A 115,343-nucleotide genomic window follows, 5' to 3' on the forward strand; every position below is an offset into this window, starting at 1 on the left:
GACGTCCAAGTAGAGTGCCGTAGAGAGCGATGAGCACAGTAAAGAGCGTTGTCTGATGCCGATTGGCCAGAACTAGCAGCTGAGCAGTGGTCTGTGCACTGATCTCAATGGGCAGGTAGCGCGCAGCGCGGCTGCGACCCGCCTCTCTGGGGTGATCGGTCGGCAAGCTCAAGCGCTCGGGAATGCCTGCGAGCTGCGCTTGCCAGGACTGGCTTTGACGCGCGAGCTCGCCGCTGTCCTCTAACCATGCCCGTTGCCAGGCGGCATGGTCTGCGTAGGATACAGCGAGCGGAGTCCAGCCAGGTGCTTGGTCTTGTGCTCGAGCCCCATAGGCCTGTGTTAACTCTTTGCAGAACACCCCCATCGAGACGCCATCGCCCGCGATGTGATGCATGACTAGGGTGAGTACGTGTTGGTCACCACTGAGTTTGATCAAGCGAGCTCGGATCATCAGATCGCGGCTTAAATCAAAGGACTTAGTTGCATCGCGAGCAACGGTTTGCTCAAGCACCTCGGTACGCTCAGCTTCATTGAGTACGCTCAGATCCTCTTGCTCAAGAATCTGAGCGTGGCGATCAAGCGATCGCACATAACCCCGGGGCTCTCCGTCCTCGTTTGCGATCACCGTGCGCAGCGGCTCATGGCGCTCGATCACATCGCGCAAGGCAAGCCCTAGCGCCTGAGCCTGCAATGCACCCGAGAGCCTGAGCGCTGCAGGCATGTTGTAGTTACCACTCGCACCTTCAATCTGCTCAAGCGTCCAGAGTCGTATCTGACCGTAGGAGAGTACGCGTTGGGTTCCATCCGCCTCAGGATTAGCGACACCTTGACCCGGGATAATGGGCGGGCGCCAGACTGCCACCGCACCGCTTGCGGCAAGCGCCTGTGCTTCGGCTTGCACTTGGTCAAGTGCCTGAGCAACCCCGGCAACGGTGGGCTGCTCAAAGAGAATACGTAGCGCAAGCTCAAGCCCGGTGCGAGTCCTCAGCTGTGAGAGCAGGCGCATGGCGAGAAGCGAGTGGCCGCCTAGCGCAAAGAAGCTATCGTCTAAGCCAACACGTGTGGCGCCTGTGAGCTCAGCAAAGAGGTTGGCCACGAGTTGCTCGTGTTCAGTGACAGGAGCTCGGTACTCGCCTTCGCCCGTGATCTCGGGCGCGGGCAGGGCACGCACATCGAGCTTGCCGTTGGGCGTGAGTGGTAGTGAGTCGAGCACCACGAAGGCGGCCGGCACCATGTAGTCGGGCAGGGTACTGGACAGAACGCTACGAATAACCGCTGTCTCAGGGATGGAGACATCTGCACCTGTGCCTACAACCGCATCTGAACTCGCAACGAGATACGCCACCAGCTGCTTAGCCACATCCTCGCCTCGGGCCTGCACGGTGCACTGAGCGATGCCGGGGATGGCAACGAGTGCTGCTTCGATCTCGCCCAACTCAATCCTAAAGCCTCGGATCTTGACCTGCGCGTCCGCCCGCCCGAGGTATTCCAGTACCCCGTCCTCGGTCCAGCGCGCTAAGTCGCCGCTGCGGTACATGCGGGCACCTGGCGTGAAGGGGTTAGCCACGAAGCGCTCAGCGGTGAGCCCCGCACGACCGAGATAGCCACGCGCGAGGCCCGCGCCTGCGATGTAGAGCTCGCCGGCAACGCCCACTGGTAAAGGACTCAGACTTGCATCGAGGATATAGATCTGCGTGTTCCAGATGGGGTAGCCGATGGGAGGTGTATCTAATCCGTCACTTTTTCTGCACTGCCAGTACGTGACATCAATCGCGGCCTCGGTAGGACCGTAAAAATTCCAGAGTAGTGTGTTTGGTAGCTTATTGAGGCACTCGTGTTGTAACGATCCACTTAAGGCCTCGCCGCTTGTGACAAGATGTTTGATGGGTAGTGCGTCATGATTATTCTTTGACGCCAAGAAGGCATCGAGCATCGAGGGGACGAAGTGCAGGGTGGTAACCCCTTGTTCACGAATTAACTGCTCAAGGTATCGTGGATCCTTATGACCTTCTGGTTTAGCAACGATGAGTGTTGCGCCGTTAAAAACAGGTAATAGAAACTCCCATACCGAAACATCAAAGGACCAGGGAGTCTTCTGTAGTACACGATCAACTGATGTTAGTTGCAATTCGGATCGCATCCAATCCAAGCGATTGATAAGAGCTAATTGCGTATTACCAGCACCCTTAGGTGTTCCAGTCGACCCTGAGGTGTAGATCAGATAAGCGAGGTTCTGCGGGGTGAGCGGTGTAATTCGCTCGGCTTGCGTGATAGGTGCTTGATCAAGCGTGGCAAGAGTGACTTGAGTGGCGGCGTCATTTAGCTGCAGCACTGCAAGCGTAACGTTCGAGGTCTGTGAGGCATTGAGACGATGTGTGTCAAGCGCTTCTTGAATGACACCGACCTGGCTGATGAGTAAGCTCGCACCGCTATCGGTGAGCATAAAGGCTAAGCGTGCGGTGGGGTAGTCTGGGTCAACCGGCAGGTAGGCTGCACCGGACTTAAGCACTGCGATAAGGGCAACGACCATTTCGATGGAGCGTGGGAGCGCGATTGCCACGATCTGCTCGGGGCCGATGCCTAGGCTAATTAAGTGACGCGCAAGCTGGTTGGCGCGCGCATCGAGTTGCGCGTACGTGAGACTGTCCCCATCGAACACGAGTGCTGTGGCCTCAGGCGTGCGGGCGACTTGCTGCTCAAAGAGCTCGGGGAGCGTCGAATGGGATTGATCTATAGCAGAGTGTTTCCCTCGAAATAGCTCAAGAACGGAGCCAAACTCTATATCTCTGATTATTTTGACTGAGGCGACTGCCGTATCGTCATCGGGTAGATTGAGAAATAATTCGGTCAATCGATCTAGATGCTTGACGACCGATGATTCGCTGAGATAGTCCGGCTCGTATTCAAACCTAAGCTCAACGGGCCCGTCATCGAGATTGTCATAAATTCGTAAGGCGCTTTCACCTACGGGGCCAGTCTTCAACGTTTTTAACTGAGCCGCCAGAGATCCAAAATTGAGCTTCAAATTGAAGCTCAGGAGATTTATCTCTAAATTAAAAGGAACCAGCTCTCGATTTGCAATATGCAACTTATTGATGTCAGTTATTGGATAGCGACTGTGACGCAGCACGCCACGCATGGCAGCAGATGTTTGCTGCACGACGTCAGCAAAGCTGTCCTGAGGCGCTATTGCAATTCTGAGTACTACGGGGTTAGACATCATCCCGCCAGCTAAGCGAGCTTGTGTGTCGCGTCCTAAGGCGGGGATAGCAAGACAAATATCTAACTTGCCCGTCAGGCGCGACAGATAGATTGCATAGATTGCGGTTAACACAGCAAAGGGGGTGACACCTAAGCGGTGCCCCGTTGCAACGATTCGATCGTACTGTTCCCGAGAAAGCTGAGTGCTATACGATGCGGGTATATCGGGTGCATGAACAGCGACGGGGCGATTTGCGAGTGAACAGTTTGCCTCGATACCCTCTAGCCTTGATTGCCAATACTGTCGATCTTTTAGATAAGTCTCGCTGCCTCGGTATTCGAGTGCGCGTCTAACCGTCTGAGCCCAAGATACGCCTATGGGCTTGGTTGAGGCTGCCGAATCCAAATAAACCTCGGCCATGTACTGCATGGCCACTTGGCAGCCCCAGCCATCGTTGACCAAATGGTGCATGACCCAGAACCATTCCCACTGGTCATCGGCAATTTGTATCAAACCGAAGCGACAAAGGCGATCCAGTTTTAAATCGAAGGCTTGTTCAAACTCTCCGGTAATAATTTCTTGTGCGGCCAGCGCGGGGTCTCTTTGATCTCGTACATCCCATGTCAGGAATGGCGCTGTCACATCTTCGTCGATGATCTGAAACGGTTCGTCGTTTATCACCACGAAACGGCAGCGCAGGTTGTCGAAACGGTCGATAACTGCTTTGAGTGCAAAGGCAAGGCGCTTTAAGTCTAGGTGGCCCCTAAAACTTATCGACTGACCAATGTTGTAGCCAGTCGCTCTCGGGTCAATCAGTTGATGAAACCAGATGTTTAACTGTGCATCAGTTAACGGCAGTAGCTCGCCGTTAATCATGCTGCTTCGATCGGCGTGTACATCAAATCGCCTCGACAGTATTTGTGGGTATGACTAGGCTTCGGTCCGAGCCTAATTGAATAATCTCGTCGCTTGCATCGATTACGCCCTGCGCAAGCGTAGGCATGTTTTCTAAGCGAAGTGCGCGCTCAAAGAAATCTTGTTGTGCCAAATCTTCTAGTTCAGTGATGTCCTCAAGGACGAAATAAGTGCGTTGAAGATCCAACATGTTGTAGTCAGTTCTCATCACCCGATCGAGATCAAAGCGGATTAAGTTTGGCGTTTTGTCTTCTGTTGCGAACATAATTTCTTTAGGCGATGAAGCGACCGCGGCGCCATACACTTTTATATTCCCTCGCTCTTTAACTAAACCGACCTCGAGCGTGAACCAATACGCGGCAGCAATTTTTTTGACTAGATCTTGACGCCCCATTTTGATGGCTTTCAATATGCCGCGCGCACTAGACTGCATAAGCTTAGATACTTCGGGATACATGAGCATTGCCGTGTGCCCGTATATATCGTGAAACAGATCCGGATATTCCTGAAATTGCGATCCATCGAGCGATCGAATTTCACACGCCATCGGAAACCTTTTGTTCGCCAACTCAGTAAAAAATATTTCGTTTGGAATGAAGCCATGTGCACCCGTCACTTCCCAACCCGTTGAGCGCGAGAGCTGAGCGGTAAGATCGCTAAACTTAGGGATGTGCTTGGTATCTAGGCGAATGGCCTCTTGGCCTTGAAGAAGCTTGGAGCACGAAGTCTTAGCAGACAGTTCCTGCATTGAATTGATCAGGCTTGCCCATGTTGCATGTGATGTCTCGGAGTAGCGGGTCGCCCAGTCCTGTGCAATCAGCATGCCGTCATGGTCTAGATGGTGTTCTTCTTGCTTTGCGATCGTCATAGCCGTCATGGCGTCAGGGTTATACGTTTGTGTGCACCCGAGGCCCGACCCACGGAGGGGGTGCAAAGTCGTTAGGCGAGTGACAACTTTTTAGCTGAGGCTAAGTGTTGCGTATACCCATCGAACGAAGGGAATGCTACAAAAGAAAGTTTTGCTTAGTTATTTGGGCGATGTTTCAAGTCTAGAGTTCTACCGCGCGGGCGTAAGAATAGAACTAAGACTTGAGTGCTTGGGCTAACAGACGGGCTGTGTGTATGGCCTCTGTTTGTGCGCCATCATGAATTTGGTGACGGCAACTTGTGCCATCAGCGACCACCACAGAGTTAGGCTTGCGCTTGCGCACTGCTGGTAGCAGAGCAAGCTCAGCCATGGCAAGTGATGCGTCGTGATGTTCTGCCTCGTAACCAAAACTTCCAGCCATACCACAGCACGATGATTCGATTGTTGAGACTGTCACCCCTGGAATCCAGCTCAGCACGGTTTGCACAGGTGTCAAGGCATCGAATGCTTTTTGGTGACAGTGACCGTGCAACATCACGGTATCGGTATCAATGGCTGAGAGCGAAAGGCTGAGCCGATTCGCTTTATGTTCGCGGACCAGGAATTCCTCAAATAGAAGGGCGCTTTCACTCAAAGCCTTGGCTTCTTCACCCCAACCATATTGCAAGAACTCATCGCGCATGGTTAATAGGCAAGAGGGCTCTAAACCCACGATGGGCACGCCGCGTTTTACGAAAGGGGTGAGTGCATCCAGGGCGCGACGCGCTTCTTGTTTAGCCTGTTTGACCAATCCTGCAGACAAGAAAGTACGGCCGCAGCAGAGGGGTCGTTCGTTCGGGACGGTGTTGAAGTGCACGGTATAACCCGCAGCTTCAAGCACTTGCTGTGCAGCCTGTGCGTTTTCAACATCGATGTGATTGTTGAAGGTATCCACAAACAATAGAACTTCTTTGACCGCTGAAGACGCGCCTGTTGATGTATTGCTTTGTGCTGATTTCTGTATCGCCTTTAAAAAGCTAGGACGGAAAACAGGTAAAGAGCGTTCAGCAGCAAACCCCAGCATTTTCTTTACCGCGGCGCCAAGCACAGGTGTCTGCTCAAGCGCGTGCAGTACGCCTCCAACGTGCCCGGCTGCACCAGCATAGCGAGGCATATAGGCGACTAACTTCTCACGCAGGCTGGTGCCATGTTTTGCACCCCAAGCTGCTCGGGCCTCGATCTTCATCTTGGCCATGTCGACGCCTGTGGGGCAGTCGCGCTTGCAGCCCTTGCAGGATACACATAGGTCCAGCGTTTCTTTCACTTCTAAGCTTGCTAAGCCATCCGACCCAAGTTGTCCGGATAAGGCCAGACGCAAGGTGTTGGCGCGTCCTCTGGTGACGTGTTGCTCGTCTTTGGTGATTCGGTAGCTTGGGCACATGGTGCCGGCATCGAATTTGCGGCAATGACCGTTGTTATTACACATCTCAATAGCAGAGGCCAGCCCATTGCTTGGATCGACTCCGGTGCCAGGTGCAGTCTCGACGCCAGTCAGCGGGTCGCGCAACACATTCCAGCTAGACCAGTCGAGTGCGGTTGAAATATTGGCCACCCCATAGCCCGGCGCAAAACGGAAATTAGAACGATCATCCATTCTGGGTGGATGAATCATCTTGTTAGGGCTAAAGCGGTTATCTGGATCAAAAAGATTTTTGATCTCGGCGAAGGCTTGGTGGATTCGCGGACCATATTGCCACGCCACCCATTCGCCGCGGCACAAACCGTCGCCATGCTCACCCGAAAGGGCGCCTTTGTATTCCCGCACAAGCGCTGCAGTCTCTTCAGCGATTGCGCGCATTTTCTGTGCGCCGTCGCGGCGCATATCTAGAATGGGTCTAACGTGCAGTGTGCCCACGCTCGCATGCGCGTACCAAGTGCCCTCGGTTCCATAGCGATGAAACACTTCGGTCAATCTATTGGTGTATTCGGCCAGATTTTCAAGCGGGACCGCACAGTCTTCCACGAAGGAAACGGGTTTGCCGTCACCTCTCATGCTCATCATGATGTTCAAGCCCGCTTTGCGCACATCCCATAAGGCTTTTTGTGCGTTGGCCTCAGGCATCTTGACGACACAATTAGGTAAGCCGTGATCTGACAGCAGGGTGTCGAGTTCATCGAGCTTCTTAATCAATCCGGACTGTTCTTCGCCGGCAAACTCAACGAGCAGGATCGCAGCAGGCTTTCCAATCAGTGCTTTCTCGATCACGGGCCGGAAGGCGGGATTCTCAAGAGCGAGCTCAATCATCGTGCGGTCAACAAGCTCGACTGCTGTCGGATTCAGTTTAACGATGTGCTGTGCCGAGTCCATTGCTTGATAAAAGCTTTGGAAGTTCACCACGCCCAAGGTTTTATGCACTGGCAGAGGGCTTAGCTTGAGCGTAATCTGACGGCTGTATGCGAGCGTGCCTTCCGAACCAACCAAGAGATGCGACAGGTTGGCTACGCCATCGTCGGTGTAGGCGCGTGGGTTCTGACAATCAAATAAATCGAGGTTGTAACCCGCTACGCGTCGCAACACTTTGGGAATGCGCTCAGCGAGTTCGCCACGCTCCCTTGTTGCGATCTGTTTGAGTTGATCCAGGATGCCTTGCATCCGAGAGCCCGATACAGGCGCATTCAAGGAACCAAAGTACGCTTGCGTCCCATCTGGCAGAATGGCATCAATACCCAACACGTTGTGAACCATGTTGCCATATTCGATGGATCGCGAGCCACAGGAATTATTGCCCGCCATGCCGCCGATCGTGCATTGTGCGCTTGTCGATACGTCGACCGGAAACCACAAGCCATGCGGCTTTAACCACGCATTGAGATGGTCAAGAACAATACCGGGCTCGACGGTTACCGTGCACGCCTGGGGATCGAAGTCAATTACATTACAAAGCCATCGGCTGTTGTCGATGATCAGTGCTTCGCCAACTGTCTGCCCGCATTGACTTGTGCCAGCGCCGCGTGACAACACAGCTGCACCGAGATCACGCGCGACATCTAGCGCGCACAACACATCGGCTTGATCGCGCGGCACGACTACCCCAGTCGGTGTGATCTGATAGATCGAGGCATCGGTCGAGTAACGTCCGCGGCTTGCCGCATCAAACAACACGTCGCCACGAATTTCCGTGGCAAGACGTGTGGCAAGCGCTGAGGCGCTAGCCGTTTGCTTTCGATGAAAGACGATCGGCTTTGGGGGCTGCGGTGCGAGAACTGCGCTCATACGTTCTTTGCAAAATAGTCCATACCAGCGTTCACGCCACTTCCAGCAAGTTTGACTCCTGCCAACTTTAAGCCCATCTCAACACCAGCGAGAGTGGCTAACAAGGTGAGATCGTTGCTGTCACCCAAGTGGCCAATACGGAACATGCGGCCTTTCAGCTTGCCCAGTCCGGTGCCTAAAGACAGATCAAAGCGTTGTTGAATAAGTTTACGAATCGCATCTGCATCGACGCCAACGGGTGTGATGACGCCAGTCAAAATAGGCGAATACACGGTAGGGTCAGCACACTGAATCGGCAAGGCCCAGGCCGTCACAGCTGCGCGAACGCCAGCCGCCCAACGCTGATGGCGAGCGAAGACTTTGTCCATGCCTTCTTCGGCGAGCATGTCCTGCGCCTCAGACAAACCATAGAGCAGGTTGGTGCTCGACGTGTAGGGCCAGTAGCCATCCTTATTCATTTCAATGATTTCGTCCCAAGCCCAAAAGGCGCGGGGAAGCTTGGCCGTTTTCGAGGCCTCAATCGCACGCGGGGACACAGCGTTAAAGCTAATGCCTGGAGGCAGCATCAAGCCTTTCTGCGAACCACTGATGGAGACATCGATGCCCCACGCATCATGCTGGAAGTCTGCACTTGCAAGGCCTGAGATCGTATCGACCATCAACAACGCTGGGTGTTTGGCATCGTCCATCGCTTTACGAACAGCCGCAATGTTGGAGGTGACACCCGTGGAGGTCTCGTTGTGTACGACACAGACGGCTTTAATTTCATGATTCTTGTCCTGCAGCAGGCGTGCATGAATCAAGTCCGCTTGAACACCGCGACGCCAGCCTGGTGCGTTGGGCAGATGCTCATCCGTCCCTTGCCAAGACAAAATCTCGGTCTTGAGGCCAAGTCGTGTGGCGAGCTTATTCCACAACGAGGCGAACTGACCTGTCTCAAACATCAAAATGTGGTCGCCGGGGCTCAGCGTATTGGTCAGAGCTGCTTCCCATGCGCCCGTACCGGAGGCTGGGTAGATTACGACCGGATGTTTGGTCTTGAAGATGTCTTTCATGCCTTGCAAAACTTTCAGACCTAGGGCGCCAAACTCGGGCCCGCGATGGTCAATGGTCGGCAAGCTGATGGCGCGCAAGATGCGATCCGGCACAGGACTGGGGCCTGGGATCTGTAGAAAGTGGCGGCCAGTCGGATGAAAGTTAAGCTTAAGCATGTTTGCTCCGTCGAGAATAGGGGAAAATTACCACAATGTGACGCTGCGAGGGGCTAAAACACTAAGGTAATTGGAGGTTTAGTCCGGTTTGCTGACGGAGGTTTTCAATATCCGACAGGGTATCCATATCAGCCAGAAAATGGCCGTTTTGGCTGGGATATTGATGAACGAGCTCCCCGTGGCTCTCGATATACGCTCGGCAGGTGTCACCGGAGGCCAGCACTGCTTGCACCGCCTCAGGACCCAAGGCAACAGGGTTACCGCGCTTGCCGTCCACTCGTGGGTACGCGATGCAGGTGCGAGGAGGTCGACCGTTATATGCCTCGATACACTCCTGATAGTCTTGTGCAGTCATGAGCGGTTGGTCAACCAACACGACTAAGGTGAGCTCGTAAGGCGCAGCCAACGCTGTGAGACCGTGCAGGACAGAGGATTGTTGGCCGTTTTCAGGTGCTGGATTTCGAACAACTCTTACGGTCTGCGCCCACGCCGCGGTAGCGGCTGAGGTCCTCAGCAAGGTTTCGACCTCTGCGTGGAAGAAGCCCGTGACGACGACAATCTGTTGGATGCCGGCTGCATGGAGCGCCTCCAGCTGGCGCAGAACCAGAGGCTTGCCATTTACCTGCACGAGGCTCTTTGCGCAGCCGCCAAGTCGCGAGCCTTGCCCGCCCGTCAATAAAACGGCTGCGACGTGTGAGGGGTGCAGAGTGGCCATCTTGGTTCAGGTAATCGGTGCAGGGTTAAACAAGACCAGTGCATTGTGGATCTTCCATTGCTCGGCCCAGGTTTTGCGGCCGCTTGCGACCTCAAGCATGAGTTTGAAAATCTCCATGCCCAGCGCTTCGATTGATAGTTCACCATCGGCCACGCGACCTGCATTCACATCCATCAAATCGTGCCACCGCCGTGCGAGATCGCTTCGGGTCGCAACCTTAATCACAGGGCACTCAGCCAGCCCATAGGGCGTACCACGTCCCGTTGTAAAGATGTGGAGGTTCATGCCTGCCGCGAGTTGTAGCGTGCCACAAATGAAATCACTCGCTGGAGTGGCGGCATAGACGAGGCCGCGTTGCCCAGCGCCAAGTTTTTCACCGGGCGCCAAGACGCTTGATATCTGCGCGGAACCACTTTTGATGATGGATCCCATCGCTTTTTCGACAATATTCGATAGGCCGCCAGCCTTATTCCCGGGGGTCGTGTTCGCACTACGGTCGACTTTTCCGCGTGCCAAATAGTTGTCATACCACTCGAGCTGGTCGATGATTGCTTGCGCAACGTCAGGATTTGCCGCGCGAGCAGTCAGTTGATCGACGCCGTCGCGCACCTCGGTGTTTTCACTAAACATGACCGTCGCACCAGCGCGCACGAGTAAATCTGCCGCAATGCCGAGCGCAGGGTTTGCCGTCACGCCACTCAATGCGTCGCTTCCGCCGCATTGCATGCCCACGACAAGTGCACTGGCGGGAACGGTCTCTCGCGTGCGTTGATTCAGTCGCTTTAGATGAATCTCTGCCTCGCGCATGATGGCTTCGATCATCGACATAAACCCAACGTGCTCAGCGTCTTGTAAACAAATCGTATTGACGCTCGTGCTTCGATCGTCTTTGATGGGGAAGCTTCCGGGTGGCAACAGACGGTCTGGCTGCAATTTCTCGCACCCAAGGCTCACCACCATGACCTCACCACCAAAGTTTGGATTCAAACTAATGTTGCGTACGGTGCGAATCGGGATGATGGCCTCAGCGGCGTCGATCGCCACGCCACACCCGTAGCTATGCTCAAGTCCCACCACATCGTCCACATTTTTGTATCGTGGTAACAACTCGTTGCGGATGCGCTGCACGGCAAACTCGACCACGCCGGCGACGCACTGCACGGTGGTCGTGATGCCCAATAGGTTGCGAGTGCCAACTGAGCCGTCGTCGTTGCGATAGCCCTCGAAGGTAAAGCCCGTCAGGGGTTCAGTTTGATGGGGTTTGATCGTGGCAATCGGCAGGTTCTCAAAATTTCTGGCCGACGGCATCTGTAATAGTTTTTCATGCACCCAGCTTCCTGCTGCGATATCCTTAAGTGCATAGCCGATCGTCACCCCGTAACGGATCACGGGCTGACCGGCGGTCAGGTCTGTTAAGGCGACTTTATGCGCTTGCGGCACCTTGTCTTTGAGAGTGGGGCCATCAGGTATCGTAGTGCCTGCCGCGAGGCCACCGTCATTGCCAACGATGGCTACGTTGTCGCGAGGATGCATGCGAATAAGGTGAGGCTTACTTGGCGGCTTTGGGGCTGTCATGTTCAAAGATGTCAAAACGGCTTGTTTTGCGGGCCGTTGTTTGGTTGAATAGGATGCTTGGTTAGCTATGAGCTTAACCTTTTGGGGAAAAATATGGGTCAAACCATGACCGAAAAGCTTTACGCAGCGCACACGGAGTCGGGTGCTGCCAAGGCAGGGGACATCGTAATGGTGTCTCCGGATGTTGTATTAATTAATGATGTGAGTGGCACCATTACGATTGAGCAACTTGAGCGCATGCAAGAGGCTGGCCCGCGGTATCCCGACAGGGTCGTGCTTGTTGCCGATCATTTTTCGCCTGCAAAGGACATCATTAGCGCCCAGTCCATCCGCTTGCTCAGGCAGTTTGGACGCCAATTTGGAATTGAGCACTACTACGACGCGGGTAACGGCGGGATTGAACACACCTTGTTGCCAGAGATCGGCATGATTGGCCCGGGGGGGATAGTCTTTGGCGCTGATTCCCACACCTGTACCGCGGGCGCGTTCAATGCGTCAGGGATGGGCTTTGGTTCAACCGACTTGGCCGCGGCCATGGCGCTTGGTGAGTTATGGGTCAAGGTACCAGAGTCAATGCGCATCGATATCGTGGGTTCGCCTCGTCCGTACGTGACGGGCAAGGACATCATTCTGTCGTTGATTGCTGCGATTGGCTCGGATGGTGCATCCAATTTGTCGATTGAGTTTGGGGGGCCAGGGCTGTGTCATTTAAATGTCGATGAGCGGATGGCTGTCGCGAATATGGCTGTTGAAGCCGGTGCCGAGACCTGTGTCTTCGAGGCCGACGAGCAAGTGCATGCCTTTGCCGCAGCGCATGGCTGGCGAGCACGCTCAGCGGTGGCGCCTGACCCTGATGCGCACTATCAGTCGAGCCGTGTGATCGACTTGGATGCGCTGGAGCCGCTGGTGGCCGTGCCGCCATCCCCCGCAAATGGAACAGTGCTGTCTAAATTAATCGGCACGAAAGTCGATCAGGTTTACATCGGGAATTGTTCTAACGGAACTTTGACCGATCTTCGGCAGGCGGCTTCAGTGTTGCGCGGGCGAAAAGTTAGTCGCGACGTCAGGGTCATCATCGTGCCAGCCACTAATGCGATTTACCGCGAAGCGGCAGCAGAGGGGCTGCTCGAGGTGTTTGCCTCGGCAGGTGCTGCAGTGTCGTTGCCTACATGCGGAGCCTGCTTTGGCGGCCACATGGGGGTACTTGCGGAAGGTGAAACGGCTATCGCCACGACAAACCGTAATTTCAAAGGCAGAATGGGACATCCTAATTCGCGTGTCTATCTTTCCAACGCATGGGTTGCTGCAGCGGCAGCCGTCAACGGCGAGATCGTTGATCCAAGTATGCTTGCGGTTATCTAAATAGGTCACAGTCCATGATTTCATCCGTTTGTGTGCATCGTTATGGTGACAATGTCGATACCGATACGATTATTCCTGGCCGATATCTCACGTTAAGACGTCCTGAAGAGCTTGCTGGGCATTGCATGGAGGGGCTAGATCCGGACTTTGTGCGACGCGTCAAGGCGGGTGACATCATTGTGGCGGGTCGAAACTTTGGTTCCGGATCGTCCCGAGAACACGCGCCCATTGCGATTCGGGCAGCCGGAATCTCTTGCGTCGTAGCGACAAGTTTCGCACGCATTTTTTATCGCAATGCGATCAACATTGGACTGCCGGTGTTTGAGTGTCCGGAGCTCGTCGCCGCGGTGAGTACAGGAGATCGTATTGATGTGGACCTTGCTATGGGTGCATTTTTCTTTGATGCCAAGCGCTTTGAAACGCCGCCATTGCCGCCTGTCATTCAGGCGATTGTCGATGCACAAGGACTCGTCCCTTACATTGTGAACAAGAGCAAGCATGGTTGATGTCATGAGAGATCCTCTGACGCACACAATGACGGGTAGCAAGGCGCATCGGCGTGCGGTCGCGGATGCGTTGAATGTTTTTGCGCCGCGCAGAGTGTTGGATATATGTTGTGGTGACGGATGGTTGCTCAATGCGCTGCGACATCCCGTCGTTATTGATGGAATTGATTTTTACTCACCGGCTCCCCAGGGGTATGGCTTATTCGTTCGCGCAGATTTCAACGCTGGCGTCCCTAAAGAACTTGGACGTTACGATGCGATTGTTTGCTGCGAGGCAATGGGGTATTTGCAAAATCCGGGCAGTTTTGTCCAGAGCGTACGGCAACATTTAAGCCCTCGTGGACGTTTCGTGTTGTCCGTACCTAATCCGAATTATGTTGGTGCGCGGGTCAATCACATGATCCAAGGTTATCCCAGGTCTTACTCTTGGTTCGCGCAAAACGATACGCCAGAACCCCATATGCCTTGGTTGAGTCTCGGACTTTTTCAGCTTTGGTTGTTGTTGGGCCTGAATGGTTTTGAAGAAATTTCTGTACATGATGTGGATGAACCCAAACCGCGTCGAGCCTGGGAACATGGTTTAGGTTGGATCGTGAAAAACTATGCGCGACGTCAGTTTCGCAAGGCGGATTCCGAGAGCTTACGTATGTTGTGGTCGCAGGCCTTGTCGGATCAGGTGGTCTATGGCCGACAGCTCGTGATCTCTGCTGTCGCGAATTCATAGCGCCTTGGCTGTAGTTTGAATGCACGCTGTTGTCTAAAAGTTTGAATAACGAAGAAAAGAAGAATGCTGATGAGTCCCGTAGCTAAGGCAGTTCCAAATGTCTCGCGCCAACTAGCAAAATTCACCGCTGAGTTTGAATGGAATGACGTTCCCGAACAAGTGCGACATGAAGCGAAGCGTTCTTTATTGAACTACTTTGCAACCGCGCTTTCAGCTTGTTATGACCCCACGATTGAGAAAGCGCTGCGCGTATATGGTGCGTTTTCTAATTCGCAACAAGCAACGATTATTGGTCGTGCCGAGCGGATGGATGTGCTCACCGCTGCAGCGCTTAATACGATAGGTGCAAACGTTTTTGATTTTGACGATACACATATCCCCACGATTATTCACCCTACCGCCCCGGTGGCGTCCCCAGTGTTTGCTTGGGCGCAAGCGCGCGCGGTGACGGGTGCTGAGGCACTCTTGAGCTTCATCGTTGGGGCAGAAGTGGAGTGTCGTATTGGGAACGGGGTGTCGCCCGGGCACTACGCGCGTGGCTGGCACATTACCTCGACCTGCGGAGTATTTGGTGCGGCATGTGCGTCAGCCCGCTTGCTAGGCCTGACAGAGCAACAGTCTCTTTGGGCGCTTGGGTCTGCCTCTGTACAAGCGGGGGGCTTGGTTGAGTCGCTTGGCACGATGGCCAAGAGCGTGAGTATGGGTAACGCAGCGCGAAACGGAATGATTGCAGCACTACTTGCCCAGCAGAATTTTGATGGGCCTAAGGCCCCGATTGAAGGAGTGCGTGGTTTTATGCCGGTGACCTGCGATGCACCGGATTTCGATGCGGTGGTATCAGACTTAGGACGTCGATGGGAGCTCTTGCAGAATACGTACAAACCATACCCTTGTGGCGTTGTGCTTAACCCTGTGATTGATGCCTGTTTGGACATCGCCAGCGATGCACAGTTTGTGCAGCGTTCGGTGCAGAACATTTCCCGTATTGAATTAGTAGGTCGCCCCTTACTGAAGCAGCGTACCGATCGCCCTGGTATCCGAACGGGCCGAGAGTCGCAGGTGAGTGCGCAGCATGCGGTACCTGTTTCGCTCGTGCGAGGGCGGGCAGGACTGGCTGAGTTTAGTGATGAGGCTGTTGCCGATCCCGCTCTCCAGGCGCTGGGTCAAAAGGTTTGCTTTATCGAAGATAGCGCGTATGGTGTCGAAGCCGCGACAGTCAGAGTCCACTGGGCAGACGGTTTTGTCTTGAGCCGTACCGTGGAGGTTCCGCAAGGCTCGACGGGCAAGCCGCTGACCGACGCACAGATTGAAGAGAAATTACGCGCGCTCTGTTCGTATGGGAAATCAGGTGTTCAGGTTGAGCCCTTGATCGATGCGGTGTGGTCGCTGGATCGTGCACGTGACGCCGGCGCGTTGATGGCGTTAGTTTCTGGAAAAGCTTAAGGAGTTGTGATGTCAAATGTTCGCTCGGTCAAACAAAGGGGAGTCGCTTAATGAAGAATAAATTCTTGGTGACGGCATGTTCATTGCTCGCGATGACATCCGGCATGGTGCACGCACAGACGGCCCCGGCGAAAGCTTGGCCCACTCAGCCGATCCGCATGATTGTTCCGTTCCCGGGTGGCGCGAGCACCCTCGACGCGGTGGTGCGACTGTTGTCTGTTGAAGTTGGGCGCGATCTCGCTAATCCAGTGATCGTAGAGAACAAGCCTGGAGCGGGGACAGTCATCGGCGTCGATGCGGTTGCCAAGGCTACTGATCAGCACACCTTTGGTGGGGTGGCTAATAGCTTCACCGTCAACCAGACGCTCGTCAAGGCTTTACCTTACAAGACAGTGGATGATTTAGCGCCAGTGATTTTGCTGGCTAAGACAGCCAACGTGCTCGCAATCAAGCCCAGCTTGGGCATAAATACTCTGCAAGAGTTGATTGCGTACGCCAAGAAGAATCCAGGCAAACTTTCCTACGGATCTTTCGGTAATGGCACGACTCCGCACTTTGCGGGTGAGATGCTCAAAACGATGGCTGGAATCGATATGGTGCATGTGCCTTACAAGGCACAGGGCCCTGCGCTGACTGACTTGTTGGCGGGTAACATCGATCTGATGTTCGGAAATCTGCCGGATTTTATCGCCCACATTCGCAGCGGCAAACTAAAGGCGCTTGGGACTACCTATTTGACCCGAGCACCTCTCGCGCCAGAAATCCCAACCATTGCGGAGCAAGGTCTCCCGAAGTTTGAGACGGACTCTTGGTATGGAATCATCGCCCCGGTTGCGACCTCACCGCTTGCGATTTCCACAATGAATGCGGCACTCAACAAAGTGTTGCAGGATCCTGCCATCAAGAAAAATCTAGCTGAGCGTGGCATTGAGATTATCGGAGGCACTCCGGCTGCGTTTGGTGAGCACATCCGTGCAGAGGTGGCAAAATATGCACAGATCGTGAAGTCTTCAAATATGAAGATTGATTAAATTTGTTGGATAAAAATTTCTTGTTTCATTTTTTCTTTAGGTTGTAAAACTATGTCTCAAACACAAGCCTCGAAGCCATTGCGTGTTGCCATTGCAGGTCTTGGCGCCATCGGTAAGTCGATCGCGCAAAGTCTAGCTGCCGGCAAAATACCGGGGGTGGTCTTGACGGCCGTCTCGGCCAAGGATCATGTCAAGGCGGCGAGTTTTGTTTCTTCGTTTGCGCATCCAGTCAAGGTATTGACCATTGCCCAGCTAGAGCCCGAGGCCGATTTGGTGATCGAGTGTGCACCCGCGGCCTTATTGTCTGAGATCATCACGCCATTTCTAAATGCAAAGAAGCAAGTGGTGGTGTTGTCTGTGGGTGCGCTTCTGTTTCATCCAGAGCTCATCGAGGCCGCCAAGACGCAGGGTGGTGTGATTCATGTTCCTACAGGCGCATTGATAGGCTTAGACGCCATGATCGCGGCGGCCGAGGGCACGATTCACACCGTACGCATGGTCACGCGCAAACCACCGAACGGCCTGGCTGGCGCACCTCACCTAATTGAGAATAACATCAGCATCGAGGGCTTAACTGAAGCCAAGAAGGTGTTTGAGGGGAATGCACGCGACGCAGCCAAGGGCTTTCCTGCAAACCTGAATGTAGTTGTGGCGTTGGCGTTAGCCGGAGTGGGCCCAGAAAAGACCTTGCTAGAAATCTGGGCTGACCCAGGTGTCGTGCGCAATACGCACACGATCGTGGTGGATTCCGATTCAGCGAAATTCACCATGACGATGGAGAACATCCCCTCTGAAAACCCTAAGACCGGTCGAATTGTTGCGCAGAGCGTGATCGCTCTGCTGCGCAAGATGCAGTCTGGCTTTAAGGTGGGGACATAGCAAGAGGCAGATCAAGCGTGGTGACTCGTGTGAGTTCACGCTTGTAAGCCTTGTCATCGAAGGGTCGAGCGCGATGCATAGTGGTCCGGTTGTCCCAGATAACCAGGTCACCGAGCGCCCACTCATGGCTATATAAAAATTCTCTGCGCGTCGCGTGTTCGATCAGATCCTTGAGCAGCAAGCGTCCCTCTGGGATGGGCCATTCCGTGATGTGTGCTGCGTGTGACGCGAGGTACAGGGACTTTCTGTTTGAGTCAGCAAACTTTCTGACAAGCGGATGGGTTGCCCCGGGGAGCTTTGCGCTTTCTTCGGGCGAAAAATCAAAGCCCATGGTGTGGCGGGAGTAAACGATCGAATGATAAGCGTGAAGATCTTCGATAGTCGCCTTCGTACCCGCATCTAGCGCGTCGTAGGCTGCACGCATATCGGCAAACTCTGTGTCGGCACGCACGGGGGGAATGTTTCGGGCATAGAGCATCGAGTAGCGACCTGCCGGTTCTTCAAACGAGGCGTCGGTGTGCCAGATGCGGTTGCTAATGCCATTCATCCTTCGACGGTCGGCTGCTTCGAGAATGTTGCCGTCCTGGCCGACGTTTGAAATGTCGGTCAAGGCTTCGTTGCCAAAGCGGTTCTTGCTTAGAACTGAGGAGGATGTTTTGCTGTGCAGCACGCCGTCGAGGCGTTGCGCGAAATCAATTTGGTCATCGTAGCTAAAGTGCTGGTCATGGAAAACTAAGACGCCAAACTCTGTCATGGCTGCTCTGATCGATGCAAGCGTCCCTTGGTCGGTCAAGGTTCTTAAATCCACAGGGCTGACTTCAGCCATGAAGCTTGGATGCAGGTGTTTGAAGTGCAATGTCATACGCATGGCTCCAACTAGTCCGTTTTGGACGATCATACAAGCTATTTACGTACTAGTGACCATGATTTCGTGCACTTTACTGGCAATAAATTTGTAAGAAACCAGCTGCCAGTTAACCAAATTACTATCTCGTGCACTCTGCTTTGAATCCTTGGTAGGGCTGAAGTAAACAATCTCGGTCCGCCAAAGACTGGGAGAGTGATTTTTTGTCAAATGGGTTAAGGGCAGCTGTGTGCGATCAGTCATGCAACTTCAGTCGGTGTAACTATCGCGCGAACCAAACAATCGCTCTGCTTTTATTCCCATTGACAAACAGTGCTCAACTAACTGTTGCGCATTGACTGCGGGGACACTCTCCTCGGAGGGATCAATGCTCGTGACAAACTGCATCCATGGCTCTGCGCCCATGGCATATACATAAACCTTGTCACAACAAAGACTTTCTATGACTTTCATGCCCCTCTCAAAGTCTGACCCATTTAAGCGACGAGATTGATCTTTTTTTCTATCAACCGCCATGGGGAGATAGGGGCCGTAAGACCAGCTAAAAGGTGCCCCCAAGCATTCCATTCCAATAAAAATCGTTGCTATTTTTCCGTAGGTCTCTCTGATTAGGTCGTAGAGCTTGGGCTCAAGATTGTTACTGTCCGCTGCAAAGAGCAAAGTTTCAGCCCCTGATTTAACTAGCCACGCGGCTTTGGTGCGAATGTCTAAATCACCGTGCTCGCCCAAAAATGGAAGCGCTGTCAGCGTCAAGTCTTCTTTTGAGAGGTCCTGGAAAGACTCAAGAGAGATCACGTCTTCAAACCCAATCGATTCGAGCATCAGTTTTAACGAGGGATCGGCTAACGAGCTGCCACTAGAAGGGACAACGACGGTGCTGACTTTGTGCCTGATCGCTAATAATGTTTCGATCGATACATGGTCAGCATGATTGTGCGTTAAGACTACAAAATCCAAGTGATCTGGAAGGTCGTTTAACGTGAACCTATTGTTATCCCCTTCTCGATGGTAGGCAACGAAGGGATCAAGCAGAATGGTTACCCCAGACGGGGTGTCGACTAATACACAGGCATGACCAAAGTAGCGCCATCGTGTCTTATTGAGAGCTTGTCGGATGGGTCGTTGAGTCGGATGTTCAGTCAGGAGGCTGAGTAACAACTCAATTTTTTCTTCTGGAACTGAAAGTGCCTGTGTAATTTCGTCTAAGGACTTTGGTGCGGCGCGCAGTTCTGCTAAAAAGTCGTAGACTTCTGAGCTAAAGGGTTGATTGATTTCAAGCGCGCTGGGCGACGGCAAGCGCGGCGTGCTCATGGCAAACGGTCTGGAGTCGTCTTTAACCTGGTACATCAATGCGCTTTGAGTGTCTGGCCGATGCACCCCTTTCGCGTATAACAGAGCCTCGAAAACTTTGATATCCGGCGAGCCCGCGAGCGAGTAAGTTAATTCGACATATCCTTTGATGCTTTCTGGTGCTTCCTGATAGAACTTTTCAATGCTATGGCCATCTGCATTTTTCATTAACAGACGCAAAGCACCACGCAAGTCCGATCCAAACTGAATCATCTCCGTTAGTTCATGTTTTGATGTGGAGATAAGTTCTGTGATCTCTTGGGCGCGTGATACTGGGAGGTCAACAAAAGGACCTCCGCGCAGTTTGGGATCGTTGCAAGCTGCTACGTGAGCGCTTGGCGCCGAGATGAACGACTCCATCAAAGGCAAATAGCGGTACGCGATGTTTAGGCAGGCCGTCGCTGGCGACACCATATGAGACCAAGCGTACCAACGAGAAATCAGTGGTTCGACAACGACGTCGGGCCTAAGAAAATAGTGACAAGCAGCCATAATCGCAAATTTATTAAAGGTTAAAGGGAAAAGTTGTGCGATTGAGTTAGTTTTTTTGCAGTGAAAAGCGTAGTGGAGGAGATGCTTGGTTGATACCCTTCGAGCGGAGGGTATTGCCATAAGCCAAGCCGAGTTAGTTACGCAAACAATAAGCCCCACTCGTGTGGAAGCCACTCGGGCAGCTGCCGGACTTAATCACTGCCGGTTTGCTCGAGGCGCTGCTGGCCAAGCAATAGTTGCCGCTGGTGTGGTAGCCGGAGGGGCAAGCTCCAACTTTAGCGATTGCAGGCTTAGCGGAGCCCGAAGAGGGTGTACAGTAGTTGCCGCTTGTGTGGTAGCCGCTCGGGCAAGCCCCGTTTTTGATTAAGGGCTGTTGCGCGTGCGCAACTGTGCAGGCTAGGGTTAGTGCGGAGGCGATCAAGTAGAGGGCAGCGAAACTAGGTGCAGAAGTGTGGGTCATTGCGTCACGCCAGAAAGATTTTCTTAGTTAATAAAAAATGAAACTTATTCGGCTATGTTCTTTTATATTGCAAATAAAGCATCATTAAAAGTTGTTAACTATTGACTTTATGTTACGTCGCAGAAATACGCATATTTCGGCGGGGAATCGGTTTGTTCGGGTTGTCTACGATGCTAACATTACCGGCTATCGAGTTTTAACCCTGTCGTAATACTGAAACATTGACATGAATCTCTCATTGAACGCTCCTGAGTACGTCCGTCATCAAGGTCTGAAAGATTGGGTGGCCGCAGTCGCTGCCAAAGTCAAACCCGCCAAAGTTGTCTGGTGTGACGGATCCCAAGAGGAATATGACCGCTTGTGTGCGGAGATGGTGCAAACTGGGATGCTGCTCAAGCTCAACCCGGCAAAGCGTCCCAATTCTTTCTTGGCGCGTTCGTCTCCCGATGATGTGGCGCGTGTTGAAGACCGGACGTTCATTTGCAGTCAAGATAAAAATGCCGCGGGGCCAACCAATAACTGGATAGCGCCAGCAGAGATGCGCGTCAAGCTGGACGAACTTTTTGAAGGCGCGATGCAGGGCCGCACGTTATACGTGATTCCTTTCTCGATGGGGCCTTTGGGCTCTCCGATTGCTCAGATTGGTATCGAGTTGTCCGATTCCCCCTACGTTGTCGTCAATATGCGCATGATGACGCGCATGGGCAAGAAGGTTTATGACATTCTTGGCACGGACGGGGAGTACGTCCCTTGTGTGCACACTGTTGGTGCACCTCTGGCCGCTGGTCAGAAGGATGTGGTTTGGCCATGCAACGAGACCAAGTACATTGTGCACTTCCCTGAGACCCGCGAAATCTGGTCTTACGGTTCAGGCTATGGCGGAAATGCCTTGCTTGGCAAGAAATGTTTCGCTCTGCGTATTGCGTCGACCATGGGGCGGCGCGAAGCCAATGACAAGTCCGTTGGTTGGTTGGCCGAGCACATGTTGATTCTCGGTGTCCAGGCGCCCTGGGGCAAAAAGTATCACGTTGCTGCAGCGTTTCCTTCTGCTTGTGGGAAGACCAACTTTGCAATGTTGATTCCTCCTGCAGGACTCGCTCAGCAAGGCTGGAAGATTACGACGATTGGTGATGACATTGCTTGGATCAAGCCTGACGCACAAGGCAACCTGCGCGCGATCAATCCTGAGGCTGGTTATTTTGGTGTGGCGCCAGGTACGAATGAGCAGTCAAACTTCAATTGCATGGCTACGCTTAAGCAAGACACAATCTTTACAAACGTTGCATTGACCGATGATGGCGATGTGTGGTGGGAAGGCATGACGAAGGTGCCCCCCGCGCACTGCATTGATTGGCAAGGGCGTGATTGGACACCGGAGTCCGCGAAAGAGAAGGGTATCAAAGCGGCGCATCCCAATGCACGTTTTACCGTTTCAGCAACGCAGAACCCAGTGTTGGATTCGGAGTGGGATAACCCCTCTGGTGTTGTAATTGATGCGTTCATTTTTGGCGGTCGTCGCTCGACGACTGTGCCGCTTGTCACTGAAGCGCGTGACTGGGCCGAAGGCGTTTACATGGCCGCCACCATGGGTTCAGAAACCACAGCAGCGGCGGTTGGGCAGCAGGGTGTTGTGCGTCGAGATCCGTTTGCGATGCTACCGTTCTGTGGTTACAACATGGCTGAGTACTTTGAGCATTGGTTATCGCTGGGTAACCGTTTACAAAGCACGGGCACAAAATTACCAAAGATTTTCTGTGTCAATTGGTTCCGCACCGATGAGAACGGTAAGTTTGTGTGGCCTGGGTTTAGCGACAACACGCGCGTTCTTAAGTGGATGCTCGGGCGTATCGAGGGTGATGCTAAAGGCGACGAGCATGTATTTGGTATTACGCCACGCTATGAAGACATCGACTGGTCCGGCATGGATTTCTCCGCGGACAAGTTTAAGAAGATTACATCGATCGATGTGAGCGCATGGAAGCAAGAGTTCAAGCTACACGATGAGCTCTTTGAAAAATTAGCGCATGGACTCCCGGCGCATCTCTTGAAAATCAGAGCTGCGTTCGAGTCACGACTTGGCTAATTTTTAGTGGCGGGCGCGGTCTAGCATCGCATGCAACAACACGTTGCAGCCCGCCTCGAGGTGCTCTGGGCGGGCATCTTCGATTTCGTTGTGGCTAATACCGTCCTTGCATGGGACAAATATCATTGCTGTGGGCGCGACCCGGGCCATGTACACCGCATCGTGCCCAGCACCGCTCACCACATCCATTTCGCTTAAGCCAATCGTTTTGGCGCCGCTGCGCACAGCGCCTACGAGCTCAGTTGCGAACGCTTGTGGAGGAAAGTACACCACTTGTTTAATGTCGACGCTGACCTTTCCTTGCGTGGCGATAGTGTTTGCTTGTGAATGTAGTTCTTCGACCATCTTTGTCAGTGTTGCATCAGTATCTGCACGGAAGTCGACTGAAAACTTTACTGTCCCGGGAATCACATTACGCGAATTCGGATAGTTGTCTAACATCCCGACGGTCCCGCGGGCATTAGGTGCATGATCTAGTGCAATGCTGTTGACGGCTTGAATCATGCGTGAAGCTGCAAGCAGTGCATCTTGACGTAAGGCCATTGGGGTCGGACCGGCGTGTGCCTCCGAGCCTGTGACAACGACATCAAACCAACGTTGTCCCAGCGCTCCGGTGACGACGCCGATCGTGATGTCATTCGCTTCCAGTACGGGGCCTTGCTCAATATGTGCTTCGAAATAGGCGCCAAAAGTCTTTGGATCGATCACATCCTTTCCGGCGTAGCCAATTGCGTTTAATGCCTCGCCAACGGTGATCCCATTTTTATCTTTTTGCCCTAGAATCTCGGCCGTTTTAAATTCACCAATAAAGGCACCGGAGCCCATCATCACTGGAACAAATCGCGAACCCTCTTCGTTAGTCCAGACGATGACCTCTAAGGGGGACTCGGTCTCAATGCCCGCGTCGTTCAGGGTGTGTAGGACTTCTATGCCAGCCAGTACCCCATAGTTGCCGTCGAACTTTCCCCCAGTGGGTTGTGTGTCGATATGGCTGCCCGTGGAAACTGCGGGAAGCGCGTTATTGCGACCCGCGCGGCGCGCGAAAATATTGCCTATGGCATCGATACGAACCGTACAGCCTGCTGCTTTGGCTTGAGCCACGAAAAAGTCTCGCCCTTGTCGATCTAGATCGGTGAGTGCTAGCCGACATACGCCTCCCTTTGGAGTTGCTCCAATTTGAGCGAGTTTCATTAAGGAGTCCCAGAGACGCTTGCCGTTAACACGCAAGGTGGTTGATGAATTCTGGGCAACAGCAGACATAGTAAGACTCCAATAGTGTTTATCTTTGGGGACAGGTAATATGGTGGCAACAGTATGCCTGAAATCACCGACTAAACCGAATTAATCCAGCAAATCGAACCGATACGTTAAAGGCCCCGATACATGAAACTCGATGCGATTTCGCACCGCGACCGTAACACCAAAATTGTAGCCACTCTTGGTCCCGCAAGTAGTGACCCAGCAATGATTCGAAAGCTGTTTGACGCAGGTGTGGATGTCTTTCGCTTGAATTTTAGTCATGGCACCCATGCTGATCATCAGGCGCGGTACAACGCGATTCGCCAAATCGAGGGCGACGTCGGCCGTCCTGTAGGCATTTTGATGGACTTGCAGGGTCCAAAACTGCGCTTAGGTAAGATTGTCGATGGCAAGCTCTCTTTGGCTATCGGACAAAAACTGCGACTGGATTTAGACCCGACGCCTGGCACCTTAACCCGAGTGCCGTTGTTGCACCCAGAAATTTTTGCCGCTATCAAGGCCGGCGACGACTTGTTGATTGACGATGGCAAGGTGCGGTTGCGCGTACTTTCCTGTAGTCCTACGTTTGCAGATGTGGAGGCACTAAACGCCGGGGTGATTTCAGACCGCAAAGGCGTTAACGTTCCTGGCGCGATTTTGCCCCTATCGGCACTGACGACGAAGGACCGAGAGGATTTAGATTTTGGCTTAAGTATTGGTATCGATTGGATTGCATTGTCTTTCGTGCAGCGTCCTGAAGATATTGCAGAGCTAAAAGCGATCGTGGGCAATCGCGCATGGGTCATGGCTAAGCTAGAGAAGCCCTCCGCGATTGAGTCGTTAGAAGCGATTGTTGCAGCAGCCGATGGTGTGATGGTTGCGCGGGGTGACCTAGGTGTTGAATTGCCGCCCGAAGATGTTCCCGTTATTCAGAAGCGAATTGTGCGCGCATGTCGACAGGCTGGTAAGCCAGTGATCGTGGCGACCCAAATGCTTGAGTCCATGATTTCTTCACCTGTTCCGACTCGGGCGGAGGTCAGTGATGTCGCAACCGCTGTTTACGACGGCGTGGATGCAGTGATGCTTTCGGCAGAATCTGCCTCGGGCTCCTATCCGATCGAAGCGGTCAACATGATGGATCGCATCCTGAAGAGTACGGAATTGGACCCTCTTCAGCGGATCATGATGGATGCCGTGCACTCGCACAGAAAGAATGACGCACGTGATGCGATTTCTGCAGCGATTCGCACTGTTGCAGAGACCCTGCCCGTTGCGGCCACTGTAGCCTACACCTCATCAGGTGCTACGACCTTGCGTGTGGCGCATGAACGACCCCGCGCGCCTATCCTGAGCATGACGCCGGTCGCGGCCGCTGCGCGGAGGCTCTCTTTGGTTTGGGGGGTCCACTCAATACAGGCCGCCGATGTCGACAGTGCGGAAGAAATTGTGATGCGCGCGACGCAGGCGGCAGATAAGCATGGTTTTGGCAAGCCAGGACAAGCGCTTTTGATCATAGCTGGAACGCCTTTCGGGGTGCCAGGATCGACGAACTTGTTACGAATCGCCTGGATAGGCGATGAGCCGGATGCATCCTAGAAACCCTACTCACTGCGCGTGTAACCCTGTGCTATAAAACTAGAAAATAAACCAGAGGCGAAGGGGCATCGATGGCGCACGTGGGTTTAAGGTTCGGAATCTTTTTGGCTCCGTTCCATCGTTTGGGTGACAATCCAACGCTTGCGCTCGTGCGGGACCTAGAGCTTATCGAGTGGCTTGATCACCTTGGCTATGACGAGGCCTGGATCGGAGAGCATCACTCAGCTGGGTGGGAGACCATTGCTTCACCGGAAATCTTTATCGGTGTTGCGGCAGATCGCACGCGGCGGATCATGTTGGGTTCGGGTGTGACAAGCCTGCCTTATCACCATCCGTTTTTGGTGGCCCAGAGATTTGTTCAGCTTGATCACATGACACGTGGGAGAGTCATGTTAGGTTGCGGACCGGGAGCACTTGTGTCGGATGCCTACATGATGGGTATTCAGGCCGAGCGCCAGCGCCCCATGATGGATGAAGCCCTCGGTGCCATCATGCGCTTGCTAGCCTGTGATGAACCGGTCACGCTGAAAACGGATTGGTTTGAACTTAACGATGCAAGGTTGCACCTTGCTCCCTACACAAAAGGCGGCTTTCCTGTTGCTGTAGCAAGTTCGACCACACCTTCTGGGGTGTTGACGGCTGCGAAACACGGGGTTGGCTTGATTTCCTTGGGTGCTGGTTTGCCAGGGGGACCTCAGAAGTTGGCAGAGCAGTGGGCCTTAGGCGAGACGGAAGCTGCTAAGTTCGGTAAAACAATGCAACGTGAGGATTGGCGCTTGGTGGTCAATATACATGTGGCCGAAGATGATGAGCAGGCCGTCTCTGAGGTGCGTAAAGGCGAGCGACTCGAAACCCTCAGTTATTTTAGTGAGACCCTCGGTCGCCCGCCCATGCGTAGCGAAAACCCCCTAGCCGAAGGTTTAAAAGCCGGAACAACGATTGTGGGTTCTCCTGAAACGGTAGCTGCAGGAATAGAGAGACTGTTGTCTTTTACTAATGGAGGGGCCGGGGCCGTGCTGTTCAGATCGCATGAATGGGCCACGCGCGAGCAAACATTAAGAAGTTATGAGCTTTTTGCGCGTTGGGTAATGCCCCGTTTTCAAGGTAGTTTGACGACCCTGCAAACCTCCAGACAGTGGGCGAGCGATAACCGTAGCGGTATTTTTGGTCCTCAGATGGGAGCGTTGCGCAAGGCATTTACCGATGCGGGGCAGGAGGTTCCTGACCATATGCGCCTTCGCCTACATACAGGTAAGTCTCCCATTGATGAGTAACGCCTCTGGCTATCTTTATTCTGGATTGCGCTGTTGTTTTGCGCGGCCGAGTGCTAAATTTCGCCATCTTAAGTTTTTATCGATTGTCCTAATTTGACAGCCATGCCGGCATAGTCATATTACAAAGCGAGGTAAGTCATGAAAATTCGTTTGGTGTTATCCACTACAGCTCTGCTTCTTGGTTTGTCTGCAGCCCAATCCTACGCTCAAGTAGCCTACGGGACGACTTTAGGAGACGACAAGTACCAGCCGTCGGTTGGACAAAGCGGCAAGGACGTGATTTGGGTGCCGACCAACGATGCGGTTGCAGATGCGATGTTGAAAGCCGCAAATGTCGGTCCAAATGATCTGGTGTTTGACTTGGGTGCAGGCGATGGAAAAATTGCGATTGCAGCGGCCAAAAACTATGGTGCGCGCTCAGTTGGCATTGAATACAACAAGGACATGGCGGCTCTCGCGACACGCAATGCCGAGCGTGCTGGCGTTTCCGATAAGGTAAAAATTATTCACGGTGATATTTTTGTCGAAGACTTTTCAAAAGCAACTGTCTTGACAATGTATTTGTTGCCTGACTTGAATTTAAAGCTTCGCCCGACGATTCTCAAGATGACACCGGGAACTCGAGTTGCGACCAACTCGTTCAATATGGGTGACTGGGAACCAGATCAAGTTATCGGTACTGGTTACGCCCAAGGTTATTTTTGGGTTGTTCCCGGTAACGCTGCAGGCAAGTGGACCATCAAAGGTATTAATGGCGGTCAGAGTGATGTCCTCGAGTTGACGCAGCAGTATCAAAAAGTTGGAGGGACTTTGACGATAAAGGGCAAATCCCAGCCGATTTTAGGCGGCAAGCTGACCGGCAATCGTTTGAAATTTAGTTTTGTCGATGAGGGCGGTCAGTCGCGTCATTTTGATGTGGAGCTGAAAGGCAACACGATGCAGGGCAATGTGCTGGAGATGTCGCCTCTCTACGAGGTTTCCGGGACTCGCAGCTAATAAAACAACGTTTGAATCATTATGAACTCACCCGCACAAATCAACGAACCCACAAAACGATTAAGGCCGTTTAGCGCTATCGCGATTATTGTCGGCATTGTGATTGGTGCGGGTATTTTCAAAACTCCTTCCATGGTGGCAGGGGTGACGGGGGATGCTGGATGGTTGTTGGTCGCTTGGGTCGCGGGCGGGCTGATTTCCCTAGCGGGTGCGTTGTGTTAAGCCGAACTTGCCACGACGTATCCCCACGCCGGTGGTGATTATCACTTTCTTGCTCGCGCCTTCGGCAAACCAATTTCTTTTCTCTACGCCTGGGCCAAGGCAATGGTCATCAACACGGGATCAATTGCTTTATTAGCCTTTGTGTTTGGCGACTATATGAGTAAGGCATTTAGTCTCGGACCATACTCGACTGCGATTTGGGCGATAGGTGTCGTGCTTGTTTTAACGGTAGTGAACTTGATCGGCATATCGGCAGCGTCGTGGGTGCAGACATTGCTGACCTCGATTGAAGTGTTGGGTTTGATCTTGGTGGCGATTGCTGGCTTCTATGTTTCTGGCGATGCGCCGGCATCACCCGCTTATTTCTCGTCTACACCTAGTCTCGGTATGTTCGGTTTGGCGATGGTCTTCGTTCTACTCACGTATGGGGGTTGGAACGAAGCCGCCTACATCTCTGCTGAGGTGCATGGCGGGCGGCGAGCAATTGTGCCGGTTATTGTCATCAGCATTTTCATCTTGACGATCATTTATGTATTTGTGAATTTCGCGCTTCTGTCTGGCTTGGGATTAAAAGGTTTGGCTAGTAGTAATGCGGTGGCTGCTGATTTGATGGGACGTGCTTTCGGCCCATCAGGCGAACGTGTACTGGGCTTGTTTGTTGCGACGGCAGCCTTGACGAGCATCAATGCAACCATGATTGTTGGTGCGCGAACCAACTATGCCTTGGGTAAGGACTGGCCTGCCTTGTCCTTTATGGGGCACTGGGAGGGTGGCAGAGGCTCTCCTACGCGCGCGCTTTGGGTACAGTCTGGAATTAGTCTGGTGCTCGTTGTTTTTGGGTTGTGGCAGACAGACGGCTTCGGCGCGATGGTTGAGTTCACTGCGCCCGTGTTTTGGTTTTTCTTGTTTCTGGTAGGGATATCGTTGTTTGTGATGCGGGTGAAAGATCCGTCGGCTGAGCGGCCGTTTAAGGTGCCGCTCTATCCCTTCACGCCGATTTTGTTTTGTTTGACATGTGCGTATCTCACCTACTCGAGCATTACCTATGCTGCGAGTAAGAACGCCGTCGATGTGTCGTTGTGGGTGATGGCGTTGGGTATCGTGGCGCTTCTCTTAATGCAGTTACGCAAAAAGATTTAATCGGTCTTTCGTGAGGGTCAGTGCTTGATACCCAGCGCTGCTAGTGCCTCGCCATAGATCAACGCGTCTTCGCATAAGTAAGCGACGACGTCGCCGCTTTCCATATTCTCAAGAATCTGAACGATTTCCTCTGTGATGTCTGCGCCCCTGCTGAGTCCAGCCACATGGACCTGCGCATCGCTTTCAAAAATCCCTTGCGGAATAATTTTTTCCACAACACTTAGGTCAATTTTTGATATGACGATGTAGGCCTGTATGCTGAGGTCCTCCACTTTGATTGCGAGGACAACGCCGCCTTCGATTGTGTCTAAAACAGTGCTTTGGATCATTAGGTCCATATCAGCTCGCCTTTGCTAGGGGTTTTTCTTCTAGCGCATTAAGCAGTGCGCCGAGTAGTTGATTGAGTTCAGCGCACATCAAGGTCATGTCACTGTCGAACCTTTCGCTCTCATTTTCTGGAGCAGACTGCTCTTTCTCGTCAAGAACGTCTTGAGGTGCGAGTCGTTTGATGTCTAGGCTCTCTGTCAGAATGAAGGACACTCGGTCGTTCCAGGTAAGAGCAAGACGTGTGCATTGCTTTCCGTTTTTAATGTGTCTGTCGATATCTTCCGAATCGAGTGCATGCTTAACATATCGAACGGCAGCCGCCTTGTCTCCGCCAGCACGTAGTTCGGCGTCTTGGTCGATTGTGAAGTGACTGGGCGGTTGACCTGATGAAATCCATCCCGTCATCGCGACTGCTGGACTCGTAACGACTTGAATCGGTTCGACGGGAAATGGGTAAATCGCTTTGCCCAGTGCTGAGATGATCTCTTCTGCTTTTGTAGTCGAAGGCGTGTCGATGGCGAGCCAATGATTGATCGGATCAATCCAAATACGCGTATCTCTAATTAAACTGAAGGCGCGCGGAAGCAGGGCGCTTGTCACCTCTTCTTTTAGATCACGACGCTGCTTACGGCCAGGCTTGAATCCTTGCTGCTCTTCAAGCTCCTGAGCGCGGACTTTAACGAATTGATTGATAACGGAGGCCGGTAATAACTTTTTTTCAGAGCGAAACGCGCAGATGATCTGCTTGCCAATCGGGTAGGCTAGGCGTTGGTCATCTTCTCGAACAGATACCCAACCAAATGCTGAAGTCGCACTTGCATCTGCTTGAGCAAAACGTTCTTTTGATAGAAAGTCTTCAATCTGATCGACGGCCCAAGTCCAGTCGTTGGAGAGGCGGTAAAGCTTTAAGTTTTTAAACCACATGGTAAATCCGGCAAAAGAGATCGATTCTAGCTGAGGTCGAGTCTCGTCGCAGATAACGTGGTCAGGCTTGTCCGACCATACCTTGAAACGTAGTTTCAACGATTAGCTCGGTGATCTCGTGATCCGTGAATGCGCCGCCTTGCTTTAAAAAATCGGCAACAGGGTCACAGGAGCGAGCAAAGAGGGTGTAGAGCACGACCTCGCTCGGAAGTGTCACCGATAGCTCGCCCTTTGATTGGGCCTCGTGAATCCACTTCGCAAACTGCTCGATCAGTTTGCCTAGCGCTTGCATGTAGGGCGCATGATTTTGTAGGGCGGACTGAATGGTCGATCGCGTTGAGGGCAGCAGGGGCATTGTGCCTTGAAGATGGGTGGATACCGCCCAACGAACCACGGCCCTGAGGTTCTCAACTGCTGAATTCGTGTCGGGAAGATCATGCACGGTGTCGAGCGCTCGTTCCAGCAACCGCGTCATGCATGCGGCCGCTAGCGCTTCTTTTGAGGCAAAGTGTTTGTACAAGCTTGCTTTTGCGATACCGACATTCGCAGCCACTTCGTCCATGGTCATGAGATCAAAGCCCTTCTGCGAGAGCAGTTGATTGACGGTATCCAAAATAGCAGTTTCGCGAAATTGAAGCTGTTGCTGCTTGAATGAGTGTTTTTTGCTTGGGATTTCGGTGGGCAGCATGGTGATAGGGTCAATGTGCGATAAGCAAGCGTTTAAGTGTCAATAATAATACTATTTGGTCATAAAATATACTAATATGTTCATATTGTTTATTGAGTAGTATTAAATTCAAACTTATGACAGCACTAGCCAGGACCGCCGCGCGCGCATCCAAACCTACTCCTGCTCCAGCACTGCCCACCTGCGTCTTGAATGCACATGGTCAGCTGTGGCAATTATGCGGGCGTGGCATTTATGTTTGGACGGTTTTTCGTTGTTACTGGGCAAGTCTGTACACAAGAACGGGTCATTTCGACAGTCAGGAGCCTGCAATCCTGGACTTGGAGTATCTGCGTACGTTGTCAAGCGAGCAGACCGTCACAATTTCGGTAGATGAAATCCGTCGTTTGCGTCCAGAGTCTGCAGAGTCAACTGATCAGTGGCGTGCCTCGCTCAAGCAGATTATTCCGGACGTGACAGCAGGCGAACGATTGATCGGGTATTTTGATCCAGCGACGGGCGTGAGCTTTTATTCGGCGGAGCATGCGTTAGGGGATATTGTTGATAAGGACTTTGCCTCCGCCTTCCTCGCAATTTGGCTCGATCCGGCAACCCGGGCCCCCGACCTGCGTGCTGCATTGCTGGGCCATTCAGCCGTTCCCGCTCTGGCTCGAGAGGTCCGATGATGATGCGTAAAGCACCTCCACACGGAGCAAGAGTCGCCGTCGTTGGTTCTGGTATTTCTGGTCTGACCTGTGCTTGGTTATTGAAGGATAACTATCGCGTTACTTTATTTGAAGCGGGCTCTTATTTTGGGGGGCACTCAAATACGGTTGATGTCACGCTTGAGGGATTGACGTCTCCCGTCGATACGGGTTTCCTGGTTCATAACGAGCTCACCTATCCGAATCTCATCCAGCTCTTTAAACATTTAGATGTGGATGTGTATGCCAGCGATATGTCGTTTGGCGTTTCGATTGCTGAACCCGATATTGAATGGGCAGGTACGAATTTGGGAACTGTCTTCGCCCAGCGTAAAAATATATTGCGCCCCGCCTTTCTGAAGATGCTGCGGGACATCCTACGCTTTAACGCAAACGCCCAACGCTATCTAACCGAGACACGGTCCCAGCCGCTCTCTCTTGAGCAGCTTTTAGACCGAGAGCGTTTTGGTAAGGCGATGCGTGATTGGTATCTTCTACCGATGGCTGCGGCCATTTGGTCGGCACCGGTCCAGGACATTTTAGGTTTTCCCGCGGCGCATTTTTTAACGTTTTGCCTAAATCACCGTTTGCTTCAAGTACAAGAGCGGCCGCAGTGGCGAACGGTCTCGGGTGGATCGCGTCGTTACGTGCAAGCGATGGTCAAAGACATACTCGACGCGAGATTGAATTGCCCAGTTAAGCGTATTGAGCGTCATGCAGAGTCGGTCGCGCTGCACACGCACGATACAGTGCATTCTTTTGATGCGGTCATCTTAGCGAGTCATGCACCCTCAAGCTTAGCGATACTCGATGCCCAAGCCCAGGAGCGCGAGGTGCTAGGGGCGTTTAGGTATCAGCAGAATCGAGCGATTCTCCACACGGACACGCGTCTTTTGCCGCGCCGCAAAAAGGTTTGGTCTGCATGGAATTATTTGTCGACAGGGGTTGGCGGTCAAAACCAGCCCGTTGCGGTCAGTTACTTGCTGAACCAGCTACAAGACCTCCCGTTCTCGTCGCCCGTTATCGTGACGCTCAATCCTCACATCGAGCCACGTCTTGAGTCGGTATTAAAAGAGTTCATCTACGAGCATCCAGTTCTTGATCGTGCCGCCGCAAGTGCTCAAGGTCACTTACCATCGATTCAGGGACTCGATCGAGTTTGGTTTTGCGGCGCTTGGGCAGGTTTTGGCTTTCACGAGGATGGTTTGAAGTCAGCCTTGCGTGTTGTGCGGGATTTTGGAGTGGCTATACCTTGGGAGCCGGTCTATGACTGAGGCGGTGATCGAGCTGTGTAGCGGACGTGTCATGCATGCGCGACTACGACCGTTCGTGCATCGGTTTGTGTACCGCGTATTTTGTATTCGTGTGCGTATTGATCGCATGTCTGAACTGCTTAGCCACACAAGTTGGCTCTTTGGCGTTGAGAGGTCTAGGCCTGTCAGCTTTAACTCGAAAGATCATGGCGCTCGAGATGGTAGTGACCTGCAGGGTTGGATGGCCGGGATACTTCACCAGAGCGGCATCCGTCTAGAAACTGGAGCCATCTGGTTGCAGTGCTTTCCCCGAGTCTTTGGTTATGTTTTCAATCCCGTTAGCTTTTGGTTCGTTCACGACCAAGCGGGAGTCCTTCGAGTCTTAGTCGCTGAGGTCAATAATACTTTTGGTCAACGTCACCAGTATGTTCTGGCCGCAACGGAGCTAACCGAAATTACGGCTTCGTCAGAGCTCTCTTGTCTGAAGGTTTTTCATGTATCGCCTTTTTGTGAGGTGCATGGTGCTTATCGGTTTCGTATCGCTGGGACATCGGCTTTATATCGCATGGCGATTGATTATCACGATCCAGCTCAGGAGCAGGAGGCTCTGCTACGTACCGCGATTGTGACCAAGCAGCACACATTTACGGTACGCCGCTTGTTGGGCTATTTGGCTTCGATGCCAATGATGACATTTGGAGTGATGCTACGCATCCATTTGCAGGCATTCAAGTTATGGCGAAAAGGAGCAACGTATCACACGGTTCCGCCGTTGCCTGATCGTGAAGTAACAGGAAGTGATGTTGGAAAACAGAAATGAAGCTCAATGAGAATCCAGTAGGTGTTAGTCGTGATGCCGTGCCTTTGGCTGGCCGGCTGTTGACCCGAGTACTTGAGAAAATTTCGATCGGAAGGTTACGCCTCCTTCAGCCCGATGGAATTGTGCGAAACTTTGGACAGAGTCCAGCCCTTGTAGAACCGAACATCGTCGAAGCACAGCTGGATATCAACGACTGGCGCGCAGCGAGTTTGATTCTTCGCAAAGGAGACGTTGGCTTTGCTGAAAGCCTAAGGCATGGCTGGATAAGTTGTACTGACTTTGTGGCACTGTTTACGATTGCAATCCAAAATCAGCAGCTTTCCCGCACTGTTGATGGGCAATGGTGGGCGTTGCTGCTCAAGCGATTGTCGCATTGGGTATTCAAAGATAACAGTCGCTCAGGTAGTCGACGCAATATCTTGAGTCACTACGACGTAGGCAACCAGTTTTATAAGTGCTGGCTAGATTCCAGTATGACCTATTCCTCGGCCTATTTTGCGGGTGACCTGGGGATGGACCTCGAGCGCGCGCAATATCAGAAGTACGACCGAATTCTTGATCAGCTCAGCGCAAAGTCTGGAGATACCATCTTGGAGGTCGGTTGCGGCTGGGCGGGGTTTGCCGAGCGTGCTGCCTGCCGAGGCCTAAACGTCGTGGGTATCACGTTATCGGATGCACAGCTTGAATATGGACGTGAGCGCATTGCCCGAGCAGGCTTGAGCGACCTCGTTGAGCTTCGCTTGCAAGACTATCGTGATGTCCCAGAGCAGTTTGATCATATTGTTTCGATCGAAATGTTCGAAGCGGTGGGTCTGCTTCACTGGCCAAGCTATTTCAAAATGATTGCGCGCTGCCTCAAACCCCAAGGCAAAGCTGTCATCCAGGTGATTGACATTGCCGAAGATCGCTTTGAGGCGTATCGCAAGGGGACAGACTTCATACAGCAATTTATTTTTCCTGGAGGCATGTTGCCCTCGGCATCACGCTTTGCACGCGAGAGTCAGAGTTGCGGTCTACTCGTCAAAGACGTGTTTTCCTTCGGTCAGGACTATGCCGAAACGCTTAGAAGATGGCGGATTGAGTTAGATCGCAACCTTGACGGCATTTACGCACAAGGCTTCGATTCTGTCTTTATACGTATCTGGAAAATGTATTTGGCCTACTGTGAGGTGGGTTTTCGTTACGAACGAACGGACGTCAAACAATGGGTTTTATCAAGAAGCTAGTCTTACCGGTATTGTGCATGTTGGCAATCGGGTTCAACGCAAATGCGTTTGAACTCAGCGCGCTTATTCCGGACGCACGTCCGGTTGGCCAAGGGCAGTTCTCTCGCTTCGGCTTTAAGGTTTACGATGCACGGCTTTGGGCGCCGAGCGGCCACTACACGTCCTATCAGCCTTTTGCGTTGTCGCTGACCTATCACCGGACAATCGACGGTGCACGCATTGTTCAAGCGTCGATTGATGAAATGAACAAACTTGGTGTGGCGGTTAGTGCACACCCTCAATGGCTTGATCAGCTGAGTCAAGTGCTCCCCGATGTGGTTCCAGGAGATACTTTAACGGGCGTGTATCAGCCCGGAGAAGGGGCGAGCTTTTATCATCAGGGAAAACTGACGGGTCGCCTAGACGATCGACTGTCTCGCGCGTTTTTCTCAATCTGGCTCGACCCTCGTACAAGTGAGCCTGCCCTGAGGCAAGCGCTGCTCGGGAATAGTCCGTGAACCGTTACCGCCTCGCTGCGTACGGTGCGCTTGGGCTGCCCTTGGCCATGTCCATGATGCCCATCTACATGATTTCGCCAAAATTTTATGGGGAAACGATCGGACTAGATCTTGCTATCGTCGGAGTCATACTATTTGCGACCAGATTGTTAGATACAGCCCAGGACCCTTTCTTAGGCCGCATGGTTGATCACTTTCAGGCCAAGCGTTTCGGGTGGGTATACATCGTCGCCTTGGCCTCCGTACTCTTGGCTGTTAGTTTTGTTATGCTTTTTTCACCACCTGCGTGGTCGACGTTAGGGATATCGGGCTGGTTGATTGTTTGCCTCGTTGCCCTGTATGCAGCGCATAGTCTTTTAAGCATTTGTTACATCACTTGGGGTACCAGATTAAGTGATGAGCCTCTCGTGCGTTCGCGGGTTGTTGCCTGGCGGGAAGGCCTTGGCCTTGTTGGCGTTGTGTTGGCCTCGGTCGCTCCGGTTGTTCTAGTAGAAAGCTTGGGCGCGCGGTCCGGATACCAGAGTTTTGCTTGGGTATTCTCCTTTATTTTGCTGGTCTGCGTTTGCGTGACGTTGCTGTGGTCTCCTCGTCCCGAGCGACACGATTTGACGCAAGACTCAAACTGGAAAAGGGCACTTGAAGATCGTTCCGTGAGGCAGATCTTTTTCTTTTATTTGCTCAATGCGATTTCTGTGGCGATACCAGCAACATTGGTCTTGTTTTTTATCGACGATGTGGTTCAGAGGCCGCAGGATGCAGGTATCTTTTTAGCGGCCTATTTTGTCGCCGGCATTGTTACCTTACCGGGTTGGGTTGCCCTAGCCGATCGAATCGGGAAGCGGTTGGCGTGGCTAATTGGCAGCGGTATTGCAGCGACAGCACTTGCTGGGGCGAGTGCAGTGGGCGCGGGTGATGTGCTGCTGTACGGTATTGTTTGTGTCGCGGCCGGGACCGCGCTTGGTGCTGACCTTGCACTACCGGCTGCGATGCTAGCGGATGTGATTCCTTCCGCACAACGCCAAAATACGGGGTTGTACATAGGGGTTTGGGTTCTGATTGGCAAGCTTGCACTCGCCGTTGCAGCCGGCGTGACGCTACCCACACTTAGTTTTTTTAACTATCAACCTGGCGTCCTAGGGAGTGTTACCCCGCTCGTTACCTTGTACGTGTTACTACCAATCGTTTTCAAATTTGCGGCAGCGGCAATCTTGTTTCGAGTAGCACCGACCGCACGTGCAAACCCTTAAGCTCTTTTGAAGGATTTACTGATATGAAACTAAAAGCATTCATTGCCTCGATCAGTGCAGCGGTCTTGACTGCCTGTGGCAGCGTCGATGTAGAGCATTATTCACGTGAAAAACCTGAACTTGAGCTATCGACCTTTTTTAATGGAACGATTGATGCCTGGGGTATCTTTCAAAAGCGCAGCGGTGCAGTGGCGCGTCGGTTTCACGTGACGATCGAAGCCAGTTGGAAAAGTCCTGATGAGGGCGTGCTCGACGAGCGCTTTATTTACTCCGATGGCGAGACTCAGCGCCGAGTATGGCATCTCAAACGTCAATCTGATGGGACGTGGCAGGGCACGGCTGACGATGTGGTTGGCGTCGCCGTGGGCAAAGTTTCAGGAAATGCTTTGCGCTGGACATACGTCTTGCGCTTGCCGGTTGATGGTAAGGAGTACCTCGTTGATTTTGATGATTGGATGTGGCAACTCGACGAACATTCCATGATGAATCGGTCGGTGATGTCAAAGTTTGGCGTGGATTTGGGCGAGGTGACTTTGTTCTTTAAGAAGCGCATACCGGGTGGGCAGTGATGCGAAATTTTTTGTCACCTTTAAATACGCCAATCCACCAGTGGTCTGAAAAAAGGGTTTGGATCGTTGGCGCATCAAGCGGTATTGGTCTAGCACTTGCCATGTCTCTGTTGGAAGCGGGAGCTTACGTGACGCTCTCGGCTAGGCGCGAGGCCGAGCTTTTAGCGTTCGCTTCAAAGTATCCACGCGCGACAGTGGTTGCTTTTGATTGTGCTGACCGGCAGATTTGGCCTGCAGCCTTAGGTTCGACCCTGGCGTCGATGGGGCATATTGACCTCGTGGTGCTGGGTGCTGCGCGCTACGACCCCATGAACAGCTGGGAAGTGAATGTCGAGCATGTCGAACAAAGCTTTGAACTGAACGTAGTAAGTGTCTATCGGGCGTTGGCGTGTCTGGTTCCTTATTTTTTAGAGCGTCAGTCGGGTGGCATTGCCTTTATCGCAAGTATTTCTGCATATACGGGCTTGCCTCGTGCCCTGGCTTATGGTGCAACCAAAGCGGCTTTAAATAACCTCGCAGAGACACTTTATTTTGAGCTTGCTCCCAAAGGTCTTAACGTTTATTTGATTAACCCTGGCTTTGTCGAAACGCCGATGACAGCCAAGAATGATTTTAAAATGCCAAGCCTGATATCACCTCAGAGGGCGGCGGCTCATATTGTTTCTGGGCTTGAGCGCGGAAAATTTGAAATTAGTTTCCCGGCTGGATTTGCTGGTTTTTTGCGCCTGCTGAGCCGCCTACCTTATCGGTTTCGGTTTCCACTACTGCACAAAATGACGGGGCTATGATGCTTGAGCAAACTAGAGAACAAATAGAGCGCTTTCAACGCATTGCACGATGGTTTGAACAGCTCGCGCCTGACTCACTAACGAAGATCGAGTCTATCTACGCCAAGCATGCTCGATTTGTCGATCCGTTTAATGACCTGCAGGGGATCGAGTCTGTGCGACAGGTGTTTGAGCACATGTTTAAGACTCTCGACGATTCACGATTTTTGGTCACACGTATTGCGTCGACAGGACCCCTCGGATTCATGACATGGACCTTTTCGTTTTCTTGTCGTGGGCGGGCACAGTCTATCGAAGGGTGCACGCAGTTTGAGTTGAATGACGAAGGCTTGATCACACTACACCTTGACTACTGGGATGCAGCCAAGCAGGTGTATGAGCAGATTCCGATTTTAGGCAGTGTATTGAAAATGCTGAGACGAAAACTGAGCTTGCCAGCCACGGTTAAATAGTCAAAAAAAATGCCCCCGAAGGGGCAAAAAAGCCGATTGAGCGCAGCAGTCTCGCACGGCGGGGGAAATATTCTCCTAACTAGGCACGAATCGTTGGGTAACGCACGTGATCAACTAGGTCTTGGATATCTTTGCGTGGCGCTGGTGTGACTAAGCTCACAAGAATGATCAGGGCAAAGCCAAGCGGTACACCGAATACACCTGCAGAAATCGGTAAGATCCCGTACCAGAGCTCGATTGGCGAGGTGACACCAAACACACCGCGCAGCCAAGGCTGAGTCGTCACCATGTAGTAGAAGGTGATGCCAAGACCGCCAATCATGCCGGCTACAGCGCCCCACTGGTTCGCTCTCTTCCAGAAAATCCCTAAGGTCAGGGCGGGGAAGAACGCTGCTGCAGCAAAGGAGAACGCTGCAGACACCAGGAACAGAATGTCAGCAGGTTTCTGAGCCGCAACGTACGCCGCAGCAAGAGCAACCACGAGCAGTAGGATCTTCGAGATCAACACCCGACGTGCGGTAGGCGCATTTGGATTGATCATTTTGAAGTACAGGTCATGGGACAGCGCGTTGGCAATGGTCAACAGCAAGCCATCGGCAGTTGACAGTGCTGCAGCTAAACCGCCAGCGGCAACCATACCCGACACCACGTAAGGCAAGCCACCGATTTCAGGTGTGGCCAACACGATGATGTCTCCACCGATCCGCATTTCACCGAGCTGCAAGATCCCGTCTTTGTTGACGTCAACCACTGACAACAAACCTGGATCCACCGAGCTCCACTGCGCAATCCAAGCGGGTAGCTTGTCAAAGGGCGTTCCGACCAAGACATGGAACACTTCGTATTTGACCAGAACTGCCAGAGCAGGTGCGGTGAAGTACAGCAAGAAGATGAAGAACAGTGACCACGTAACGGATTCACGCGCTTGTTTGACCGACGGTGTCGTGTAGTAACGCATCAGAATATGCGGTAATGCAGCCGTACCGACCATCAAACAAAAAATCAACGCTAGGAAGTTACGACGTGATGTGTCATAGGCCGCTTGTGCCTTGGCATCACCATTCGGATCTCCGGCAAACTGCGCAGCGTGGCGTGGCATTCCGGCCAGCGGAGCCGTTCTGGCATTATTGGCATTACGATCCGCTGTGTACTTGGCGCGCGCAGCGGCCTCTGTGGCGGGAAGGGCAGCCAACGCATTCGTTGCAGCAGTGATGGCAGCTTTTGATCCGTTCGCAGCTTTCAAGTCTGCCAAGGTTTTTTCTGCTGCTGCTTTGTCAGCAGCCATTGCGGCGGGGACATTCTTGAGTTTCGCTTCCGCTGCGTCAGCGCGCTGCTTAAAGATCGCGCGGACTTCAAGCTCTTTTGGATCCTTAATGAGCTCTGCTTCTTTTGCGGTTACCTTCTCAAGCTGATAGCCATAGATTGCCTGTGGAATTGGCACGCCTGTTTGTTTCACAGACAGCCACACCACGGGGATCATGTAAGCAATAATCAGAATGATGTACTGAGCGACCTGTGTCCAGGTCACCGCGCGCATACCACCTAAAAATGAGCAAACCAAGATGCCGCCCAGACCCAAGAAAATACCGATCTCAAACGGTACGCCGGACAAGCGCGTGGTGATGAGGCCTACGCCGTAAATCTGCGCAACCACGTACGTGAAGGAGCACAGAATCGCAGCGATGATTCCCAGCAGACGTGGCAGGTTGCCGTCGTAGCGAGCACCCAGAAAGTCAGGAATCGTGAACTGACCGAACTTACGCAGGTAAGGTGCCAGGAACAGAGCCACTAAACAGTAGCCACCGGTCCAACCCATAATAAAGGCAAGACCTGAATAGCCAGTCAAATACAGGGTGCCGGCCATACCGATAAACGAAGCGGCCGACATCCAGTCGGCGCCCGTCGCCATGCCGTTATACATCGCGGGGACACGTCGCCCAGCGACGTAATACTCCGCCGCATCGTTTGTACGGCTCATCACACCAATGCCGGCGTAGAGCAGAACCGTTGCGCCTAGAAAGATATATCCGATCCAGGCACGCGTTAGGCCCATTTGTTCAGCAATCGCCAACACGATTACGAAAGCAAGGAAGCCGCCGGTATACCAGGTGTAGACCTTGTTTAAAGATTTTTTAAAAGCTGCATTCGTCGTGTTTGACGAAAACATGCCGCCTTCATCAGGTGTCATTCCGGCCATGTTATTCCTCCTCTTCTTCGTCAACGCCGTGTTCGACGTCGAGCTTGTTCATGTATCGAGCGTAATACCAAATAATCAAGCAATAGACTATCAGGGAACCTTGAGCGCCCATCCAGAAACTGAATGGCCAACCAAAGAAGTTGAAGCTAAGGTCGCGAGCGAAATAGCTCACAACAAAAGTGACAACAAACCAGATGCCCAGCAAAATCGCTGTGACATTTAGGTTTTTTTGCCAGTACGTCCGATGTTTTTCGGTTAGTTGCACAATAATGCCTCCTCATCGTTTCGGGCCAGGTCCCCCTGGTTCCATTGATAACACTGGGTGATACAAAACTTCATTACTATTTCTTAAAACAAACACTACAGAACTACAAACAAGATCTTCAACGTACCCTGGCTGTTGATGCTGTTACGCCTAGACAGCCAAGCCTGTTTCACGCTCAAGCTGAGCCGCAAATTTTGGCTCAAAACCTTTCAAATGCTTAATAATTTTTGTGGTCTCGTCAGGTGCCTGGCGATCCATGTGCACCCGGCCCAGTTGATACCAAGCATAGGGGCTCATGGGCTGTAGTTGGGTGTTGCGCTCCAGGGCTTGAACGGCTTCGTCGAGCCTTCCTTGTTGTATCAGTGAGAGTCCGAGGCCGTACCAGGCTTGATCGAGCTGCTCATTGAGCGCTAAGGCTCGCCGAAACGCAGTCTCGGCCTCGACGGGGTGCTCTAGTTCCTGCTGCAAGAATCCCAAATTAAACCAAGCGTAGGCGGGCGCATTGTGTTGTTTGACGAGAGTCTCGTAGACAGCGACTGCACCTTTTTTATCACCAAGCTCTGCTTTGAGGTGGGCGAGACTACCCATTGCGTAGTTATCATTTGGATACGCTTGCAGCATCTCTTCAAACACGGCAACCGCGCGCGTGCGCTGACCGAGAACGATCCAGATGATCGCGTGCCATTTGCGCAGCATCCAGTCAACATTAAACTTCATTTGCAACCCACCATACCGACAGATACACAGTGTTCAATTTTGGCGACCGTTACGGCCAGATAAAGTATGGCGACAATACAAAACGCAACAAAAGCGTGGTGTCGTTTCGCGATCTGTTTCGGCGCGATGAGTGCCGCGATGTAGGTCCACGGCTTGTTGACGACGACAAACAGCTGATAGAACATATTGGTGTCGCGTTTAGCGCCAGCAAGAATAAAAAGAAGACCCTGCCCGAGCAAGGCGAGAATGCCGATGTAGAGCAACAACTGCGCCGCGTTCAAAAAAAGCAACAACCTGAGTCTCCATCCGCATGATTTTTACCTTCGAGTTTAGAAGGTGTTTTTATGCTGGTATTTAATTGCTCGCACTTTAAGAGAGCTAACTGACAGGTATCTGACAAACCGACAAAGCTAGTGAAACTCCCGATTAACAGAGTTGATAGGTGTTCAAGGCATGAATAATTTTGCAGTGCAGCAAATTTATCTGTGCAGACCGCCTCCAGACGCTAAGCAACGGCCAGAAAGTGAATCTCGATTCGTGCACCGGAATCATAAGGCGCCTTTTGCTTGGAGTCCGTGATTAAGATCTTGGCATGGTGTCTGATTGCTATTTCTCGAACAATCGCCAAGCCCAGCCCACTTCCCTCGGCTTTCGAGCCGAGTACCCTGTAGAAGCGGTCGAAGACGCGTTCCCTCTCCTCGGCGGGTATTCCAGGTCCTGAGTCCTCCACAGCGAGGACAACCTGACGGCCTTGGCTTGTAATGCTCACAGTGATTCGTCCAGGTGATGGCGTATAACGCAGCGCGTTATCAATCAGATTATTGATTGCTTCGCCAAGGAGAATACTTTGGCCCCGAACCATCACCGGTGAATCCGTGCCTTCAAAGCCTAGGTCGATCCCGTCCTCAATCGCAGTGTCGACCCAGCGCAGTGTTTGCTCTTTTGCAAGTTCGGCGAGATTGATGGGCGGCATCGCAATCGAGTTTGGGTTCTCTGCGTTGGCCATCAACAAAAGCTGGTTGACCAGACGAGTGGCGCGAGCCGTACCCGCGATAATTTGCTCGAGACTGACCTGCGTGTCTCCCGCAGGGGCATTGCGCATAGCGAGTTCGGCTTGAGTACGTAGGCCAGCAAGAGGAGTCTTTAATTGGTGGGCGGCGTCAGCGACGAAGCGTCGCTGAGCAAGCATGGTTGAATCAAGACGCGTTAACAAATCGTTCATTGCGATAATCAGTGGTCCGATCTCACTTGGGGCGACTCGTACATCAATGGGAGACAGGTCGTCAGGTCGGCGTGCACGCAGGCGTTGTTGCAGCGCGTTTAGGGGGGCAACACCGCGAGATAGTCCAAACCAAACGAGAAGCACTGCAATGGGCAGCACAACAAACTGAGGAATGATTACACCCTTGATGATATTGTTGGCGAGCTCTGTACGGCGATCCATGGACTCGGCAGCGACAAGCAGGATGGGTGTGGTGCTTCGTGTGCTGAGGTTAGTCCAGAGATAGGCTAGTCGAATTTCAAAGTCATGTAGGGTTTGTGTTTCGTAGTAGACGGTATTTATCTGTGTAGATGCCTTCAGTTCTGGAGTAGGTAAGTCACCATCCCCGCCAATCAAGTCACCCTGAGGGTTTATTGCTTTCCAAAAAATGCCGTCCTGCTCTCTGGTGCGCAGAGCGAGACGGGCGGAGGCAGACATGCGTAACGAAATAGTCCCGTGGTCTGTTTCTACCTGTTGCTCCAGCACCTGCAGTGCGTTGGCTAATGTATGGTCGTAGGGGACATTTGCAAGGTTTTGTGCCACGACGTAGGTAATGGCAATACTCATGGGCCAAAGCAAAAATAAAGGTGCGAGCATCCAGTCGAGTATTTCACTTAGGAGTGAGCGCCGTGCGGGGGCAATACTTGCGGTGTCTGAACTGGCCCGAAGCACCTCGAGCGCTTCAGGATTGCCGCTAAGGTTTTGGCTTGTCACGAAGCTGCCGTTTCACGCTCAAGGCAGTAGCCGAGGCCTCGGACGGTAGCAATTTTGACTCCGCTCGGTTCAAGCTTTTTACGGAGGCGATGCACATACACCTCGATGGCGTTTGAACTCACCTCGTCGCCCCATTCGCAGAGATGGTCAACGATTTGCGATTTACTGACCATTCGACCAGTGCGTGTCAACAAAATTTCAAGCAAGCTGACCTCGCGCGCGGAAAGCTCAAGCGCTTGTTGATCGACAGAAGCGACTCGTCCGGTTTGGTCGAACTCTAACCGACCATGTTTAAGAATTGTTCCACCACCTCCTGCTCCTCGTCTAGCGAGCGCTCGAACGCGTGCTTCGAGCTCAGAGAGAGAGAACGGCTTGGCCATATAGTCATCGGCGCCTCGGTCGAGCCCTCGCACGCGTTCTTCGATACTGTCAGCCGCCGTCAGAATGAGTACCGGAAGGTGGGAGTTACGTGCACGTAGTTTGGTGAGCACCTCGATACCCGACATGCGCGGCAGTCCGAGGTCCAAGATGAGTAGGTCAAACTCTTGAGAGGAAAGCGCAGAATCGGCTGCGACACCGTCACTTACCGCATTCACGGCATACCCGTTCTGACGTAAGGATCTCGTCAAGCCGTCTGCCAAGATGCTGTCGTCTTCGGCGATTAAGATTCTCATTGTGCGATTTGTCTTATTGGAAACCAATTGTCCCGTGTTTATTCTTGCACGATGGCAATGTAAATCCGACAATCCTAAGTCGAGTTAAGGGTAAGTACTTAGTTTGGAAAACGGATAGATAAGTATTGACACTGTTTATTTGTACAGTACAATCCAATGTAATAATTTTAACCAGCCTAGAGCGCAACACCAAAGGCGCTCATGTTTGCCCAGTTTGTATTCACCGTTACCAAGGATCCAGTCATGGACGACAAATCACTCAAGTCCGGCTCAGCCGAAAAAGGCAAAGCTCTTGCGGCTGCACTTTCCCAGATCGAAAAGCAGTTCGGCAAAGGCTCGATCATGCGCTATGGCGACAATGAGGTCGAACACGACATTCAGGTGGTGTCCACCGGATCGTTGGGTCTAGACATTGCATTGGGCGTGGGCGGGCTCCCAAGAGGGCGAGTCGTCGAGATCTATGGACCGGAGTCGTCAGGTAAGACGACCCTCACCCTGCAAGTGATCGCAGAAATGCAGAAAGTGGGTGGCACGTGCGCCTTTATTGATGCCGAGCACGCTTTGGATGTGCAGTACGCATCAAAGCTTGGCGTCAATCTAACCGACCTGTTGATCTCTCAGCCCGATACGGGCGAGCAAGCGCTCGAGATCACAGACGCATTGGTTCGGTCTAGCTCGGTCGACCTCATTGTGATCGACTCTGTCGCTGCTTTAGTGCCAAAAGCAGAGATAGAAGGTGAGATGGGTGATTCGTTGCCAGGCCTACAGGCGCGTTTGATGAGTCAGGCCTTACGTAAGCTCACTGCCAGCATTAAGCGGACGAATTGCATGGTCATCTTTATTAACCAAATCCGCATGAAAATTGGCGTGATGTTCGGTAACCCAGAAACGACAACCGGTGGAAACGCCCTAAAGTTCTATTCTTCGGTACGTTTAGACATCCGTCGTATTGGTGCCATTAAAAAAGGTGAGGAGGTTGTTGGTAATGAAACCCGCGTAAAGGTCGTCAAGAACAAGATTGCGCCGCCATTCAAGCAGGCCGAGTTCGACATTATGTACGGCGCTGGTATTTCCCGTGAAGGTGAAATCATTGATCTAGGCGTGACTGCGGGCATTGTGGACAAGGCCGGTGCTTGGTTCAGTTACAACGGCGAGCGAATTGGTCAGGGTAAAGATAATGTGCGCGAGTATTTGCGCGAGCATCCAGCCATGGCGATCGATATTGAAAACCGTGTGCGGGAAAAGTTAGGCGTGGTGCCTCGCACACCGGCAGTTGGATCCGTCCCTGCAGCGGCTCCGAAAGGCGCCGCCGGCAAAGCAACCAAAATCGCGGCTGCTGAGCCAGACAGCGAGGATGATATCTAAGGCGCGCCCGGGTCTTTCCCTCAAGGCCCGGGCTATCGGCTTGCTTTCAAGACGGGAACACACCCGTCTTGAGCTTGAGAGAAAGCTTACCCCGTTCGCTGAGTCTGCCGAGGAACTTGCCAAAGTGCTCGACGAGCTCTCAAAAAAAGGGTGGCAGTCCGACGAGCGGTATGCTCAAGGTTGGGTGCATCGTAAGGCGGCCTTACATGGCGCTGCAAGGATTGCGCAAGATCTGCGCCTGCGTGGCATATCCGCCAGTCAGGTTGCGCAAGCTCAAGAGCTACTTAAGTCAACAGAGCTCGATCGCGCGAGAGCCGTTTGGCAAAAAAAGTTTGCACAGGCCCCAAAGCAAGGCGAGGCAGCGGAATACGCCCGACAGGGGCGTTTTTTATTGTCGAGAGGATTTTCTAGCGATGTCGTGCATAAGATCTTAGGCGGATGGGAGCCAGCCGACATGTAGCGGCAAGGGAGGGCTCTGCGCTATACTCCTACGCTTTGCTGCATTGTGTCAAAAGATACAAAACGTCCGTATGCCTCTACCTAAGCCCGACTATCCGCGAAAGCCCATGCACAATCGCTCGATTCAGGTGCATTCCTTTGAGCGTGAAGACGGCCTTTGGGACCTTGAGGCTGAACTTATCGACGACAAGTCTTATTCCTACGTGAAGCGTAACGGAACGGAGCAGCCAGCGCGCAAGCCGTTTCATCATATGCATATCCGTATCACGATTGATACGAGTTATGAAATCAAGCGAGCCTTTGCCATGTACGACGCGTCGCCGTTCGGCGAGCCCTGCACATCCGTGACCACCGCGTATCAGGACTTAGTCGGTATGAACTTGCTCAAGAGCTTCAGACAGCAAGTGAAAGAGCGTTTTGGTCGAACCGCTGGGTGCACGCATATGACCGAGCTGGCAACTGTTTTACCAACAGCTGCCGTACAGAGTATGTCTGGCATGAAGCGTTCAGAGGCCGAAAACGCAGGACGAAAGCCGTTTCAGTTAGGTGGCTGTCATGCCTGGCGATTAGATGGCGTGGTGACGAAAGAGCATTATCCCCAATGGTATGTGGCGGAACAAACACAGACCTCAACCTAGGCCCTGGTGCATAGCTTTTTAATGGTCAGGCATCGTAATTAGTTTATTTGGACGGAAAGCAATCCCATGAAAATCCATGAGTATCAAGGCAAAGAGTTGCTAAGACAGTTTGGCGTGATTGTGCCCAAGGGCATCCCTGCATTTAGCGTCGAAGAGGCTGTTAGCGCCGCACAAAAACTTGGTGGTCCGGTTTGGGTCGTCAAAGCGCAGATCCATGCGGGCGGTCGTGGAAAGGGTGGCGGCGTTAAGCTCGCACGCTCCATTGACGAGGTCCGTAAGATTTCCTCGGAAATTTTGGGTATGCAACTGATTACGCATCAAACAAGCGCTCAAGGCCAGAAAGTGCGTCGCTTGTTGGTCGAAGAGGGCGCAGATATCAAGAAAGAGTACTACGTAGGTATCGTCACAGATCGTGGGACACAGCGCGTATGCGTCATGGCGTCAAGCGAAGGCGGGATGGATATTGAGGAAGTAGCCGAGCACCATCCAGAGAAGATTTTGAAAGTCTTTGTTAATCCTGGCGCAGGATTGACGGACGCTGAAGCGAGCACGCTTGCTCGTGGGATTGGTGTTCCAGAAGCCTCTGTTGCCAAGGCTGCCGCTGAGTTTCAAAAACTGTACAAAGCGTATTGGGATACCGACGCATCGTTGGCCGAGATTAATCCTCTGATTTTGACCGGTTCCGGTGACATTATTGCCTTGGATGCGAAATTCAACTTTGATAGCAATGCTTTGTTCCGTCATCCAGAAATCGTTGCTTATCGTGATTTAGACGAAGAAGATCCGGCAGAAATCGAAGCCAGCAAGCATGAGCTTGCCTATATCCAATTGGATGGGAACATTGGTTGTTTAGTTAACGGTGCTGGCTTGGCGATGGCCACAATGGATACCATCAAGCTGTTCGGTGGCGAGCCTGCTAACTTTCTGGACGTAGGGGGAAGCGCAACAGCAGAGCGCGTGACCGAAGCCTTCAAAATTATGTTGGCAAACAAAGGCACCAAAGCTATCTTGGTAAACATTTTTGGCGGCATTATGCGTTGCGATGTTATTGCTCAAGGTGTGATCACTGCGTGTAAGGCGGTCAATTTGAATGTGCCACTCGTTGTGCGCATGAAGGGCACCAATGAAGAGCTAGGCAAGAAAATGTTGGCCGAATCAGGTCTTCCTATCATCAGCGCAGATACGATGGCGGATGCCGCCACTCGCGTTGTTGCCGCAGCTAAATAATTTGTTACGGATTCCACTATGTCTATCCTAATTAATAAAGATACAAAAGTTATCACCCAAGGTATTACTGGCAAGACAGGGCAGTTTCATACGCGCACGTCACGCGCCTATGCGAACGGCCAGGCTGCCTTTGTTGCGGGTGTGCACCCTAAGAAAGCGGGTGAAGACTTTGAAGGTATTCCGATTTTCGCTTCTGTCAAAGATGCCAAGGCACAAACGGGCGCAAATGTCTCGGTGATTTACGTTCCGCCAGCGGGTGCTGCCGCAGCCATCTGGGAAGGAATCGAAGCTGAACTCGATTTAGTGATTTGCATTACAGAAGGTATTCCGGTGCGCGATATGCTTGAAATCAAGCATCGCATGGCTGAGCGCAAAAGTAAGACGCTGCTGCTTGGGCCAAACTGCCCAGGCTTGATCACCCCTGATGAAATCAAAATCGGAATTATGCCTGGGCACATCCATCGTAAAGGCCGTGTTGGGATTGTGAGCCGCTCAGGCACGTTGACCTACGAAGCGGTTGCTCAGGTGACCGAACTTGGCTTGGGTCAATCGAGTGCCGTGGGTATCGGCGGCGATCCCATTAACGGACTCAAGCACATTGACGTTCTCAAATTGTTTAACGAAGACCCAGATACCGATGCTGTCATCATGATCGGTGAGATCGGTGGTCCTGACGAGGTGAATGCTGCATTATGGGCCAAGGACAACATGAAGAAGCCGATGGTGGGCTTCATCGCTGGTGTCACAGCTCCTGCAGGTAAGCGCATGGGTCACGCGGGTGCTTTGATTTCTGGTGGTGCTGACACAGCAGACGCTAAACTTGAAATCATGGAAGCTTGCGGAATTCGTACAACGAAGAACCCATCAGAGATGGGTAAGATTCTTAAATCGGTACTGAAGTAAACGCAGGCGTATTGATGCGTGTGCGATCAGCATAGCGAACGGACTTCTCTGGCCGTTTGCCATGTTGCCTAGGTCCTGTGACCGTTTCTACCTATCGGATGCTATATGAATGCGCCCAAATCCCCACAACGTAGTCGCACTATCCTCCAAGGCTTGATGTTGTTGGCGTTGATCGGCATCGTCGTGACGATTGGCTTGAACTACTTGCGCTAAGAGCGACGATATTGGCAGACCGTAAACTCGTTATCGCAACGCGCGCTAGCCGACTGGCACTCTGGCAGGCGGAGCACGTACAGGCCCGCTTGGTTGCGCTGTATCCCGGTATCGAAGTTGAGCTACTGAAGCTTAGTACTCGGGGCGATGAGATTCTGGACCGTAGCCTTGCCAAGGTTGGGGGGAAGGGGTTGTTCATCAAAGAGCTAGAAAATGCTCTGTTGGACGGTCGAGCGGACCTCGCAGTGCATTCGCTTAAAGACGTCCCGGTAGACATTGCAGCTCCGTTTGAATTGTCGACGGTGCTGACTCGTGCGGACTGTCGCGATGCGTTTGTGTCAAACGCGTACGCAACGCTATCTGAGCTTCCCTCTGGAGCAGTGGTAGGCACGTCGAGCTTGCGTCGCGAGGCGCAGCTGCGTGCCCGATATCCTCTGTTAAGGATCGAGCCCTTACGCGGTAATTTAGATACGCGACTCGGTAAGCTAGACTCGGGGCAGTATGCGGCGATTATTCTTGCAGCAGCTGGTTTAGAGCGGCTTGAACTTGGTCATAGAATTCGTATGCGTATGTCCGTAGCCGATTCCCTTCCTGCCGCAGGTCAAGGTGCATTGGGTATTGAAATTTTGCAGACACGCTCCGATTTGTTAGAGCTCCTAGCACCCTTAGCCTGTCCGCAAACAACAGTCTGCGCGTTGGCAGAGCGCGCGGTGTCGCGAGCCTTGGGCGGTTCGTGTCAGGTACCCTTAGCTGCCTACGCTGAGGTGAGCGGAGTGACGGTTTCGATCCGTGCCCTCGTCGCAACGCCAGATGGGACGACGATTTACCGGGCACGGGGTACAGGCCCAAGTGACCAAGCCGAGGTTATTGGGCAGCGTGTTGCGCAAGAGCTTATTGACCAGGGCGCGGGGGCCATTCTGGAAAGTTTGGCGGTTTCGCCTTGAGGTCGTTCGAGTAATGGCCGCCGCTTTGCAGATCGCGGTCTTAACACGACCCGCTGGACGCAATGTTGATGTCATGCATGCACTGGTGCGCCGAGGATGGCTCGTACGAGAGTGTCCCGCACTCGAGATCCAGTCCAGTGCGGTCATCTCCAAGTGTGAGACGCCTGACCCAAACAACTTCGATTTGGTTGTTTTTGTGAGTCGCGCTGCAGTGAGTGGTTTTCAGCAGCAGCTCGGTTCAGATTATGTTTGGCCTTCTTTTGTTCGCATTGGTTGTATGGGGCCCGCTACAGCGGCAGCCGTCGAGCGTGCGTGGCCTGCTGCTCGCGCTGTTTTGCGACCTGAGGCAGAGCAGGCCCGAGATTCCGAAGCGCTTTGGCCTTTGCTGCAACAACTGCCCATTCCCTTGCGTAAAGTACTGATTGTGCGAGGGCAGGATGGGCGGGATTGGTTAGCTCAAAAGCTCGCGAACGCAGGTGTTGAGGTCGTGACGCACCAGGCTTACGAGCGTCTCTACGCAGGGTGGTCAGACGATACCGTTGCCCAGTTTAGGGAGTGGGCTGGATTGCAAGCCGAGGTGGTTTGGCTATTGACGAGCGCCCACGGGATTAGTGCCATCGTTCAACGAATTGCGGCACTTGAGTTGTTGGACTGGTTCAGATCGGGGCAGTTTGTCCTGACCCATGAGCGTTTGGCGCAGGCGCTTGCCTCGGCAGTCGACACGGACCCCTCCGCATTGCGTATGCGCGTGTGTCCGCCAGAAGATTCGGAAATTGTGTTGTGTTTTGATCAGATTTTGCCGGCTGGTAGCGTGCCATAGTCTTGTGCTAATGGCTGTTTCAGGTGCCTAGCGACTACAATAGGGGTATGACTGATATCTCGCCCAATGTATCCCCATCTAGTGCGTCGGCTGCCTCAAGCGTTCCGAATGAACCGGTTGTAACCCCTGTTCGGGCGCGTCGAAAGGCAACTGGCTTGTCCTTGCCTGCCACGCTAGCGATCATTTTCTTGCTGGTGGCGGTAGTGGCGTCGGCAGGAGCATGGTTCGCGCAACGCCGATTTGAGACCGCGACCAAGCAAATTGGCGCGCAAGTTCTCACGTTAAAAAATCAGGCTGATGACGCTCGACGCGATGCAAAACATGCGCTTGTGGTTCTCGATGCACAACAACTGCGCATCCAACAAGCCGAGGCGGCATTGCGCGATGCGCAGAGCCAATTCGCCGCACTCGAGCAAGTTTGGCAAAACTTTAACAGAGGCATGGAGGATTCCATGCTCGCCAATGACATTGACCGATTGCTAACGGTGGCTGGCCAGCAATTGCGCGTATCTGGGAACGTTAATAATGCCATTCTCGCGCTTGAACATGGTTTGTCAATGTTGGTGCGTGCTGAACGACCACGCTTTGCGGCATTACAACGCGCGATTAGTGCTGATCTAGACCGACTGCGCGGTGTTGTGACGGTCGATATTCCAGGCGTTTCAGCCAAGCTCGAGCAAGTTGCGACGTTGCTAGGGCGTGCGCCATTGCTCCTTCCGGATGCTGCGGTGCCGGAACTCATGTCTGCCCGGGATCGCAATGCCTCTTCTCAGGTCACAGTTGCAGGCGCGCCTGCCAATGTCGCCACGGTACAAACGACAGAGGCGTCTGCCGAGTGGTGGGAGAAAATTTGGCGACAGGTGCGTGCTAGTGTCAAAACTGGAGCAGCATTTGTGGTTCGCGAGCTATCGGATGTAATCAGCGTGCAACGTGTGACAGATAAGAACGCGCTATTGATGACTCCAGAGCAGGGGGCTTTGTTAAGAGCAAATTTGCGTGCGCGGCTACTGACCGCGCAGATGGCGTTATTAATGCATCAGTCGACCATCTGGCGTCTGGAGCTTTCAACGATTGAAAGTGCGGTGGCTTCTCGTTACGACGCAAAGTCTCCCGACACGATAAATGCGTTGCGGCTTTTGCGTGAACTTGGTTCGATCAATATTGCCGTTGCGATTCCTGATGTGATTGAAAGCGTCGCCGCACTTGAGGCTATTCGTCAAAGCGATATGAACCCCAAAGGCGGACAATAAGCATGCGCATTTGGCTATGGACACTTGTATTAGCCACTGTTGCTGTCGTTCTGGCAGTGATCTTGCGCGAAAACACTGGCCACGTGTTGGTGTTGGTGAATCACTGGCGTATACAAGTCTCTTTGCCGTTTGCGGCCTTGGCAATAGCGGCCAGTTTTTTTCTGTTGTACCTCACGGTTCGTTTGCTTTCCGTATTTTGGGGGCTTCCTGTCAGTGTTAAGGCCTGGCACCGCAGGCGAGCTCTGCGTCGTGACCATGAGCTGCTTGAACAGGGCTGGACCGAGCTTTTGGAAGGGCGCTATGCTCATGCAGAAAAAGATCTAACGCGACTGCTTGGTCGTAGTAAAAGCGTCAACCAGAGCGTACTTGCAGCACTGTCGGCGGCGAGGGCAGCGCATGCGCTTGGTGAATATGATCGGCGCGACGGCTTGATCTTGTCGGCAAAAGAAAGAGCACAAGGTGAAGTTGCTTTAGCAGAGGCTGTGGCCACCGTCGCAGCAGAGCTTTACCTGGATCAAGGCTCGTCCGATAAGGCCTTAACCGAACTTAAGACCTTACAGAAGTCGGGTGCCAAGCAAGTCCATGCGCTTAGGCTGTTCCTGCGAGCGTATCGCCAGTTGAACCTTCATGAGCAGGTATTTGTGCTCGCGCGTACCTTGAATCGTCGTGGTGCGCTTCACGATACTGAAGCTCAACAAATCATTGAGTTAGCGGTCGCGGCTCGGATTCGCGAGACTTCACATTCAGGCACATGGCAGAAAGTGTGGTCTGACCTCAAGTCCAATGAACGAATCTTGCCCGAGGTTGCTCTGGCAGGAGCACAAGCCTTTGAAGTCGTCGGACAGTTGGATGAGGCTTCGCGCGTTTTAGAGCAAGCGATACCCGCTTCCTTTGATCCGAGGCTTCTTGCTGCCTATGCGCGAGCGGAGTCTTCTCAAGTGACTCGTCGCTTGGAAAAAGCGGAGGCGTGGCTCCAAAAGAATCCTAGCGATCCAGATCTTTTAGCTACTGTGGGCAACCTGTGCTTGGCAGGGCAGATTTGGGGGCAAGCTGAAAGCTACCTGGTACGGAGTTTGGCGCGCCGTAGCGATGCGCGTGTCCATGTTGCACTCGCCTCTCTTTATGACAAAATTAATCGGCCCCAAGATGCGGCGATGCAGTGGCGGGCGGCAACTGCCCTAGGAGTGGTTTTGCCAGTCCTCGCACAAGAAGCCTTATTGCCTGCAGCAGATACCGACTCCGATCCTGGTCTGCTGCATGCGGATGGACTGACTTACCTCGCTGATACGGGCTTTCCTGTGGAGTGGAGCGAAGACCGCACTACGTTGCCTGGTTCTTCGGTGTTAGTGCCTGTTACTGATAAAACTGCTCCCGCTGAGGAAGATATTCACGACTATTTCGATAGCGCGCCAGTGCCTCATTTGGGTGAGCCCGCGCCTGTGAGCAGCTTGCCTGATCCTAAAAGAACCACACCTCACGAGAAGTAGTCGACTCGAGAGTGATCTCATTTTGTTTATCTCTTCGCAGTAAAAGTGTTAATCGTTTGCAGACCAACTTAAATCAATTATTACGGAAGCAATCTCATGTCTGATTATGTTTTTTCTCCTGAGCCAACCCAGGGCTTACCCGTGGTGGGAAGTAAGTCGTTATTTCCAGTGCGTCGCGTATATTGCGTTGGTCGCAATTATGCTGAACACGCCAAGGAGATGGGCTTTACCGGTCGTGAAGATCCCTTCTTTTTTTGTAAGCCAGCTGATGCACTCGTGCCTGTGGCTGCAGGTCAGGCAGGGAAAATGCCTTATCCAAGCAAGACATCAAACCTTCACTATGAGATGGAGTTAGTTGTTGCTTTGGGTAGTGGTGGTCGTGATATTCCTGTTGATCAAGCGAATAAATGTATTTTTGGTTACGCGTTGGGTCTGGACATGACACGTCGAGACCTGCAGAACGAAGCAAAAAAACAAGGCCGTCCTTGGGAAGTCGGAAAGGGGTTTGATCAATCAGGCCCTATTGGTCCAATTCATCCTGTCGCAACAACCGGTGTGATATCCAAAGGAAGTATTTCTTTGCACGTTAACGGCGTGCAGAAGCAATCGAGCGACCTGACGCAGTTGATCTGGAGCATTCCAGAGAGTATCTCTTACCTATCCGGCTTGTTTGAACTCAAAGCAGGCGATTTGATCTTTACCGGTACTCCAGAGGGCGTGGGTGCAGTGGTGAAGGGCGACAAGATGATCGGTCGCGTTGAGGGCTTGGGCGAGTTTGAAGTGCACGTCGTTTAGTCACGATTGCTTGAAAAAAATAGCCGCTCAGAGAGCGGCTATTTTTATTTGACGTCGCGTGTGTACTCTGGAGCGGGATGTAGGGCTAGGCGCGGTCCCGCTTTGAGTAGCTGACTTGGGATGTCATGCCCGATCAAAGTTGGTAGCGTTCTTGAGACTTCAAGCAATTTATTGAGGTCCACACCCGTATCAAAGCCTTCTAGTTCAAGCATGTGCACCATGTCTTCCGTGCAGGCGTTACCGCTGGCACCTGGTGCATAAGGACACCCACCGATGCCGCCCAATGAGGCATCAAAGCGATTAATGCCAGCGCTTAGTGAGGCGAGGGCGTTTGCTTGTGCCATCGAACGTGTGTTGTGGAAGTGCATGGTGAACGCCATGTCTGGGTGGAGTTGCTGCGCACGCGAAGCCATCGACCTAACTTGCGATGGATAAGCCATTCCGGTTGTGTCGCACAGTGTCGCCCGCTTAACCCCGATGTCTGCGAAGCGATCTAACCAACGCATCACTTCGTCTTCACTTACATCGCCCTCCATCGGGCAGCCAAAGGTGGTTGACAGCGAAATGTTGATGGCAACCCGACTACCGGAAATGGCTGCGACGACCTGACGTAACTGTTCGAATGACTGTTCGCGCGTCATCCTCAAATTGGATCGATTGTGCGTTTCACTCATAGACATCACGAGGTTGGCTTCGTCGATGCCACAGGATAAGGCGCGCTCGGCACCTCGTACATTCGGTACAAGCACGGTGTATTCAACACCGGGTTGTCGCTTAATTTGATGCATGACATCCTCAGCGTCCCGAAGGGCGGGGATTGCCTTGGGGGATGTGAAGGAAGTCACTTCAATTTTTGCGAAGCCACACAGACTTAGAGCGTCAACAACACGTACCTTATCTTCAGTCGCAATAAACTGCGCCTCGTTTTGAAAGCCGTCGCGGGTAGCGACTTCCTGCATGAATACCTTTTTTGAATGAGTCGCCATGGTGTTCTCTTAAATAATTCCGCGGGATTTCCAGTCGGCCTGCTTGGTCGCGTCAATGCCTAATGCATCTAGGATCTCGCTTGTATGCTGTCCCAGCGAAGGCGCCTCGCGAGTAATTTGTCCGGGCGTGGCGCTGAGCTTTGGAACAATACCCGGAACTGCGACGCTTGATCCGTCTGGTAGCTTCGCTTCCAGAATCATATCTCTTGCTTGGTAATGTGGATCGTTTGCGATATCAGCTGCATCGTAACTCTTGCCTGCAGGCACACCTGCTTTATTCATCAGTTCGAGCACTGAATCCAAATCATGCTGACAGGTGAAGTCAGAGATCGCTTGGTCGATGCGCTCAACGTTTGCTGCGCGCCCTACGTTATTTGCAAGCTCTGGATCGTTCGCAAGCTCTGGTCGTCCGATCGACTCCATGAGTCGCTTGTAAATACTGTCACCGTTCCCAGCAATGAGTGCGTAGCGCCCATCTTTGCACAGGTAGGCATTGGTCGGAACGATACCTGGCATGCTGGCACCGGAAGGCTGGCGTACTGCTCCAAACTTGGAATACTCTGGCAAAAGGCTTTCCATCATGTTGAAGACTGACTCATACAGGGCGACATCAACCTCTTGGCCCAAGCCACCTTGTTGTTCGCGGTGGCGCAAGGCCATCATCACACCAATGACGCCATGCAGCCCAGAGAGTGTGTCGCCGATGGATACGCCCACACGAACGGGTGGTCGCCCCGGCTCGCCGCTTAGGTAGCGCAGTCCACCCATCGCCTCGCCGATCACGCCAAAGCCCGGTCGGTCTCGGTATGGCCCCGACTGCCCATAGCCCGATACGCGAAGCATGATGAGCTTAGGGTTAATAGCGTGTAGGTCTTTGAATCCTAAACCCCACTTTTCCATTGCGCCTGGTCGAAAGTTCTCGATCAAAATGTCAGCATCACACGCTAACTGTCTAATGATCTCCTGACCTTCCGGGGTGCGCAAATCTAATGTCAGCGAACGTTTGTTACGTGCATGCGCAGCCCACCACACTGAAGTACCTTCGTGAATCAGACGCCAGCCCCTTAAGGGATCGCCCCCTGATGGTGGTTCCACCTTAACGACATCTGCGCCAAACTCAGCGAGGATCTTTGATGCGAATGGGCCAGCGATGAGTTGACCGAGTTCAATGACCCGAAGGCCTGTAAGAGGAAGTGACATAGCGTTAAGTGTGTGAGTGCGTTAACCAAGGTGCTGTGGATAGATGCTTAGCTTCAAATACATCGATGGATGCTTGATAGCTCAGAGTGAGGTCAATCTCATCGAGGCCTTTTATAAGACACTCTTGCCAAAATGGATCGATACTAAAGGATAAGGGCTTGCTGCTTTGAATCTGTTGGATCGTACAGGTATGCAAATCGACAAACATAGAAATCGGCTGGTGTGGCCTAATGCGTGCATTGCCTGCCTCGGGGTCTGGACGCGACAGAATATCGATTTCACTTTGTTGCAGTCGAATGGGAAGTAGGCCGTTTTTCAAACAGTTGTTAAAAAAGATATCACCAAAACTTGGCGCAATCACAGCGCGAATACCGAAGGCTTCAAGAGCGTAGACGGCAGCCTCCCGGGAAGATCCACAGCCGAAGTTTTCGTCTGCGATCAAGATATTTGTGCGACTGAATGCAGGCTGATTCAACACAAACGCAGGGTCTGCAAGGTTGCTTTCGTTAAAGCGCAAATCGTGAAAAAGATACTTTGCGTAATCGGGGTCAGTCCGACTCCGTTTCAAGAAGCGCGCAGGAATAATCTGATCCGTGTCGATATTTTTGCCGGGGATCGTGGCGGCTAGGCCTTGTAGTTGTGTAAACGCACGCATCAGGCTATTCCTTGGGTAAGCGGCGGACATCAGACAGCCTGCCAGTTACGGCTGCAGCTGCTGCCATCGCAGGGCTCATAAGGTGAGTGCGCACGCCTGGCCCTTGCCGTCCGACAAAATTGCGGTTTGAGGTAGAGGCAACGCGTTCTCCGGGCCTTGCGAGATCACCGTTGATACCCACGCACATTGAACAGCCTGCGTCACGCCACTCAAGCCCTGCGTCAATGAAAACGCGGTCTAAACCTTCTGCCTCCGCTTGACGTTTGACATCCATCGAGCCAGGAACAACCATTCCAGGGACAGAGGATTTGCGGCCGCGGAGAACGTTTGCGGCATTGCGCAAGTCGCTTAGCCGCGCATTGGTGCAAGATCCGATGAAGACCCGATCGATCTTGATTTGGTCAAGACGCTGTCCAGGGGTTACACCCATGTAGTGCATCGCGGCTACTGTGCTTGCGTCTCCGTGATGCACATCCGGTACACAGTCTGTGATTGGGAGCGCCTGCTCGGGGCTAGTGCCCCAAGTAACCATGGGCGATAACGCACTGACATCGATTGAAAGGCTGCGGTCGTAATGGGCGGTTTCGTCGGAGTATAGTTTTCGCCAGTCGTTGACTGCGGCGTCCCACTGCGCGTGTTGCGGCGCGAAAGGGCGTCCATGCAGGTAGTTGAAGATGGTGTCGTTTGGCGCCATGATGCCAAAGCGCGCTCCGGCTTCAATGGTCATATTGCACATGGTGAGACGGTCATCGATTGTCAGTGCTTGCAACGCCGAGCCACAATATTCAATCGCTTGGCCCGTCGCACCTGAAGTGCCTAAGGTGGCGATGAGTGCAAGAATAATATCTTTGCCACTGACGCCCGGAGCGGGCGTACCCTGTAGCTCGATTCGCGTGCAAGGAGGTTTGGTTTGCCAAAGTGACTGTGTCGTCAAGATATGGCAGCTTTCAGACTGGCCAACACCGAACGCGATGGCGCCAAACGCACCGTGGGTGGAGGTATGGCTGTCACTGCAGGTTAGGGTTGAACCCGGCAGGGATATACCTTGCTCCGGCCCAACGACATGCACGATGCCTTGGCGTGGATCCTGAAGAGAGAAGTAATTGGCACGGCTCCAGCGCATATTCTCGTCAAACTTGAGAATCATTTCTGTTACCTCCTGGGTAACAGCCCCTTGCGGGCTTCGGCTGGTCGTTGGTACGTAGTGGTCGGCCACACCAAAAATTTGCTTGGGGTTTTTGACGCTTAAACCTCGTTCTTTCAGCTGTGCGAAGGCATGAAAGGATCCTTCGTGGATGATGTGCCGGTCGATATAAAGGAGTGACGGGCCGGGCGCGCGCTCGACGATGACATGACGTGCCCAGATCTTCTCAAACAGTGATAGCGGCTTGTGGGTTGAGTTTTGCATTGTGGCTGATCAAAGGGCGACTTGGCCTTTAGTGGACGTAATATGGGCGTCTGTTTTTGAAGGCACAGGATCAATATGTGTCATCAGATTGAGTACGCGGTGTCTTTGCATTACAGCTTGACGAGCAGCGAGGCCAATATCGTGGCCGACCTCGACCGTGAGGTAGGCGTCAACTTCAATATGCGCGTCGACTAGGATCATATCGCCCATCTTTCGTGTGCGTACATCATGGACACCTAAAACGCCAGGGGTCTGGAGAAGTGTCGCGGTAATGGCGACAACCTCTTGTTCGTCTACCGAACGATCCATTAAGTCATGAAAAGCCGTTGAGCCAAACTCCCAACCCATCTTTCCGATCATCAGGCCAACAACTAAGGCTGCAATAGGATCAAGAATCGGGTGTCCTAAAAGATTGCCAATAATTCCAATTGCGACGACCAGCGAGGACGCAGCATCTGATCGTGCATGCCAGGCGTTTGCGACCAGCATGCTCGATTTAACTTGCTTTGCAATTCGTAGCATGTAGCGAAACAAAAGTTCTTTCGTCAGGAGTGCCCCACCCACGACCCACAAGGCTGAGGCGTGCACCGTCGGAATGGAGTCGGGGTCCTTTAGTTTTTCGAAGGCAGCCCAAAGCATGCCTACTGCGACGGCAATGAGCAGTGCACCCAAGACCATTGAGGCGGCGGTTTCAAAGCGCTGGTGCCCATAGGGATGGTCTTGATCTGCATCCTTCTGGCTGTGATGGCTGGCAAAAAGCACGACAAAATCACCGATTAGATCCGACAGCGAGTGAATGCCGTCGGCGATGAGCCCCTGCGACTTTGAGAAGATTCCGACTACGATCTGGGTGAATGATAAGACCGTGTTGACGCCCACGCTAACCCAAGTGCTTTTGTTTGCGGCCCGTCTGCGCTGTTCCAGTGTGGCGCTGGAGTCTTCACTGTCGTCTTGCAAATCGGGCAGATTCATTTTGTAAAGCACTTTTGTGCGGTGAACGCTAGAGTCGTATCGTAGCATTTGAGCGTGTTTTACAAGGAAAATCCTCTGTTTGGTGGGTTTGTGTCCGGTATGATTAGGCTTTTGCCTGATGCGTCGCTGCATCGTCGCTTTTTGGACTGAGGACTCACCGAATGAAAGCTGTGTTTATTGATGCAAACGCCTCGTTGGCCGATGTTGCGCAACGCTTGCACCGATCAGATGACATCCCTTACTTAATCAATCGACAAGCTGATATCAAGCCAGAAGAAATTCCTGGCGTCATGGGTGACGCTCAGATCCTAATTGTGGATCACACGTCGGTCCCCACGGCGATCGCTAAACAATGCAAGGGACTCAAGCATGTCGTATTTCTGGGAACCGGTGCACGGTCCTACATGAACCCAGAAGAACTCGCCGAAATAGGGATCGAGGTGCACATCATCAAGGGCTACGGAGATACGGCGGTGGCTGAGTGCGCGTTTGCCTTGATGTGGGCCAGTGCAAAAGGCTTTGCACTCATGGATCGCGGCATGCGTGCGGGTAACTGGCTTCGCACCGATGCTGTGCAGCTCACAGGCAAAACGCTTGGCTTGATCGGTTTTGGAGGCATTGCCTCCGAGATGGCTCGCCTTGCGCTGGGCGCTGGTATGGAGGTGCTTGCCTGGAATAGGACACCAAAGTCGCATCCGGGCGTGAAATTCGTGGAGTTGGATGATTTGTTAGCGCGCAGTCGGGTGATCTCGCTGCACTTACTCCTTAATGATGAAACTCGTGGCTTTGTTTCTCGCGCGCGCATTGCAAAGATGCAGGATGGAGTGATTCTGATCAATACGGCTCGCGGTGCTGTGATCGATGAGACTGCCTTGCTTGAGGGGTTGAAGTCGGGGAAGGTTGGTCACGCTGGTTTGGATGTGTTTGATGTTGAACCATTGCCCAAGGACCACGCGTTTACTAAGGTTGAGAACGTTACGCTATCTGCCCATTCGGCATTTCGCACGCCTGAGGCGAGCGATAACCTGATTGAGGCTTCCTTAAATCACTGCCGTCGGATTTCCGGTCAAGGCACCATTCGTTAAACGAGGTTTACATGAACAACATTATTCGTAGATTTAAAGTCGCTGCAGCCGTTGCACTCACAGCATTCACCGCGACAGGTTTTGCCCAAGCTGATGCGTGGCCAAGCCGCGCAATCACCATTATCGGTGGGTTCCCCGGCGGGGCAGGAACAGATATTTATGCCCGAAAGCTGGGTGACTTACTGACGAAGTCGCTGAATGTATCGATTGTGGTCGACAGCAAAACAGGTGCAGGTGGAAATATTGGTTCTGACTTCGTCGCGCGCTCAGCGCCGGACGGCTACACCTATTTATTAGGAACGGCGGGTACCCATGCGATCAATGCCGCTCTCTACAGCAAGTTAAGTTTCGATGTTGAGCGTGATTTCACTCGGATTGCATTGCTTGGCGATGTGCCCAATGTTTTACTAATCAATCCTAAAAAACATCCGGATATAAAAACCTGCGCGGACCTACTCGCAGCTGTTCGTGCAAAGCCAGGCACCTTTAATTACTCATCAACTGGCAATGGTGCTTCAACACATTTGTCCGCAGCACAGTTCGCGAACGCAGCCAAGATCGATATTGTGCACGTTCCTTATCGTGGTCAAGGACCCGCCATGTCCGCTCTGTTGGCGGGTGACGTAGACCTGTTTTTGAATCAGAGTGCGCCTGCGATTGCCTCAGTCAAGGGCGGGCGTACGATTGCGTTGGCAGTGACAAGTGCCCAGCGTTTAGCGGCACTTCCTGATGTCCCGACTGTTGCTGAGGCTTGTAAGCTCCCCGGTTTTGAAAGCAGCACTTGGTATGGGTTATTTGGCCCTGCAAAGCTTCCGACTGACGTAGCGAACAAAATGAGCGATGCTGTTTTAAAGATCGTGACAACGCCTGAGTTCAAGTCTTGGTTAATTGACACTCAGGGCATCACGCCTGCCGTCGATCCGAGTCCAGCGGCCTTCGCGAGAGTGCATCAGGCGGATATAAAAAAATGGGCCGAGATCGTAAAAGCCTCTGGCGCAAAGGTTGATTGAGCTAATTTTGCATCTAAAAAAGTTAACCTATTTATCTAAAATAATGTCGTATTCCATTGAAAAAAAAGGTAAATTTCTATTTACCTTTTTAGGGATGGGAATGTTGACGCTGTCGGGTTGCATGGTGGGTCCGGACTACGCACGACCGGACGCAAAGGTGCAGACACAGTTCAGCCAACCTACCAAGTCTGAGTTTACTGAAGAGATTCCGACGCACCCCGGAACACTGTTAAATCCCGTGCAATGGTGGATGGGCTTCAATGACCCCACCTTATCCACTCTCTTAGCGCGAGCAGCAAAGGATAACTTATCCCTGCAAAATGCCGCGCTTAGGATTTATCAGGCGCGTGCGTCGCTAGGCGTGGCCGATGCCACTTTGCTTCCGACAGTTGGTCTTGGCGGCAGTGGGGCGCGTACAAATCAACCCTCAGCCTTGACTCAAGCGACAGGGGCCTCTCCCTACTCAAATTCGCAAAGTTTGATTGTGCAAGCGAATTGGGAGATTGATTTTTGGGGTAAGTATCGTCGAGGCATAGAGAGCGCAACGTCTTCGCTTATTGCAACGGCGGCTGCTTTTTATGCCGCGGACGCCTCTCTGGCCTCTGAGGTGGCAAATACTTATATCAGCATACGCAATTACGAAGCACTCAAAGTTGTTGCAACAACCAACTTAGCGCTACAGGCCGAAAGCTTGCGTATCGCGCAGTCGCGGTATAGAAACGGCGCGACGTCCCTGCTCGATCTAAGTCAGGCTCAGTCACAGTACGAACAGACCAAGGCAGATATTCCAGCCATCATTGCTTCGCTGAAAAAGTCTCAATATGCAATGAGCTTGTTGTTAGGAGAGTTACCGAACTATTACGAGTTGAATTTCGGAAACACGAAAGGGACGATCAAGCCCCCCCGCGCCTTAGAGGTCGGTATCCCGAAAGACTTGTTGCGGCGTCGTCCTGATGTGCTGCAGGCCGAGTATGCAGCGGCAGCACAGTCAGCGCTGATCGGTGTGAATGTGGCAGCCCTTTATCCAAGTTTTTCCTTGAGTGGTTACTTCGGATTTCAGAACGCCACCTTTAACAATTCCACGCAGACGAGTTTGTTTTCCTGGGATAACCGAAATACCTCGATTTCTGGCAGCTTTATGTTTCCACTCTTTTATCGCGGCGCGATCATTGATCAAATCCGTGTGCAAGACGCCGTCTTTCAGCAAAGTGTGCTGACCTATCAGAATCAGGTTTTGCTGGCGCAGAAGGAAGTGGAGGACGCGTTGATCTCTATATCGACGACCCGCAGCTCAGCAGAGGATCTTAAGAAGTCTGTGACTGCTGCACAGCAGGCCGCATCGCTCGCGCTTGATCGGTACAAGGCCGGCCAGAACGACTACAACACAGTAATCATCGCGCAGCAACAGTTACTGGCCGTACAGAACAGCTTGGTGCAGACAACCACGAATAATTTGCTGGGCTATGTTGCTGCGTTTAAGGCCCTAGGGGGCGGGTGGTCAGGCAATATGTCCATGCCGCAATTACCAGAACAAATGGTTCAGACGATGCGTGAGCGCAGTGATTGGGGCACTGCGCTCAACGACCCATCTGACTTGAGACTAGTGAAGTCTAGCGAGACGATCAAATGAAGATGACGATGACCAGAAAACTCCATGCTGCAGTACTTGGTTGCGGGGCAATGCTCGCGTGTCTTTTTTTGGTGGGTTGTAAACCCCCCGCGCAAGCCCCAGTGACGGCGCCCGCGAAGGTCACGGTTGCAAAGCCCGTGCAGCAAAGCGTTCGAAGTTATGAGGTGTTTGATGGAAACGTATCTGCGTTACTTTCTGTGGACTTGGTTGCCAGAGTGCCAGGCTATTTAACCAAGATTGAATTCGCGGATGGTGCCTACGTCAAAAAGGATCAGTTGCTCTTTGTCATTGAGCAGGATCAGTACATACAGCAAGTGAATTTAACGAAAGCCGTTTTTGCAGAGGCTAAGATTGAAATCGATCGTCAGAAGGCGCTTTTGAAAGATAACGCGACCTCCCAAGCCTCTGTCGATAAAGCCAACTCCGCCTATTTGCAGGCTGAGGCGAACTTTAAACTGGCGCAATTGAACCTTGGATACACGGAAGTACGCGCACCCTTTGATGGTTTGATGGGTCGCCATTTGATCGATATTGGTAACTATCTTGGCTCGAGCCCCCAAGGCGTCAAGCTTGCGACAATCCAGAAGATAAATCCAATCTATGTCTATTTCTCTATTAACGAGCGCGATTTGCTCAAGTTCACGAGTTCCGTTGGGACCGCGGATCAGCGCAAGTCCATGATCAATAAATTACCAGTCTCGGTGGCGCTACAAGGGGAGCAGGGATACCCGCATTCTGGTGTGCTTGATTTCGCGGCGAATTTGCTCAATACCTCAACTGGATCATTGCAGCTGCGCGCGGAACTTCCAAATACGCAGGTAAAGTTATTGCCGGGCCTATATGCCAAAGTGAAAGCGGACTACGGCGATCCCCGGGACGCAATACTTATTCCCAATGCGACGATACAGACTGATCAGCAAGGTGACTATGTTTTTGTGGTCGATGAAGCAAACAAGGCACAGCGACGCAACGTCAAACGTGGTCAACGATTTAGTCATTTGATCGAAGTAACGAGTGGCTTGACTGCCGGCGACACGATCATTGTCAACGGCTTTATAAATGTCAAGCCTGGGCAAGTCGTTTCGGCAGAGACGACGACGCTGCAGCCACATTCTCGCTAGTGCGATCAGACTGGATTTTTCATGCTTTCTAAATTTTTCATCGAGCGCCCCGTACTCGGTAACGTAATCGCTCTGATCACGATGCTGATTGGCGCAGTATCGATATTTTCTTTGCCGATTGCGCAATACCCGCCGATGACGCCACCGACGGTTCAAGTCACAACCATGTGGCCCGGTGCGAGTGCATCGCTGGTGCAACGCTTAGTCGCGAGCAATATCGAAAATCAGGTAAACGGTGTAGAGAATATGCTCTACATGCAGTCGGACTCGACTAACGACGGTCGCTACACGCTGACGGTGACCTTTCAGGTGGGCACTGATCCAAACATGGCGCAGGTGACGGTACAGAACCGCGTGGCGATCGCGTTGGCTGCACTTCCTGCTGCGGTTCAAAAGCAGGGTGTAACCACTAAGGTGCAATCTACTGCAATCTTGCAGTTTGTAACTTTGACCTCCAGCAATCCTGAACATGACGCGTTGTTCCTTAGTAACTTTGCAAACCTCCAGCTGCAGAATCGTTTGGCACGTATTCCGGGGGTGGCGGCAGCGAACGTCTTTGGGGTGGGCAACTACAGTATGCGCATTTGGTTAGATCCTGCCCAACTGGCGATGCGGGGTCTTTCACCTACTGATGTGTCGACGGCGATTAGTCGCCAAAACGTCATGCTTGCAGCGGGACAAGTAGGTGCCCCTCCTGTCCCGATGGGTCAGGATTTTCAACTAACGCTCAATGTCACTAGTGCGCTAGATACACCCGAGCAGTTTGAACAAATTTTGCTTAAAGTGAACGAACAGGGCGAGACCACGCGCCTGCGGGATGTTGCGCGTGTAGAAATGGGAAGTCAGAACTATAGTCAGTTTTTTCGCTTAGACGAAAAGCCTGCTGGAGGAATCGCAATCTATCAGCAGCCGTCTGCGAATGCGATCGATGTCTCCAAGGCTGTTAGAGCTGAGCTAGAAAGGGTATCGAAGACTTTTCCAAAAGAAATCAAGTGGGAGATTCCGTTTGACACAACCATGTTTGTGTCTGCTTCCATTACTGAGGTTTATCACACGCTTTTCGAAGCGGGGATTCTCGTCCTGTTAGTGATTATGCTTTTCTTGCAAGACTGGCGTGCCACGCTTGTACCAGCGACAACCGTACCTGTGACGATTATCGGTGCATTTGCCTGCATGGCAGCAATGGGCTTCTCGATTAATTTGTTGACGCTTTTTGCAATTGTTCTATGTATCGGTATTGTGGTGGACGATGCGATCGTTGTGGTTGAGGGCGTTGCCAAAAAGGTGGAACATGGACAGACCCCTCGACAGGGGGCGATCAATGCCATGAATGAGCTCTTAGGTCCGATTATTGGTATCACGCTTGTATTGATGGCGGTGTTTTTGCCGGCATCTTTTATCGCAGGTATTACGGGCCAGATGTACCGTCAGTTTGCACTTGTGATTGCTGCCACGGCGCTGATCAGCGGAATCAACGCGGTGACGCTCAAGCCGACTCAAGCCGCTCAGTTCATCACTCCCAAGGCACCGAACGCCAAGAAGAACTGGTTCTTCAGTAAGTTTGACTATTATTTCGAAAAGATATCGAGCTGGTATGCCGGTTTGATGCATGTGCTGATGGCGCATCGCAAGACGACCTCTGTGGTCGGGGGGCTCCTGATTATCGGGGCAATTATTGGCTTGATTCGCCTGCCGACTGGCTTCATTCCCAACGAGGATCAAGGGTATCTAATCGTATCTGTTCAGTTGCCAGATGCTTCTGCGCTCGAGCGGACACAGTCTGGTATGGCCATGGTGGTTAAACAGCTTGAAAAGGTTCCAGGTGTGGATCGGGTTGTATCGATCGGCGGAGTCAATGCCTTGAGCAATAACAGCTCCCAGTCCAACACCGGTGTGATGTATGTCATTTTGAAGTCGTGGGAGGAGCGAGGCAAGGTCAAGGGACAGGACTTAAAGTCTATTTACATTGGGATGACGCAGGCGATAAAGGCGGTGCAGGAAGTGACGGCACAGGTATTGTTGCCGCCGGCAATTCCTGGTTTGGGTCTGTCTGGCGGCTTCCAGATGCAGCTACTGCTGACAGACGGTAGCAATAATTTCAAAACGCTTGAAGCAGCAACGGAGCAGTTTCTTGAGGCTGCCCGCAAGCTGCCTGAAATCCAGGGAATCTTTACTCCGTTTCGCAACAACGTTCCTCAGCTTAAATTGACATTTAATGCAACGCGAGCAGAGACACTTGGCGTATCACTAGGTGATGCTTACGATGCGCTTCAGGCCTCCGTTGGTTCTACCTATGTCAATCAATTCTTTAAGTTCGGACAGACGTATCAGGTGTTTTTGCAAGCTGATGGAAAAAGCCGCATGACTGCGGATCAGATTAGCCGCATCTATGTCAAAAACAAGTCCGGCAACATGGTTCCTCTAGGTTCCTTTATCGATATTATCGAAACAACCGGCCCCGCGATTGCATCCCAATACAACATCTACCCGACTGCGGCGGTGCTCGGTGCGGCAGCGGCAGGCTATAGCTCAGGCCAAGTGATTTCGGCGCTCGAGCAACTCGCGGCAGTCAACTTGCCTGAGTCCGTGACATACCGCTGGACGGCAATGTCCTACCAAGAGAAGTTGGTGGGCAACACGGTGGCGCTGGTATTTGCGCTATCCATCTTACTTGTCTACCTCGTTTTAGCCGGTCAATATGAGTCTTGGTCTGCTCCAATATCCGTCATTCTTGCTGTACCACTAGCCTTGGTTGGTACGGTAATCGCACTCTTCGCGACTGGTCTGCCGAACAATATTTATGTCCAGATCGGGCTGGTGTTAATGATTGCCCTGGCCTCCAAGAATGCGATTTTGATTGTCGAGGTTGCGCTGGAAGAGTGTAAAAAAGGTTTGTCCCCCATGGATGCCGCACTCAAAGCCTCTCACGAGCGGTTCCGACCGATTGTCATGACCTCGATCGCTTTCATTCTCGGTGTCGTGCCATTGCTGACCGCGTCGGGCGCTGGTGCTGCGGCGAGGGTCTCGATCGGCATCACCGTGTTCAGCGGCATGATCGCTTCGACGTGTTTAGCGGTGGCGCTGGTTCCAGTATTTTTTGTTCAAATTCAAAATATGACACTGAAGCGCCAGTCTAAGCGCGAGCAACAGGCGCTATCGGAGTCAGTGACAGAGCAGCCAAAGGAGTAAAGGATGACTAAAGTGATTCAAGCAGGTGACGCGGTGGGCTTAATCGGGCTAGGTGTCATGGGCCGTGGTGTGGCGTTGAACTTAATAAAGTCTGGTTTCAAGACCTACGGACGAGACGTTAATCCGGAGTCGCTGAAATGGTTGGAGTCGGTGGGGGGTATAGCTGCGAAGGATCCCCAAGAGCTCGCCGCACATTGCAAGGTTGTGGTGAGTTTTGTAGTGAATGACAAACAAACTGAGGATGTTTTGTTTGGTAAAGACGGGTTGGCCTCGCTGCTCGCCCCAGACTCAGTCTTTATTGCATGCAGTACCATGCCGCCCAAGTATGTTCATGATCTCGCTGCACGGTTGGCTCAGAAAAAAATTCACCTGGTGGATGCGCCAGTCAGTGGCGGTCAAGCGGGTGCACTCAAGGGATCGCTAACAGTCATGCTGGCGGGCGATCCTGTTATCTGTGAGCGTGTTCATCCCGTTCTCACCAGTTTTGGCGGAAAGATCTTTCCTCTTGGTGCTGAGCACGGTAAGGGGAGTCAGATGAAGGTGATCAATCAGCTGTTGTGCGGTGTGCATATCGCTGCCGCCGCCGAGGCTCTTTCGATGGCACAGCAGAGTGGCTTGCCTTTGGATGTGTCGCTCGAGATCTTAAAGAGTGGCGCGGCGTCTAGCTGGATGCTCGGTGATCGTGGCCCGCGCATGGTGACACAAGATTTTGATACCGTGACTTCAGCAGTGGATATCTTTGTTAAAGATATGAGTTTGGTGCTTGATAGCGCACGTGAAGGTAAGTTTCCTGCATCGATGGCGCACGCTGCGTACTTGCAATTCATCAAGGCCAGTGGGGATGGACTAGGCAAGTTAGACGATGCCGCTGTCATGCGTAACTACAATAAAAAATAATCAGAGCTCAAGGATAAGTAAATCATGGCAAGAATACCGTATGCAGACTTGAATAATCCTGAAGCCAAGCCGCTGGTTGAGCGCATCGTCGCAGAGCGTGGCGGAGTACTACACCTATACCAGATGCTTCTTCACAGCCCGCCCGTGGCAAGTGGCTGGTTGAACTATCTTACGGCGATTCGTCAGCAAAGCACGCTGAGTGGCGCGCTGCGCGAATTAGTAATCATGCGTATCGCTATATTAAACGGCGCACCCTACGAGGCCGAACAGCACGCACCGATTGCCTTGAAAGAAGGCGTGACGCAAGCGCAGCTCAACGATCTCGCATCCTGGCAAGAATCTGTTTTGTTTGATGCGACACAGCGTGCTGTGCTGGCTTATACAGACGCTATGACACGCGACATACATGTGTCACCAGAAATTTTTTCTGGTGTGAAGGCGGTACTCAGTGATCGCCTACTTGTTGAATTGACGGCGACCGTTGGTGCCTACAACATGGTTTCACGCTTTCTCGAGGCCTTGCAAATTCATTCTCACGATCCACGTTAGCGTTGCTGGTAGAGCCAGTCTGCGTGCTTCAGTTCGGGCTCGATGTGTGACCCCGGGGCCGACTCTACGCATAGAGCGATTAGATGCTCCGCTTTAATGCGCGCTTGCCAGATGGCCCAGTTTTTTTTACCTAGGTCTGGGTCATCCACACGAATCAGCGCGGGTGGCTGTGTGGCTGTTCCTGGCCTAAAGGCAAAGGACTCCAGTGGGCACGACAGTCCCATCCCTATTGCTTTGATGTATGACTCTTTGAGTGTCCAATACTCAAGAAAGCGCGCGCTTTTTTGATGTTCGGGCTGAGCAATGAAGTCAAGCACCTCTTCAGGCGCAAAAAATCTTTCTGCTATGTCTGCGTTGGTCTCTTGACGTCCAAGATACTCAACGTCAACACCAAGATCGCGACTGAAGGCTAGGGCAAGGACAGCCAGTCCTTGGGTGTGTGAGAGATTGAAACGTAGGTCTATCTGAGTAGGCAGATTTACGATGTGAGGTTTGCCATATTCGTTCACTGCAAACTGCCATTGCGCTGGCGCACGGTCTGCCAATAAGCTTAAGGCACCTCGCATTAAGGCGTGGCTCACCAAGTACGTGTGGCGATGCCTATCAAAACGAAACCGATCATGAACAGCGCGCTCTTGTGGTGAAAGCCAAGAGAGGAACTCAGCACATCGCTCTGGATCAGAAACCGATTCGGGCGCAATGTACCAGATCAGGACCCCTTCGAAGGGGGTTGTCAAAGGTTCTTGGTGCAATCGTTTAGTCAGCCTTAATGTTGGCTTTGCGTACAAGGTCCTGATAGGCATTGATCTGCGACTGAATGTACTGCCCAAAGGCCGCTGGGGTTGGGCTGGGTGCCATCTCAATGCCCAGAGCAATAAACCGCTTTTGTATTTCTTGGGACGTGAGGATTTTACTGATCTCGGCATGAAGCTTGTTAATAATTGCCGGTGGTGTGCCTGCGGGTGCGAAGATGCCATTAAAGGTTGAGTCGTTGAACCCCTTGAGACCTGATTCATCCAGTGTAGGTACGTCAGGCAAGATTGGGGACCGTGTTTTACTCGTTACACCTAAGGCGACAAGTTTCCCGTCTTTTACATATTTGGCAGAGGTGCTGACTTGATCAAACATAAAGGGAATCTGTCCGCCTAATAGATCAACCATTGATTGCGCATTTCCCTTGTAAGGAACATGCAAATAAGAGACTTTTGCTGCATCGCTAAAGAGCTCTGCCGCGATGTGACCGGTTGATCCGTTACCAGAGGAGGCATAAGCCATACTGTTTGGCTGTGTCTGCGCAAGTGCAATGAATTCTTTGAGAGTTCGAACTTTGACTTTTTCGGGGTTCACAACCAAAACCATTGGGATCTGGCAAGTTAAGGTAATTGGTGCGAAGTCTTTCATCGGGTCATAGCCCGCATTCTTTACAAGAATTGATGCTGTCACAAATGTCGTGGAGTGAGCCAGCAAGGTGTAGCCGTCAGCAGGCGCTTTAGCGACTAAATTTGTGCCAAGCAAGCTACTGGCGCCTGGACGATTTTCGACGATCACCTGTTGCCCGAGAGCTTTGGATAGTGGCTCAGCAATACTTCTGGCAACGATATCGACATTGCCTCCGGCCGCTACAGGAACGATCAGACGAATAGGTCGATTCGGGTAGTTCGCAGCATCTTGTGCGATGCCGCAGAAGGGAAGTAGACAGAGTGAGACGATGGCGAGGAAACGTTTCATGGGCATTCCTTCAGCAAAAAATTAAAAGTCGTAGAGGCGGGCAGGGTTATCGACTAGGATTTTCTTGGCGATATCCTGCGTCTTCGCCCAACGCGCAACTCGCCGAATGGCTGCCATATTGTCCTCAGGATGAGACTTTTCAATGAGAGCCGGGTTGCGCACCGTGCCCTTGGGCGGAAACGGATGAGGCCAATCTGTACCCCAGAGCATGCGGTCTGGGTTTGCAGCAATGAGTGCTTCGGCAAAAGGGTCGAGATCTGAGTAGCCAGATACTTCGGACACACGATAGCCAGCGGATAGCTTGACGTAGACTTTTCCCGAGCGTACGAGAGATAAGAGGGCATCAAAGCCAGGCTGATTCAGTCCCGCCGCAGCATTCAATCGTCCAAAGTGGTCAATCACAACGGTGGCTGCGGATTGCATAATCGTTTCGTGCAAGCCTACGATCACACCTAGGTTGGTATACATCTGAATATGCCAACCAAGCGGGGCAACTTGCTTTGCAGTGCGCAACAACTGTTGTTGGGCGATGCTAGGATCGTTTTGTCCAACGGTTTCTAAATTCAAACGCGTACCTCGCACGCCCCCTTGATGTAGCGTATTTAGCATCTCTGTACTTGTCGTGTCACTGATTACAGCAACACCGCGTGCGTTCTTACCGATAGTGCGCATTGCCCAAAGCAATGAAGAGTTGTCATCGCCATAAGGGCTGGGATGTACGATCACCACGCGCTCGACACCTATGTCACGATGCATCGCGAGCAGACTCTCTACAGACGCTGTGTCAGGGGTGTAGTGCCTATTGGCGGCAAAAGGAAATTGTGATGCGGGTGGGAACACGTGTGTGTGGCAATCGCAGATTCCGGCAAGAGCAAATGGAGGATTTGCGCGAAAATCTAACGTTGTAGTCTCGTTCATTAGGCGGTCCTCAAGAGGCGTAGTGTGGATAACCACCGGGCTCGGCGTCTAACAAACGCAGCATCGCGTGCCATTCAAGTTCGCCATAAGGGCGGCGTACATTAGGTTGATATAAGTGTGCCGATTTCTCCAAAACTTCTTTCGAAGGAAGGCTAAGCTGTGTCCCAGCCGCCATGGCGTCAACCTGCGCGCGGCAAGACATCTCGAGTTGATACATGAGGTTGAAGGCTTGAGGAACTGACGCACCGCTTGTCAATAGGCCGTGGTTACGCAGAATCATTGCGTTGTGGGCACCTAGGTCTCGCACTAGGGCTTCTCTTTCAGCTAGGTCTACTGCAGGCCCTTCAAAGTCGTGATAACCAATGTGATTATTGAAGCGGCTCGCGGTTTGCGTCATGGGTAAGAGGCCACAAGACATGGAAGAGACAGCCATCCCGGCGCGTGTGTGGGTATGGATGACACATTGAATATCAGGGCGGGCAGTATGAATGCATCCATGAATGACATACCCTGATTTGTTGATTCCGTAGTCGGTGTCTGGCTTGCGTACGATGTCACCTTCAACAGTGATGCGCACTAGGCTCGATGCCGTGATTTCCTTGTATAACAAACCGTAGAGGTTGATCAACAGATCTTCAGTGCCGGGGATCCGCGCGGTGATGTGGTTATAGATCATGTCGGTCATGCCGTATTTATCCATCAGACGATAACAAGCGGCTAGCGCAACGCGCGCTTCCCATTCCTCGGGGCTGACCTTTCCTTTCAAGGGTTCGAATTGAGTGGAAAACTTACCGGCCATGATGATCTCCTGATAGATATTTCGGCCAATAGTAAACCTTTGGCCGACGGGGTACTAGTTGTTACTTAGCGAGATTGTTATGCGGGCGATGCAACGACAATATCTGCTGCATCAAGAGGTTGTGATTGGTGAAATTGCTTAATATTACGGAACATGTGGCCGACAATATGTGGGACGTTGTCGTAGACTCCACCCGCAGAGTGGGGTGTCGCGACCACTTGATCCATATGGAACAAGGGGTTAGTTGCGCTCGGCGGTTCACCGCAAAAAGTGTCAAGACCAGCGCCGGATAGTTGTCCTGTTTCCAGTGCGTGAACAAGGTCCGGTTCATTAACCAGCTCGCCGCGTGCTGTGTTGATGAGGATGGAACCTGGTTTCATTTTTCTGAACGTTGCAGCATTGAAAAGCTGTCGCGTCTCGGGTGTGAGCGGTGCGTGAAGGCTGAGGAGATCGCTTTGTACCAGGAGTGTATCAAAGTCAACGTACTGCGCATGGAACTGAGCTTCGATATCGGCATCAACCCGGCGACGGCTGTGATAGATAATCTTGACTTCAAAGCCTCTCAAACGCTTAGCAACAAAACGTGCGATGTTGCCAAAGCCATAGAGTCCAACTGTCTTACCATCTAACATTGAACATTCTGTGCGCAGTTCGGTGGCAATCCACTTGCCTTCTTGCAGGCTTCGATGTGCGAGTGGTAGACGTCTTGACGTGGCTAGCATTAGCATTAGCGCGTGTTCAGACACAGGGATCGATGTTGCGCCAGCAGTGATTGCAACCGTTACCCCTGCGCTTCGCGCTGCGCTTAGATCAATCTTGTCTACGCCGATTCCCCATTTTTGAATGAGCTTGAGTTTTGGCGCTAGCGCAATAAGTTCAGCAGTCACATAGGTGCCGACAGCCATGATGACTGAAGCTTCCGGAACCATCTTACGATGCTCAGTCTCGTCGTTTGTTTGGGCAAAGGCGATTGTGAATCCATCGGGCAGCAAACTGCGTACAACCTCACGCGTCGGCTCTGCCATGGGCGTTAAAAAGGCGATGTGCTGCGACATAAGGGGGTCTTTACTGAATTTATGATGCCTGCTCAGGCAAGGTGAATTCACCGCGCTCGACGAGCAAGCTCTTTATATCTTTTTTTACAATTTTTCCGTAGCCAGATTTTGGCATGACATCCCAGAAAAAGAATTGACGTGGCCAACGATATTTGGCACAACGATCTTCAAGGTATCCGAGGAGTTCTACTTCACTGACGGCTGGTCCGTCAGCGCGACGTACGATAACTGCGACACCGATCTCACCCCATTTAGGGTCAGGCATGCCAACGATTGCAATCTCTGCAACACCTGGATGGGTCAGAAGTACTTCTTCGACTTCTTTTGGGTAGACATTCGAGCCGCCAGAAATATACATGTCTGATTCACGACCCGTGATGTAGAGCAGGCCTCGCTCATCCATTCTTCCGAGATCACCAGTATGGAACCAACCACCGCGCAAGGCTTTCTGCGTGGCTTCTTCGTTACCGTAGTAACCAGCAAAAACAGCGGGTCCACGTACGCAAATTTCACCAATTTCGCCGCGGGCAAGCTCTTGCATCTTGTCGCTCAGAATGGCAACTTCCATGCCAACGCGCGGGCGTCCGCACGATCCAATGTTCGCGTTCGGATCTGCATCGTCAGCGCTGTGCATCTCGGGGGGCAATACCGTGATGTTTCCAGTCACCTCGCCAAGTCCAAAGTACTGGACAAGCACCTTGCCGAGTTTTTCTAGAGCGCGCTTTTGGTCGGCTCGGTACATTGGTGCGCCAGCGTAGATGACATAGCGTAGTGAGCTGTGGTCATACTGATCCACAGCTGGGTGCTCGACCAACATTTTGATGATGGTAGGAACAGTAAAGAGATTGGTAACTTTATACCGCTCGACGCATTCCCAAAACATCGCTGGATCGAACTTTTCGCTAGGCATAAGTATGGTGGCAGCACCGCGCGCGACATTAAGCAAGGCATGAATGCCCGCACCATGTGAAAGTGGTGCAACAGCGATAGAGCAGTCGCGTTCGTTGGTTCCGGGAATCAGATCAGCTAGGTGATTGTTCACTACAAAGGCCATCTGACCGTGGGTCAAAATACCTGCTTTGGGTTTACCGGTCGTGCCGGAGGTATAAAAAAACCAGAGCGGATCGTCGTAGGTAACTGTTTCGGACCACTCGGGGGCAAGCGCATGCTGCGATATTAGCGTTTCGTACGACAGCTCGCCCGCGCGCGGAGTGCCGATCACAATGACATGCTGCAACGTGTCAGAAGCAGCGCGCACGGCATCGGTGTGCGCGTGAAAAACATCCTCAACAATCATTGCGACCGCACCACTCGAGGCGCCGAGATAAGCGACTTCAGGTGGGGTGAGCCGAAAATTAGTCGGGACCCATACGCAACCAAGTTTGAACGCAGTCCAGCAGTTCTCAAATGTTTGAAGACTGTTGCGCGATTGTAAAAGAATGCGGTCGCCTTTCTTTATACCTAACTTGCGTAGCGAGGTAACCATGGCGTTGACGCGCTGGTTCAGCTGCGCCCACGTCCAGGATGTATCACCTTGAATGAGAGCGCGATGGTTCGGGTAGAGTTGAGCCGTATGGGTAAGTAAACGACCCAGATTCATCGACTGCGCAAGATTCACACAGACTCCAAGACGCTTAGGTAGTTCGCGACGGACGCGCCGCCCATGTTGAATACCGCGCCAGCATGCGCGTTTTTAATCTGCATATCACCGGCTAGGCCAGAGAGTTGCATCGCCGCCATCACATGTTGTGACACGCCGGTCGCTCCGATTGGGTGGCCGCGAGACTTCAAGCCGCCGGATGGATTGACAGGCAGCTTTCCACTCTTTGTCGTGACGCCGTCCAAAATGACGCGTGCCCCTTGTCCCTTTGGCGCCAGCCCCATTGCTTCATACTCAAGCATTTCTGCAATCGTGAAGCAGTCGTGCGTTTCGACAAAATGGAGGTCATTCAATGACATTGATGCATCGCTAAGTCCTTTTTTCCAAGCAAGCGCGGCTCCTTCGAAAACTGTTGGATCACGTCGCGACAGAGGCAAAAACTCATTGACGTGTGTTCGCGAGCGCCAGCGTACCGCTGGGACTTTCGCACCGGGGAGAGGCTCATTTGAAAGGACAAGTGCGGCCGCACCATCGGATACCAACGAGCAGTCTGAACGCTTGAGAGGGCCGGCAACGAACGGATTTTTTTCGGATGGATTGCGACAAAAATCGAAACCTAAGTCACGACGCATGTGTGCGTACGGATTGTGTACGCCGTTTGCGTGGTTCTTCGCAGAAATCGCAGCAAGTGCATCGGACTGATCTCCGTAACGCTTAAAGTATTCTCCAGCGATCTGTCCAAAGACTCCCGCAAAGCCGCCTTCAGTGTGGCCTTCCTCCTTAACATAGGAAGCCTTGAGTAAGATTTCCCCAATCTCTTTATTCGGGAGCGTATTCATCTTTTCCATGCCGACAACGAGGGCGCGTTTGATACGTCCGCTCGCCAGCGCATCAAGTGCGGACCAAATAGCCGCTGAACCGGTCGCGCAAGCGTTCTCCATACGAACGGCTGGAGTATGTCTAAACTCGGGGATCGCAATGCCCATCAGCGCACCGCTAAAGTCTTGCTGAACGAAACCCGCGTTGAAGTGTCCGACAAATATTGCGTCGATATCCGAGGGCGTTAGTCCCGCACTTTCGATCGCAGGTAAGGCCGCATCGCGGATCAATTGGTCGAAGTCCATATTGTCTAGTTTTCCGAAGGGTGTATGACCCCAGCCGACGATATATTGTTGCTTCATGTGTCACCTCGAAAAATTAGTAAAGATGTTGTGTGCGCGCCAGGTTAACCAACGCTAGTCAGATCGAATCAGTCTGTGCTTTACGCAGTGTCGGTATGCCGACGCCCGATGCATCAAAGCCACCATCCACAGCCAGGCACTGTCCGTTGATAAATGCTGCCGCGGGGCTGCATAAAAAGCCAACGGCATTTGCGATCTCTTCGGGCGTACCGTATCGATTCATCGGAATTGTGTCGTAGTAGTCAGAACGGATCGCTACGCTGTGCACAAGTTTGGCCATTTCGGTATCAACAGGACCAGGGGCGACCGCATTTGAGCGAATACCCACTGTGCCAAGTTCGACAGCTTGCTGTTTGGTCAGGTGAAGTAGTGCTGCCTTACTAGTGCCGTACGCCACGCGTAAGGTACTGGCGCGTAAACCGGATATTGACGCGATGTTTACGATTGCGCCGCCGCCAGCTTTCTTCATATAAGGCACACAGGCCTGCGAACAAAGAAAAGCTCCATCCAAGTTTGTTCCCAGTACATGTCGGAATTCTTCAAAGGTGGTTTCGCCGATTGGCTTGAATACAGCGACACCAGCGTTGTTGACTAAGGCATCAATACGGCCAAACTTTTTCGCAACGGCGTCGATGCTGGCTTGCACTTGATCTGGTTTAGAGACGTCGCAGGCTAGCGCAAGCACGCGCTCAGGATTGTGGAGCTCCGCCTCTGTTTGCGTCAGGGTGCTCATCCCTATGTCTAGCAAGGCGACACGATAATCATGTGCTAAAAACCATTTTGCAATAGCCAAACCAATGCCTCGGGCGCCTCCAGTGACGACGGCAACCGGACGTGTAGTTTGCGTTGTGCTCAAAATTGAACTCCTGAAGGGTGAAGGAAATTAGCGAGCGAATAGTTCAGGGTCCAACTTTAACAAAATACAGGGCTAAGTAAATCCTTGTTTATTGGGTTTTTTTGCTCATAAAAGCAATTAAGTCCGTGAAGGTCTTTCCGTAGGCCGTCATCTCGGCATCCATTTGTTGCGGGCCGCCTACATCCAGTACGAGACCATTTGATTGGGCGAACTTTGCAAACTCCTCGCTTTTGCCAATCTTCAGTGCAGCGTTAACCAATTTGTCCAGTACGTCTTTGGGGAGCCCTTTGGGTGCGACGACGCCGTAGTCAGCTGGTAGGGTTACGTTGTATCCGGCTTGAACCACTGACTGCGCTTCGGGAAACATGAAGTACTTGTCTTTTGAAAATGCGGCGAGAACCCGCACAGTGCCAGCTTGCACATGGGCTTTGACCGTTGGGGCATAACCACTGGTTGCTTCAACGCGACCACCAAGCAGTGCGATAAGTGCCTCACCACCACCGCCCGTAAAGGGCACGGTTGCAATTCGAATATTGGCGACCTTGTTGAGCTCTTGGATAACTAAATCCGGTGCAGTGCGATACCCAGAGACAGCGACTCGTATTTTTCCTGGGTTTTGACGAGCAGCTTCAATAAAATCTTCGAACGATTTGTAGGGAGAGTCTGCCTTGACCGTGATGATCGCTGGAAGTTTTACGAGCGTTACGATTGATTGGTAGTCAGCGGGGGATTTCCACGTAAGAGCCTTGTTGACAAGAGGCTGGTAGGCGAGAGCGCTGTTTGATGAAAGCCCGATTGTGTAGCCGTCAGGTTTAGAGCGAATCACTTGCCCGACACCCACGGTGGCCGAGCCACCAGGTTTGTTTTCCACATTGACAGAGGCCTTGAGTTCTTTTTCAAGCTGGCTCGCGATTTGTCGTGAAATCGGGTCTGTTGATCCGCCAGGTGCGTAAGGAACGATAAAGGTGATGTCGCGCGATGGATAGTCTTGCGCGATGACCTGTCCCGTTGAAAAAAATATCGATCCAGCCAAAGTCGCGCGGATGAGAAAAGAAAAGGCTTTCATGGGTCTGCTCCGTCATGTTGTTATATGCATACTAGTATGCCTAAGAAAAGTCGCTCTTGCTAGCTCTGCAGATATCGTTACTATCCAAATAGACAATCTATAAGAGGAAAGATCTCGTTCATGACTACTCCCGCAAGCGATAAGATTGCGACGTTTATCACGTCGTTTAAAAGTGCCAATGTCACATCTGACCAGTACCACGTAGCCGCGCGCGCCTTGTTTGATACGGTGGTCTGTGCCTTGGCCGGTGCGCGCGAGCCTGCTTCAAGGCTCGTTGTTGAATATGCCCGCGGCCAGGGACCATCAGGAGGTGCCCGGGTTTGGACAACCGGAGAGCAGCTCCCAATTGAGCTCGCCGCGCTAGTAAACGGAACAATGGGGCATGCGCTGGATTATGACGATGTGTCTTCTCCATTGCGGGGGCATCCGAGTGTTGCAATGTTTCCTGCATTATTGGCTCTTGGTGAGACGATTAATGCCGAGGGAAAAGAGGTTCTTGACGCGTATGTTGTTGGTTTTGAGGTTTGTCTGCGACTTGCGCGCGCAATGGTCGATGACCACTACGCGAAGGGCTGGCACTCCACCTCTTCGATTGCGAGCCTTGGTGCAGTCGCTGCCTGCGCGCGGTTGCTTCATCTGCCTCATGGGCAGTGTGTCAATGCGCTCGGTATCGCTGTCGCACAGATCGCTGGATCGCGGCAAAATTTCGGCACAATGTCCAAGCCGTTTCAGGCAGGGCAGGCTAATGCACTTGCGTTGCGCTCGATCGGTCTAGCTAGACTTGGCTTTGATTCATCGCCTCACGCGCTCGATGGCGACCAAGGGTACAGCGCTCTTTACGCCGACGGAGCGGACCTGTGCGCGCAAATGGATCAGCTTGGAAGCCTGCCATTTGAAATTGAGACCGGCGGTATAGAAATAAAAAAATATCCGCTTTGCTACGCTACTCACCGCACGCTGGACGGTTTGATGGATTTGCTGGCGGAGTATCCTGGCCTTTCTTTGTCAGAAGTCGATCGTGTTGAAGTGCTGACAAATTTCCGTGCGACGGTGCCGCTTATTTACGATTGCCCACAGACAGGGCTTGAGGGAAAGTTCAGTATGCAGTACGCCGTGACGGCGGCTCTTTTAGACAAAAAAGTGGGTCTTAGTAGTTTTGACGATCAGGCCGTACTACGTCCAGAGGTCCAGGCCTTTCTCTCTCGCGTGTCAGTGCGCGAGGCAGAGCCACCAATGTTCCCGCGCTGGGCGCAACTACGCATCACCTTGCGAGATGGGAAGGTATTGGTCAAACGTATCGATCAGCTGCGCGGAAGCAAAGAACTCCCGCTGTCAGACGAGGAGCTCGTTGCTAAGGGCGTCGATTGCTGTGCCTACGGACAACCCGCCGTCGACGCAGCCGCCTTGGCTCGTGCATGCTTTAGCTTGCCCACGCAAAAACTATCATCCGTATTTGCAGCCCTTACGCCAAAGCCTTAAGTGAGGGGATAAGTTAGTACGTTTTTGGAGGCAGGCCTTGAATTAATTCTGTCGTACCAAGCCTCTATTCTTGGGCGTGATTTTCTTTCGAGGGGCAAGCCATACCAGCGATGGATTTCGCAAGCCATTGGAATATCCGCCATCGTTAGCTTGGTTCCGCCGACATATTCGTTCTGTGTCAGATGGTGTTCAAAACGATCGAGCAAAATATTTGTGGACGCAATCGACGCCTCAATTTTTTGGGAGTCTTGTTCTGGACCGGGTATTCGGATGAGTTGCCAGAAAGCATCCCGTCCCGAAGGGCTAAATGTCGTTTGTTGCCAATCCATCCATCGCTCTGCATTAAAACGCGCTTGTAGCTCGGCAGGGTATAAATCTCCCATCGAGTGCTTTGCGCAAAGATATCGAACAACGACATTTGACTCCCAAAGGGTGAAATCACCATCGACCAGTGTCGGTACGACTGAGTTCGGGTTCATCGCTAGATACTCAGGTGTCTTAGTCAGCCCAAACGTCCCACCAGCATCGATACGCTGATACGGTATGCCAAGCTCCTCTGCAGCCCAGACCGCCTTGCGGACGTTAATAGATGTGATTCTGCCCCAAATGGTGAGCATAGGTTTTTCTCCGTATTTTTATTCAGATTGAATGAAGTCAATAACCACTTCATATTGCGTCAAAGATAAGGTAATGCGGTCGCCGTGATCGGTCCATTGAATGCCAGCATTCTTGTCCACGGCCTGGATGATGAACTCGCGCACCTGACAAAGATCGCGTGCGAAGAGCGCCATTGCACCAAAAAAACTCTTGCGACCTTTTCCGGAGCAGGCATGCGTCCCATAAAGTGCTCGATACTCATTTTCGGTGACGAACACGAGTTCAAAGTCTTGACAGGTGACGCGGCTCTCGCCGTGTTGGCCTCTGCGCACGAAGGCATTAGCCAATGCAGCGTAGCGTTTTGCTTGGGCGCGGGGCTTTGGGTCAACGATTAAGATCGCCGCAATGGCATGACTGGTGTTGGGATGGCTTTGCCACTCCGGACGCCAAACAAGTTCTGGCGTTAAGTGCTGGCAGTAATAGAGCCTGCCTGCCTCAAACTGTCCTGGTTGTAGTCGGGTCGTCTTGAACTTGGCGTCCTTCACCTTTCCTGCTAGCTCGACCGGACGCCCAAAAGTTTGAACCTCTGTCAGCGCAAAGCCTTGCGTCTTGATTGCCTGGTACGTCTTTGAGGCGTTCGCCGTTTTAAATACAAGTCCATCGAGGCCTTGAGGACTTTGCAGGATTTCTCGTCGGACCTTGACCGAATCGGTTGGCACGCCAACCAGCTCTAGATAGTCTGTATCGAACGTCATAAGATGGTTGATCGATCCAAGACTATGAAACCCTCGTGTAGTCAAATAGAAACCAAGGTGCTCAAATATCCGTTGCGCTCGATCCATGTCGTAATGGACATTGATTACCAGGTGATCAAGCGAGAGGTTTTGTGCAAGAGACATGGGTTTCAGAAAGAAAGAGTCGCAATAACGGGGGTATGGTCAGACGGCTGTTCGTTACCCCTTGGGCCCTTGTCTATGATGCAAGACTGACAGTGAGGCACCAAGGACTCGGACAGCAGCACGTGGTCAATGCGCACGCCGGCGTTTCGCTTAAAACTATTCATCCGATAGTCCCACCAGCTAAATGATTTGGGTGGTTGCTCAAAAAGTCGAAATGCATCGGTAAAGCCCAAGTCGACTAAGGCGGCAAGCGCAGCGCGCTCGGGGTCGGAAACCAGAACCTGTCCAACCCACTTTTCAGGATTGTGCACATCCTCGTCTTTAGGAGCCACGTTGTAGTCGCCAAGAACAGCAATGTGTCGGTGGGTCTGTTTCTCGACTTTTAACCACTGGGCAAAAGCTTTAAACCAATCGAGCTTGTAAACATACTTGTCGCTATCGAGGGACTGTCCGTTTGGACAGTAGGCGCTAATGACGCGTATGGACTCCTGACCAAAGGGCAAAGTAGTGGCGATTACGCGCTGTTGCGGATCATCATAGCCTGGGATGTTTCTCGTTTCATTGAGGCCTTGTGCCCTCGAAATCACGGCAACTCCGTTATATGTTTTTTGGCCTGCCCAAGAAGCGTGGTAGCCGATTTCTTTAAACGCCTGTAAGGGGAACTTGTCATGATCAAGCTTGAGTTCTTGCAGGCACAATGCATCGACAGGATTTTGCGCAAGCCACGCAAGCACTTGAGGGAGTCGTACTTTAAGAGAATTAACGTTCCATGTAGCAAGCTGCATCGCCATACCTTTTAAGCCTTCAGCCAAGAACGCTGATTCTAAACCGCAATGCCACCGATATACTCTTTTGGAATTCGCTTGACATTGCACAGCAGCTCGTAGGAAATCGTGCCAGCGGCTTTCGCAATCTGGTTGACGTCAATTTGTTTACCCCATAATTCGACCTTGCTGCCGATGCCTGCGCTGAGGAGCGGGGTTAGGTCGACGGTGATCATGTCCATTGATACCCGCCCAATGATTCTCGTGACTTCTCCGTCAACCGAGACAGGCGTGCCGCTTGGCGCGACTCGCGGGTAGCCATCGGCATAACCGATAGCGACTAGGCCCACGCGCGTCCTTGCTTGCGTGACAAATTTTTCTCCGTACCCAATCGGCTCGCCTGCTTCGAGCCAGCGCTCGGCAAATACTTCGCTTTGTAAGGTCATGACAGGAGTCAAACGATCGATCGGATGAGGCAGGGGGTCGGCACCGTAGAGCAAAATACCTAGACGCGCCCAGTCTCGTGAGGCTTGAGGCCATGCCATCACCGCTCCGGAGTTACTGAGACTGCGTGCGCCAGGCAGGCCACGGGTCGCTTCTTCGAAGGCCTTGATCTGTCTGAGAGTTGTTTGTTTGTCGGGTTCGTCTGACGAGGCGAAGTGTGACATGAGTGTGACGGAGGCAACAGCCGGACATTCGGTTAGACGCTTGTGTGCCGCTTGTACGTCTTCAAGCGCAAAGCCTGCCCGGTGCATCCCACTATCCACTTTGAGCCATACATGTAAAGAGTTTGCTTCAAAGCTTGCAGTTTCTAGATCCTGAAGCTGACTGTCTTGGTGGATCACCACCCAGAGCGATTGCTGTTGAGCCTGCCGAAGTTCCGCGAGATTAAAACAACCCTCCAAAACGAGAACGGGGTTTGTGATGCCTGCGTTTCGGAGCTCGATTGCTTCTGCACAGAATGCGACGGCAAAGCCATCAGCAATGTCGGCTAAAGCAGTCGCGCAGGCGACTGCGCCATGACCATACGCGTTGGCTTTTACGACGGCAAGGGCATTACCTTGTTGTTGCGAACGCCCCCAAAGATAGTTTGCTCTAAGGGCTGTTAGGTCAATCGTTGCTTTGGTAGGACGCGTCATGCTTAGGACTGAGCAAAAATGATCTGCAATGATATCAGGCTGGAACGCTGGTGGCTTTGATAGGGTGGTCACTCGCGGTGCGGAGATAGCGGCTGAGACTTAGCCCATCTGTGCTGATCTCAGGGCGTTTGCCGGTGACCTGATCCGCTACGAGTTTTCCCGAACCACAGGCCATCGTCCATCCGAGTGTTCCGTGACCGGTGTTTAAGTAAAGGTTACTAATCGAAGTGGGCCCAATAATTGGCGTGCTATCCGGCGTCATCGGTCGCAACCCAGTCCAAAAACTTGCTTGTGTGAGATCGCCCCCCGGGAACAGATCGGTCACCACCTTTTCAAGCGTTTCCCTGCGTTGTGGGTTTAGTCCTAAATCAAAACCTCCGAGTTCGGCCATTCCCCCAACGCGTATTCGATTATCGAAACGCGTGACGGCGACTTTGTAGGTTTCGTCCAATACCGTAGATTGCGGGGCTAGCGTTTCATCGATCAGAGGAATTGTTAAGGAGTAGCCTTTCACAGGGTAGACGGGAATGTTCAGTCCGAGGTCGGAAAGGACGCTTCGCGAGTAGCTACCAAGCGCTACTACGTACCGATCAGCTCGGTATGTTTGCATGCCTGAGCGAACCCCAACCATCGATCCGTTGGCATGCAAGATTTCCTCAATCGCCGTGTCGTAGATGAACTCGACCCCAAGGTTTTGTGCCATGTGTGCGAGTTTGGTTGTGAACATGTGGCAATCGCCGGTCTCATCGCTTGGTAAGCGTAAGCCTCCGGCTAAGGGCGTATGCGCAAAGGCAAGGGCGGGTTCGGCTGACTTGAGCTCTGTCGCCGACAGCAGCTCGTAGGGTACGCCTAGTTCTTTGAGTACGTCGATATCGCGTCCGACGGCATCCATTTGTGCTTGCGTCCGGAACAGCTGCAAAGTCCCGCGTGTGCGCTGCTCGTAGGCGATTCCTGTTTCCAGTCGCAGTGTGTCTAAACAATGTCTGCTGTATTCCGCAACTCGCATCATGCGTTCTTTATTGATCGCATACCGCTGTGCGTTACATTGACCTAACATGCTGGCCATCCATTTGAGCTGCCAGAGGCTCCCGTCCAGACGAATCGCGAGTGGGGCGTGACGCTGAAACATCCACTTCAAGGCCTTAAACGGGATGCCCGGGGCAGCCCAAGGTGTGGAGTAGCCAGGGGACACTTGTCCGGCATTCGCAAAACTTGTTTCGTTTGCGACGCTTGGCTGACGATCGATAACCGTAACCTGTACACCTGCGTTGGCCAAGTAGTAGGCAGTGGTTGTTCCGATGACTCCGGCGCCTAAAACGATTACTTTCATGGGATAAGTACACTCAACCAGTGGAAAGTTAAAGTTTAAGACTAGTCTGTCAGTGGTTTCTTATGTTTTTTTGACCTTCATTTTGAGTATTCACTATATTTGTTGCTTTTTGAGCATCTTTTCAGAGAAAACTGCAAAATCAGGTACTTAACAGCAAAATCCACCAAGTTTTTGTTTGACTCTGTCAACCTTCGCCACTACACTCAAGTGGCAAGATTCTCAAGCGACGCGGTTTTTGTACCTAGGCTGTCGCCCTTAGTGGTAATCAGTGGTGTCTATCCCTTCCTTGATCATCTAGCACGTTGGGCGTTTTTGCCCGTTTTTTTATCTATCAAGGAAGTTTGAAATGGCAACTGGTGTCGTGAAGTGGTTCAATGCTGAAAAAGGTTATGGTTTTATCATGCCTGATGGCGGCGGCAAGGATTTGTTCGCTCACTATTCAGAAATTCGCTCGAGCGGTTACAAGACTCTCGAAGAAAACCAGAAAGTCAGCTTTGAAATCGGTCAGGGCGCCAAAGGCCCAAGCGCAACCAATATTCAAGTGCTGTAATTCTTAACCGGCTGGTTTGCTTAGTGCAAGCCATCGGTACTGAAAGCCCTGTGTCGCGAGAGTGATGCAGGGTTTTTTTAATTCATTCACCTGCGAGTATGTATGTCTAGTGTGCAAGAACTTATTTCCCGTCGCTCTCAGAAGCTTGTGCAAGCGCCAGGTCCGAGTGCAGAGCAGATCGATACTTTGCTCCGGGCTGCGGTGTGCGCCCCTGATCACTCAGCATTGCGCGCTTGGCGCTTCGCGTTGATTTATCGCGAGCACATCGATGCCTTTGCTGATTTGGCGATCGCAGCAACGCGTCGCTCAGGGCGCGAGGTCACTGCGCAAAAAGAGCAGAACACACGTAAGTGGCTTTCGACCGTGCCGCTGCTGATTGGGATGGCCTACAAAATATCCCACAATAATGAGAAGGTGCCTGAAATCGAACAGACACTATCGATGGGCGCAGCTGCAATGAACATTCAGAACGCAGCACACATGATGGGATTCTCTAGCTACTGGAGCACTGGCCTAGGCAGCTATACCGATGAGGTACCCGAGGCTCTCGGCTTTGACCCACTGGATTATCGCTTTGTTGGCTTTTTGGCAGTTGGTACGCCGATCAGTCTGCCATCGCCTGCCCAACGTCCTGCTCCCGAGACGCTCACGACAGTCTGGAAGCCGGCTTCTGCTGGTTAGCGAAGTTTGAGTTGTTTAAGACGCAGAGCGTTCGCCACGACAAAAACGCTGGAGCACGCCATAGCGGCCGCAGCAAAGGCTGGTGATAATTGGATTCCGAAAGTCGGGTACAACACGCCTGCAGCAATTGGAACCAAGGCAACGTTGTAGGCGAAGGCCCAAAACAAATTTTGATGGATGTTTTTCAGAGTTGCATGCGATAGCGTTATCGCATTGATGAGTCCGTTGAGATTATCAGAAATGAGCACCACGCTCGCGGATTCGATTGCTATGTCCGTACCTGTTCCAATAGCAATTCCGACATCGGCTGTGGCCAAGGCAGGTGCATCGTTGATGCCATCGCCAACGTAGGCTACGACTTGCCCAGCTTTTTGCATTCGTTGCAGGCGCTCAACTTTACCGACTGGTAATACATTAGCGTGGACCTCGTCGATGCCCAGGGTATCTGCGACTGCGCGCGCCGTCAGAGGATGATCGCCGGTGATCATGACTGTGTGAATGCCAGCTGATTTAATCGACTGTATCGCAAACTTCGCGGTTGGCTTGATGGGATCAGACAAGGCTGCGACCGCTACGATCGTGCTATCAATCGCGATCAGGATTGGTGTTTTAGCTAACAGCCCCCAATCTGTCATACGCTGCTGTTGATCCACTGTTTCAAGTCCTTGTTCGTTCATGTATTGCGATGTGCCGGCTGACACCCAGCGTCCTGCAACAAGGGCCTTCGCTCCCGCACCGGTCTGCGCTTCAAACTCCTGTGCCAAGGGAATGTTTAAAGAGCGTTCGTTGGCAGCCTGTACGAATGCACGCGCGATCGGGTGTTCCGAATGGGACTGCATCGCTGCAGTCCAACTCAGCACGGTCTCAAGGGAAAATGTTGGGTCAATAATTTCTAGGTCAGTGACTTGAGGTTTGCCGGCTGTCAAGGTTCCTGTCTTATCGAACGCGATTACTGTGACGTCCCGTAGTCGCTGAAGAGCATCACCGTGCCGAAAGAGGATGCCCGCTTGCGCTGCGCGTCCGGTACCCACCATCACAGAAGTCGGTGTAGCAAGGCCCATCGCGCAGGGACACGCGATAATTAGGACTGCAACAGCAGAAATAAGTGCATGAGAAAATCGAGGATCTGGTCCGATAAGATACCAAATCAAAAAAGTTGAGAGTGCACATAAGAGGATTGCTGGTACAAACCAAGCGGTAATTTGATCGACAACTGCTTGGATGGGTAGCTTTGCGCCCTGTGCGGTTTGAACCATGCGCACAATTTGCGCCAGCACGGTGTTTCGACCCGTATGTGTGGCCTGAAACGTAAAGCTGCGCGTCGTGTTCAGGGTGCCGCCTGTCACCGCGTCTCCGGGGTGTTTCTCGGATGCGACAGGTTCGCCTGTGATCATCGATTCGTCGATGTACGGCGTCCCTTGCGTGATGACTCCGTCCGTGGGTAGGCGTTCGCCCGGACGAACGAGTAGATAGTCTCCTGGCTTAATGACCTCTATTGCAACCTCTACGATTTCATTATCACCCTTGACGAAGTGTGCCGTGTGTGGCTGAAGTCCAATGAGATGTTGCACCGCATCCCCCGTACGACCTTTCGCTCGCGCCTCAAGCCAGCGACCAAGAATAATCAACGTAATAATCACCGCTGCAGCTTCAAAGTAAACAAAGCGCGCATTCTCGGGCAGCCAATTCGGTGCGATCAGTGCGGCTAAGGAATAGAGCCACGCACTGCCAGCGCCTAACGCGACAAGGGAGTTCATATCCGGAACGCGGTGCCATAGTGCCGGTAGGCCTTTGCGAAAAAACACACGCCCTGGTCCAAACATGACGAGGGACGTCAAGACTGCTTGCAAGGTCCAACTGAATTGCAGGCCAAGAGTGTCATGGATGAGCTGGTGTACCTGTTTCGAGGCATGGGATCCCATTTCAAGCAAGAAGACCGGCACAGTTAAGCCAAGCGAAATAAACAAGTTGGTTTGCAAGTGCTGTTGTTCGACGGCTCGTTGTTGAACCAAGCTATCGTCATCCTGCGTGTCGTCGGTAATTTCAGTAGCGGGGTAGCCAGCATGACTCGCTGCAGCAATTGCGTGCGTGACGATAGCGGCGGGGTCAGCGGGTTGCTCGGCAAAAGTTAAGGTTGCGCGCTGTGTTGCCAAATTTACTTGAGCCCTAGCGACACCAGGGACAGCGCAAAGCGCTTTCTCGACACGCAAGACACAAGAGGCACAGGTCATATCCTCGATATGTAGATCAACCGAGGCTACAAAACGTTCGTTGTTGATCAATTTATGAGCCATAATAAGTCGAGCATACCGAATGGAACTGTCATGATAAAACTTAATGTCCCCGAGATGTCGTGTAATCATTGCGTCAAATCAATTACAGCTGCAATTCTGGGCAAATACGATTCAGCAAACGTCGTTTGCGATCTCAGTCATAGAACCGTTGAGGTAAAGAATGGACCCAACGCGTCAGAACTGCAAGCGATCCTCAACGAGGCAGGTTACAGTTCAACGCTTAGTTTGGTCGAGTAGCTGTTTTAGGTCCGAAACGACTGTATCGATTTTCTCAGTATCTGAGGCAAGAAGTCGGGCGCGTCCAAATCGATCAAATATGAATACGCCTCGGCTATGCGTGATGTCATACACATCAGCACTGTCACCCGGTTTAGGCTTTTCTATTTGGTAGGCAATACGGTAGCGTCGCGCGAGGTCAGCAACTTGCTTCTCGTTGCCGGTCAAGCCAATAGCGCTAGTACTAAATGCTTTGACATAGGCTTGCAGCACGTCAGGGGTGTCACGATGTGGATCAACGCTGACAAAAACAATTTTTACGTCTTTGGCGCGATCTCCTAGCTTGTTCACGACTTCGGTAAGCTGTGCCATGGTTGTCGGACAGATGTCTGGGCAACTTGCATAGCCGAAAAACATTAGCACAGTCTGACCAGTGAAATCCTTTTCGGTCATTGTTTGATTGCCTGCGGCTTGTAGCGAAAACCGGAGATCAGGTAGATGTCCGCTCACATCGTATAACGACCATTTTATGTTTGAGTCTGAGCAAGCGGAGAGCGCAAGCACAACCATCGTGGCACACGCTAGTACACCTCGCCTTAAGATGGTCAGCAACACAGTCAACGCGATCTTCCTAGGGTTGGGATGGGGCTTGGATGGGCGTCATGCCGTGATGTCGCAACAGTGCATCGAGCTTCGGTTCGCGCCCTCTAAAACTCCGAAAGGACTCCGCCGCAGGCCGTGCGCCACCTACCGCTAAGATTTCACGCCGAAAGCGTAAACCCGTCTCAGTGTCGAGTGTGCTGGCTCTGGCCTGCCTATGCGAAGCTGAGTTACTTGCAGCCTCTTCAAAGGCTTCGTATGCGTCAGAGGACAGAACCTCTGCCCACTTGTAACTGTAGTAGCCAGCGCCGTAGCCGCCTGCAAAGAGGTGAGAAAAACTATGGGGAAATCTGTGCCACGCGGGAGGTATAAGAACCGCTACCTCTTGGCGTACCGCTGAAAGCTGCGACATGACGTCTGCGATCGACACACCTTGGAGCTGCCGATGAATCAGAATATCAAACAATGAGAACTCGACTTGACGGACAGTCTGCATACCGCTTTGAAAGTTTTTCGCCGCTAACATCTTGTCGTAAAGCGGTCGCGGTAGGGGTGCGCCCGTATCGACATGGGCAGTCAAGCTTTGCAAAACAGTCCAATCCCAGCAAAAATTCTCCATGAACTGAGAAGGTAGTTCGATGGCATCCCATTCAACGCTTGAAAAAGCCGACACGCCGAGTTCGTCAACTTCAGAAAGCAGGGCATGTAATGCGTGGCCCGCTTCGTGAAATAGAGTGATGACATCGTCGTGGGTCAGTAACGCAGGACGTCCACCGTTCGGCCCTGCAAAGTTACACGTTAGGTAAATGATGGGGAGACGTACTTCATTGTCTACACGATGTCTGCTGCGCTCGCTGTCCACCCATGCTCCACCTTGTTTGCCAGAACGCGCATGCAGATCGATCATTAGGTAGCCAAGGGTTCGGCCTTCAAGCGTCTTGACTGCATAGCCGCTTACTTCGGGGCACCACCCACTTACAGGGTACTCAACGAGCTCGACCTGAAAAAGGGTGTTGATGACCTCAAAAAGACCTTTCAGAACCCGCGGCTCGGTAAAGTACTGTTTGACTTCATCTTCTGAGTAGTCATAGCGTGCCTCACGTAAGCGCTCCGATACAAAGGCGATATCCCAGGGTTGCAAGTCCGTCAGGTTAAGGGATGTGTGAGCAAACTCTGTGAGCTCGGCTAAATCCTGTTTCGCGAATGGTTTGGCTTTCTCGGTCAGTTGCCTCAAGAAGTCGATCACCTCTTGAGCGCCTTTGGCCATCCTGGTTTGCAAACGTAACTCGGCGTAATGTTTAAACCCTAGGAGCCCAGCTTCTTGAGCCCGCAGCGCGAGAGACTCCTCGATTAAGGTCGAGTTATCAAATGCTTTATCACCTTGTTCGGAGGCACGGGTGGCGTAAGCATGGTAGAGCGTTCGACGCAGCTCGCGATCTTGTGCGTACTGCATCACGGGTAAGTAGCAGGGCATTTTTAAATTCAATGTCCATGCCTGCTTAATTGGATCTTTGATCGCGCTGAGCACGTCAGCCGGCACGCCCGACAGGCGGCCGACATCATGAATCACAAGGCTCCAGGCGTCCGTTGCATCCAATACATTCTCTGAAAACTTTTGCGAAACTTGAGCTTGCTTGTCTGAGTTGGTCGCATACGCTTCTCGGGACTCGCCTTTGAGTTCGACGCCGCTGAGCTTGAAGTCGCGTAGTGACAGCGCTACCACGCGCTGCCTTTGTGGAGATAGTTGAGAAAACTCGGCACTGTCTCTTAGCTGTCTATATTTCGTATACAAGCCAGTATGCAGGCCAACCCAAGTTGAGTATTCACTAATAGCCGGCAGCATGGCGTTATAGGCAGCGCGCAACTCCGGCGTGTTGACGACTGCATTCAAATGACCTGCAACAGACCATGCACGCCAGAGTGGCTCGCTTGCACTGTCAACAGCATCCACCACTAGTTGCCAGGTCGCAGGACGATCATCCTGCGAGGCAAGCTCAACCGCAGCCCGCGCTTTAGCGAGCAAGGTGGGTATTGCTTGTTCGATATGCTCCGGACGCACCGCGGCATAGTCGACAAACTGTTGGATTGGAATAAGTAATGGGTTCATGGTGTTATGCCGGATGCGTTGGAGCGCTCGGCCGCCTCGATAGTGTTGACGAGCAGCATGGCGATGGTCATGGGACCGACGCCCCCGGGAACAGGTGTAATGGCGCCTGCGACTTGGCTCACCGAGGCGTAATCCACGTCACCGCAAAGCTTTCCGTCTGCCGTACGGTTAATCCCCACATCAATCACAATTGCGCCAGGTTTAATCATGTCACCGGTGACCATCCCAGGTTTCCCAGTGGCCACGACAACAATGTCAGCATGACGTGTGTGCCAGGCGAGATCGCGCGTCTTAGAGTTGCAAATAGTCACTGTGGCACCAGCCGCTTGCAGCAGCATTGCCATCGGTTTGCCCACAATATTGCTGGCACCGACCACTACGGCTACTGCACCACGCAAGACGACCTGCTCAGACTCAAGTATTTTCATCACACCGTATGGCGTGCAGGGTCGAAAGAGGGGCGTGCCGGTCATTAAGAGCCCAGCATTACTGATATGAAACCCATCGACGTCCTTCTCGGCGGCGATTGCTTCGATCACGCGATGCGCGTCAATATGCTTCGGCAGAGGCAGCTGAACTAATATACCGTGGATGGTTTTGTCAGCATTAAGGGTTCTGATTCGACTGAGTAGGGCGTCTTCGGTCAAGTCCGCAGGATACTGTTCGAGGACTGAGTGCAAACCGGCTTTTTCGCAGGCGGCAACCTTATTACGCACGTACACCTGTGAGGCGGCATCGCTGCCGACTAATACGACTGCTAAGCCCGGTTTGACTCCCTGCCTAGTGAGTACCGCAGCACGCTCAGCGACTTGTTCGCGAATGCTTGCGGCAAGTTTGACACCGTCAATGACCTTAGCTGTCATGTGTGCGCCTCAGGCTTTGCCAACGCAACTTTCATCAAGTCTGCGACGGTTGTGACCTGGAGTTTTTCCATGATGTTTGCACGATGCGCTTCTACTGTCTTAATACTAATGCCTAAGTCATCGGCTATTTGCTTATTAAGTCGCCCGGCCACAATGCGTTCTAAGACTTGTTGTTCGCGAGCGGTCAGACGACCTAACATCGCCTCATGTTCGCGCTGGGCCTTGGCTTGCGTTAGACGCTGGTTCGCTTGTTCAAACATACGCGCCACAATTTCGCGTAAGTCGGTCTCGTCAAAAGGCTTCTCTAAAAAGTCGATCGCGCCCTTTTTGATTGTCGAGACAGCCATCGGGACATCACCGTGACCGGTAATGAAAACGATCGGCATCGACGACTTACGCGCGATGAGCTGTTCCTGAAGTTCGAGTCCACTCATGCCAGGCATGCGCACATCTACTATCAACACGCCAGCAGTTTTCTCATCAAAGGCGGTAAGAAAGCTTTCGGCGCTTGAGAACGCACTAACGTGGTAGCCGTTCGCTTCAAGCAACCAGCGCAGTGAGTCTCGCACCGCCTCGTCATCGTCAACGATAAATACAGTGCTTGCGACGTTTGGGGTGTTCATACTGGCAACTCCTCTGACTGATGGCTGTGCTCTGCTTCTAGGTTAGAAGCGCACGGTAGTGTAAAGCGAAAAATAGTTCCGCCTACTGGGTTGTTTGTGGCCCAGAGGCGCCCGTGATGCGATTCAATGATGGTTCGGCAAATATTCAAACCCATGCCGAGTCCTTCAGATTTTGTGCTGAAAAAAGGTTCAAACAGCCGCTCGGGCTCTGCCAGGCCGTGGCCTCGGTCTTTCACGGCTACTTCTATTTGATTATCGTGTAACGAAACATCGAGTTCTAGAGTGTTCAGACCGGCTTGATCCATCGACTCAAGACCGTTTTTCAACAAGTTCAGCAATACCTGCTCAATTAGAATTGGATCTGCGTAGACATCCGGTAGCTGGTCCGGAATATGACGGACAATCTCAACTTGCCTTTTTCTTGCATGGATTTCTGCCAGACTGATCGCGTTATCGACGATCGTTTGGATGGGTACGTTCTGCCTGCGAGGCTCGCTGCGTTTGACAAAATCGCGGATGCGACTAATGATCTTTCCTGCGCGTTGCGCTTGCGCAGCCGCCTTTTCCAGGGCGGGAAGCAAGGTCGCCATATCAGTATGTCCAGCCTTCACCATAGCGACCGCGCCCATACTGTAGTTAGCAATCGCCGTAAGCGGTTGGTTCAGTTCATGGGCCAAGGATGATGCCATCTCTCCCATTGTTGTTAGCCGGCTAGTTATCTGGATTTTTTCTTGCTGCACGCGTGAGGCTTCTTCGTGTTTGCGACGCTCGGTGATGTCGCGCGCGACTTGGAGGCGTACACGGCGTCCATCTGTCCAGGCCAACATTCGATGTTGAACTTCGAACCACTTCTGCACGGACTCCGAAAAGACTTCGACGGACTCATCGGTATAACGACCCCGACGACCAGCAAGCATCTCTTCGTGCCCTTGTGTTTGTGATCCGAAGAGTCGCCGGTAGGTGCGATTGGCAAATAGTAGCTCGACGCCGTCATTGGTGTCCGCTGTGACGGAAATCGCGTCATCTAGACCTTCAAGCACAGTCATGAAACGCTCATGCGCCGCAGTGAGCGCCTCGCGGATACGCTTAGGCTCGGTGATATCGGTCATGGAGGTCATCCAGCCAATTTGAGTACCCTTTGGATCGAGTAACGGGGAAACATACATCCGCGCACTAAAGCGTGAACCATCTCGGCGCTGTGCCTCAATTTCTACCCCAGTGCTTGGGGCCTTTCCCGACAACACACTATCGAGAACCTGTTGCTGGCTATCGTGTTGGCCTGGCACCCAGTACGGGAAAGGCGGCATGCGTCCGATAAGATCAGCCTCGTTCCAACCGATCATTCGGCAGAAGGCGGGGTTCACATAAGCAATTCGACCTTCTAAATCAAGCACCCGCATCCCGGTCGACATGGAGTTTTCCATCGCTCGACGAAAGCCTGTCTCTGTAATGAGTGCGGCTTCGGCTTTCGATCGGTAGTGCGTATAACGCCACAGCATGAGCAAGGCAAAAACGATAACCACTGATAGCCCGATCACCACCCAGATTAAGCGCTGTTGACGCATTTCCTGATCGATCGTGATGAACATGACGCTGCCGTCATGTAGGCGCTGAAGCCAAAAAAATGCGCTCATCACACAGGCGTACAAGACCAATACGAGCATGGGCGTGAGCCAATACCATCGTCGTCGCCTGAGACGCGCTTGGTCTTGAAACGGAGTTGAAACAACCGACTTAGGAGAGTTGGACATTCGGGTTATCCATATTAGGGTTGTATTTTAGTCGGAGCTGAGCAACGAAATATTTCTTAAATTTCATAATACGAAAATACATACCGCTTGATGAAATTTTAGTTGCTCTGAGTTCAACTTCTACCTAGAATGCCAAAAATACGCAAAACAAAGTAGGCTTTCACAATACAAGCCCTACCTAATCAGGAGATGGTCATGGCACCACAAGCTGCCGCATTACAAGCTGCGAACGATGAAGACTCGCTCGAGACCCAAGAGTGGCTCGACGCTTTAGCTGCGGTTCTTGATCGTGAGGGTCCAGACCGCGCACATTATCTCTTAGAGCGGCTAACCGATTTAGCGCGTCGATCGGGTGCACACATTCCTTTTTCACCAAACACGGCGTACCTCAATACGATTCCTGCGGCGCTCGAGCCGGCGCATCCTGGCAATCAAGAGCTTGAGTCACGTATCCGACACTACATCCGTTGGAATGCGATGGCGATGGTTGTAAAAGCCAACAAGCATAATCCACCAGACGGTGGGGACTTAGGTGGACACATCGCCTCGTTCGCATCACTGGCGACGATGATCGGTTGCGGACAGAATCATTTTTGGCACGCAGACACGCCCGAGCGTGGAGGCGATCTTGTGTACTTTCAAGGGCACTCATCTCCGGGTGTATACGGACGCGCCTACCTCGAGGGCCGGCTGACCGAAGACCAATTGAATAATTTTAGGCAAGAGGTGGGTGGCAAGGGGCTTTCTTCTTATCCCCATCCTAAATTGATGCCTGAGTTCTGGCAGTTCCCAACGGTGTCGATGGGTCTTGGCCCACTCATGGCCATTTACCAAGCCAGGTTCTTGAAGTACCTGCATGCAAGAGGAATTGCCGATACGAGCCAACGAAAGGTGTGGGTGTTTTGCGGGGACGGCGAAATGGATGAGCCTGAGTCGCTTGGGGCTATTAGTCTAGCCTCGCGTGAGAAGCTGGATAACTTAATCTTTGTGATCAATTGCAATCTGCAGAGGCTGGATGGTCCTGTTCGTGGTAACGGCAAAATTATCCAAGAGCTTGAGGGTGATTTCCGCGGCAGCGGCTGGAATGTGATCAAGATGATTTGGGGTGGTTACTGGGATCCGCTATTGGCGAGCGACAAGGAAGGTATCCTGCGCAAGATCATGGATGATACCGTCGATGGCGAGTACCAAGCATACAAAGCGAACGATGGAAAATTTGTTCGTGAGCACTTTTTCGGTAAGCATCCCAAATTGCTCGAGATGGTGTCACGCATGAGTGATGATGATGTCTGGCGCTTGAATCGCGGCGGCCATGATCCCCACAAAGTGTATGCGGCATTCTCTGCCGCCACTAAGCACAAAGGGCAGCCCACTGTCATCCTTGCCAAGACCATTAAAGGCTACGGTGTAGGCCATCTCGTTCAAGCCAAGAATCCTTCGCACCAGCAAAAGAAACTTGATACGGAAACGATCCGCGAGTTCCGCGATCGCTACAACATCCCGATTCCGGATAGTAAGCTGGAAGAAGTTCCTTATTACAAGCCAGCAGAAGATGCGCCTGAAATGTTGTACCTGCATGAGCGGCGCAAGGCGCTTGGTGGCTATTTGCCAAAACGCCGCGTCAAGTCCGACGAAAAGCTCACAGCACCCGCGTTAGAGGTCTTTAGGCCTGTCTTAGAGCCAACCGCTGAAGGTAGGGAGATATCCACGACACAAGCCTTTGTGCGTGTGCTGAATCAGGTGTTGCGTGATAAGGACATCGGACCGCGTGTCGTGCCCATTCTCGCAGATGAGTCCCGTACTTTTGGCATGGAGGGATTGTTTCGCCAAATCGGCATTTATGCGCCTGAGGGGCAAAAATACATTCCGGTCGATAAAGACCAAGTCATGTACTACCGCGAAGCAGCCGACGGACAGCTGCTTCAAGAAGGCATTAACGAAGCAGGCGCTTTTAGCTCGTGGATTGCGGCTGCTACCTCCTATTCGACTAACAATCGAATCATGGTGCCGTTTTATATCTATTACTCGATGTTTGGCTTTCAACGCGTGGGTGACTTAGCTTGGGCCGCTGGTGACATGCAAGCCAGAGGCTTCTTGCTAGGGGGCACTGCTGGGCGTACGACGCTGAATGGTGAAGGCTTGCAGCATGAAGACGGTCATAGCCATATCTTTTCGGCCACGATTCCGAATTGCGTTTCTTATGATCCAACCTTTGCGCACGAGCTTGCCGTGATCATTCAGCACGGTCTTAAGCGCATGGTAGAAGATCAGGAAAACGTTTTCTACTACCTGACGGTAATGAACGAGAACTACCCTCAGCCTGGTCTAACCAAAGGTGACGAGGAGGGCATCATTCGAGGGATGTACCGTCTCAAGAAGGGCGGCAAGAATAAAGTGCGTGCGCAGTTGCTTGGCTCAGGCACGATCTTGCGTGAAGTCATGGCCGCGGCGGAGCTTCTCGAGGCCGATTGGAATATTTCCGCGGACATCTGGAGCGTGACGAGCTTTACTGAGCTGCGTCGCGAAGGGTTGGATTGCGAGCGCCACAATATGCTTCATCCCACTGGCAAGGCACACGTTCCTTACGTGACCAGCGCGTTGGACAAAACGGATGGTCCGATCATCGCCTCGACCGACTACATGAAGATGTTCGCCGATCAGATTAGACCGTTTGTTCCAAATGGTCGCCACTATCGCGTGCTAGGGACAGATGGCTTTGGACGATCAGATTTCCGCTATCGCCTGCGTGAGCATTTCGAGGTCAATCGTCATTTCGTTGTGCTTGCGACATTGCGCGCTTTGGCTGACGAGGGCAAAGTGCCGGTTGCTCAGGTGGCTGCCGCCATCAAGAAGTACGGTATTGATCCTAACAAAGCCAACCCACAATACGCTTGATAGAGAGACCCAATATGAGTAACACAGCCCCTATTCAGGTACCGGACATTGGTGACTTCGATACCGTTGAAGTCATCGAAGTTCTGGTCAAAGTCGGTGACGCCGTCAAAGCCGAGCAAAGCTTAATTACCGTTGAGTCAGACAAGGCTTCGATGGAGATCCCTTCTTCTCACAGCGGTGTCGTGAAGTCGATCAATGTAAAGGTCGGTGACAAGGTTAAACAGGGCAGCGTAGTTGTGCACCTCGAGCTAGGAGCGGCTAGCGCAGCGGCAGCCCCTGCGGCTGCGACAGCAGTGCCAACGCCAGTTCCATCGGCTGTGGCTACCGCTGCTCCCGAAGCACCACCTCCCGTTCCTGCCGCGGCGCTGAGTCTGCCCACAGCAATTCCAGCCTCGGCTGCAGGCAAGCTTGAAGTGCCCGTGTCCACAGGCGGGTTGCCGCACGCGTCACCGTCGGTTCGTAAGTTTGCGAGAGAACTAGGTGTCGACTTAGGGCTGGTAAAGGGTAGTGGTCCGAAAAGCCGTATTACACAAGAAGATGTACAAGTTTTCGTAAAAGCGGCGTTGGCTGGAAAAGGAACCGCAACCGGTTCTAGTGCATCGCTTGGAGGTGGCTTAGAGTTATTGCCTTGGCCTAAAGTTGACTTCACGAAGTTCGGTGCGGTGACGGCTCAGCCACTGTCACGAATCAAGAAGATTTCTGGCGCAAATCTGCACCGTAACTGGGTCATGATTCCTCATGTCACAAATAATGACGAAGCGAATATCACTGAGCTTGAAAGCCTACGCATCACACTGAACAAAGAGAACGAGAAGTCGGGTGTCAAAGTGACAATGTTGGCTTTCCTGATTAAAGCTTGCGTCGCCGCACTCAAGAAATTTCCCGAGTTCAATGCGTCAATCGATGGCGATCAGTTGATGCTGAAACAGTATTACCACATAGGTTTTGCGGCGGATACGCCGAATGGACTGGTCGTTCCTGTCATTCGCGACGCAGACAAAAAGGGCATCATTGAACTCGCGCAGGAAAGCAGCGACTTGGCGAAGAAGGCTCGAGATGGCAAGCTTGCACCTGCTGAAATGCAAGGGGGTTGTTTTTCTATTTCGTCGCTTGGCGGAATCGGAGGAACGCACTTCACGCCGATCATCAACGCGCCGGAGCTTGCTATTTTGGGTGTGTCGCGTTCATTTATGAAGCCTGTCTGGGATGGTAAGCAGTTTGGACCCCAACTGACATTGCCTTTGTCGTTGTCTTATGACCACCGTGTCATCGATGGTGCTGCTGCTGCTCGCTTTAATGCCTATCTGTGCAGCCTGTTGGCGGATTTCCGTCGTGTCGCACTTTAAGGAAAGACGATGAGCGATTCAATCAATATCGCAGTGCCGGATATCGGTGATTTTGACACCGTGGAAGTTATCGAACTGCTGGTGAAAGTGGGTGACACCGTGCGGATCGATCAGGGGTTGATAACCGTCGAGTCGGATAAGGCTTCGATGGAGATTCCTTCGTCCCATGCTGGTGTTATCACCAACATCCTGGCGAAGGTAGGCGATAAGGTCAAGCAAGGCACAGTCATCGCACAGGTAGTGGCCGCCAGTGCATCACCTGCAACCTCAGTGGCGTCGGCAGTGGTTGCTGCAGCGCCGGCTGCGAGTGCGGTCGAACCAAAGCAGGCACCAGCAGCCGTTGCGAGTGCCTCGACGCATGGAGCAGCAGTTTTTGGTGGGGCGGTCGATCACGAGTGCGACCTCGTTGTACTGGGTGCTGGTCCAGGAGGGTACTCAGCGGCTTTCCGTGCAGCAGATCTTGGGCTTAAAGTCATCCTGATTGAGCGCTACTCAACGCTGGGCGGTGTTTGTTTGAACGTCGGATGCATTCCATCGAAAGCACTGTTGCACACGGCAGCGGTGCTCGAAGAGGCTCAGGCGCTTTCTGCACATGGAATTACGTTCGGTGCACCAAAGATCGACCTCGACAAGCTTCGCGCATTTAAAGATGGCGTGATCGGGAAGCTGACCGGCGGTCTAGCTGGCATGGCTCGCGCACGCAAAGTGACTGTTTTGCAAGGGAGCGGTAGTTTCGTTGGCGCAAATCATCTGAATATACTGTCGGATGCAGGGACTTCTGTGGTGAAGTTTTCTCAGGCGATCATTGCTGCGGGCAGTCAGTCAGTGAAGCTTCCGTTTTTGCCTGACGATGATCGTATCGTTGACTCCACCGGTGCACTATTGTTGCGCAGTATTCCAAAGCGAATGTTGATCATCGGTGGTGGCATTATTGGTCTTGAAATGGGCACGGTTTACTCCGCGCTGGGTGCACGCCTTGATGTGGTGGAGATGCAAGACGGGTTGATGCAAGGCGCTGATCGAGACTTGGTCAAAGTATGGCAAAAGCTCAATAGCCCTCGGTTTGACAATATTATGATGGGAACACGCACGGTCTCAGCCGAGGCGAAGAAGGATGGCATTTACGTTAAGTTCGAGGGTGCGAATGCCCCGGCGGAACCGCAGCGTTACGACTTAGTGTTACAGGCTGTCGGGCGCACACCTAACGGTAAGAAAGTCGCAGCAGAGAAGGCGGGTGTGCTCGTTACGGACCGGGGCTTCATTGAGGTCGATCGTCAGATGCGGACAAATGTTCCGCATATTTTTGCTATTGGGGATATTGTTGGTCAGCCGATGCTTGCCCATAAGGCTGTGCACGAAGGGCATGTCGCTGCTGAGGTCGCTGCTGGTCAGAAGAGCTTCTTTGATGCCCGTGTGATTCCTTCGGTTGCCTATACGGATCCTGAAGTAGCGTGGGTCGGGTTGACCGAGGAGCAGGCAGCACAGCAGGGTATTGCGGTGACGAAAGGTTTATTCCCTTGGGCGGCATCGGGACGTGCTATCGCTAATGGTCGCGATGAAGGCTTCACTAAGCTGTTGTTTGATGCAACGTCCCACAAGATTTTGGGCGGAGGAATTGTTGGCACACACGCCGGAGATTTGATTAGCGAAGTAGCCTTGGCGATCGAGATGGGTGCTGATGCCGTAGATATTGGCAAAACGATCCATCCTCATCCTACTCTTGGAGAGTCTGTCGGCCTGGCGGCTGAGGCCGCACATGGACATTGCACAGACTTACCCCCCGTGCGCAAGCGTTAGTTTCTTGCGCACGCCGCCGTGGCACTTAGAGGTCTCTGTTTAAAGTGCCACGGTTGAGAACCAAGGTACGGCGGCAATCGCAATTAGACCGACCAGTAACGCTGCAATATACGGCCAGATCGCGCCCATGACCTCGTCTGGCGAGGTATTACCAATCCGGCAAGCGACATAAAAGCCCACGCCGATCGGCGGCATCATGAGCCCGATATTCATGGCTGTTACCACCACCATTGAGTAGTGGATGTCATGAATGCCCAATTTCTTAGCGATAGGGAACATGATCGGTGCCAGAATCAATATCGCTGGCAAACCTTCTAGCAGACATCCTAGGATCAAGAAGACGAGAATCGTGACGATCATGAATCCCATTACCCCGCCTGGTAGGGTTGTGAGGAATTGAGACAGGCTTTGCACTGCACCGCTTTGGGTAATCGCCCATGCCATTGCGGAAGCCGTTCCAAGAATCAAAAGTATTGCGCCACTCAGTGCCGCGGTTTCAACAAGCATGCTGTATACCTTGCGCCAGCCGATGCCACCGTAAAGCACTTGTCCGATGATCATGGCGTAGAGCACCGCGATTGTTGAGACTTCGGTCGCAGTGGCTACCCCACCGCCAACTGCGCTACGGATTAGGAAAGGAAGTACCAAGGCTGGGGCGGCGATCATCAAAGCACGGCCGATAACGGACCAGCTTGCACGTCGGACATTCTCCATGATTTCATGTCGTGCCTTCCACCGAGCTAACAAGGCCAGCGCCACAAGCAGAACAGCTGCAATGACGACTCCGCTTTGAAATAAACCGGCAATCGATACGCCAGCAACCGATCCCAACACAATCAAGACGATGCTCGGGGGCACGGTGTCAGCCATCGCGGCACCGGTCGCGAGTAGTGCAATCATTTCTTTAGGCTTGTGACCTCGCCGTTTCATTTCCGGAAATAGTGCAGGTGCAATCGTGGCCATGTCAGAGACTTTGGAGCCGGAGATGCCGGAGACAATAAATAACGAGCCGAGCAGCACATAGGACATGCCAGCCTTAATGTGCCCAAGCAATGAGGCAAGAAAGTCAACGATGGCCTTTCCCATCCCGGTCGCATCCAAGACACAGCCCAGCAAGACGAAAATTGGGACTGAGACCAGGATTAAGCTTGACATGCCTTCGTCCATTCGTCCGATAACCACCATCAGTGGAACGGTTGTCGTGAAGCCTAGGTAGCTCAGAGCACCGAGACCAAAACAAAACGCGATCGGGACTCCCGCGACTAGGCAAAGTGCTACCAGCACGACCAGAAAGATCATGATGTTGTAGAGGCCCAGACTTGTCAGAAAATCAGAGCCAAGCCAGCAGGCGCAGGCTGCCACCGCGACGACGATGCTTGCTGCCAACAAGTTGGCCTTGGTCACCGTGTGGCTGGCATAGACAACAAGCACGCCTAGCATCGCTAAAATTCCGAAGGCGAGTGCAGAGACGCGGAATGTATTGGGTAAGTCTAGTGCTGGCGTCTTCACAAACCACTCGTCCTCTGCGTAGATGATTGCCGGATGAACGAGCGCTAAGAGAAACGCCGCAATCGCAACCAGAGCAAGAGCGTGGACAAACCCTCTGACCCGTTCAGGCATCATCTCCAAAAACAGGGTTAGGCGTAGGTGCTCGTTACGATGCATTGCAATCGCAGTGCCCAGCATCGCAAGCCACAAAAAAGAGAGCGAAACGACTTCATCGATCCAGACGATCGGAAGGGAAAAAACATAGCGAGCCACCACACCCACCAGTAGCAACATCACGATAACAACCAAGAGTAACGCGCTTGCAAACTCGATCGGTTTGAGCAGGCGCGAGACAATGGGAAGGGGAGATGTGCTGATTACGGTCGACATGGCGATTCCGGCTTAGGTCATATAAAAAATCCGGACGCTGCACAAGGACAGACGCCCGGAGTTGTAGCAAACGGAGCAGAGAGGCTGTTCCGCTTGTGCGCTTGCCTTAGGACAGTTTGCCGCTCGACTTCTCGAGTAGTTCCCATGCCTCGGCGCCTAGTTTGCTTTTCCATTCCGAGTAGAAGCCACCAGCGCGCAAACGATCGCGGAAAGAGTCTGCTTTTGTCTGATTAAAGATCATGCCTTTTTCAGTTAAGCCCTTTTGCAATCCTGCGTTCATGGCTGCAACGTCAGCACGCTCTTTCATGCCAGCGGCGTTAATGTGACCGGCAACGATTGTGCGCATTTTTTCTGGCAGACGTTCCCAAGCGCGACGGTTTGCCAAGAACCAGAAGCCATCCCACATGTGGTTCGTGATCGAGCAGAATTTTTGTACTTCATTGAGCTTGGCCGTGTCGATAATCGCAAGAGGGTTCTCCTGGCCATCAACGATCTTGGTCTGCAAGGCGCTGTAGACCTCGTTGAAGTTAATTGAGGCGGGCGCTGAGTCGAACGCTTTGAACATTGAGGTCCAAAGTGGCGATACAGGCACGCGAATCTTGAAGCCCTTCAAGTCGTCTGCGGTTTGGATTGGCTTGGTCGACGAGGTGATTTGACGGAAACCGTTATCCCAGATCTTGTCCATTGCGACAAGGTTCGCTTTACCAATTTCTCTGCGAACATGTGCGCCTAAGTCGCCGTCTAGTGCCTTCCATACTGCGTCGTAGTTACTAAATGCGAAGCCAATACCGGTAATGGAGGATGCGGGAACAAGGGTCGCCAAAATCAAACCAGAAAGGGTGAAGAACTCGACGCCGCCGTTACGGACTTGGCTCAGCATATCGGTGTCTGAACCCAGTTGGCTGCTTGGGAAAATTCGAATTTCGACACGGCCTTGCGTATCTTTTTGAATTGCATCGGCCATTTCTTTGGCACGAATATTCATGGGGTGTGTCAAGGGCAAGTTATTCGCGTACTTATAGGAAAACTCAGCTTTGGACTGTGCCCAGACGCTGTTCAGCGGCGCGGCGAGGGTGATGACACCGGCGCCAGCGCCAGTCAGTAGGGTGCGTCTCGAAATGGACATTATTTGTCTCCAAGGTAAATAGATTACGTTGGTCATCATAGCAAGGATGTACTTAGCCTCATCCCTAAAATGCTGGTTAGAGAGCTAAAATGCGTGTTTTCCCTTACCTAATTCACCGGTTTTCACTGTGTCTGACATCCTGCAAATTCCCGGCTCGTCTGTTTTGTCCCCTTTTCGCCATGAACGCCTATTGTTGAAGATGCAGGAACTAGGCTTGCCGGTCGCCGAGGTTGCGGCCCGTTTCGAGCACTACGTCTGGTGTGATGAAGTCCTGTCGGAAGAGGCGAGAGCGAAGCTTTGGCAGTTGTTAGATTACGGTCAAGCGGCGGTGAATGTTGCAGATGCGAAGGACGCGCTCGTGTTAACCGTCGTCCCTCGGTTAGGCACCGTTTCGTCTTGGGCCAGCAAAGCAACAGACATCGCGCACAACTGCGGTCTACGCGACATTCGGCGTATCGAGCGCGGGGTTCGTTACACCATTACCCCCGAGCGCGGTTGGTTGAAGACAAAAAGCTTTGATCCCCAGATGCTAGCGCTAGTGGCAGACTGCTTGCATGATCGGATGACTGAAACCGTTGTGGACCAACGCTTCGACCCCAAAACACTTTTCGAGTCGTTGCCTGGCAAGGCGATGCGTACCGTACCTGTAACGACGGTTGGTCGAGCAGCGCTACTGGAAGCGAATAGCACCTTGGGTCTTGCTTTGTCGGATGATGAAATCGACTACCTGACGCATTCCTTTACGGACCTCGGGCGTGACCCGACAGACGTAGAGCTCATGATGTTTGCTCAGGCTAATAGCGAGCATTGTCGTCACAAAATTTTTAATGCGCAGTGGGTGATTGACGGTAAGCCGACTGACAAAACCTTGTTTGGAATGATTCGGGAAACGCATGCGGCTCAGCCTTTGGGTACGGTCGTTGCCTATTCTGACAATGCTGCCATCATGTTCGGTGGTCAAGCGCAACGCTTTGAGGCACGTCTGCCGCAGCCGGGACACGCGCCGGCTTATGCGAGCCGCAAACACCTCGTTCACACCGTGATGAAGGTAGAGACCCATAACCATCCCACTGCGATTGCGCCTTTTGAAGGAGCTTCGACGGGTTCCGGCGGAGAAATTCGCGATGAGGGTGCAACGGGGCGGGGGTCAAAGCCAAAAGCAGGCTTGGCTGGCTTTACTGTTTCGCACTTGCGTTTTGATGATGCCCCGCGTACCTGGGAATCCGATCACCACGGCGCGCCTGACAGAATCGCGAGTCCGTTATCCATCATGATTGATGGTCCCTTAGGCGCAGCCGCATTTAATAATGAGTTCGGTCGTCCAAATTTGCTTGGCTATTTTCGGTCGTTTGAGCAATCTGTTGGTGCCACGAGATGGGGTTACCACAAGCCGATCATGATTGCCGGTGGCTTGGGAAGTATTGACGAAGGCTGTACCAAGAAAGAACGGATTCAGCCCGGCGCCTTGCTGATACAGCTGGGCGGGCCCGGTCTTCGTATTGGAATGGGCGGCAGTGCCGCCTCGAGTATGGCGGTGGGCACCAATACGGCTGCCCTGGACTTCGACTCTGTGCAGCGAGGCAATCCAGAGATCGAACGGCGTTGCCAAGAGGTTATTGATCGCTGTTGGCAGCAAGGCGCTAACAACCCAATCGTTGCGATCCATGATGTCGGCGCTGGTGGTTTATCTAATGCCTTTCCGGAGTTGGTGAACGACGCAGGACGTGGTGCGACCTTCGACTTAAATCGTGTCCCGCTCGAGGAAACAGGTATGTCAGCAGCAGAAATCTGGAGTAATGAATCCCAAGAGCGGTACGTCCTCTCGGTGCTGCCAAAGGATCTTGCGCGTTTCGAACAGATCGCTAAGAGAGAGCGCTGTCCTTTCGCGATTGTTGGGGTTGCGACCGAAGAGCGTCAACTTAAGGTGGTCGTAGGTGAGGGCTTGCCTGGACTTGACCCCATCGCGGCGCAAGTTGGCACGAGGCCCGTTGATGTTCCGATTGACGTTATTCTCGGCAAGCCACCGCGCATGACACGGGACGTCAAACGTATGATTCCTGAGACGGTAGCGCTCGATTTGACGGTCATTGCGCTTGATGAGGCTGTTACCCGTGTGCTGCAACATCCTACGGTGGCTGACAAATCTTTCTTGATTACGATCGGTGATCGCACTGTCGGAGGACTCTCTAGCAGAGACCAAATGGTTGGGCCTTGGCAGATCCCTGTGGCGGATTGCGCAGTGACCTTATCTGATCACGACGATACGCGGGGTGAGGCGATGGCGATGGGCGAGCGTACCCCGCTTGCCATGATTAACGCGCCGGCATCCGGCAGAATGGCCGTTGCAGAGGCGTTAACGAACTTAGCGTCTGCGGACGTCGCGCGGATGGAAGACATCAAGCTTTCTGCCAATTGGATGGCAGCTTGCGGTGCGCCAGGACAAGACGCAGCACTGTACGACACGGTGGCTGCGGTGAGTGCCCTGTGTCAAGAGGTGGGTCTCTCCATCCCTGTTGGCAAAGATTCGTTGTCTATGCAGACGGCCTGGACCGAGGGAGCCGACGCGCGCAAGGTGATCTCACCCGTTTCGCTCATTGTGACGGCGTTTGCGCCTGTTGGGGATGTGCGTCAATCATTGACACCTGCACTACGTACGGATGTTGGCCCGACAAGTTTGATCTTGATTGATTTGGGTCGCGGTCAGCATCGAATGGGCGCCTCAATTTTGGCCCAGGCCTTTAATCAAGTTGGCGAGACTGTCCCTGATGTCGATGACGCTCAAGCACTGCGGACGATGTTTGTTACCATCCGCGCCTTGGCTCAAAGTGGTGTCGTACTTGCTTATCACGATCGCTCTGACGGTGGGTTGTTTGCCACGGTAACTGAGATGGCCTTTGCGGGGCACACTGGCGTTTCTTTAAATCTAGATATGCTGACAATCGATGCCCATGCGGCTGATTGGGGCGATTACAAAATTCGTCCTGAACAAGTGGCGGTGCAGCGTGATGAGTTGACGCTTAAAGCGTTGTTCAGTGAAGAGGTTGGCGTCGTCATTCAAGTCCCCGCAGCCGAGCGTGATAGCGTCATGCAGGTTCTGCGCGGTGCTGGTCTTTCTGCACACTCTCATGTGATCGGTTCCTTGAATGCGAATGATGCTGTAGAAATTTTCCGTGATGGCAAACTAATCTGGAGTAAGCCTCGAGCAGTCCTTGGTGCGATCTGGAGCGATGTGAGTTACCGCATTGCCTCGCGTCGTGATAACCCAGCCTGCGCACAGGCTGAGTATGATCTCTGGGCCGATTCAAACGACCCGGGTATGTCTGGTTTGGTCGGCTTTAATCCACAGGAAAATGTAGCAGCACCCTTTCTGAACATAGGAAGTCGCCCGCGCATTGCGATCTTGCGGGAGCAAGGCTGCAATAGTCAGGTGGAGATGGCCTGGGCCTTTGACCGCTCAGGTTTTGAAGCTTGGGATGTGCACATGACAGATTTGCAGTCTGGCGCGGTCGATCTCAAAGACGTTAAGGGCCTTGTCGCAGTTGGTGGATTCAGCTACGGTGACGTGCTTGGCGCTGGCGAAGGGTGGGCGCGGAGTATTCGGTTTAACAATCAACTTGCCGATCAGTTTGCGGCTTACTTCGGACGTAACGATACGTTTGCCCTAGGCGTGTGTAACGGCTGTCAAATGATGGCTGCTTTGGCTTCGATGATTCCGGGTGCAGAGCACTGGCCCCGTTTTACGCGTAATCAGTCAGAAAAATACGAGGCGCGGCTTTCGTTGGTTGAGGTCACGGAAAGCCCATCCTTGTTTTTTAAAGGGATGGCCGGTTCGCGCATTCCCGTGGCGGTTGCGCATGGCGAGGGCTTTACGAACTTCTCTAAGCAAGGCGACCCCCAGAAGGTCCTGCGCGCAGCGCATTTTGTTGATCATTACGGCACTGCGACGCAGCGTTACCCGTTTAACCCTAACGGCAGTGCCGATGGCTTGACCGCGGTCACAACCTCGGATGGCAGATTTACCGTGATGATGCCCCATCCGGAGCGTGTTACCCGAAATGTCATGATGTCATGGTCGCCCAAGCTCTGGGGGGAGAAGGATTCTTCGGGCCCATATACGCCCTGGATGCGGTTTTTCCAAAACGCGAGAGTCCATATCGGCTAGCTCCCTCTATCGTATAATCACACTTTGCGCCCGGAGCTTTTTGTATGCGTCTTATCCAAACTGCGCTCACCTTCGACGATGTGTTGTTGGTGCCTGCCTTTTCTCAGGTGCTCCCGCGCGACACCTCCCTAGTGACTCGTCTGACCCGAAATATTTCTTTGAACATTCCGCTTGTTTCAGCGGCGATGGACACAGTCACTGAGTCCCGCTTGGCCATCGCGATGGCTCAAGAGGGCGGCATCGGTATCATCCACAAGAATCTGACAGCGGACCAGCAAGCTAGGGAAGTAGCCCGAGTCAAGCGTCATGAATTCGGTATCGTGATCGATCCAATTACCTTGGCACCGGATATGACAGTGCGCGATGCCATTGCGTTGCAACGTCAACATGGGATCTCTGGCTTGCCAGTCGTACAGCACGGCAAGGTCGTGGGTATTGTTACGAACCGCGACCTACGTTTTGAAGATCGGCTTGAGGCCTTGATCAGTACGATCATGACACCTCAAGATCGATTAGTCACGATGAAAGAAGGTGCCACCCTTGCAGAGGCTCAAACCCTGATGCATAAGCATCGTCTTGAGCGCGTTCTGATCGTGAACGACGCCTTCCAGCTGCGTGGCTTGGCGACTGTCAAGGATATCGTTAAGAACACTGAACATCCCGCGGCGTGCAAGGATAGTCATGGGCAACTTCGCGTAGGTGCTGCGGTCGGTGTTGGCGATGGCACGGAAGAGCGCGTCGAGAAGCTTGTTGCCGCCGGTGTCGATGTGATTGTGGTTGACACCGCGCATGGCCATTCGGCTGGAGTCATCGAGCGTGTTCGTTGGGTAAAAACGAATTTTCCAAAAGTTGAGGTTATCGGTGGCAATATCGCCACAGCAGAGGCCGCGAGGGCCTTGTTGCAAGCTGGTGCAGATGCAGTAAAGGTCGGTATTGGTCCCGGATCAATTTGTACGACACGCGTTGTGGCCGGTGTTGGTGTTCCTCAGATCACTGCGATTTCAGAAGTATCGAAAGCCCTCGAGGGCACCGGTGTGCCACTGATTGCTGATGGTGGGGTGCGCTTTTCAGGCGATGTTGCAAAAGCCATTGCTGCGGGTGCCTCGACGGTCATGATGGGCGGGATGTTCGCAGGAACCGAGGAAGCTCCCGGCGAGGTTGTGTTGTTTCAAGGGCGTTCCTACAAGTCGTACCGCGGAATGGGCAGTCTGGGCGCGATGACGGATGGCTCGGCCGATCGTTACTTTCAAGATCCTGCCAATAATGCTGACAAACTTGTTCCAGAGGGCATTGAGGGGCGGGTGCCTTACAAGGGAAGTGTTTTAGCTATCATTTTCCAGTTGGTTGGTGGTGTGCGTGCCTCGATGGGCTATTGCGGTTGTGCCTCCATAGAAGAAATGCGTACTAAGCCCGAATTTGTGCAGATCACTGCCGCGGGTATGCGTGAGTCGCATGTACATGATGTACAGATCACCAAGGAAGCACCGAACTATCGCGCAGACTAAGTTGTTGGCCCGCTCATGCATTAGCATGCGCGGTATATTTTTTGGCACCGGCTCAAGAGCCGGTGTCTTTCATTCAGACAGGCTTGACTCGCATGCATCAGCGCATCCTAATTCTTGACTACGGTTCACAAGTTACACAACTTATTGCGCGACGCGTCCGTGAAGCGGGTGTGTATTGTGAGTTGCATCCCGGAGATATTTCCGCCGACTTTTTAAAGAAGCAGCTCGGCTTGGGGCTCAAAGGAATCATCCTTTCTGGCAGTCATGGCTCCGCCTATGACGATAGTTCGCTTAAGGTTCCTGATGCTGTTTTCTCTCTCGGTGTGCCCGTTCTAGGTATTTGCTATGGCATGCAGGCGATGGCACACCAACTTGGTGGCACGGTCAGCCACGCAGATCACCGTGAGTTCGGCTATGCAGAAGTTCGAGCGCGTGGCCACACAACCTTGCTCAAGGACATTCAGGATTTTGTCACACCGCAAGGGCATGGAATGCTGAAGGTGTGGATGAGTCACGGCGATCAAGTGACCAAATTGCCTGATGGATTTAAAGTGATGGCGTCGACGGACTCGTGTCCGATCGCGGGAATGGCCGACGAGGCGCGTCGCTTTTATGCTGTGCAGTTTCATCCAGAGGTAACGCATACTGTTCAAGGTCAAGCCTTACTGAATCGTTTTGTGACAGATATATGCGGCTGCGTGGGCGACTGGACGATGCCCAACTACGTTGACGAGGCGATCGCCCGTATCCGGGAGCAGGTTGGTGAGGACGAGGTGATTCTTGGACTTTCCGGTGGCGTTGACTCGTCTGTTGCCGCGGCCTTAATACACCGCGCTATTGGTGATCGTTTGACGTGCGTGTTTGTTGATCATGGTTTGCTTCGACTTGACGAGGGTAAGCAAGTGATGGAAACCTTCGCTCAGAATATGGGTGTCAAAATCATTCATGTCGATGCGACGGAGCAGTTCATGGGCAAGCTGGCCGGCGTGACGGATCCAGAGGCTAAACGTAAGATTATTGGTCGCGAGTTTGTCGAGGTGTTTCAGCACCAAGCGGCTAAGCTTAAGGCTGCAAAATGGTTGGCGCAGGGCACAATCTACCCAGATGTGATTGAGTCAGCCGGCGCCAAAACTGGCAAAGCTGTCGCGATTAAGTCGCACCATAATGTTGGTGGCTTACCAGAGACGCTTAATCTTAAGCTGCTTGAACCTTTGCGAGAATTGTTTAAGGATGAAGTCCGCAAACTTGGTCTCGCACTTGGATTACCTCACGGTATGGTTTACCGCCATCCATTCCCTGGGCCAGGGTTGGGTGTTCGAATTCTGGGCGCGGTCAGCAGCGAATTCGCAAATCTCTTGCGTCGTGCCGATGCCATTTTTATTGACGAGTTGCGCAAGACGATTGATCCCGAGACCAAACAAAGTTGGTACGACCTGACCTCACAAGCATTTGCGGTGTTCCTGCCGGTGAAATCTGTGGGTGTAATGGGCGATGGTCGTACCTACGAGTACGTTGTAGCGTTGCGCGCAGTACAGACCTCGGACTTCATGACGGCAGACTGGGCACCTTTGCCTTACCCGTTGCTTGCGAAGGTTTCTTCCCGAATCATCAACGAAGTGCGCGGCATTAATCGTGTTGTTTATGATGTGTCGAGCAAGCCACCCGCAACAATTGAGTGGGAGTAAATTTTTTATTGGGCATTGAGTGAAAAAACTTCTCGTTATTTTATTGCTCCTCTCTGCAAATGTAGGCTGGGCGCAAGATCAAGTGCTTATCGATAGGCTTAGGCAAGGTGGTCTTAATATTTTTATTAGACACGCTATCACCCCAGGCAGTGATTCATCTAAATTTAATCCGCCAAGCGAACGTCCTAATGATTGCTCTTCTGGATCACGTCAACTCAATGAAGAAGGGCGAGAGCAAAGTAGGCGTATTGGTAAAAGAATAAAAGAACTCGATATTCCAATCGGAGAGGTTTATTCGAGTAGTTTTTGTCGATGTGAAGAGACAGCAAAGCTTGCCTTTGATAGATTTACGACTGTGGAGTGGTTGTTGATTAAACCAGGAACCTTTCAGTCGCAACTAGACAGAGAACTCAGATCAGTACCCAGTGCCGGATTTTTTAGTAAAACTCCAACAGGCAAAAATAATGTATTTGTAGGACACGCGGTCACGTTCTTGCCTGGCACTCTAAGTAACGAGTTATCCCTAGTTAGATTATTGGCTGAAGGTGAAGCATTAATTATTGAACCTGGCTCTCCCCCTAAAAAATTAGGAAGAATCAAGTTCTTTTAGGATTCGTATTGCTTCAATGAGTAGGAGTCTCACTGCGTACACTTTAGGTACAGCACTTTGCAAAGGTAATATTGAAAGTAGCTGCAGCACACGGTCCAGAGCTTGATGGAACTTCGGTTGCTCAGCTAAGGCCTTAACAGTTCAAGTAGATCATGGCCGCTCGATACATCAAGAACCGAGCATACAGCTCTTACAGCTTTTGACCTGGAAACACGGATGATACGTGGAGAAATTAATGATTAAAAGTTTAATTGTTGTTCTTCTGTTTGCTTTCTCCAAATCAGGAAATGCTTTTTTAGTTCAAGGTTACGACGTTTCTAAAGCATGGGAAGGTGCGCAAATTTACGTACCTTCTAATTTTTTAGTAAAGCGTGTTACCACCGTAAGAGTCGAATCCCCAATGCCTGTTGTAGTTCTTTTGCATGGCTGTGGAGGGATTGGTGATCATGAAAAAAAGTGGGCACAACATTTAAAATCTGAGGGTTTTATTGTTGTTTTGCCAGACTCATTTGCAATACCAAATCGAGTCGTCAATTGTATCCCCTCATCGGACACACCGAATATTGGTAAAGTTCCAACCAATGACTTGCGACCAGCAGAGGCTGAATTCGCCATGAGAATGATTCAGGAGCAAGTTTGGGCAGATAAACGTAATGTTTTTTTGATGGGGCACAGTGAAGGTGGAGCTGGTGCTTTTTTGACGAAGGAAGTTGGTTTCAAAGGTATTGTCGTTTCTGGTTTTTCATGCGGAGTCCGAAGGAAAGTTGGTTCAGCTGATACAACGCCGTTTATTGCAATAAACTGGGAAATTGACCCTTATTTCTCTAAGGACGACATTCCTCAGAGACAATGTTCTGATCGTCCTTTTTGGAAAGATAGGACTGATAAGGTAGAGATCATTCTTAAGGGTAAAGGACATGCAACAGCATTTGATCATTTGGCAAATCAAGAAGTAATAAAGTTTTTAAAAGTACGGGTTCAGAAATAAAGTGCAATACTTTTCTTGAATTACTATGCTGCAAACACGACTTAATCTACCGCGTATTTACAATCTGAAGTGGAACTCACGATGACTCGAGAAACGAGCTTGTTGCTATTGCAGTCTGGATGGATCTATCTGGGATTAACCATCGCCGTTGTGATCGTATTCGGGTTGAGCTGGCTTTATGGCACATGGGTAAGGCGCAAACTCAACAAAGAGACGGTCGATGTCAGTAGTATTTTTATTACGTCGATTTTTGGTTTTTTTGCGATTCTGGTTGCGTTCCAGCTGTCTGGGTCGACGCACATCTACGAGAATCAGCGCAAGCTCACCGTAGATGAGATCTTAAGTATCTCAGCGGTTGTTGACTCAACGCAGATGCTAAGAGCAGACGATAGGCGAGACGTTTTAAAGTTGTTAATCGAGTACGTTGAGCAACGAGAACATCTTTACGACAGACCGATACATGCCCTGGGGCTTGAGGAACGTGGCCGTGCGCAGAAAGATGCTGGTCTACGAATTTTGCGTCATGCCTATGCCTTGCTTCCGCAATATAGTGGCGATGATCGCATCATGTTTAAAAGTTTTCTCACTCGAGTTCAGTTGATGAACTCAATTTTTGATCAACAGTATGCATCTATTTTTATGCAGACACCGCGTATTCTCTGGCAAGCGCTAGTCGTATTATTGATGATTATTTCTGGCATATGTGGTTATAAAACCGGGATTGAACAAGGACAGCAATTTGGGCTGACTGTGTTATTCCTTTTTGTTATTCTCGCGGCAATTGTTATTTGTCTGAATTTAGGCAACCCGCGTGTAAGTGCTATTAACTTAGACTTGGTTGATGCGCAATTTACAAAGTTGTTAGATCGTTTAGAGTCGTCTCGGTAGCTGTACTTATGGACAACAAAACAATGCCCGCTCCCAGCAGTATTCGCGCCGGAGTGCTTGACATCTTCTATCACGAGTACGGTCCTGCGAATGATAGCGTTGTGTTTTTGATGCATGGCTTTCCCTATGATGCGCATGCGTATGCAGAGGTTGCGCCGCTGCTAGCCTCGGCGGGATGTCGGGTGATCGTTCCGTATTTGCGTGGCTATGGAGAGACGCGTTTTCTCGATCCGGCGACACCACGTTCCGGCGAGCAAGCCGCGTTGGGTGCGGATCTGTTGGCCTTGATGGATGCGCTTGGCGTGCAAAACGCTACCCTTGCAGGGTACGACTGGGGCGGCAGGGCCGCTTGTGTCGTGGCCGCGCTCTGGCCTGAGCGCTGTCGCGCGCTCGTTTCGTTTAACAGCTACAACATCCAAAATATTGCGACGGCCTTAAAACCTGACTCCCCATCGAATGAGCACCGGCTCTGGTACCAGTATTATTTTCATAGCGAAAGAGGGCGCGCGGGTCTGACCGCGGATCGGCGCGGTCTCATCGAGCTTCTTTGGAGGCTTTGGTCTCCTACTTGGAACTTCGACGCTGCAACGTTTTTGCGTAGCGCTCCCGCGTTCGATAATCCCGATTTCGTAGCGGTCGTGATTCATAGTTATCGACATCGATTTGGACTTGTGCCTGGCGATCCGGCCTACGCTGAGATAGAAGCGCGTCTGGCAAGGTCTCCGATCATTAGTGTGCCTACGATTACGTTTGATGGTGCCGATGACGGCGTGCGTAGTCCATCGAGTGCCGCTGCGCATGCACACAGGTTTAGCGACAGACGCGAGCATCGCGTCATACCAGGAGTCGGTCACAACATGCCCCAGGAGGTTCCAGCTGTGTTTGCCCAAGCGATTCTCGAACTGAGCGGTAGGCCATGAAGCCAACGCCCCCCTCATTTTTCATTCGGGATAGTGCGGAGCACGATATTGGTGTCATCCAGGAGATTTATTCTCATCACGTGCAGCACGGTACGGCCTCCTTCGAACTGTCACCTCCGTCGGTTCCAGAGATTCAGCAACGTCGTGCGGATGTCGTCGCCAAAGGTCTGCCCTATCTAGTGGCGGAAAGGGACGGAGTCGTTGTGGGGTATGCCTATGCAACGATGTACCGTCCTCGACCAGCCTATCGCTTCACCGTGGAAGACTCGGTATACGTGAAGGAAGGGTTGTCCGGGCAAGGTATCGGTCGTGCACTTCTCGATGCCGTCATCGAGCGCTGCACGGAACTGGGGTATCGGCAGATGCTCGCAGTGATTGGCGATAGCAGTCCCGGATCAGTCAGGCTGCATAAAGCGGCTGGTTTTGTGGAAGTCGGTCTTTTTCGCTCGGTTGGCTTTAAGTTTGGGCAATGGCGCGATACAGCGATGCTTGAGCGGGAGCTCGGGGATGGCAATCGAACACCGCCCGGTGACGACCGTTAGCCGATTCAGTCGGATGATGATATAAATATACCTATCCGGTACATTTAATGAGTGAGCATGTCACATCCAAACAAAGGCACATTGCTCTCGCTGTTTAGCGACGAGGAGTCACAGATTCCTTCGGTCGGTGGGACCAAGGACGGTGATGAAAACCATGGGGCAAAACAACGCGCTCGACCTCAAGCCCTTAAAAACATTTCGAAGCAGCCCGCGAAGAGAGGGGGCTCGTCTCAAAAGTCCTCTATTGGGATGACGAGCCCTTTGCCTGGGCAAGGTTTTCTGCCTGGTCTGTCAAGGCGGGGACGACCACGCCTCGCCGTCGCCATTTCACCTGTGGAGCGCACGGCAGAGCATCGGCGCAAGCGTATTGAGGCGGGCGCGAAACGAGTCGAAATTATT

General features: G+C 52.3%; 99 protein-coding genes and 1 pseudogene (1 of these 100 running past the window's edge). 54 read left to right on the forward strand and 46 right to left on the reverse strand.

The window, feature by feature from the left end; all coding sequences use genetic code 11:
- The 6 genes from KZZ10_RS00005 to garD all read right to left on the reverse strand — a co-directional run.
- Positions 1–4,078, reverse strand: a 4,078-nt coding sequence (locus tag KZZ10_RS00005; RefSeq protein ID WP_259659441.1) for a non-ribosomal peptide synthetase, incomplete at its 3' end; no start/stop codon positions are given.
- A gap of 22 nt (positions 4,079–4,100) precedes the next feature.
- Positions 4,101–4,985 carry a phenylalanine 4-monooxygenase gene (locus KZZ10_RS00010; protein WP_259659442.1) on the reverse strand — a complete coding sequence of 295 codons (885 nt, stop codon included), beginning with the start codon at positions 4,983–4,985 and terminating at the stop codon, positions 4,101–4,103.
- Between the two features lie 214 nt (positions 4,986–5,199).
- Positions 5,200–8,238, reverse strand: coding sequence for an FAD-binding and (Fe-S)-binding domain-containing protein (locus tag KZZ10_RS00015; RefSeq protein WP_259659443.1), 3,039 nt, complete (start codon positions 8,236–8,238; stop codon positions 5,200–5,202).
- Entirely contained in the window at positions 8,235–9,449 is a 1,215-nt protein-coding gene (locus tag KZZ10_RS00020; protein ID WP_259659444.1) for a pyridoxal-phosphate-dependent aminotransferase family protein, read from the reverse strand. The genes KZZ10_RS00015 and KZZ10_RS00020 overlap by 4 nt, the downstream gene beginning before the upstream one ends.
- A gap of 61 nt (positions 9,450–9,510) precedes the next feature.
- Positions 9,511–10,164, reverse strand: coding sequence for a nucleotidyltransferase family protein (locus KZZ10_RS00025; protein WP_259659445.1), 654 nt, complete (start codon positions 10,162–10,164; stop codon positions 9,511–9,513).
- Positions 10,165–10,170: 6 nt separating this feature from the next.
- Positions 10,171–11,739, reverse strand: coding sequence for a galactarate dehydratase (gene garD, locus KZZ10_RS00030; protein ID WP_259659446.1), 1,569 nt, complete (start codon positions 11,737–11,739; stop codon positions 10,171–10,173).
- A 93-nt stretch (positions 11,740–11,832) separates the two neighbouring features.
- On the opposite strand from garD, the gene KZZ10_RS00035 reads away from it, so the two are divergent.
- The 6 genes from KZZ10_RS00035 to KZZ10_RS00060 all read left to right on the forward strand — a co-directional run bounded on the left by KZZ10_RS00035 (position 11,833) and on the right by KZZ10_RS00060 (position 17,684).
- Entirely contained in the window at positions 11,833–13,101 is a 1,269-nt protein-coding gene (locus tag KZZ10_RS00035; RefSeq protein ID WP_259659447.1) for an aconitase/3-isopropylmalate dehydratase large subunit family protein, read from the forward strand.
- A gap of 14 nt (positions 13,102–13,115) precedes the next feature.
- Positions 13,116–13,607: a 3-isopropylmalate dehydratase small subunit gene (locus tag KZZ10_RS00040; protein WP_259659448.1), complete on the forward strand. Its 492-nt coding sequence runs from the start codon at positions 13,116–13,118 to the stop codon at positions 13,605–13,607.
- Positions 13,600–14,331, forward strand: a complete 732-nt coding sequence (locus tag KZZ10_RS00045; RefSeq protein ID WP_259659449.1) for a class I SAM-dependent methyltransferase — start codon at positions 13,600–13,602, stop codon at positions 14,329–14,331. Before KZZ10_RS00040 ends, KZZ10_RS00045 begins: the two co-directional genes overlap by 8 nt.
- A 69-nt stretch (positions 14,332–14,400) precedes the next feature.
- A complete protein-coding gene (locus KZZ10_RS00050) occupies positions 14,401–15,774 on the forward strand; it encodes an MmgE/PrpD family protein (RefSeq protein ID WP_259659450.1) in 1,374 nt (457 codons plus the stop codon).
- Between the two features lie 50 nt (positions 15,775–15,824).
- Entirely contained in the window at positions 15,825–16,805 is a 981-nt protein-coding gene (locus tag KZZ10_RS00055) for a tripartite tricarboxylate transporter substrate binding protein (RefSeq protein WP_259659451.1), read from the forward strand.
- A 51-nt stretch (positions 16,806–16,856) separates the two neighbouring features.
- On the forward strand, positions 16,857–17,684 hold the full coding sequence (locus KZZ10_RS00060; protein ID WP_259659452.1) for an aspartate dehydrogenase: 828 nt from the start codon (positions 16,857–16,859) through the stop codon (positions 17,682–17,684).
- Here the strand turns inward: KZZ10_RS00060 and KZZ10_RS00065 are convergent.
- From KZZ10_RS00065 to KZZ10_RS00075, 3 genes are all read right to left on the reverse strand, one after another.
- On the reverse strand, positions 17,668–18,582 hold the full coding sequence (locus KZZ10_RS00065; protein ID WP_259659453.1) for a TauD/TfdA dioxygenase family protein: 915 nt from the start codon (positions 18,580–18,582) through the stop codon (positions 17,668–17,670). The two genes, KZZ10_RS00060 and KZZ10_RS00065, sit on opposite strands and share 17 nt — an antisense overlap.
- Before the next feature lie 216 nt (positions 18,583–18,798).
- A complete protein-coding gene (locus KZZ10_RS00070) occupies positions 18,799–20,391 on the reverse strand; it encodes an MBL fold metallo-hydrolase (RefSeq protein WP_259659454.1) in 1,593 nt (530 codons plus the stop codon).
- A 133-nt stretch (positions 20,392–20,524) separates the two neighbouring features.
- Positions 20,525–20,851 (reverse strand): hypothetical protein, encoded by a 327-nt coding sequence (locus KZZ10_RS00075; RefSeq protein ID WP_259659455.1) that lies wholly within the window; start codon positions 20,849–20,851, stop codon positions 20,525–20,527.
- Between the two features lie 226 nt (positions 20,852–21,077).
- Here KZZ10_RS00075 and KZZ10_RS00080 point away from each other — a divergent pair, with 226 nt between their 5' ends.
- Complete coding sequence (locus tag KZZ10_RS00080) at positions 21,078–22,934, forward strand: phosphoenolpyruvate carboxykinase (GTP) (RefSeq protein WP_259659456.1); 1,857 nt, start codon at positions 21,078–21,080, stop codon at positions 22,932–22,934.
- Between the two features lie 3 nt (positions 22,935–22,937).
- Here KZZ10_RS00080 and KZZ10_RS00085 read toward each other — a convergent pair whose 3' ends face one another.
- Positions 22,938–24,194, reverse strand: a complete 1,257-nt coding sequence (locus tag KZZ10_RS00085; protein WP_259659457.1) for a Zn-dependent hydrolase — start codon at positions 24,192–24,194, stop codon at positions 22,938–22,940.
- A gap of 123 nt (positions 24,195–24,317) precedes the next feature.
- Between KZZ10_RS00085 and pyk the strand changes: the two genes are divergently transcribed.
- The 5 genes and pseudogenes from pyk to KZZ10_RS00110 all read left to right on the forward strand — a co-directional run.
- Positions 24,318–25,769, forward strand: coding sequence for a pyruvate kinase (pyk, locus tag KZZ10_RS00090; RefSeq protein ID WP_259659458.1), 1,452 nt, complete (start codon positions 24,318–24,320; stop codon positions 25,767–25,769).
- A 71-nt stretch (positions 25,770–25,840) separates the two neighbouring features.
- Positions 25,841–27,043, forward strand: a complete 1,203-nt coding sequence (locus tag KZZ10_RS00095) for an LLM class flavin-dependent oxidoreductase (RefSeq protein WP_259659459.1) — start codon at positions 25,841–25,843, stop codon at positions 27,041–27,043.
- Positions 27,044–27,181: 138 nt separating this feature from the next.
- Positions 27,182–28,039, forward strand: a complete 858-nt coding sequence (locus KZZ10_RS00100) for a methyltransferase domain-containing protein (protein WP_259659460.1) — start codon at positions 27,182–27,184, stop codon at positions 28,037–28,039.
- A gap of 21 nt (positions 28,040–28,060) precedes the next feature.
- Positions 28,061–28,261 (forward strand): hypothetical protein, encoded by a 201-nt coding sequence (locus tag KZZ10_RS00105; RefSeq protein WP_259659461.1) that lies wholly within the window; start codon positions 28,061–28,063, stop codon positions 28,259–28,261.
- Between the two features lie 12 nt (positions 28,262–28,273).
- Positions 28,274–29,401: pseudogene (locus tag KZZ10_RS00110) on the forward strand (APC family permease); the annotation flags it as partial.
- Between the two features lie 17 nt (positions 29,402–29,418).
- Here KZZ10_RS00110 and KZZ10_RS00115 read toward each other — a convergent pair.
- From KZZ10_RS00115 to KZZ10_RS00125, 3 genes are all read right to left on the reverse strand, one after another.
- Complete coding sequence (locus KZZ10_RS00115; protein ID WP_259659462.1) at positions 29,419–29,739, reverse strand: hypothetical protein; 321 nt, start codon at positions 29,737–29,739, stop codon at positions 29,419–29,421.
- 1 nt (position 29,740) lies between these two features.
- On the reverse strand, positions 29,741–30,652 hold the full coding sequence (locus KZZ10_RS00120) for a recombination-associated protein RdgC (RefSeq protein ID WP_259659463.1): 912 nt from the start codon (positions 30,650–30,652) through the stop codon (positions 29,741–29,743).
- A gap of 61 nt (positions 30,653–30,713) precedes the next feature.
- On the reverse strand, positions 30,714–31,340 hold the full coding sequence (locus KZZ10_RS00125; protein ID WP_259659464.1) for a TetR/AcrR family transcriptional regulator: 627 nt from the start codon (positions 31,338–31,340) through the stop codon (positions 30,714–30,716).
- Between the two features lie 116 nt (positions 31,341–31,456).
- On the opposite strand from KZZ10_RS00125, the gene KZZ10_RS00130 reads away from it, so the two are divergent.
- From KZZ10_RS00130 to KZZ10_RS00170, 9 genes are read left to right on the forward strand one after another with little or no spacing between them, the layout of a single operon-like run.
- The gene (locus KZZ10_RS00130) at positions 31,457–32,005 is read left to right on the forward strand and encodes a chalcone isomerase family protein (protein ID WP_259659465.1); all 549 of its coding nucleotides are present in this window, start codon (positions 31,457–31,459) and stop codon (positions 32,003–32,005) included.
- The gene (locus KZZ10_RS00135; protein ID WP_259659466.1) at positions 32,002–33,297 is read left to right on the forward strand and encodes an NAD(P)/FAD-dependent oxidoreductase; all 1,296 of its coding nucleotides are present in this window, start codon (positions 32,002–32,004) and stop codon (positions 33,295–33,297) included. Before KZZ10_RS00130 ends, KZZ10_RS00135 begins: the two co-directional genes overlap by 4 nt.
- Positions 33,290–34,096, forward strand: coding sequence for a DUF1365 domain-containing protein (locus tag KZZ10_RS00140; protein WP_259659467.1), 807 nt, complete (start codon positions 33,290–33,292; stop codon positions 34,094–34,096). The genes KZZ10_RS00135 and KZZ10_RS00140 overlap by 8 nt, the downstream gene beginning before the upstream one ends.
- Complete coding sequence (locus KZZ10_RS00145; protein ID WP_259659468.1) at positions 34,093–35,322, forward strand: SAM-dependent methyltransferase; 1,230 nt, start codon at positions 34,093–34,095, stop codon at positions 35,320–35,322. The genes KZZ10_RS00140 and KZZ10_RS00145 overlap by 4 nt, the downstream gene beginning before the upstream one ends.
- A complete protein-coding gene (locus KZZ10_RS00150) occupies positions 35,301–35,819 on the forward strand; it encodes a chalcone isomerase family protein (protein ID WP_259659469.1) in 519 nt (172 codons plus the stop codon). The genes KZZ10_RS00145 and KZZ10_RS00150 overlap by 22 nt, the downstream gene beginning before the upstream one ends.
- Positions 35,816–37,066 (forward strand): MFS transporter, encoded by a 1,251-nt coding sequence (locus KZZ10_RS00155; RefSeq protein ID WP_259659470.1) that lies wholly within the window; start codon positions 35,816–35,818, stop codon positions 37,064–37,066. The genes KZZ10_RS00150 and KZZ10_RS00155 overlap by 4 nt, the downstream gene beginning before the upstream one ends.
- Before the next feature lie 23 nt (positions 37,067–37,089).
- Positions 37,090–37,635 (forward strand): DUF3833 domain-containing protein, encoded by a 546-nt coding sequence (locus tag KZZ10_RS00160; RefSeq protein WP_259659471.1) that lies wholly within the window; start codon positions 37,090–37,092, stop codon positions 37,633–37,635.
- Positions 37,635–38,423 carry an SDR family NAD(P)-dependent oxidoreductase gene (locus tag KZZ10_RS00165; protein WP_259659472.1) on the forward strand — a complete coding sequence of 263 codons (789 nt, stop codon included), beginning with the start codon at positions 37,635–37,637 and terminating at the stop codon, positions 38,421–38,423. The genes KZZ10_RS00160 and KZZ10_RS00165 overlap by 1 nt, the downstream gene beginning before the upstream one ends.
- Positions 38,420–38,875 carry a nuclear transport factor 2 family protein gene (locus tag KZZ10_RS00170; RefSeq protein ID WP_259659473.1) on the forward strand — a complete coding sequence of 152 codons (456 nt, stop codon included), beginning with the start codon at positions 38,420–38,422 and terminating at the stop codon, positions 38,873–38,875. The genes KZZ10_RS00165 and KZZ10_RS00170 overlap by 4 nt, the downstream gene beginning before the upstream one ends.
- 79 nt (positions 38,876–38,954) lie before the next feature.
- On the opposite strand, the gene KZZ10_RS00175 is transcribed toward KZZ10_RS00170, so the two are convergent.
- The 6 genes from KZZ10_RS00175 to KZZ10_RS00200 form a co-directional block, all read right to left on the reverse strand.
- Complete coding sequence (locus tag KZZ10_RS00175; protein WP_259659474.1) at positions 38,955–41,072, reverse strand: sodium:solute symporter family protein; 2,118 nt, start codon at positions 41,070–41,072, stop codon at positions 38,955–38,957.
- A 1-nt stretch (position 41,073) separates the two neighbouring features.
- Positions 41,074–41,337, reverse strand: coding sequence for a DUF4212 domain-containing protein (locus KZZ10_RS00180; RefSeq protein ID WP_259659475.1), 264 nt, complete (start codon positions 41,335–41,337; stop codon positions 41,074–41,076).
- Positions 41,338–41,487: 150 nt separating this feature from the next.
- Entirely contained in the window at positions 41,488–42,054 is a 567-nt protein-coding gene (locus KZZ10_RS00185) for a tetratricopeptide repeat protein (RefSeq protein WP_259659476.1), read from the reverse strand.
- Positions 42,051–42,344 carry a hypothetical protein gene (locus KZZ10_RS00190; protein WP_259659477.1) on the reverse strand — a complete coding sequence of 98 codons (294 nt, stop codon included), beginning with the start codon at positions 42,342–42,344 and terminating at the stop codon, positions 42,051–42,053. The genes KZZ10_RS00185 and KZZ10_RS00190 overlap by 4 nt, the downstream gene beginning before the upstream one ends.
- Positions 42,345–42,559: 215 nt before the next feature.
- Complete coding sequence (locus tag KZZ10_RS00195) at positions 42,560–43,912, reverse strand: sensor histidine kinase (RefSeq protein WP_259659808.1); 1,353 nt, start codon at positions 43,910–43,912, stop codon at positions 42,560–42,562.
- 113 nt (positions 43,913–44,025) lie between these two features.
- Positions 44,026–44,703 carry a response regulator transcription factor gene (locus tag KZZ10_RS00200; protein ID WP_259659478.1) on the reverse strand — a complete coding sequence of 226 codons (678 nt, stop codon included), beginning with the start codon at positions 44,701–44,703 and terminating at the stop codon, positions 44,026–44,028.
- Positions 44,704–44,946: 243 nt separating this feature from the next.
- Between KZZ10_RS00200 and recA the strand changes: the two genes are divergently transcribed.
- The 10 genes from recA to KZZ10_RS00250 all read left to right on the forward strand — a co-directional run bounded on the left by recA (position 44,947) and on the right by KZZ10_RS00250 (position 54,804).
- Positions 44,947–46,068 (forward strand): recombinase RecA, encoded by a 1,122-nt coding sequence (gene recA / locus KZZ10_RS00205; RefSeq protein ID WP_259659809.1) that lies wholly within the window; start codon positions 44,947–44,949, stop codon positions 46,066–46,068.
- Positions 46,058–46,528, forward strand: a complete 471-nt coding sequence (gene recX, locus KZZ10_RS00210) for a recombination regulator RecX (protein ID WP_259659479.1) — start codon at positions 46,058–46,060, stop codon at positions 46,526–46,528. Before recA ends, recX begins: the two co-directional genes overlap by 11 nt.
- A gap of 70 nt (positions 46,529–46,598) precedes the next feature.
- Positions 46,599–47,165: a DUF2889 domain-containing protein gene (locus KZZ10_RS00215; RefSeq protein WP_259659480.1), complete on the forward strand. Its 567-nt coding sequence runs from the start codon at positions 46,599–46,601 to the stop codon at positions 47,163–47,165.
- A 66-nt stretch (positions 47,166–47,231) separates the two neighbouring features.
- Positions 47,232–48,392, forward strand: a complete 1,161-nt coding sequence (gene sucC, locus KZZ10_RS00220) for an ADP-forming succinate--CoA ligase subunit beta (RefSeq protein ID WP_259659481.1) — start codon at positions 47,232–47,234, stop codon at positions 48,390–48,392.
- Between the two features lie 18 nt (positions 48,393–48,410).
- Complete coding sequence (gene sucD / locus KZZ10_RS00225; protein WP_259659482.1) at positions 48,411–49,295, forward strand: succinate--CoA ligase subunit alpha; 885 nt, start codon at positions 48,411–48,413, stop codon at positions 49,293–49,295.
- Positions 49,296–49,516: 221 nt separating this feature from the next.
- On the forward strand, positions 49,517–50,452 hold the full coding sequence (hemC, locus tag KZZ10_RS00230; RefSeq protein WP_259659810.1) for a hydroxymethylbilane synthase: 936 nt from the start codon (positions 49,517–49,519) through the stop codon (positions 50,450–50,452).
- Between the two features lie 13 nt (positions 50,453–50,465).
- A complete protein-coding gene (locus KZZ10_RS00235; RefSeq protein WP_259659483.1) occupies positions 50,466–51,272 on the forward strand; it encodes a uroporphyrinogen-III synthase in 807 nt (268 codons plus the stop codon).
- 47 nt (positions 51,273–51,319) lie between these two features.
- Positions 51,320–52,522 carry a uroporphyrinogen-III C-methyltransferase gene (locus KZZ10_RS00240; RefSeq protein WP_259659484.1) on the forward strand — a complete coding sequence of 401 codons (1,203 nt, stop codon included), beginning with the start codon at positions 51,320–51,322 and terminating at the stop codon, positions 52,520–52,522.
- A gap of 2 nt (positions 52,523–52,524) precedes the next feature.
- Entirely contained in the window at positions 52,525–54,009 is a 1,485-nt protein-coding gene (locus tag KZZ10_RS00245) for a heme biosynthesis HemY N-terminal domain-containing protein (RefSeq protein WP_259659485.1), read from the forward strand.
- A 96-nt stretch (positions 54,010–54,105) separates the two neighbouring features.
- Complete coding sequence (locus KZZ10_RS00250) at positions 54,106–54,804, forward strand: fumarylacetoacetate hydrolase family protein (RefSeq protein ID WP_259659486.1); 699 nt, start codon at positions 54,106–54,108, stop codon at positions 54,802–54,804.
- Between the two features lie 44 nt (positions 54,805–54,848).
- Here KZZ10_RS00250 and KZZ10_RS00255 read toward each other — a convergent pair whose 3' ends face one another.
- From KZZ10_RS00255 to KZZ10_RS00275, 5 genes are read right to left on the reverse strand one after another with little or no spacing between them, the layout of a single operon-like run.
- Positions 54,849–55,790 carry a hydroxymethylglutaryl-CoA lyase gene (locus KZZ10_RS00255; protein ID WP_259659487.1) on the reverse strand — a complete coding sequence of 314 codons (942 nt, stop codon included), beginning with the start codon at positions 55,788–55,790 and terminating at the stop codon, positions 54,849–54,851.
- 9 nt (positions 55,791–55,799) lie between these two features.
- Positions 55,800–56,990 carry a CaiB/BaiF CoA transferase family protein gene (locus KZZ10_RS00260; RefSeq protein WP_259659488.1) on the reverse strand — a complete coding sequence of 397 codons (1,191 nt, stop codon included), beginning with the start codon at positions 56,988–56,990 and terminating at the stop codon, positions 55,800–55,802.
- A 4-nt stretch (positions 56,991–56,994) separates the two neighbouring features.
- Positions 56,995–57,645 (reverse strand): 3-isopropylmalate dehydratase small subunit, encoded by a 651-nt coding sequence (gene leuD / locus KZZ10_RS00265; RefSeq protein WP_259659489.1) that lies wholly within the window; start codon positions 57,643–57,645, stop codon positions 56,995–56,997.
- A 4-nt stretch (positions 57,646–57,649) separates the two neighbouring features.
- Positions 57,650–59,053, reverse strand: a complete 1,404-nt coding sequence (gene leuC, locus KZZ10_RS00270; RefSeq protein WP_259659490.1) for a 3-isopropylmalate dehydratase large subunit — start codon at positions 59,051–59,053, stop codon at positions 57,650–57,652.
- A 9-nt stretch (positions 59,054–59,062) separates the two neighbouring features.
- Positions 59,063–60,025, reverse strand: a complete 963-nt coding sequence (locus tag KZZ10_RS00275; protein WP_259659491.1) for a cation diffusion facilitator family transporter — start codon at positions 60,023–60,025, stop codon at positions 59,063–59,065.
- A gap of 161 nt (positions 60,026–60,186) precedes the next feature.
- On the opposite strand from KZZ10_RS00275, the gene KZZ10_RS00280 reads away from it, so the two are divergent.
- The 7 genes from KZZ10_RS00280 to KZZ10_RS00310 are packed head-to-tail and all read left to right on the forward strand — an operon-like array spanning position 60,187 to position 69,506.
- Positions 60,187–61,110: an NAD(P)-dependent oxidoreductase gene (locus tag KZZ10_RS00280; protein ID WP_259659492.1), complete on the forward strand. Its 924-nt coding sequence runs from the start codon at positions 60,187–60,189 to the stop codon at positions 61,108–61,110.
- Between the two features lie 11 nt (positions 61,111–61,121).
- The gene (locus tag KZZ10_RS00285; RefSeq protein ID WP_259659493.1) at positions 61,122–62,120 is read left to right on the forward strand and encodes a Bug family tripartite tricarboxylate transporter substrate binding protein; all 999 of its coding nucleotides are present in this window, start codon (positions 61,122–61,124) and stop codon (positions 62,118–62,120) included.
- Positions 62,121–62,163: 43 nt separating this feature from the next.
- Positions 62,164–63,750: an efflux transporter outer membrane subunit gene (locus KZZ10_RS00290; RefSeq protein ID WP_259659494.1), complete on the forward strand. Its 1,587-nt coding sequence runs from the start codon at positions 62,164–62,166 to the stop codon at positions 63,748–63,750.
- Positions 63,751–63,758: 8 nt separating this feature from the next.
- Positions 63,759–64,871, forward strand: coding sequence for an efflux RND transporter periplasmic adaptor subunit (locus KZZ10_RS00295; RefSeq protein WP_259659495.1), 1,113 nt, complete (start codon positions 63,759–63,761; stop codon positions 64,869–64,871).
- Positions 64,872–64,892: 21 nt separating this feature from the next.
- On the forward strand, positions 64,893–68,060 hold the full coding sequence (locus KZZ10_RS00300; RefSeq protein ID WP_259659496.1) for an efflux RND transporter permease subunit: 3,168 nt from the start codon (positions 64,893–64,895) through the stop codon (positions 68,058–68,060).
- 3 nt (positions 68,061–68,063) lie between these two features.
- A complete protein-coding gene (locus tag KZZ10_RS00305; RefSeq protein WP_259659497.1) occupies positions 68,064–68,957 on the forward strand; it encodes an NAD(P)-dependent oxidoreductase in 894 nt (297 codons plus the stop codon).
- Positions 68,958–68,981: 24 nt separating this feature from the next.
- Positions 68,982–69,506, forward strand: a complete 525-nt coding sequence (locus KZZ10_RS00310) for a carboxymuconolactone decarboxylase family protein (RefSeq protein ID WP_259659498.1) — start codon at positions 68,982–68,984, stop codon at positions 69,504–69,506.
- On the opposite strand, the gene KZZ10_RS00315 is transcribed toward KZZ10_RS00310, so the two are convergent.
- The 9 genes from KZZ10_RS00315 to KZZ10_RS00355 form a co-directional block, all read right to left on the reverse strand.
- A complete protein-coding gene (locus KZZ10_RS00315) occupies positions 69,503–70,243 on the reverse strand; it encodes a 4'-phosphopantetheinyl transferase family protein (RefSeq protein WP_259659499.1) in 741 nt (246 codons plus the stop codon). The genes KZZ10_RS00310 and KZZ10_RS00315 overlap by 4 nt on opposite strands.
- 19 nt (positions 70,244–70,262) lie before the next feature.
- Positions 70,263–71,234, reverse strand: a complete 972-nt coding sequence (locus KZZ10_RS00320) for a Bug family tripartite tricarboxylate transporter substrate binding protein (RefSeq protein ID WP_259659500.1) — start codon at positions 71,232–71,234, stop codon at positions 70,263–70,265.
- Between the two features lie 21 nt (positions 71,235–71,255).
- Positions 71,256–72,152 carry an amidohydrolase family protein gene (locus tag KZZ10_RS00325; protein ID WP_259659501.1) on the reverse strand — a complete coding sequence of 299 codons (897 nt, stop codon included), beginning with the start codon at positions 72,150–72,152 and terminating at the stop codon, positions 71,256–71,258.
- 10 nt (positions 72,153–72,162) lie between these two features.
- Positions 72,163–72,951: a class II aldolase/adducin family protein gene (locus tag KZZ10_RS00330; RefSeq protein ID WP_259659502.1), complete on the reverse strand. Its 789-nt coding sequence runs from the start codon at positions 72,949–72,951 to the stop codon at positions 72,163–72,165.
- A gap of 77 nt (positions 72,952–73,028) precedes the next feature.
- Positions 73,029–74,006 carry a 2-hydroxyacid dehydrogenase gene (locus KZZ10_RS00335; RefSeq protein WP_259659503.1) on the reverse strand — a complete coding sequence of 326 codons (978 nt, stop codon included), beginning with the start codon at positions 74,004–74,006 and terminating at the stop codon, positions 73,029–73,031.
- A 19-nt stretch (positions 74,007–74,025) separates the two neighbouring features.
- On the reverse strand, positions 74,026–75,606 hold the full coding sequence (locus KZZ10_RS00340) for an acyl-CoA synthetase (protein ID WP_259659811.1): 1,581 nt from the start codon (positions 75,604–75,606) through the stop codon (positions 74,026–74,028).
- A gap of 14 nt (positions 75,607–75,620) precedes the next feature.
- Complete coding sequence (locus KZZ10_RS00345) at positions 75,621–76,787, reverse strand: acetyl-CoA acetyltransferase (RefSeq protein WP_259659504.1); 1,167 nt, start codon at positions 76,785–76,787, stop codon at positions 75,621–75,623.
- A gap of 58 nt (positions 76,788–76,845) precedes the next feature.
- Positions 76,846–77,643 (reverse strand): SDR family NAD(P)-dependent oxidoreductase, encoded by a 798-nt coding sequence (locus KZZ10_RS00350; RefSeq protein ID WP_259659505.1) that lies wholly within the window; start codon positions 77,641–77,643, stop codon positions 76,846–76,848.
- An 88-nt stretch (positions 77,644–77,731) separates the two neighbouring features.
- Complete coding sequence (locus tag KZZ10_RS00355) at positions 77,732–78,709, reverse strand: Bug family tripartite tricarboxylate transporter substrate binding protein (RefSeq protein WP_259659506.1); 978 nt, start codon at positions 78,707–78,709, stop codon at positions 77,732–77,734.
- Positions 78,710–78,829: 120 nt separating this feature from the next.
- Between KZZ10_RS00355 and KZZ10_RS00360 the strand changes: the two genes are divergently transcribed.
- A complete protein-coding gene (locus tag KZZ10_RS00360) occupies positions 78,830–80,188 on the forward strand; it encodes an MmgE/PrpD family protein (RefSeq protein ID WP_259659507.1) in 1,359 nt (452 codons plus the stop codon).
- On the opposite strand, the gene KZZ10_RS00365 is transcribed toward KZZ10_RS00360, so the two are convergent.
- The 5 genes from KZZ10_RS00365 to KZZ10_RS00385 are packed head-to-tail and all read right to left on the reverse strand — an operon-like array spanning position 80,185 to position 84,917.
- Complete coding sequence (locus KZZ10_RS00365; RefSeq protein ID WP_259659508.1) at positions 80,185–80,805, reverse strand: glutathione S-transferase family protein; 621 nt, start codon at positions 80,803–80,805, stop codon at positions 80,185–80,187. The two genes, KZZ10_RS00360 and KZZ10_RS00365, sit on opposite strands and share 4 nt — an antisense overlap.
- A gap of 18 nt (positions 80,806–80,823) precedes the next feature.
- Complete coding sequence (locus KZZ10_RS00370) at positions 80,824–81,684, reverse strand: VOC family protein (protein WP_259659509.1); 861 nt, start codon at positions 81,682–81,684, stop codon at positions 80,824–80,826.
- A 5-nt stretch (positions 81,685–81,689) separates the two neighbouring features.
- Positions 81,690–82,469: an exodeoxyribonuclease III gene (gene xth / locus KZZ10_RS00375; RefSeq protein WP_259659812.1), complete on the reverse strand. Its 780-nt coding sequence runs from the start codon at positions 82,467–82,469 to the stop codon at positions 81,690–81,692.
- A 38-nt stretch (positions 82,470–82,507) separates the two neighbouring features.
- Positions 82,508–83,587 (reverse strand): alanine racemase, encoded by a 1,080-nt coding sequence (gene alr, locus KZZ10_RS00380; RefSeq protein WP_259659510.1) that lies wholly within the window; start codon positions 83,585–83,587, stop codon positions 82,508–82,510.
- Between the two features lie 34 nt (positions 83,588–83,621).
- Complete coding sequence (locus KZZ10_RS00385; RefSeq protein WP_259659511.1) at positions 83,622–84,917, reverse strand: D-amino acid dehydrogenase; 1,296 nt, start codon at positions 84,915–84,917, stop codon at positions 83,622–83,624.
- Between the two features lie 346 nt (positions 84,918–85,263).
- Between KZZ10_RS00385 and KZZ10_RS00390 the strand changes: the two genes are divergently transcribed.
- Positions 85,264–85,467: a cold-shock protein gene (locus tag KZZ10_RS00390; protein ID WP_028816786.1), complete on the forward strand. Its 204-nt coding sequence runs from the start codon at positions 85,264–85,266 to the stop codon at positions 85,465–85,467.
- 102 nt (positions 85,468–85,569) lie between these two features.
- Entirely contained in the window at positions 85,570–86,148 is a 579-nt protein-coding gene (locus tag KZZ10_RS00395) for a nitroreductase family protein (RefSeq protein WP_259659512.1), read from the forward strand.
- On the opposite strand, the gene KZZ10_RS00400 is transcribed toward KZZ10_RS00395, so the two are convergent.
- Entirely contained in the window at positions 86,145–88,442 is a 2,298-nt protein-coding gene (locus tag KZZ10_RS00400) for a heavy metal translocating P-type ATPase (RefSeq protein ID WP_259659513.1), read from the reverse strand. The two genes, KZZ10_RS00395 and KZZ10_RS00400, sit on opposite strands and share 4 nt — an antisense overlap.
- Before the next feature lie 30 nt (positions 88,443–88,472).
- Between KZZ10_RS00400 and KZZ10_RS15440 the strand changes: the two genes are divergently transcribed.
- A complete protein-coding gene (locus tag KZZ10_RS15440; RefSeq protein WP_375372516.1) occupies positions 88,473–88,679 on the forward strand; it encodes a heavy-metal-associated domain-containing protein in 207 nt (68 codons plus the stop codon).
- On the opposite strand, the gene KZZ10_RS00405 is transcribed toward KZZ10_RS15440, so the two are convergent.
- The 5 genes from KZZ10_RS00405 to KZZ10_RS00425 form a co-directional block, all read right to left on the reverse strand.
- Positions 88,656–89,228: an SCO family protein gene (locus tag KZZ10_RS00405; RefSeq protein ID WP_259659813.1), complete on the reverse strand. Its 573-nt coding sequence runs from the start codon at positions 89,226–89,228 to the stop codon at positions 88,656–88,658. The genes KZZ10_RS15440 and KZZ10_RS00405 overlap by 24 nt on opposite strands.
- A 61-nt stretch (positions 89,229–89,289) precedes the next feature.
- A complete protein-coding gene (locus tag KZZ10_RS00410; protein WP_259659514.1) occupies positions 89,290–91,365 on the reverse strand; it encodes a M3 family metallopeptidase in 2,076 nt (691 codons plus the stop codon).
- Positions 91,362–92,228 (reverse strand): bifunctional methylenetetrahydrofolate dehydrogenase/methenyltetrahydrofolate cyclohydrolase FolD, encoded by an 867-nt coding sequence (folD, locus tag KZZ10_RS00415; protein ID WP_259659515.1) that lies wholly within the window; start codon positions 92,226–92,228, stop codon positions 91,362–91,364. Before folD ends, KZZ10_RS00410 begins: the two co-directional genes overlap by 4 nt.
- Positions 92,225–92,851: a response regulator transcription factor gene (locus tag KZZ10_RS00420; RefSeq protein WP_259659516.1), complete on the reverse strand. Its 627-nt coding sequence runs from the start codon at positions 92,849–92,851 to the stop codon at positions 92,225–92,227. The genes folD and KZZ10_RS00420 overlap by 4 nt, the downstream gene beginning before the upstream one ends.
- Complete coding sequence (locus KZZ10_RS00425; protein WP_259659517.1) at positions 92,848–94,602, reverse strand: PAS domain-containing sensor histidine kinase; 1,755 nt, start codon at positions 94,600–94,602, stop codon at positions 92,848–92,850. Before KZZ10_RS00425 ends, KZZ10_RS00420 begins: the two co-directional genes overlap by 4 nt.
- A 189-nt stretch (positions 94,603–94,791) precedes the next feature.
- Between KZZ10_RS00425 and aceE the strand changes: the two genes are divergently transcribed.
- From aceE to lpdA, 3 genes are read left to right on the forward strand one after another with little or no spacing between them, the layout of a single operon-like run.
- The gene (aceE, locus tag KZZ10_RS00430) at positions 94,792–97,497 is read left to right on the forward strand and encodes a pyruvate dehydrogenase (acetyl-transferring), homodimeric type (protein WP_259659518.1); all 2,706 of its coding nucleotides are present in this window, start codon (positions 94,792–94,794) and stop codon (positions 97,495–97,497) included.
- A 14-nt stretch (positions 97,498–97,511) separates the two neighbouring features.
- A complete protein-coding gene (gene aceF, locus KZZ10_RS00435) occupies positions 97,512–98,843 on the forward strand; it encodes a dihydrolipoyllysine-residue acetyltransferase (protein WP_259659519.1) in 1,332 nt (443 codons plus the stop codon).
- 9 nt (positions 98,844–98,852) lie between these two features.
- Positions 98,853–100,640 (forward strand): dihydrolipoyl dehydrogenase, encoded by a 1,788-nt coding sequence (gene lpdA, locus KZZ10_RS00440; RefSeq protein ID WP_259659520.1) that lies wholly within the window; start codon positions 98,853–98,855, stop codon positions 100,638–100,640.
- A gap of 39 nt (positions 100,641–100,679) precedes the next feature.
- Here lpdA and KZZ10_RS00445 read toward each other — a convergent pair whose 3' ends face one another.
- Together KZZ10_RS00445 and KZZ10_RS00450 are read right to left on the reverse strand one after the other, a co-directional pair.
- Complete coding sequence (locus KZZ10_RS00445) at positions 100,680–102,518, reverse strand: TRAP transporter large permease (protein ID WP_259659521.1); 1,839 nt, start codon at positions 102,516–102,518, stop codon at positions 100,680–100,682.
- A 106-nt stretch (positions 102,519–102,624) separates the two neighbouring features.
- Positions 102,625–103,644, reverse strand: a complete 1,020-nt coding sequence (locus tag KZZ10_RS00450) for a TRAP transporter substrate-binding protein (RefSeq protein WP_259659522.1) — start codon at positions 103,642–103,644, stop codon at positions 102,625–102,627.
- A 127-nt stretch (positions 103,645–103,771) separates the two neighbouring features.
- Between KZZ10_RS00450 and purL the strand changes: the two genes are divergently transcribed.
- The 9 genes from purL to KZZ10_RS00495 form a co-directional block, all read left to right on the forward strand.
- On the forward strand, positions 103,772–107,806 hold the full coding sequence (gene purL / locus KZZ10_RS00455; RefSeq protein WP_259659523.1) for a phosphoribosylformylglycinamidine synthase: 4,035 nt from the start codon (positions 103,772–103,774) through the stop codon (positions 107,804–107,806).
- A 44-nt stretch (positions 107,807–107,850) separates the two neighbouring features.
- Positions 107,851–109,311, forward strand: a complete 1,461-nt coding sequence (gene guaB, locus KZZ10_RS00460; RefSeq protein WP_259659524.1) for an IMP dehydrogenase — start codon at positions 107,851–107,853, stop codon at positions 109,309–109,311.
- A 92-nt stretch (positions 109,312–109,403) separates the two neighbouring features.
- The gene (gene guaA, locus KZZ10_RS00465) at positions 109,404–110,996 is read left to right on the forward strand and encodes a glutamine-hydrolyzing GMP synthase (protein WP_259659525.1); all 1,593 of its coding nucleotides are present in this window, start codon (positions 109,404–109,406) and stop codon (positions 110,994–110,996) included.
- A 19-nt stretch (positions 110,997–111,015) separates the two neighbouring features.
- A complete protein-coding gene (locus KZZ10_RS00470) occupies positions 111,016–111,606 on the forward strand; it encodes a histidine phosphatase family protein (protein WP_259659526.1) in 591 nt (196 codons plus the stop codon).
- A 235-nt stretch (positions 111,607–111,841) separates the two neighbouring features.
- Positions 111,842–112,594, forward strand: a complete 753-nt coding sequence (locus tag KZZ10_RS00475) for a dienelactone hydrolase family protein (RefSeq protein WP_259659527.1) — start codon at positions 111,842–111,844, stop codon at positions 112,592–112,594.
- 81 nt (positions 112,595–112,675) lie between these two features.
- On the forward strand, positions 112,676–113,482 hold the full coding sequence (locus KZZ10_RS00480; RefSeq protein WP_259659528.1) for a bestrophin-like domain: 807 nt from the start codon (positions 112,676–112,678) through the stop codon (positions 113,480–113,482).
- 8 nt (positions 113,483–113,490) lie between these two features.
- A complete protein-coding gene (locus KZZ10_RS00485) occupies positions 113,491–114,402 on the forward strand; it encodes an alpha/beta fold hydrolase (protein WP_259659529.1) in 912 nt (303 codons plus the stop codon).
- Positions 114,399–114,944, forward strand: coding sequence for a GNAT family N-acetyltransferase (locus tag KZZ10_RS00490; protein ID WP_259659530.1), 546 nt, complete (start codon positions 114,399–114,401; stop codon positions 114,942–114,944). Before KZZ10_RS00485 ends, KZZ10_RS00490 begins: the two co-directional genes overlap by 4 nt.
- A gap of 57 nt (positions 114,945–115,001) precedes the next feature.
- Positions 115,002–115,343, forward strand: partial view of a hypothetical protein gene (locus KZZ10_RS00495; protein WP_259659531.1) — the 5' portion only. Its footprint extends 117 nt past the window's final position; the window shows 342 of its 459 coding nt (coding positions 1–342); its start codon is at positions 115,002–115,004; its stop codon lies beyond the right edge, outside the window.

This window comes from Zwartia hollandica (genome assembly GCF_019923725.1).
Taxonomy (GTDB): domain Bacteria; phylum Pseudomonadota; class Gammaproteobacteria; order Burkholderiales; family Burkholderiaceae_B; genus Zwartia; species Zwartia hollandica.

Coding starts and splice junctions, on each gene's coding strand:
- KZZ10_RS00045 (WP_259659449.1), top strand. CDS start 13,600: ATGGTTGATGTCATGAGAGATCCTCTGACGCACACAATGACGGGTAGC.
- sucD (WP_259659482.1), top strand. CDS start 48,411: ATGTCTATCCTAATTAATAAAGATACAAAAGTTATCACCCAAGGTATT.
- KZZ10_RS00140 (WP_259659467.1), top strand. CDS start 33,290: ATGACTGAGGCGGTGATCGAGCTGTGTAGCGGACGTGTCATGCATGCG.
- KZZ10_RS00410 (WP_259659514.1), bottom strand. CDS start 91,365: ATGAACCCATTACTTATTCCAATCCAACAGTTTGTCGACTATGCCGCG.
- KZZ10_RS00275 (WP_259659491.1), bottom strand. CDS start 60,025: ATGAATCTGCCCGATTTGCAAGACGACAGTGAAGACTCCAGCGCCACA.
- KZZ10_RS00365 (WP_259659508.1), bottom strand. CDS start 80,805: ATGCTCACCATTTGGGGCAGAATCACATCTATTAACGTCCGCAAGGCG.
- KZZ10_RS00165 (WP_259659472.1), top strand. CDS start 37,635: ATGCGAAATTTTTTGTCACCTTTAAATACGCCAATCCACCAGTGGTCT.
- KZZ10_RS00125 (WP_259659464.1), bottom strand. CDS start 31,340: ATGCTGCCCACCGAAATCCCAAGCAAAAAACACTCATTCAAGCAGCAA.
- KZZ10_RS00215 (WP_259659480.1), top strand. CDS start 46,599: ATGCCTCTACCTAAGCCCGACTATCCGCGAAAGCCCATGCACAATCGC.
- KZZ10_RS00105 (WP_259659461.1), top strand. CDS start 28,061: ATGAACTCACCCGCACAAATCAACGAACCCACAAAACGATTAAGGCCG.
- KZZ10_RS00405 (WP_259659813.1), bottom strand. CDS start 89,228: ATGGTTGTGCTTGCGCTCTCCGCTTGCTCAGACTCAAACATAAAATGG.
- aceE (WP_259659518.1), top strand. CDS start 94,792: ATGGTCATGGCACCACAAGCTGCCGCATTACAAGCTGCGAACGATGAA.
- KZZ10_RS00355 (WP_259659506.1), bottom strand. CDS start 78,709: ATGAAAGCCTTTTCTTTTCTCATCCGCGCGACTTTGGCTGGATCGATA.
- KZZ10_RS00055 (WP_259659451.1), top strand. CDS start 15,825: ATGAAGAATAAATTCTTGGTGACGGCATGTTCATTGCTCGCGATGACA.
- KZZ10_RS00035 (WP_259659447.1), top strand. CDS start 11,833: ATGGGTCAAACCATGACCGAAAAGCTTTACGCAGCGCACACGGAGTCG.
- KZZ10_RS00480 (WP_259659528.1), top strand. CDS start 112,676: ATGACTCGAGAAACGAGCTTGTTGCTATTGCAGTCTGGATGGATCTAT.
- KZZ10_RS00025 (WP_259659445.1), bottom strand. CDS start 10,164: ATGGCCACTCTGCACCCCTCACACGTCGCAGCCGTTTTATTGACGGGC.
- recA (WP_259659809.1), top strand. CDS start 44,947: ATGGACGACAAATCACTCAAGTCCGGCTCAGCCGAAAAAGGCAAAGCT.
- KZZ10_RS00020 (WP_259659444.1), bottom strand. CDS start 9,449: ATGCTTAAGCTTAACTTTCATCCGACTGGCCGCCACTTTCTACAGATC.
- xth (WP_259659812.1), bottom strand. CDS start 82,469: ATGCAGCTTGCTACATGGAACGTTAATTCTCTTAAAGTACGACTCCCT.
- KZZ10_RS00010 (WP_259659442.1), bottom strand. CDS start 4,985: ATGACGATCGCAAAGCAAGAAGAACACCATCTAGACCATGACGGCATG.
- KZZ10_RS00485 (WP_259659529.1), top strand. CDS start 113,491: ATGGACAACAAAACAATGCCCGCTCCCAGCAGTATTCGCGCCGGAGTG.
- KZZ10_RS00240 (WP_259659484.1), top strand. CDS start 51,320: ATGACTGATATCTCGCCCAATGTATCCCCATCTAGTGCGTCGGCTGCC.
- KZZ10_RS00300 (WP_259659496.1), top strand. CDS start 64,893: ATGCTTTCTAAATTTTTCATCGAGCGCCCCGTACTCGGTAACGTAATC.
- leuD (WP_259659489.1), bottom strand. CDS start 57,645: ATGCGTGCGTTTACACAACTACAAGGCCTAGCCGCCACGATCCCCGGC.
- garD (WP_259659446.1), bottom strand. CDS start 11,739: ATGACAGCCCCAAAGCCGCCAAGTAAGCCTCACCTTATTCGCATGCAT.
- KZZ10_RS00060 (WP_259659452.1), top strand. CDS start 16,857: ATGTCTCAAACACAAGCCTCGAAGCCATTGCGTGTTGCCATTGCAGGT.
- KZZ10_RS00450 (WP_259659522.1), bottom strand. CDS start 103,644: ATGTCCATTTCGAGACGCACCCTACTGACTGGCGCTGGCGCCGGTGTC.
- KZZ10_RS00170 (WP_259659473.1), top strand. CDS start 38,420: ATGATGCTTGAGCAAACTAGAGAACAAATAGAGCGCTTTCAACGCATT.
- KZZ10_RS00260 (WP_259659488.1), bottom strand. CDS start 56,990: ATGTCACTTCCTCTTACAGGCCTTCGGGTCATTGAACTCGGTCAACTC.
- KZZ10_RS00115 (WP_259659462.1), bottom strand. CDS start 29,739: ATGGACCTAATGATCCAAAGCACTGTTTTAGACACAATCGAAGGCGGC.
- KZZ10_RS00100 (WP_259659460.1), top strand. CDS start 27,182: ATGAAAATTCGTTTGGTGTTATCCACTACAGCTCTGCTTCTTGGTTTG.
- KZZ10_RS00345 (WP_259659504.1), bottom strand. CDS start 76,787: ATGAAGCAACAATATATCGTCGGCTGGGGTCATACACCCTTCGGAAAA.
- KZZ10_RS00335 (WP_259659503.1), bottom strand. CDS start 74,006: ATGTCGCAGCACATCGCCTTTTTAACGCCCATGGCAGAGCCGACGCGT.
- KZZ10_RS00475 (WP_259659527.1), top strand. CDS start 111,842: ATGATTAAAAGTTTAATTGTTGTTCTTCTGTTTGCTTTCTCCAAATCA.
- lpdA (WP_259659520.1), top strand. CDS start 98,853: ATGAGCGATTCAATCAATATCGCAGTGCCGGATATCGGTGATTTTGAC.
- KZZ10_RS00250 (WP_259659486.1), top strand. CDS start 54,106: ATGTCTGATTATGTTTTTTCTCCTGAGCCAACCCAGGGCTTACCCGTG.
- KZZ10_RS00135 (WP_259659466.1), top strand. CDS start 32,002: ATGATGATGCGTAAAGCACCTCCACACGGAGCAAGAGTCGCCGTCGTT.
- KZZ10_RS00285 (WP_259659493.1), top strand. CDS start 61,122: ATGAACAACATTATTCGTAGATTTAAAGTCGCTGCAGCCGTTGCACTC.
- KZZ10_RS00160 (WP_259659471.1), top strand. CDS start 37,090: ATGAAACTAAAAGCATTCATTGCCTCGATCAGTGCAGCGGTCTTGACT.
- guaB (WP_259659524.1), top strand. CDS start 107,851: ATGCGTCTTATCCAAACTGCGCTCACCTTCGACGATGTGTTGTTGGTG.
- KZZ10_RS00445 (WP_259659521.1), bottom strand. CDS start 102,518: ATGTCGACCGTAATCAGCACATCTCCCCTTCCCATTGTCTCGCGCCTG.
- KZZ10_RS00050 (WP_259659450.1), top strand. CDS start 14,401: ATGAGTCCCGTAGCTAAGGCAGTTCCAAATGTCTCGCGCCAACTAGCA.
- KZZ10_RS00370 (WP_259659509.1), bottom strand. CDS start 81,684: ATGTCTCTTGCACAAAACCTCTCGCTTGATCACCTGGTAATCAATGTC.
- KZZ10_RS00070 (WP_259659454.1), bottom strand. CDS start 20,391: ATGGCTGCTTGTCACTATTTTCTTAGGCCCGACGTCGTTGTCGAACCA.
- KZZ10_RS00310 (WP_259659498.1), top strand. CDS start 68,982: ATGGCAAGAATACCGTATGCAGACTTGAATAATCCTGAAGCCAAGCCG.
- KZZ10_RS00075 (WP_259659455.1), bottom strand. CDS start 20,851: ATGACCCACACTTCTGCACCTAGTTTCGCTGCCCTCTACTTGATCGCC.
- KZZ10_RS00120 (WP_259659463.1), bottom strand. CDS start 30,652: ATGTGGTTTAAAAACTTAAAGCTTTACCGCCTCTCCAACGACTGGACT.
- KZZ10_RS00325 (WP_259659501.1), bottom strand. CDS start 72,152: ATGAACGAGACTACAACGTTAGATTTTCGCGCAAATCCTCCATTTGCT.
- KZZ10_RS00200 (WP_259659478.1), bottom strand. CDS start 44,703: ATGAGAATCTTAATCGCCGAAGACGACAGCATCTTGGCAGACGGCTTG.
- aceF (WP_259659519.1), top strand. CDS start 97,512: ATGAGTAACACAGCCCCTATTCAGGTACCGGACATTGGTGACTTCGAT.
- KZZ10_RS00040 (WP_259659448.1), top strand. CDS start 13,116: ATGATTTCATCCGTTTGTGTGCATCGTTATGGTGACAATGTCGATACC.
- KZZ10_RS00280 (WP_259659492.1), top strand. CDS start 60,187: ATGAAAGCTGTGTTTATTGATGCAAACGCCTCGTTGGCCGATGTTGCG.
- KZZ10_RS00235 (WP_259659483.1), top strand. CDS start 50,466: ATGGCCGCCGCTTTGCAGATCGCGGTCTTAACACGACCCGCTGGACGC.
- KZZ10_RS00080 (WP_259659456.1), top strand. CDS start 21,078: ATGAATCTCTCATTGAACGCTCCTGAGTACGTCCGTCATCAAGGTCTG.
- KZZ10_RS00290 (WP_259659494.1), top strand. CDS start 62,164: ATGTCGTATTCCATTGAAAAAAAAGGTAAATTTCTATTTACCTTTTTA.
- KZZ10_RS00400 (WP_259659513.1), bottom strand. CDS start 88,442: ATGGCTCATAAATTGATCAACAACGAACGTTTTGTAGCCTCGGTTGAT.
- KZZ10_RS00390 (WP_028816786.1), top strand. CDS start 85,264: ATGGCAACTGGTGTCGTGAAGTGGTTCAATGCTGAAAAAGGTTATGGT.
- KZZ10_RS00420 (WP_259659516.1), bottom strand. CDS start 92,851: ATGAACACCCCAAACGTCGCAAGCACTGTATTTATCGTTGACGATGAC.
- KZZ10_RS00425 (WP_259659517.1), bottom strand. CDS start 94,602: ATGTCCAACTCTCCTAAGTCGGTTGTTTCAACTCCGTTTCAAGACCAA.
- KZZ10_RS00095 (WP_259659459.1), top strand. CDS start 25,841: ATGGCGCACGTGGGTTTAAGGTTCGGAATCTTTTTGGCTCCGTTCCAT.
- KZZ10_RS00305 (WP_259659497.1), top strand. CDS start 68,064: ATGACTAAAGTGATTCAAGCAGGTGACGCGGTGGGCTTAATCGGGCTA.
- sucC (WP_259659481.1), top strand. CDS start 47,232: ATGAAAATCCATGAGTATCAAGGCAAAGAGTTGCTAAGACAGTTTGGC.
- alr (WP_259659510.1), bottom strand. CDS start 83,587: ATGACGCGTCCTACCAAAGCAACGATTGACCTAACAGCCCTTAGAGCA.
- KZZ10_RS00085 (WP_259659457.1), bottom strand. CDS start 24,194: ATGTCTGCTGTTGCCCAGAATTCATCAACCACCTTGCGTGTTAACGGC.
- leuC (WP_259659490.1), bottom strand. CDS start 59,053: ATGCAAAACTCAACCCACAAGCCGCTATCACTGTTTGAGAAGATCTGG.
- KZZ10_RS00150 (WP_259659469.1), top strand. CDS start 35,301: ATGGGTTTTATCAAGAAGCTAGTCTTACCGGTATTGTGCATGTTGGCA.
- KZZ10_RS00145 (WP_259659468.1), top strand. CDS start 34,093: ATGAAGCTCAATGAGAATCCAGTAGGTGTTAGTCGTGATGCCGTGCCT.
- KZZ10_RS00130 (WP_259659465.1), top strand. CDS start 31,457: ATGACAGCACTAGCCAGGACCGCCGCGCGCGCATCCAAACCTACTCCT.
- KZZ10_RS15440 (WP_375372516.1), top strand. CDS start 88,473: ATGATAAAACTTAATGTCCCCGAGATGTCGTGTAATCATTGCGTCAAA.
- KZZ10_RS00015 (WP_259659443.1), bottom strand. CDS start 8,238: ATGAGCGCAGTTCTCGCACCGCAGCCCCCAAAGCCGATCGTCTTTCAT.
- KZZ10_RS00065 (WP_259659453.1), bottom strand. CDS start 18,582: ATGATCGTCCAAAACGGACTAGTTGGAGCCATGCGTATGACATTGCAC.
- pyk (WP_259659458.1), top strand. CDS start 24,318: ATGAAACTCGATGCGATTTCGCACCGCGACCGTAACACCAAAATTGTA.
- KZZ10_RS00295 (WP_259659495.1), top strand. CDS start 63,759: ATGACCAGAAAACTCCATGCTGCAGTACTTGGTTGCGGGGCAATGCTC.
- KZZ10_RS00395 (WP_259659512.1), top strand. CDS start 85,570: ATGTCTAGTGTGCAAGAACTTATTTCCCGTCGCTCTCAGAAGCTTGTG.
- KZZ10_RS00195 (WP_259659808.1), bottom strand. CDS start 43,912: ATGCTCGCACCTTTATTTTTGCTTTGGCCCATGAGTATTGCCATTACC.
- guaA (WP_259659525.1), top strand. CDS start 109,404: ATGCATCAGCGCATCCTAATTCTTGACTACGGTTCACAAGTTACACAA.
- KZZ10_RS00185 (WP_259659476.1), bottom strand. CDS start 42,054: ATGAAGTTTAATGTTGACTGGATGCTGCGCAAATGGCACGCGATCATC.
- KZZ10_RS00330 (WP_259659502.1), bottom strand. CDS start 72,951: ATGGCCGGTAAGTTTTCCACTCAATTCGAACCCTTGAAAGGAAAGGTC.
- KZZ10_RS00255 (WP_259659487.1), bottom strand. CDS start 55,790: ATGGCGACTCATTCAAAAAAGGTATTCATGCAGGAAGTCGCTACCCGC.
- KZZ10_RS00320 (WP_259659500.1), bottom strand. CDS start 71,234: ATGAAACGTTTCCTCGCCATCGTCTCACTCTGTCTACTTCCCTTCTGC.
- folD (WP_259659515.1), bottom strand. CDS start 92,228: ATGACAGCTAAGGTCATTGACGGTGTCAAACTTGCCGCAAGCATTCGC.
- KZZ10_RS00360 (WP_259659507.1), top strand. CDS start 78,830: ATGACTACTCCCGCAAGCGATAAGATTGCGACGTTTATCACGTCGTTT.
- KZZ10_RS00490 (WP_259659530.1), top strand. CDS start 114,399: ATGAAGCCAACGCCCCCCTCATTTTTCATTCGGGATAGTGCGGAGCAC.
- KZZ10_RS00385 (WP_259659511.1), bottom strand. CDS start 84,917: ATGAAAGTAATCGTTTTAGGCGCCGGAGTCATCGGAACAACCACTGCC.
- KZZ10_RS00340 (WP_259659811.1), bottom strand. CDS start 75,606: ATGAATCTGGGTCGTTTACTTACCCATACGGCTCAACTCTACCCGAAC.
- recX (WP_259659479.1), top strand. CDS start 46,058: ATGATATCTAAGGCGCGCCCGGGTCTTTCCCTCAAGGCCCGGGCTATC.
- KZZ10_RS00175 (WP_259659474.1), bottom strand. CDS start 41,072: ATGGCCGGAATGACACCTGATGAAGGCGGCATGTTTTCGTCAAACACG.
- KZZ10_RS00245 (WP_259659485.1), top strand. CDS start 52,525: ATGCGCATTTGGCTATGGACACTTGTATTAGCCACTGTTGCTGTCGTT.